The organism is Bacillus sp. Pc3 (assembly GCF_000815145.1).
GTDB classification, from domain to species: Bacteria; Bacillota; Bacilli; order Bacillales; family Bacillaceae; genus Bacillus; species Bacillus velezensis.
The window spans coordinates 3289266-3404608 of the sequence record NZ_CP010406.1; the positions used below are offsets into that span (position 1 = coordinate 3289266).

At 46.8% G+C, this 115343-nt stretch carries 107 protein-coding genes, 2 tRNA genes, 1 other RNA gene, 1 pseudogene, 1 riboswitch and 4 other annotated features (2 of these 116 cut by a window edge); of the genes and pseudogenes, 100 read left to right on the forward strand and 11 right to left on the reverse strand.

Annotated elements, in window-relative coordinates; translation table 11 throughout:
• The 4 genes from SB24_RS15835 to SB24_RS15850 form a co-directional block, all read left to right on the forward strand.
• A protein-coding gene (locus SB24_RS15835; protein WP_003152534.1) for a CvpA family protein crosses the window boundary here: on the forward strand, positions 1-345 show its 3' portion. The gene continues 189 nt to the left of window position 1, outside the view; only the last 345 of its 534 coding nucleotides appear in the window; the start codon falls outside the window, past its left edge; the stop codon is at positions 343-345.
• 105 nt (positions 346-450) lie between these two features.
• Complete coding sequence (gene polX, locus SB24_RS15840; protein ID WP_039254303.1) at positions 451-2163, forward strand: DNA polymerase/3'-5' exonuclease PolX; 1713 nt, start codon at positions 451-453, stop codon at positions 2161-2163.
• Between the two features lie 20 nt (positions 2164-2183).
• Positions 2184-4541 (forward strand): endonuclease MutS2, encoded by a 2358-nt coding sequence (locus tag SB24_RS15845; protein ID WP_015417955.1) that lies wholly within the window; start codon positions 2184-2186, stop codon positions 4539-4541.
• A 16-nt stretch (positions 4542-4557) separates the two neighbouring features.
• Positions 4558-4962: a DUF350 domain-containing protein gene (locus SB24_RS15850; RefSeq protein ID WP_003152541.1), complete on the forward strand. Its 405-nt coding sequence runs from the start codon at positions 4558-4560 to the stop codon at positions 4960-4962.
• Positions 4963-5100: 138 nt separating this feature from the next.
• Here the strand turns inward: SB24_RS15850 and SB24_RS15855 are convergent, their stop codons facing one another.
• On the reverse strand, positions 5101-5775 hold the full coding sequence (locus SB24_RS15855) for a DUF2711 family protein (RefSeq protein ID WP_039254306.1): 675 nt from the start codon (positions 5773-5775) through the stop codon (positions 5101-5103).
• Positions 5776-5880: 105 nt separating this feature from the next.
• Here SB24_RS15855 and SB24_RS15860 point away from each other — a divergent pair, with 105 nt between their 5' ends.
• From SB24_RS15860 to SB24_RS15900, 9 genes are all read left to right on the forward strand, one after another.
• Positions 5881-7569 carry an AMP-binding protein gene (locus SB24_RS15860; protein ID WP_039254310.1) on the forward strand — a complete coding sequence of 563 codons (1689 nt, stop codon included), beginning with the start codon at positions 5881-5883 and terminating at the stop codon, positions 7567-7569.
• An 88-nt stretch (positions 7570-7657) separates the two neighbouring features.
• Positions 7658-8242: a fatty acid metabolism transcriptional regulator FadR gene (locus tag SB24_RS15865; protein ID WP_039255069.1), complete on the forward strand. Its 585-nt coding sequence runs from the start codon at positions 7658-7660 to the stop codon at positions 8240-8242.
• A 13-nt stretch (positions 8243-8255) separates the two neighbouring features.
• The gene (locus SB24_RS15870; RefSeq protein ID WP_015417952.1) at positions 8256-9035 is read left to right on the forward strand and encodes an enoyl-CoA hydratase; all 780 of its coding nucleotides are present in this window, start codon (positions 8256-8258) and stop codon (positions 9033-9035) included.
• Positions 9036-9048: 13 nt separating this feature from the next.
• Positions 9049-9822 (forward strand): electron transfer flavoprotein subunit beta/FixA family protein, encoded by a 774-nt coding sequence (locus SB24_RS15875; protein ID WP_033574190.1) that lies wholly within the window; start codon positions 9049-9051, stop codon positions 9820-9822.
• 31 nt (positions 9823-9853) lie between these two features.
• Positions 9854-10831, forward strand: coding sequence for an electron transfer flavoprotein subunit alpha/FixB family protein (locus SB24_RS15880; RefSeq protein ID WP_015417950.1), 978 nt, complete (start codon positions 9854-9856; stop codon positions 10829-10831).
• Between the two features lie 213 nt (positions 10832-11044).
• Positions 11045-12535 carry an alpha-N-arabinofuranosidase gene (locus SB24_RS15885; RefSeq protein WP_039254313.1) on the forward strand — a complete coding sequence of 497 codons (1491 nt, stop codon included), beginning with the start codon at positions 11045-11047 and terminating at the stop codon, positions 12533-12535.
• 153 nt (positions 12536-12688) lie between these two features.
• A complete protein-coding gene (gene trxA, locus SB24_RS15890) occupies positions 12689-13003 on the forward strand; it encodes a thioredoxin (RefSeq protein WP_003152560.1) in 315 nt (104 codons plus the stop codon).
• A 142-nt stretch (positions 13004-13145) separates the two neighbouring features.
• A complete protein-coding gene (gene uvrC / locus SB24_RS15895; protein ID WP_015417948.1) occupies positions 13146-14918 on the forward strand; it encodes an excinuclease ABC subunit UvrC in 1773 nt (590 codons plus the stop codon).
• A gap of 61 nt (positions 14919-14979) precedes the next feature.
• A riboswitch (Lysine riboswitch) is annotated at positions 14980-15159 on the forward strand.
• A 125-nt stretch (positions 15160-15284) separates the two neighbouring features.
• Positions 15285-16514: an aspartate kinase gene (locus tag SB24_RS15900; RefSeq protein ID WP_039254317.1), complete on the forward strand. Its 1230-nt coding sequence runs from the start codon at positions 15285-15287 to the stop codon at positions 16512-16514.
• Positions 16515-16560: 46 nt separating this feature from the next.
• Here the strand turns inward: SB24_RS15900 and SB24_RS15905 are convergent, their stop codons facing one another.
• The gene (locus SB24_RS15905) at positions 16561-17007 is read right to left on the reverse strand and encodes a YslB family protein (RefSeq protein WP_007408128.1); all 447 of its coding nucleotides are present in this window, start codon (positions 17005-17007) and stop codon (positions 16561-16563) included.
• Positions 17008-17303: 296 nt separating this feature from the next.
• On the opposite strand from SB24_RS15905, the gene sdhC reads away from it, so the two are divergent.
• From sdhC to SB24_RS16000, 18 genes and pseudogenes are all read left to right on the forward strand, one after another.
• On the forward strand, positions 17304-17912 hold the full coding sequence (gene sdhC / locus SB24_RS15910; protein WP_003152571.1) for a succinate dehydrogenase cytochrome B558: 609 nt from the start codon (positions 17304-17306) through the stop codon (positions 17910-17912).
• A gap of 33 nt (positions 17913-17945) precedes the next feature.
• Positions 17946-19706, forward strand: a complete 1761-nt coding sequence (sdhA, locus tag SB24_RS15915) for a succinate dehydrogenase flavoprotein subunit (RefSeq protein WP_039254319.1) — start codon at positions 17946-17948, stop codon at positions 19704-19706.
• 2 nt (positions 19707-19708) lie between these two features.
• The gene (gene sdhB / locus SB24_RS15920; RefSeq protein ID WP_003152575.1) at positions 19709-20467 is read left to right on the forward strand and encodes a succinate dehydrogenase iron-sulfur subunit; all 759 of its coding nucleotides are present in this window, start codon (positions 19709-19711) and stop codon (positions 20465-20467) included.
• Between the two features lie 61 nt (positions 20468-20528).
• Complete coding sequence (locus tag SB24_RS15925) at positions 20529-20966, forward strand: acyl-CoA thioesterase (RefSeq protein WP_012118126.1); 438 nt, start codon at positions 20529-20531, stop codon at positions 20964-20966.
• A gap of 120 nt (positions 20967-21086) precedes the next feature.
• Positions 21087-21311, forward strand: coding sequence for a spore germination transcription factor GerE (gerE, locus tag SB24_RS15930; RefSeq protein ID WP_003152579.1), 225 nt, complete (start codon positions 21087-21089; stop codon positions 21309-21311).
• A 186-nt stretch (positions 21312-21497) separates the two neighbouring features.
• A complete protein-coding gene (locus SB24_RS15935; protein WP_003152580.1) occupies positions 21498-21938 on the forward strand; it encodes a MarR family winged helix-turn-helix transcriptional regulator in 441 nt (146 codons plus the stop codon).
• 7 nt (positions 21939-21945) lie between these two features.
• Entirely contained in the window at positions 21946-22764 is an 819-nt protein-coding gene (gene racE / locus SB24_RS15940) for a glutamate racemase (RefSeq protein WP_012118125.1), read from the forward strand.
• A gap of 106 nt (positions 22765-22870) precedes the next feature.
• Positions 22871-23956 carry a GerMN domain-containing protein gene (locus tag SB24_RS15945; protein WP_039254321.1) on the forward strand — a complete coding sequence of 362 codons (1086 nt, stop codon included), beginning with the start codon at positions 22871-22873 and terminating at the stop codon, positions 23954-23956.
• 109 nt (positions 23957-24065) lie between these two features.
• Complete coding sequence (rph, locus tag SB24_RS15950; RefSeq protein WP_007612934.1) at positions 24066-24803, forward strand: ribonuclease PH; 738 nt, start codon at positions 24066-24068, stop codon at positions 24801-24803.
• An 11-nt stretch (positions 24804-24814) separates the two neighbouring features.
• Positions 24815-25411, forward strand: a complete 597-nt coding sequence (locus SB24_RS15955) for an XTP/dITP diphosphatase (RefSeq protein WP_088056439.1) — start codon at positions 24815-24817, stop codon at positions 25409-25411.
• Between the two features lie 15 nt (positions 25412-25426).
• On the forward strand, positions 25427-25936 hold the full coding sequence (locus tag SB24_RS15960) for a YfcE family phosphodiesterase (protein WP_015417943.1): 510 nt from the start codon (positions 25427-25429) through the stop codon (positions 25934-25936).
• A gap of 113 nt (positions 25937-26049) precedes the next feature.
• Positions 26050-26123: transfer RNA gene (locus tag SB24_RS15965), tRNA-Arg, on the forward strand.
• A gap of 124 nt (positions 26124-26247) precedes the next feature.
• Positions 26248-26321, forward strand: a tRNA-Arg gene (locus SB24_RS15970).
• 639 nt (positions 26322-26960) lie between these two features.
• Positions 26961-30167, forward strand: coding sequence for a type I restriction-modification system endonuclease (gene hsdR, locus SB24_RS15975; RefSeq protein WP_039254323.1), 3207 nt, complete (start codon positions 26961-26963; stop codon positions 30165-30167).
• Between the two features lie 132 nt (positions 30168-30299).
• Positions 30300-31730, forward strand: a complete 1431-nt coding sequence (locus tag SB24_RS15980; protein WP_039254324.1) for a class I SAM-dependent DNA methyltransferase — start codon at positions 30300-30302, stop codon at positions 31728-31730.
• A complete protein-coding gene (locus SB24_RS15985) occupies positions 31727-33223 on the forward strand; it encodes a restriction endonuclease subunit S (protein ID WP_039254328.1) in 1497 nt (498 codons plus the stop codon). The genes SB24_RS15980 and SB24_RS15985 overlap by 4 nt, the downstream gene beginning before the upstream one ends.
• A gap of 392 nt (positions 33224-33615) precedes the next feature.
• Positions 33616-34217: pseudogene (locus SB24_RS15990) on the forward strand (recombinase family protein).
• 883 nt (positions 34218-35100) lie between these two features.
• The gene (locus SB24_RS16000) at positions 35101-35286 is read left to right on the forward strand and encodes a hypothetical protein (protein WP_039254332.1); all 186 of its coding nucleotides are present in this window, start codon (positions 35101-35103) and stop codon (positions 35284-35286) included.
• A gap of 39 nt (positions 35287-35325) precedes the next feature.
• Here SB24_RS16000 and SB24_RS16005 read toward each other — a convergent pair whose 3' ends face one another.
• Complete coding sequence (locus SB24_RS16005; protein ID WP_015417942.1) at positions 35326-35676, reverse strand: hypothetical protein; 351 nt, start codon at positions 35674-35676, stop codon at positions 35326-35328.
• Between the two features lie 422 nt (positions 35677-36098).
• Positions 36099-36350: a binding site (T-box leader), on the forward strand.
• A gap of 119 nt (positions 36351-36469) precedes the next feature.
• On the opposite strand from SB24_RS16005, the gene ilvB reads away from it, so the two are divergent.
• From ilvB to yihA, 13 genes are all read left to right on the forward strand, one after another.
• The gene (gene ilvB, locus SB24_RS16010; RefSeq protein WP_032866714.1) at positions 36470-38194 is read left to right on the forward strand and encodes an acetolactate synthase large subunit; all 1725 of its coding nucleotides are present in this window, start codon (positions 36470-36472) and stop codon (positions 38192-38194) included.
• Positions 38191-38709 carry an acetolactate synthase small subunit gene (gene ilvN, locus SB24_RS16015; RefSeq protein ID WP_039254335.1) on the forward strand — a complete coding sequence of 173 codons (519 nt, stop codon included), beginning with the start codon at positions 38191-38193 and terminating at the stop codon, positions 38707-38709. Before ilvB ends, ilvN begins: the two co-directional genes overlap by 4 nt.
• Positions 38710-38731: 22 nt before the next feature.
• Positions 38732-39760: a ketol-acid reductoisomerase gene (gene ilvC / locus SB24_RS16020; protein ID WP_003152600.1), complete on the forward strand. Its 1029-nt coding sequence runs from the start codon at positions 38732-38734 to the stop codon at positions 39758-39760.
• Complete coding sequence (locus SB24_RS16025) at positions 39747-41303, forward strand: 2-isopropylmalate synthase (RefSeq protein WP_033574188.1); 1557 nt, start codon at positions 39747-39749, stop codon at positions 41301-41303. The genes ilvC and SB24_RS16025 overlap by 14 nt, the downstream gene beginning before the upstream one ends.
• Before the next feature lie 20 nt (positions 41304-41323).
• On the forward strand, positions 41324-42421 hold the full coding sequence (gene leuB, locus SB24_RS16030; protein WP_015417938.1) for a 3-isopropylmalate dehydrogenase: 1098 nt from the start codon (positions 41324-41326) through the stop codon (positions 42419-42421).
• 49 nt (positions 42422-42470) lie between these two features.
• Entirely contained in the window at positions 42471-43889 is a 1419-nt protein-coding gene (gene leuC, locus SB24_RS16035; RefSeq protein WP_007408145.1) for a 3-isopropylmalate dehydratase large subunit, read from the forward strand.
• Positions 43890-43904: 15 nt separating this feature from the next.
• Complete coding sequence (gene leuD, locus SB24_RS16040) at positions 43905-44504, forward strand: 3-isopropylmalate dehydratase small subunit (RefSeq protein WP_007408146.1); 600 nt, start codon at positions 43905-43907, stop codon at positions 44502-44504.
• Positions 44505-44620: 116 nt separating this feature from the next.
• A complete protein-coding gene (gene ddcA / locus SB24_RS16045; RefSeq protein ID WP_039254339.1) occupies positions 44621-45625 on the forward strand; it encodes a DNA damage checkpoint antagonist DdcA in 1005 nt (334 codons plus the stop codon).
• Between the two features lie 216 nt (positions 45626-45841).
• Positions 45842-47116: a trigger factor gene (gene tig / locus SB24_RS16050; protein ID WP_003152618.1), complete on the forward strand. Its 1275-nt coding sequence runs from the start codon at positions 45842-45844 to the stop codon at positions 47114-47116.
• A 271-nt stretch (positions 47117-47387) separates the two neighbouring features.
• On the forward strand, positions 47388-48650 hold the full coding sequence (gene clpX, locus SB24_RS16055; protein ID WP_007408149.1) for an ATP-dependent protease ATP-binding subunit ClpX: 1263 nt from the start codon (positions 47388-47390) through the stop codon (positions 48648-48650).
• 149 nt (positions 48651-48799) lie between these two features.
• Complete coding sequence (gene lonB / locus SB24_RS16060) at positions 48800-50464, forward strand: ATP-dependent protease LonB (RefSeq protein WP_039254342.1); 1665 nt, start codon at positions 48800-48802, stop codon at positions 50462-50464.
• Positions 50465-50663: 199 nt separating this feature from the next.
• Positions 50664-52988 (forward strand): endopeptidase La, encoded by a 2325-nt coding sequence (lon, locus tag SB24_RS16065; RefSeq protein ID WP_007612896.1) that lies wholly within the window; start codon positions 50664-50666, stop codon positions 52986-52988.
• Positions 52985-53572 carry a ribosome biogenesis GTP-binding protein YihA/YsxC gene (gene yihA, locus SB24_RS16070; protein WP_007612895.1) on the forward strand — a complete coding sequence of 196 codons (588 nt, stop codon included), beginning with the start codon at positions 52985-52987 and terminating at the stop codon, positions 53570-53572. Before lon ends, yihA begins: the two co-directional genes overlap by 4 nt.
• 32 nt (positions 53573-53604) lie before the next feature.
• On the opposite strand, the gene SB24_RS16075 is transcribed toward yihA, so the two are convergent.
• Positions 53605-54096 carry a hypothetical protein gene (locus tag SB24_RS16075; RefSeq protein WP_014305520.1) on the reverse strand — a complete coding sequence of 164 codons (492 nt, stop codon included), beginning with the start codon at positions 54094-54096 and terminating at the stop codon, positions 53605-53607.
• A gap of 194 nt (positions 54097-54290) precedes the next feature.
• Between SB24_RS16075 and hemA the strand changes: the two genes are divergently transcribed.
• The 8 genes from hemA (at position 54291) to ysxE (ending at position 63575) form a co-directional block, all read left to right on the forward strand.
• Entirely contained in the window at positions 54291-55658 is a 1368-nt protein-coding gene (hemA, locus tag SB24_RS16080; RefSeq protein ID WP_039255073.1) for a glutamyl-tRNA reductase, read from the forward strand.
• A 7-nt stretch (positions 55659-55665) separates the two neighbouring features.
• Positions 55666-56496, forward strand: coding sequence for a cytochrome c biogenesis protein (locus SB24_RS16085; RefSeq protein ID WP_015417935.1), 831 nt, complete (start codon positions 55666-55668; stop codon positions 56494-56496).
• A gap of 34 nt (positions 56497-56530) precedes the next feature.
• On the forward strand, positions 56531-57472 hold the full coding sequence (gene hemC, locus SB24_RS16090; RefSeq protein ID WP_007408155.1) for a hydroxymethylbilane synthase: 942 nt from the start codon (positions 56531-56533) through the stop codon (positions 57470-57472).
• Positions 57462-58241, forward strand: a complete 780-nt coding sequence (locus SB24_RS16095; RefSeq protein ID WP_039254346.1) for a uroporphyrinogen-III synthase — start codon at positions 57462-57464, stop codon at positions 58239-58241. The genes hemC and SB24_RS16095 overlap by 11 nt, the downstream gene beginning before the upstream one ends.
• 5 nt (positions 58242-58246) lie before the next feature.
• A complete protein-coding gene (gene hemB / locus SB24_RS16100) occupies positions 58247-59221 on the forward strand; it encodes a porphobilinogen synthase (RefSeq protein ID WP_099686900.1) in 975 nt (324 codons plus the stop codon).
• A 28-nt stretch (positions 59222-59249) separates the two neighbouring features.
• Positions 59250-60539, forward strand: coding sequence for a glutamate-1-semialdehyde 2,1-aminomutase (gene hemL, locus SB24_RS16105; RefSeq protein WP_012118112.1), 1290 nt, complete (start codon positions 59250-59252; stop codon positions 60537-60539).
• A 132-nt stretch (positions 60540-60671) separates the two neighbouring features.
• The gene (locus tag SB24_RS16110) at positions 60672-62519 is read left to right on the forward strand and encodes a LysM peptidoglycan-binding domain-containing protein (protein WP_039254349.1); all 1848 of its coding nucleotides are present in this window, start codon (positions 60672-60674) and stop codon (positions 62517-62519) included.
• A 33-nt stretch (positions 62520-62552) separates the two neighbouring features.
• Entirely contained in the window at positions 62553-63575 is a 1023-nt protein-coding gene (ysxE, locus tag SB24_RS16115) for a spore coat protein YsxE (RefSeq protein ID WP_039255075.1), read from the forward strand.
• Positions 63576-63589: 14 nt separating this feature from the next.
• On the opposite strand, the gene SB24_RS16120 is transcribed toward ysxE, so the two are convergent.
• Positions 63590-63781, reverse strand: a complete 192-nt coding sequence (locus tag SB24_RS16120; protein ID WP_003152639.1) for a hypothetical protein — start codon at positions 63779-63781, stop codon at positions 63590-63592.
• A gap of 172 nt (positions 63782-63953) precedes the next feature.
• Positions 63954-64175, forward strand: a binding site (T-box leader).
• A 58-nt stretch (positions 64176-64233) separates the two neighbouring features.
• On the opposite strand from SB24_RS16120, the gene SB24_RS16125 reads away from it, so the two are divergent.
• From SB24_RS16125 to pheA, 20 genes are all read left to right on the forward strand, one after another.
• The gene (locus SB24_RS16125) at positions 64234-66876 is read left to right on the forward strand and encodes a valine--tRNA ligase (protein WP_039254351.1); all 2643 of its coding nucleotides are present in this window, start codon (positions 64234-64236) and stop codon (positions 66874-66876) included.
• A gap of 58 nt (positions 66877-66934) precedes the next feature.
• A complete protein-coding gene (locus SB24_RS16130) occupies positions 66935-68227 on the forward strand; it encodes a bifunctional folylpolyglutamate synthase/dihydrofolate synthase (RefSeq protein WP_015417929.1) in 1293 nt (430 codons plus the stop codon).
• A gap of 139 nt (positions 68228-68366) precedes the next feature.
• Complete coding sequence (locus SB24_RS16135; protein ID WP_015417928.1) at positions 68367-69119, forward strand: prepilin peptidase; 753 nt, start codon at positions 68367-68369, stop codon at positions 69117-69119.
• A gap of 126 nt (positions 69120-69245) precedes the next feature.
• On the forward strand, positions 69246-70247 hold the full coding sequence (locus SB24_RS16140; protein ID WP_039254352.1) for an SPOR domain-containing protein: 1002 nt from the start codon (positions 69246-69248) through the stop codon (positions 70245-70247).
• A gap of 140 nt (positions 70248-70387) precedes the next feature.
• The gene (locus SB24_RS16145) at positions 70388-70957 is read left to right on the forward strand and encodes a Maf family protein (protein ID WP_007408164.1); all 570 of its coding nucleotides are present in this window, start codon (positions 70388-70390) and stop codon (positions 70955-70957) included.
• A gap of 31 nt (positions 70958-70988) precedes the next feature.
• Positions 70989-71684, forward strand: a complete 696-nt coding sequence (gene radC / locus SB24_RS16150; protein ID WP_007408165.1) for a RadC family protein — start codon at positions 70989-70991, stop codon at positions 71682-71684.
• 91 nt (positions 71685-71775) lie between these two features.
• Positions 71776-72789 (forward strand): cell shape-determining protein MreB, encoded by a 1014-nt coding sequence (gene mreB / locus SB24_RS16155; protein ID WP_003152647.1) that lies wholly within the window; start codon positions 71776-71778, stop codon positions 72787-72789.
• Between the two features lie 30 nt (positions 72790-72819).
• Entirely contained in the window at positions 72820-73683 is an 864-nt protein-coding gene (gene mreC / locus SB24_RS16160) for a rod shape-determining protein MreC (protein WP_007408166.1), read from the forward strand.
• The gene (gene mreD / locus SB24_RS16165; protein ID WP_007408167.1) at positions 73680-74198 is read left to right on the forward strand and encodes a rod shape-determining protein MreD; all 519 of its coding nucleotides are present in this window, start codon (positions 73680-73682) and stop codon (positions 74196-74198) included. The genes mreC and mreD overlap by 4 nt, the downstream gene beginning before the upstream one ends.
• A gap of 53 nt (positions 74199-74251) precedes the next feature.
• Entirely contained in the window at positions 74252-74932 is a 681-nt protein-coding gene (gene minC, locus SB24_RS16170) for a septum site-determining protein MinC (RefSeq protein WP_003152653.1), read from the forward strand.
• A gap of 2 nt (positions 74933-74934) precedes the next feature.
• The gene (minD, locus tag SB24_RS16175) at positions 74935-75738 is read left to right on the forward strand and encodes a septum site-determining protein MinD (protein WP_003152655.1); all 804 of its coding nucleotides are present in this window, start codon (positions 74935-74937) and stop codon (positions 75736-75738) included.
• Between the two features lie 127 nt (positions 75739-75865).
• Positions 75866-76669 (forward strand): M23 family metallopeptidase, encoded by an 804-nt coding sequence (locus SB24_RS16180; protein ID WP_007408168.1) that lies wholly within the window; start codon positions 75866-75868, stop codon positions 76667-76669.
• Positions 76662-77528, forward strand: a complete 867-nt coding sequence (locus SB24_RS16185) for a M50 family metallopeptidase (protein WP_015417924.1) — start codon at positions 76662-76664, stop codon at positions 77526-77528. The genes SB24_RS16180 and SB24_RS16185 overlap by 8 nt, the downstream gene beginning before the upstream one ends.
• A 58-nt stretch (positions 77529-77586) precedes the next feature.
• Positions 77587-77660: a sequence feature (ribosomal protein L21 leader region), on the forward strand.
• Positions 77661-77673: 13 nt separating this feature from the next.
• Positions 77674-77982 carry a 50S ribosomal protein L21 gene (gene rplU / locus SB24_RS16190; RefSeq protein ID WP_003152660.1) on the forward strand — a complete coding sequence of 103 codons (309 nt, stop codon included), beginning with the start codon at positions 77674-77676 and terminating at the stop codon, positions 77980-77982.
• 2 nt (positions 77983-77984) lie between these two features.
• Entirely contained in the window at positions 77985-78326 is a 342-nt protein-coding gene (locus SB24_RS16195; RefSeq protein WP_012118103.1) for a ribosomal-processing cysteine protease Prp, read from the forward strand.
• Positions 78327-78338: 12 nt separating this feature from the next.
• Positions 78339-78623, forward strand: coding sequence for a 50S ribosomal protein L27 (gene rpmA, locus SB24_RS16200; protein ID WP_003152662.1), 285 nt, complete (start codon positions 78339-78341; stop codon positions 78621-78623).
• Between the two features lie 317 nt (positions 78624-78940).
• On the forward strand, positions 78941-79519 hold the full coding sequence (locus tag SB24_RS16205) for a sporulation initiation phosphotransferase B (protein WP_015417923.1): 579 nt from the start codon (positions 78941-78943) through the stop codon (positions 79517-79519).
• Between the two features lie 31 nt (positions 79520-79550).
• Positions 79551-80837: a GTPase ObgE gene (gene obgE / locus SB24_RS16210; RefSeq protein ID WP_007408172.1), complete on the forward strand. Its 1287-nt coding sequence runs from the start codon at positions 79551-79553 to the stop codon at positions 80835-80837.
• 53 nt (positions 80838-80890) lie between these two features.
• Positions 80891-81334 (forward strand): transcriptional regulator ThrR, encoded by a 444-nt coding sequence (gene thrR, locus SB24_RS16215; protein WP_007408173.1) that lies wholly within the window; start codon positions 80891-80893, stop codon positions 81332-81334.
• Positions 81335-81347: 13 nt separating this feature from the next.
• A complete protein-coding gene (gene pheA / locus SB24_RS16220) occupies positions 81348-82205 on the forward strand; it encodes a prephenate dehydratase (protein WP_039254358.1) in 858 nt (285 codons plus the stop codon).
• Between the two features lie 24 nt (positions 82206-82229).
• Here the strand turns inward: pheA and SB24_RS16225 are convergent, their stop codons facing one another.
• Both SB24_RS16225 and SB24_RS16230 read right to left on the reverse strand, forming a co-directional pair.
• On the reverse strand, positions 82230-82772 hold the full coding sequence (locus SB24_RS16225; RefSeq protein ID WP_012118101.1) for a transcription repressor NadR: 543 nt from the start codon (positions 82770-82772) through the stop codon (positions 82230-82232).
• Entirely contained in the window at positions 82769-83920 is a 1152-nt protein-coding gene (locus SB24_RS16230; protein WP_039254362.1) for an IscS subfamily cysteine desulfurase, read from the reverse strand. Before SB24_RS16230 ends, SB24_RS16225 begins: the two co-directional genes overlap by 4 nt.
• 104 nt (positions 83921-84024) lie before the next feature.
• On the opposite strand from SB24_RS16230, the gene nadB reads away from it, so the two are divergent.
• The 13 genes from nadB (at position 84025) to yajC (ending at position 94942) form a co-directional block, all read left to right on the forward strand.
• Positions 84025-85590 (forward strand): L-aspartate oxidase, encoded by a 1566-nt coding sequence (nadB, locus tag SB24_RS16235; protein ID WP_039254365.1) that lies wholly within the window; start codon positions 84025-84027, stop codon positions 85588-85590.
• Positions 85572-86420 (forward strand): carboxylating nicotinate-nucleotide diphosphorylase, encoded by an 849-nt coding sequence (gene nadC, locus SB24_RS16240; RefSeq protein ID WP_015417919.1) that lies wholly within the window; start codon positions 85572-85574, stop codon positions 86418-86420. The genes nadB and nadC overlap by 19 nt, the downstream gene beginning before the upstream one ends.
• 1 nt (position 86421) lies before the next feature.
• Positions 86422-87525 carry a quinolinate synthase NadA gene (gene nadA / locus SB24_RS16245; RefSeq protein WP_012118097.1) on the forward strand — a complete coding sequence of 368 codons (1104 nt, stop codon included), beginning with the start codon at positions 86422-86424 and terminating at the stop codon, positions 87523-87525.
• 126 nt (positions 87526-87651) lie between these two features.
• Positions 87652-88839, forward strand: coding sequence for a SafA/ExsA family spore coat assembly protein (gene safA / locus SB24_RS16250; RefSeq protein ID WP_015417918.1), 1188 nt, complete (start codon positions 87652-87654; stop codon positions 88837-88839).
• 148 nt (positions 88840-88987) lie between these two features.
• Positions 88988-89581 (forward strand): YhcN/YlaJ family sporulation lipoprotein, encoded by a 594-nt coding sequence (locus SB24_RS16255; RefSeq protein ID WP_014721606.1) that lies wholly within the window; start codon positions 88988-88990, stop codon positions 89579-89581.
• A 133-nt stretch (positions 89582-89714) separates the two neighbouring features.
• Positions 89715-89834 carry a hypothetical protein gene (locus tag SB24_RS20680; RefSeq protein WP_007612850.1) on the forward strand — a complete coding sequence of 40 codons (120 nt, stop codon included), beginning with the start codon at positions 89715-89717 and terminating at the stop codon, positions 89832-89834.
• Positions 89835-89966: 132 nt separating this feature from the next.
• Positions 89967-90476: an intercompartmental signaling factor BofC gene (locus SB24_RS16265; protein ID WP_015417917.1), complete on the forward strand. Its 510-nt coding sequence runs from the start codon at positions 89967-89969 to the stop codon at positions 90474-90476.
• A gap of 134 nt (positions 90477-90610) precedes the next feature.
• Positions 90611-91216, forward strand: coding sequence for a Holliday junction branch migration protein RuvA (ruvA, locus tag SB24_RS16270; protein WP_003152683.1), 606 nt, complete (start codon positions 90611-90613; stop codon positions 91214-91216).
• Between the two features lie 10 nt (positions 91217-91226).
• Complete coding sequence (gene ruvB / locus SB24_RS16275; protein ID WP_007408185.1) at positions 91227-92231, forward strand: Holliday junction branch migration DNA helicase RuvB; 1005 nt, start codon at positions 91227-91229, stop codon at positions 92229-92231.
• Entirely contained in the window at positions 92224-92424 is a 201-nt protein-coding gene (locus SB24_RS16280) for a DUF2905 domain-containing protein (protein WP_031378914.1), read from the forward strand. Before ruvB ends, SB24_RS16280 begins: the two co-directional genes overlap by 8 nt.
• A 25-nt stretch (positions 92425-92449) precedes the next feature.
• Entirely contained in the window at positions 92450-93478 is a 1029-nt protein-coding gene (gene queA, locus SB24_RS16285) for a tRNA preQ1(34) S-adenosylmethionine ribosyltransferase-isomerase QueA (RefSeq protein WP_003152692.1), read from the forward strand.
• A gap of 27 nt (positions 93479-93505) precedes the next feature.
• Complete coding sequence (gene tgt, locus SB24_RS16290) at positions 93506-94651, forward strand: tRNA guanosine(34) transglycosylase Tgt (protein WP_007408186.1); 1146 nt, start codon at positions 93506-93508, stop codon at positions 94649-94651.
• Positions 94652-94681: 30 nt separating this feature from the next.
• Positions 94682-94942, forward strand: a complete 261-nt coding sequence (yajC, locus tag SB24_RS16295) for a preprotein translocase subunit YajC (RefSeq protein ID WP_003152695.1) — start codon at positions 94682-94684, stop codon at positions 94940-94942.
• Between the two features lie 51 nt (positions 94943-94993).
• On the opposite strand, the gene SB24_RS16300 is transcribed toward yajC, so the two are convergent.
• Positions 94994-95380: a TIGR04086 family membrane protein gene (locus SB24_RS16300; protein ID WP_003152697.1), complete on the reverse strand. Its 387-nt coding sequence runs from the start codon at positions 95378-95380 to the stop codon at positions 94994-94996.
• Positions 95381-95546: 166 nt separating this feature from the next.
• Here SB24_RS16300 and SB24_RS16305 point away from each other — a divergent pair, with 166 nt between their 5' ends.
• Entirely contained in the window at positions 95547-96203 is a 657-nt protein-coding gene (locus tag SB24_RS16305) for a DUF421 domain-containing protein (RefSeq protein ID WP_003152699.1), read from the forward strand.
• A 7-nt stretch (positions 96204-96210) separates the two neighbouring features.
• On the opposite strand, the gene spoVB is transcribed toward SB24_RS16305, so the two are convergent.
• Positions 96211-97767 carry a stage V sporulation protein B gene (gene spoVB, locus SB24_RS16310; protein WP_015417915.1) on the reverse strand — a complete coding sequence of 519 codons (1557 nt, stop codon included), beginning with the start codon at positions 97765-97767 and terminating at the stop codon, positions 96211-96213.
• Positions 97768-97882: 115 nt separating this feature from the next.
• On the opposite strand from spoVB, the gene SB24_RS16315 reads away from it, so the two are divergent.
• The 8 genes from SB24_RS16315 (at position 97883) to dtd (ending at position 107206) form a co-directional block, all read left to right on the forward strand.
• On the forward strand, positions 97883-98179 hold the full coding sequence (locus tag SB24_RS16315; protein WP_007408189.1) for a post-transcriptional regulator: 297 nt from the start codon (positions 97883-97885) through the stop codon (positions 98177-98179).
• Between the two features lie 36 nt (positions 98180-98215).
• Positions 98216-100435 carry a protein translocase subunit SecDF gene (secDF, locus tag SB24_RS16320; RefSeq protein ID WP_039254370.1) on the forward strand — a complete coding sequence of 740 codons (2220 nt, stop codon included), beginning with the start codon at positions 98216-98218 and terminating at the stop codon, positions 100433-100435.
• 131 nt (positions 100436-100566) lie between these two features.
• Positions 100567-101064: a cation:proton antiporter regulatory subunit gene (locus SB24_RS16325; protein ID WP_012118088.1), complete on the forward strand. Its 498-nt coding sequence runs from the start codon at positions 100567-100569 to the stop codon at positions 101062-101064.
• A gap of 63 nt (positions 101065-101127) precedes the next feature.
• The gene (locus tag SB24_RS16330) at positions 101128-101454 is read left to right on the forward strand and encodes a LapA family protein (RefSeq protein WP_039063354.1); all 327 of its coding nucleotides are present in this window, start codon (positions 101128-101130) and stop codon (positions 101452-101454) included.
• 55 nt (positions 101455-101509) lie between these two features.
• The gene (gene recJ, locus SB24_RS16335) at positions 101510-103870 is read left to right on the forward strand and encodes a single-stranded-DNA-specific exonuclease RecJ (protein WP_015240292.1); all 2361 of its coding nucleotides are present in this window, start codon (positions 101510-101512) and stop codon (positions 103868-103870) included.
• A 5-nt stretch (positions 103871-103875) separates the two neighbouring features.
• Entirely contained in the window at positions 103876-104388 is a 513-nt protein-coding gene (locus tag SB24_RS16340; protein ID WP_003152714.1) for an adenine phosphoribosyltransferase, read from the forward strand.
• A 157-nt stretch (positions 104389-104545) separates the two neighbouring features.
• On the forward strand, positions 104546-106750 hold the full coding sequence (gene relA / locus SB24_RS16345; protein ID WP_003152716.1) for a GTP diphosphokinase: 2205 nt from the start codon (positions 104546-104548) through the stop codon (positions 106748-106750).
• Positions 106751-106762: 12 nt separating this feature from the next.
• On the forward strand, positions 106763-107206 hold the full coding sequence (dtd, locus tag SB24_RS16350) for a D-aminoacyl-tRNA deacylase (protein WP_007408194.1): 444 nt from the start codon (positions 106763-106765) through the stop codon (positions 107204-107206).
• Between the two features lie 26 nt (positions 107207-107232).
• Here the strand turns inward: dtd and SB24_RS16355 are convergent, their stop codons facing one another.
• Positions 107233-108795 carry an N-acetylmuramoyl-L-alanine amidase family protein gene (locus tag SB24_RS16355; RefSeq protein WP_015240291.1) on the reverse strand — a complete coding sequence of 521 codons (1563 nt, stop codon included), beginning with the start codon at positions 108793-108795 and terminating at the stop codon, positions 107233-107235.
• A gap of 130 nt (positions 108796-108925) precedes the next feature.
• Between SB24_RS16355 and SB24_RS20250 the strand changes: the two genes are divergently transcribed.
• The 5 genes from SB24_RS20250 (at position 108926) to SB24_RS16370 (ending at position 113615) form a co-directional block, all read left to right on the forward strand.
• Positions 108926-109096, forward strand: a complete 171-nt coding sequence (locus tag SB24_RS20250; RefSeq protein WP_099686884.1) for a YrzK family protein — start codon at positions 108926-108928, stop codon at positions 109094-109096.
• A gap of 60 nt (positions 109097-109156) precedes the next feature.
• Positions 109157-109394 (forward strand) — a binding site (T-box leader).
• Between the two features lie 63 nt (positions 109395-109457).
• Complete coding sequence (gene hisS, locus SB24_RS16360; protein ID WP_012118082.1) at positions 109458-110732, forward strand: histidine--tRNA ligase; 1275 nt, start codon at positions 109458-109460, stop codon at positions 110730-110732.
• A 14-nt stretch (positions 110733-110746) separates the two neighbouring features.
• On the forward strand, positions 110747-112525 hold the full coding sequence (gene aspS, locus SB24_RS16365; protein ID WP_020956140.1) for an aspartate--tRNA ligase: 1779 nt from the start codon (positions 110747-110749) through the stop codon (positions 112523-112525).
• Between the two features lie 62 nt (positions 112526-112587).
• A non-coding RNA gene (gene ssrS, locus SB24_RS19745) (6S RNA) lies at positions 112588-112779 on the forward strand.
• Positions 112780-112850: 71 nt separating this feature from the next.
• Positions 112851-113615, forward strand: a complete 765-nt coding sequence (locus tag SB24_RS16370) for a tRNA threonylcarbamoyladenosine dehydratase (RefSeq protein ID WP_015240289.1) — start codon at positions 112851-112853, stop codon at positions 113613-113615.
• Positions 113616-113730: 115 nt separating this feature from the next.
• Here the strand turns inward: SB24_RS16370 and SB24_RS16375 are convergent, their stop codons facing one another.
• Positions 113731-114999 carry a replication-associated recombination protein A gene (locus tag SB24_RS16375; protein WP_015240288.1) on the reverse strand — a complete coding sequence of 423 codons (1269 nt, stop codon included), beginning with the start codon at positions 114997-114999 and terminating at the stop codon, positions 113731-113733.
• Between the two features lie 194 nt (positions 115000-115193).
• On the opposite strand from SB24_RS16375, the gene cymR reads away from it, so the two are divergent.
• On the forward strand, positions 115194-115343 hold the 5' end (the start) of the coding sequence (gene cymR / locus SB24_RS16380; RefSeq protein WP_003152730.1) for a cysteine metabolism transcriptional regulator CymR. Its footprint extends 267 nt past the window's final position; only the first 150 of its 417 coding nucleotides appear in the window; the start codon lies at positions 115194-115196; its stop codon lies off the right edge, out of view.

Here is a 115343-nt window from a genome sequence, read left to right on the forward strand (position 1 = left end):
GCTCTGTCTTTTATTAAAGGAAACGTAGAGACGGCTTATTACAACGCGATCGCGTTTGTCATTTTGTTTATCATCGCAAAGATTCTGCTCCGGATTATCGGAGCGGCGCTTAATATCATCGCCGGCATTCCGGTCATTAAACAGATCAACAAACTGCTGGGCGGGGTGCTTGGGTTTCTGGAAGTCTATTTATTTGCGTTTATCCTGTTATACGTCGCATCCGTACTGCCGGTAAGCGCGCTTCAGGATATGCTCGCACAATCGACGCTTGCAAATATCATCACACATCATACGCCGTATCTGTCAGGACTCCTGCAAGAACTGTGGGCCCAGTACGGGGCATAAAAAACTTCTCTTGACCGGAGAAGTTTTTTTCAAGCTCTGCGTCAGTTGTGCCGGAGGAGAAAAATTTGTATGATGAAAAGCAGGAAACGACTGGGGGTTAAGAGTATGCATAAAAAAGATATCATCAGGCTGCTTGAAACGATTGCGGTCTATATGGAACTGAAAGGGGACAACCCGTTTAAAATATCAGCCTTCCGAAAAGCGGCAGCGGCGCTTGAGCAGGATGACCGCAGCCTGTCGGAAATCGACGACATGATGTCTTTATCCGGAATCGGAAAAGGCACCTACGGCGTCATTCGTGAATATATGCAGGAAGGTGTGTCCGGCACGCTTCTCCAATTGCAGAAAGAAGTTCCGGAAGGCTTGGTTCCTCTTTTGAAGCTTCCGGGCCTCGGCGGCAAAAAAATCGCCAAGCTGTATCAGGAACTGGGCGTTCATGACGCGGAATCGTTGAAAGAAGCATGCGAGCAGCAAAAAGTACAGGGGCTCGCCGGTTTCGGCAAAAAAACGGAGGAGAAAATCCTCCAGGCTCTCGGAGAAGCCGGAAAACAGCCGGAACGGTTTCCGATCGGCTATGCGCTCAGCATTGCTTCAGTAATTGAAGAACATTTGGCCCGGCTGACGGATATTCAGAAATATTCCCGGGCCGGCAGTCTCAGAAGAGCGCGGGAGACTGTAAAAGATCTGGATTACATTATCGCTACAGATCATCCGGAGGCTGTCAGAGAACAGCTTCTTTCTCTCCCGAACGTAAAAGACGTGATAGCGAGCGGGGATACAAAAGTATCAGTCATCCTGACCTTTGAATATGAGACGAGTGTGGATTTCCGGCTTGTGACAGAGGAACAGTTTGCCACCACACTCCATCATTTTACCGGTTCTAAAGATCACAACATTAAAATGCGCCAGCTTGCGAAAGAGCGCGGTGAACGGATCAGTGAATACGGAGTAGAAACCATAGAAACGGGAGACGTCAAAACATTCCCGAGCGAAGCAGCGTTTTACGCCCACTTCGGTCTGCCGTTTATTCCTCCTGAGCTCAGAGAAAGCGGTCAGGAGGTCGACACGTACCGGGAAGAAACGGATCTTGTGGAGCATAAAGCGATAAAAGGCGATCTCCACATGCACTCAGCCTGGAGTGACGGCGCTTTTTCCATCAGAGAAATGGCAGAAGCGTGTATGGCAAAAGGCTATCAGTACATGGCGATCACCGACCATTCCCAATATTTAAAGGTAGCCAACGGTTTAACAGCCGAACGGCTCAAAAAACAGGCGGAAGAAATTGACGCGTTAAATGCTGAATTTGAAAATTTTCATATTTTTAAAGGCGTAGAAATGGACATTCTCCCCGACGGTTCACTTGATTATGATGACAGTGTTCTGTCGGAAATGGATCTTGTCATCGCATCTATTCATTCAAGCTTCAGCCAGCCGGAGCATGTCATTATGAAACGGCTTGAACAGGCGCTGACGAATAAGCACGTGGACATTATCGCCCACCCGACGGGACGCCTGATCGGCAGACGGGCCGGCTATGAAGTCGACATCGACATGCTGATTGAACTCGCCGCCAAAACAAATACGGCGCTTGAACTGAATGCAAACCCCGCGCGCCTTGATTTACGGACTGAGCATCTGATCAAAGCAAATGAAAAAGGTGTGACTTTGGTCATTAATACCGATGCCCATAATATCGAGATGCTCGATGATATGAAAACGGGCGTGACCGCTGCGCGCAAAGGGTGGACGGAGACAAAACATGTGTTAAACGCCCGGCCGCTACACGAGGTCAAAGCATTTCTGACGCGCAATGATTAAGTAAGGAGGATCACAAAACCGTGCAGCAAAAAGTGTTATCATCACTTGAATTTCATAAAGTAAAAGAACAGATTACCGCACATGCCGCCTCATCGCTCGGCCGGGAGAAGCTTCTGCAGCTGAAACCTTTGACGGATCTCTCAGACATCCAAAAACAGCTGGATGAAGTCGAAGAAGCATCCGCGGTCATGCGCTTGAGAGGCCATGCTCCGTTCGGCGGTCTGACCGACATAAGATCCGCTTTACGGCGGGCGGAAATCGGCAGTGTGCTGACGCCGGCGGAATTCACCGAATTGTCCGGGCTGCTGTATGCCGTTAAACAAATGAAGCATTTTATCAGCCAAATGACAGAAGACGGCGTCGGCATTCCGCTGATACAGGCCCATGCAGAAGAACTGATTACATTGGGCGATTTGGAAAGGGAGATTAACTCCTGCATTGATGACCATGGTGAAGTGCTTGATCATGCGTCTCCCGCTTTAAGGGGAATCCGCACGCAGCTCAGGACACTTGAATCAAGAGTCAGAGACCGGCTTGAATCGATGCTGCGTTCATCTTCCGCTTCTAAAATGCTGTCTGACACCATCGTTACGATTCGGAATGACCGCTTTGTCATCCCGGTCAAACAGGAATACAGATCAAGCTACGGCGGAATTGTCCACGATACATCTTCATCCGGTGCGACACTGTTTATTGAACCGCAGGCGATCGTAGATATGAACAACTCGCTTCAGCAGGCGAAAGTAAAAGAAAAACAGGAAATCGAACGGATTCTCCGGATGCTGACGGAGCATACGGCTGAACACACACAAGAAATCGCTCAAAATGTGGAAGTGCTGCAGACACTGGATTTCATTTTCGCCAAAGCGAGATACGCAAAAGCGATGAAGGCGACAAAACCACTCATGAACGGAGACGGTTTTATCCGGCTGAAAAAAGCGCGCCATCCGCTGCTGCCCCAAGATCAAGTCGTGGCCAACGATATTGAACTGGGCGGAGATTATTCAACGATCGTCATCACGGGACCGAATACGGGCGGTAAAACCGTTACGTTAAAAACACTCGGGCTGCTGACGATAATGGCGCAGGCAGGATTGCACATACCGGCTGATGAGGGATCGGAAGCAGCAGTATTTGACAATGTGTTTGCCGATATCGGCGATGAACAGTCGATCGAACAAAGTCTGAGTACGTTCTCATCCCACATGGTCAATATCGTCAATATTTTAAAAGACGTGTCTGAAAACAGTCTTGTGCTGTTTGATGAACTCGGTGCCGGAACAGATCCGCAGGAAGGAGCGGCGCTTGCCATGAGCATCCTTGACGAAGTTCACCGGACAAACGCCAGAGTGCTTGCGACAACCCATTATCCGGAACTGAAAGCATACGGATATAACAGACAAGGCGTCATGAATGCCAGCGTTGAATTTGACATTGAAACGCTTTCGCCTACCTATAAGCTTCTGATCGGAGTGCCGGGCCGAAGCAACGCATTTGAAATCTCAAGACGCCTTGGGCTTCCGGAGCATATCATCGGCCAGGCGAAGTCAGAAATGACCGCCGAACATAACGAAGTCGATCTGATGATCGCATCGCTTGAAAAAAGCAAAAAAAGAGCGGATGAAGAGCTTTCTGAAACCGAATCAATCAGAAAAGAAGCAGAAAAACTGCACAAAGAGCTTCAGCAGCAAATCATTGAGCTGAACGCCCAAAAAGATAAAATGATGGAAGAAGCAGAACAGAAAGCTGCGGAAAAACTGGAAGCCGCCGCAAAAGAAGCCGAACAGATCATCCGCGAACTCCGGTCCATCAAGCAAGAACACAGATCCTTTAAGGAACACGAGCTGATTGACGCCAAAAAACGTCTCGGAGACGCGATGCCGGCTTTTGAAAAATCAAAGCAGCCGGAAAGAAAAACAGAGAAAAAACGCGAGCTGAAGCCGGGCGACGAAGTAAAGGTGCTCACATTCGGACAAAAAGGGGCGCTGCTTGAGAAAACCGGCGAGAAAGAATGGAACGTCCAAATCGGCATCCTCAAAATGAAGGTGAAGGAAAAAGATCTTGAGTTTCTCAAATCGGCTCCTGAACCGAAAAAAGAAAAAGCAATCACCGCCGTAAAAGGGAAGGATTATCACGTATCCCTTGAACTTGACCTCAGGGGAGAGCGTTACGAAAACGCCCTCAGCCGCGTCGAAAAATATTTAGATGACGCGGTGCTTGCCGGCTATCCGAGAGTGTCCATCATTCACGGAAAAGGCACGGGCGCCCTCCGAAAAGGGGTGCAGGATCTTCTGAAAAACCACCGCAGCGTGAAAAGCTCGCGGTTCGGGGAAGCGGGAGAAGGAGGATCAGGCGTAACGATTGTCGAACTAAAATAAAAAGGGAGTAAACGTCATGAATGCTTTTTGGGAAAATGAGCTTGTTGAAATCGCGGCTTATTACAGTGTAGCCGTCTTGTGTCTCGTCATTTTTCTGACCGTGTTTGAATTGGTGACATCCTATAAAAACTGGGTGGAAATCCAAAAAGGCAATCTTGCGGTGGCAATGGCGACCGGAGGGAAAATTCTCGGTATCGCAAATGTCTTTCAGCACAGCATCGCCCAGCATAATTCGCTTTTGCAAATGATCGGCTGGGGCGTATACGGATTTATTATGCTTTTAATCAGCTATTTTATCTTTGAATTTCTGACGCCCCGGTTTAAAATTGATAAAGAAATTGAAAAAGATAACAGAGCTGTCGGCTTTATTTCATTTGTCATCTCAGTCGGCCTGTCATTTGTGGTGGCCGCCGGGATTTAAGGGGACGGGGAAAAATGGAGAAGCTTGCGAAAGTGCTGCTGTCGGCAGCGGGAATTTTTCTGTTCATCGGACTTATTTATCTGGTCATGACATCTTAATACTGAAAAAAGGCTGCCGAACTAAAATCGGCGGCCTTTTTTATTGAGAATACCAGTTTATGCAGGCCGTATCAGAGCAAATGACGGCTTCCCAACTCATGGCGCGGATGACAGACGGCATGTCTTGATCTTCCATAAGAAAAAGTGTCGTAAAAGAATCATATAGGCTCATAAAAGCGGCGCGCCGTTTTTCGTCGGCAATGATCATGTCAGCCCGCAGCAGTCCGCATACATCCGAAGCTGCCGTTTGATTGAGTGAAAATATGCCTTTCTCTTCGACCGGCTCATAATAAGTGCAGCGCTTTATGCCTTTTGAACGGAACACATCCAAAAGTCCCGGAATTAAAAATGGTGAAGTGACATCGTCGCTTGGCAAGTACAGATCGGGATGAAGCCGATTAAACAGCCTGGCGGATTCAGGATGTTCATATTCATCCCGAAGTGCCGTGGCAGCAGTCATAAGCGCAAGCGCCGTCTCTTTTTCAGAGCGCAATCCGCAAACGGTCGTGACGGATTGCCAGGAAACGGGTCTGCCCATCGCGATGATCTCCTCATCACTCGGATAAATATGTTCATAAGGCCGTGTGCGCTTTTGCTCTTCCCACCCATCAGGCTTCCGGACAAAGGGATGAAGCAAAAAGGCGGCCGACGTAAACGGCTTCGGCAGCTGGCGCAGGATAGGAACTCCCTCTTCAAAATGCAGCGTTTCCAGCAAGCTCAACACCTCCTGAAACTCGAAATTTCACATGAAACGCTTTCCAATTCCAATCACCCTTCTGCTATAATAATAACGTATAGGAAAACAGAAGGGAGAGGTATTATGCAGTCTGAAAAGCCATGGCTTTCTCAATATCCCGAAGAGATTCCGCATGAGCTTGAATTTACCGATCAAACCCTGCCATCCAATCTGACAAACTCCGCAGCTCAATTCCCGAACCATACCGCCATTTATTTTCTCGGAAAAAAACTCACATTCCAGGACGTTCTCACAGATTCGTTAAAGCTAGCCGCTTTTTTACGCAAAACAGGCCTGAAAAAGGGTGACAGAGCCGCCATTATGCTGCCCAATTGTCCGCAGTCGGTCATCGCTTTTTACGGTGTATTGTTTGCCGGCGGCATTGTCGTTCAGACCAATCCTCTCTACACGGAACACGAGCTTGAGTATCAGCTGAAAGACAGTGCGCCGCGCGTGATCATCACCCTTGATATGCTGTTTCCGAAGGTGATAAAAATGAAAACGTTATCACTCGTCGAACGCATTATTACAACGAGTATAAAAGATTTTTTGCCGTTTCCGAAAAATATGCTGTATACGCTCACGCAAAAACAACAGGTGCATATTGATTATGACGGCTGCGAACAAATTCACAAATTAGCGGATATTTTAAAAAACGAAAGAGCGGAGGAGGCAGAGTCATTTGATATTGACCCTGCGCATGACATCGCCGTGCTTCAATACACGGGCGGAACAACCGGCTATCCGAAAGGCGTCATGCTCACACACCGGAACATTCAGGCCAATACAGAAATGTGCGCCGCCTGGATGTACAAAATGAAAAAGGGAGCCGAAAAGGTGCTCGGCATCGTGCCTTTTTTTCATGTGTACGGATTGACCGCCGTGCTCAATTTTTCCATTATGCAGGGATGTGAAATGATCCTTCTTCCTAAATTTAATCCTTTGGATACCCTGAAAACAATCGACAGGCTGAAGCCGACGGTTTTTCCCGGGGCGCCGACGATTTACATTGGGCTGTTGCATCACCCGGAGCTGAATAAGTATGATTTGTCCTCCATTGAAAGCTGTCCGAGCGGTTCAGCGGCGCTGCCGGTTGAGGTCAAACAGAAATTTGAAAAAGTGACCGGAGGAAAGCTTGTGGAAGGCTACGGATTATCCGAAGCATCACCGGTTACCCATTCAAACTTCATTTGGGGAAAAAATAAACCAGGCAGCATCGGCTGTCCCTGGCCCAATACCGACGCCGGAATCTATTCAGAAGAAAAAGGCGGGCTTGCGGGGCCGTATGAACACGGCGAGCTGATCGTAAAAGGCCCTCAGGTCATGAAAGGATACTGGAATAAGCAGGAGGAGACGGCGCGTGTCATCAGAGACGGCTGGCTGTTTACCGGAGATATGGGATATATGGATGAGGAAGGATTTTTCTACATCGCCGACAGGAAAAAAGACATCATCATTGCCGGCGGATACAACATTTACCCCCGGGAGGTGGAGGAGGCGCTTTATGAGCATGAAGCCGTTCAGGAAATCGTCGTAGCGGGCGTCCCTGATTCCTACAGAGGGGAAACGGTGAAAGCATTTATCGTTTTGAAAAAAGGCGCCGAGGCAGATGCCGATGAGCTTGATGCGTTTGCAAGAGAGCGGCTTGCGCCGTATAAAGTCCCGAAGCTTTACGAATTCAGAAAAGAGCTTCCGAAAACGGCCGTCGGAAAAATATTAAGAAGGCGTTTAGTCGAAGAGGAAGATGCTTCCCGTGAAAACAAGGTGCCTTAAAAGAAAAACTTGACAAAATCCGGATTCCTTTTTATCATGAAGTTATGAATGAATAGTCATTCATTTATCGAAGGAAGGAACGATGACATTGAACCAAAAACGGCCAAAGTATATGCAGATTATTGATGCAGCAGTAGAAGTCATAGCGGAAAACGGCTATCACCAATCACAGGTGTCCAAAATCGCCAAGCAGGCCGGCGTTGCGGACGGCACCATCTATTTATATTTCAAAAACAAAGAGGATATACTCATTTCTCTTTTTAAAGAAAAGATGGGCCAGTTCATTGAACGCATGGAAGAAGAAGTGAAAGAAAAAACGACGGCAAAAGAAAAACTCGCCCTCGTTATTAAGCAGCATTTCACACTGCTCGGCAACGACCGCCACCTCGCGATTGTGACCCAGCTTGAGCTCAGACAGTCAAATATCAAGCTGCGCCTGAAAATCAATGATGTTTTAAAAGGTTATTTAAACATGCTGGACACCATTTTGACCGAAGGAATCAAGTCGGGGGAATGGAAAGACAATCTCGACGTCCGCCTCGCCCGGCAGATGATATTCGGGACGATAGATGAAACAGTGACAACATGGGTGATGAACGATCAGAAATATGATCTTCCGGATTTGTCAGACAAGGTATTGGAGCTGTTGGTGTCAGGAATTCATCAAAACTAAAGGGGGTTGACGGATGAACAGCCTTTCGATGGCGGTAGAACAATCTGTTGCGGTGATCACCATTAATCATCAGCCGGCCAACGCGCTGTCCGGTGCGGTTTTAGATGAGTTATCCGGTCTGTTCGACCGGTGTGAAACAGATGACAGCGTCAGAAGCATCATCATTCGCGGTGAGGGGAAATTTTTCTCGGCGGGCGCCGATATAAAGGAATTTACGTCGCTTGAAAATCTTGAGCAATCTTCTGCCATGGCGGATAAAGGCCAGCAGCTGATGGAAAGAATTGAAGGGTTTCCGAAGCCCGTGATCGCAGCGATTCACGGTGCTGCGCTCGGAGGCGGTCTTGAGCTAGCCATGGCCTGCCATATCAGAATCGCTACATTAGATGCAAAGCTCGGCCTGCCCGAGCTGAATCTCGGCATTATTCCGGGCTTTGCCGGGACGCAGCGGCTTCCCCGGTACGTCGGTACGGCGAAAGCGCTTGAAATGATCGGCACTTCAGAACCTGTGACCGGAGAAGAAGCGCTCAGCCTCGGGCTTGTCACGATAGGCGCCGAACATGAGGAAGAGCTGCTGAAAAAGGCGAAAACGCTCGCGGGCAAGTTTGCGGAAAAAAGCCCGCAGTCGATGGCTTATCTGCTTGAGCTCCTTTATTCAAACAAGATCTATTCTTATGACGGCGGCTTAAAGCTTGAAGCAAAGCGTTTTGGGGAAGCATTTGCATCAGATGACGCAAAAGAAGGCATTCAGGCATTTCTCGAAAAAAGAAAGCCTCAATTCGGTGGGCGAAGATAAAGGGGATAAGATTATGAATCTATTTGTACTGATGAAACGGACGTTTGACACAGAAGAGAAAATCGTCATTGAAGCAGGAAAGATTCAGGAGGACGGGGCCGAATTTATCATTAATCCGTATGATGAATACGCCATTGAAGAAGCCATTCAGCTGAAGGAAGAGCACGGCGGAACCGTTACCGCCGTAACCGTCGGCGGAGAAGATGCGGAGAAAGAACTGAGAACCGCCCTTGCGATGGGCTGTGACCAGGCGGTGTTAATCAATATTGAAGATGATCTGAGCGATCCTGACCAATACTCCATTTCAACTATCTTATATCATTATTTCAAGGACCGGGAATATGATCTGATTCTCGGCGGAAATGTCGCAATTGACGGCGGTTCAGGCCAAGTGGCTCCAAGGCTTGCCGAACTGCTGAACATTCCTTGCGTCACAACGATCACAAAACTGACAATCAGCGGCGATGAAGCTGTGGCAGAGAAAGACAATGAAGGGGATACCGAAATCATTAAAACCTCACTTCCTTTAGTCATCACGGCACAGCAAGGCTTAAACGAGCCGCGCTATCCGTCGCTTCCGGGCATTATGAAGGCGAAGAAAAAACCGCTGGAAGAACTTGAGCTCGATGACCTCGACATTGATGAAGAAGATGCCGCACCGAAGCTCAAAACGATCGAACGTTTTCTGCCGCCGCAAAAAGAAGCGGGCAGACTGATCGAAGGAGAAGCCGCTGAGCAGGCGAAAGAGCTTGTGTCACTGCTGAGAAAAGAAGCCAAAGTCGTATAAACCGATATTAAAGAAACTGGGGGATGTCAGAATGGGAAAAAAAGTGATCGTACTCGGAGAAATTCGTGACGGCGCCTTACGGAACGTCACCTTTGAAGCCATAGCCGCAGGCAAAACCATTTCCGGCGGAGGAAATGTCATCGGCGTGCTGATGGGAAAAGGCGCAGCTGATGCAGCACCAGAACTCATTCAGTACGGCGCCGACAAAGTATTTACGGCCGATTCGCCGGGGCTTTCTCAGTATACGGCGGACGGATATGCCGCGGTTCTCGGGGATCTGATCGAAAATGAAAAGCCTGATGCGGTTATTTTCGGCCACACTTCTATGGGAAAAGATTTGTCACCTAAGCTTGCGGCCCGGTTTGAAACGGGGCTGATTTCAGACAGCACGGATGTAAGCGTTACCGGAGACAACATCGTTTTTACAAGACCGATCTATTCCGGCAAAGCCTTTGAACAGGTAATTTCAACCGATCCGTTCATTTTGGCGACGATTCGTCCGAATAATATTCAGGCATTAGAAAAAGACGCGAGCCGGACGGGTGATATCGAAGAGCTTGCGGCGCCTCCGGCAGATTTGCGGACGGTCATTGAAGAAGTAGTCAAAAAAACGGCGGACGGCGTGGATTTATCAGAAGCGAAAATTATCGTAGCAGGCGGCCGCGGTGTAAAAAGCAAAGATGGATTTGAACCGTTAAAAGAACTTGCCGAGGTGCTCGGAGCAGCGGTGGGCGCTTCACGCGGCGCGTGTGACGCGGACTATTGCGATTATTCCCTTCAAATCGGCCAGACGGGAAAAGTCGTCACGCCGGATTTGTATATCGCCTGCGGCATTTCCGGAGCGATTCAGCACTTGGCGGGCATGTCAAATAGTAAGGTCATTGTTGCCATTAACAAAGACCCGGAAGCGGAAATATTTAAAATAGCGGACTACGGAATTGTCGGCGATTTGTTCGAAGTGGTTCCGCTTCTGACCCAAGAATTTAAAAATGCCAATATTCATTCATAATCATAAACCCTCTGGCTTATTTGTCAGAGGGTTTTAATTTGTGTTAATTGGTTCGTACAAATTAAAGGTTGATAAAATAAGAGATTGACATGTACGAACCAATATAATAAGCTTTTGTAAAGCGCTTACAAACTTATCCATTCAGCATACATCCCAGATACATAGATCGGCTGTAGTGCTTTCATTCTTATTAAGGGAAAGGAATGATCAAGTTTGTCTCACAATACGGCAGTCATTCAAACTGATATCACACGGGGAACCATTAATAAAAACATATACGGACATTTCGCGGAACACCTGGGAAGAGGCATATATGAGGGCATCTGGGTCGGAAAAGATTCCGATATTCCGAATACCGGCGGGGTCAGGACGGATGTCGCCGCCGCCCTCAAACAGCTTCAGATTCCCGTCCTCAGATGGCCGGGCGGCTGCTTTGCAGATGAATACCATTGGGCAAACGGCGTAGGGAAACGCAAAACCATGCTGAATACCCATTGGGGCGGGACGATTGATTCCAATGAATTCGGCACGCACGAGTTTATGATGCTTTGTGAACTGCTCGGCTGCGAACCGTACATCGCCGGAAACGTCGGCAGCGGAACGGTTAAAGAAATGGCTGATTGGATTGAATACATGACGTTTGAAGCGGGCACGCCGATGTCCGACTGGAGAAAAGAAAACGGGCGGGAAAAACCGTGGAAGCTGACATATTTCGGAATAGGGAATGAGAACTGGGGCTGCGGCGGAAACATGCATCCTGAGTATTATGCCGACCTTTACAGAAACTTTCAAACCTATGTCCGCAATTACAGCGGTAATGAAATCTATAAAATTGCCGGCGGCACGAATGTCGATGATTACCGCTGGACTGAAACTTTAATGAAAAAAGCCGCTGATCTCATGGACGGGCTGAGCCTTCATTATTACACAATACCGGGCGATTTCTGGAAGGGGAAAGGATCAGCGACGGAGTTTACGGAAGATGAATGGTTCATCACGATGAAAAAAGCGGCGCATATGGATGAATTGATCACAAGGCACAGCGCCATCATGGATCAGTACGATCCCGAAAAAAGAGTCGGGCTGATCATTGATGAATGGGGCACGTGGCTTGATCCTGAGCCGGGCACGAATCCGGGCTTTCTGTATCAGCAGAATACGATCCGCGACGCCCTTGTGGCAGCCACGCATTTTCACATTTTTCATCAGCACGCAGACCGCGTACAGATGGCCAATATCGCGCAAACCGTCAACGTGCTTCAGGCAATGATCCTGACAGAAGGGAAAGACATGCTGCTGACGCCGACGTATCATGTGTTTGATATGTTTAAGGTGCATCAGGACGCTTCTCTTTTGGCGACAGAAACAAAAGCAGCCGGGTACGAATGGAATGACGGCCGGCTCCCGCAAGTCAGCATTTCAGCGTCCAAACAGCAAAACGGAGACATACATATCAGCCTTTGCAATATCGATCATCTGCACAAAGCTGATGTGAAGATTGAACTGCGGGGCATGAAAAAGACAGGGAAGCCTTCGGGAACGATTCTTCACGCGGAAAAAATGAATGCCCACAATACATTTAGCAGTCCGGAAAACGTCAAACCGAAGCCGTTTTCCGGGTTTGCTCAAAAGGGCGGAAAACTTGAGGCGGAGCTTCCTCCGATGGCGGTTGTATTAATCACGCTGCCTGCGGGCCCATCTTAAGTTTTGAACGCCTGCCGCCCGGTTATAATACACTGTATAAAAAAGATTATTTCCGGCGGGTTCGGGAGAAAATAATATAAGCATTAAATTAGCATGAACGAATGGGAGATGCTATACTAAAAATCATCATTTGACAATTGGAGGAATAACAAAATGGCTATCGTAAAAGCAACTGATCAATCGTTCTCAGCTGAAACAAGTGAAGGTGTCGTATTGGCTGATTTCTGGGCTCCTTGGTGCGGACCTTGTAAAATGATCGCGCCCGTTCTTGAAGAGCTTGATCAAGAAATGGGAGACAAACTGAAAATCGTTAAAATCGACGTGGATGAAAACCAAGAAACTGCCGGTAAATACGGCGTCATGAGCATCCCGACACTTCTCGTATTGAAAGACGGAGAAGTCGTTGAAACATCTGTCGGTTTCAAACCGAAAGAAGCTCTTGAAGAGCTTGTAAACAAACATCTGTAAGCCAAAAGCTTCCGTTACGGCAGGGCGATTCCTTTGAAAGGGAATCGCCTTTTTTGATCTTCCAAAAGCTGAGAATGGAGAAAAACAAATGTTCGTGATACACTGAATGGACACGAGAAATGAATGTAAGGAAGGGTAACGTATGAATAAACAACTGAAAGAAAAACTGGCCCTCCTTCCCGATCAGCCGGGCTGTTATTTAATGAAAGACCGTCAAAAAACAGTCATCTACGTGGGGAAAGCGAAAGTCTTGAAAAACAGGGTGCGATCTTATTTCACCGGTTCTCACGACGCAAAAACCCAACGGCTTGTGACGGAGATTGAGGACTTTGAATATATCGTGACTTCCTCCAATCTTGAAGCGCTTATTTTGGAAATGAATCTGATTAAAAAATACGATCCGAAATACAATGTCATGCTGAAAGATGATAAAACCTATCCCTTTATTAAAATCACCCATGAACGCCATCCGCGGCTGATTGTCACCCGGAATGTCAAAAAAGACAAAGGACGCTATTTCGGCCCGTATCCGAATGTGCAGGCGGCGCGGGAAACGAAAAAACTGCTGGACCGCCTTTACCCGCTCAGGAAATGCTCAAAGCTACCGGACCGCGTCTGTCTATATTATCATCTCGGACAATGCCTCGCCCCATGTGTAAAGGATATATCTGAGGAGACAAACCGCGAGATTGTTGAAGACATTACCCGTTTTTTAAAGGGAGGGCATAACGAAATCAAAAAAGAGCTCGAAGCGAAAATGGCAGAAGCGGCGGAAAAGCTTGAATTTGAACGGGCTAAAGAATTCCGCGACCAGCTTGCTCACATCGAATCGACGATGGAGAAGCAAAAAATGACCATGAATGACCTTCTGGACCGCGATGTGTTTGCATATGCCTACGATAAAGGCTGGATGTGCGTCCAAGTCTTTTTCATACGCCAAGGAAAACTGATCGAACGCGACGTCAGCATGTTTCCGATGTATCAGGAAGCGGATGAAGAATTTCTGACCTTCATCGGCCAGTTCTACTCTAAAAACAATCACTTTCTGCCTAAGGAAATTCTGGTGCCTGACAGCGTTGACAGGGACATGATCACCGAGTTGTTGGAAACCGCCGTGCATCAGCCGAAAAAAGGCCCGAAAAAAGAGCTGCTTCTGCTTGCGCACAAAAATGCGAAAATCGCCCTGCGGGAAAAATTCTCGTTAATCGAGCGGGATGAGGAACGGTCAATCGGTGCAGCCGAACGGCTCGGCGAAGCGCTGAATATTTATACGCCGCATCGGATTGAAGCGTTTGACAACTCCAATATTCAAGGCACAAACCCCGTATCGGCCATGATTGTCTTTATTGACGGAAAACCGAATAAAAAGGAATACCGCAAATATAAAATTAAAACCGTAACAGGGCCTGATGATTACGGCTCAATGAGGGAAGTCGTCAGAAGAAGATACACGAGGGTGCTTCGCGAAAACCTTCCGCTGCCGGATTTAATCATCATTGACGGCGGAAAAGGGCAGATTAACGCGGCGCGCGACGTGCTCGAGAATGAGCTCGGCCTTGATGTCCCGGTAGCGGGATTGGCGAAAGATGATAAACACCGGACATCCAACCTTTTGATCGGCGACCCGCTTGAACCGGTGTTTCTGGAGCGGAACAGCCAAGAGTTTTACCTGCTTCAGCGCATTCAGGACGAAGTTCACCGTTTTGCGATCAGCTTTCACAGACAGATCCGGGGAAAAAGCGCCTTTCAATCCGTTCTGGATGATATCCCCGGAATCGGCGAAAAACGCAAAAAAATGCTCTTAAAACATTTCGGATCTGTCAAAAAGATGAAGGAAGCAAGCCTTGACGATATCAAAAAAGCGGGTGTGCCGGCCGCGGCGGCCCAGCTGCTGTTTGAAAAATTAAAAAAATAGTATTGTGCTTTTCTGAAAAATCTGCTAGAATGTGAACTAATTTCATAAGATCGTGTTATATGGTGAAGATAGAGGTGCGAACTTCAATAGTAAGCCTTTGGAGAATGATGGATTCTGCGAAAAAGGCTGAAAGGGGAGCGTCGCCGAAGTGTATCACATCCCATCGGTGTGATTTGCTGGCCTTGCATTGAATAAATGTAAGGTTGTCAAGAATTCATTTTCTTGGAGGGCTATCTCGTTGTTCATAATCAATCGTAATGATATGAAAAAGCAATGAGAGCTATTCCTCTCATTGCTTTTTTTATTGTGGACAAAACGCTCTTTTCTCCTCACCCGCACGAACCAAAATGTAAAGGGTGGTCTAGTATGGGTCTTATCGTACAAAAATTCGGAGGCACTTCCGTCGGCTCTGCCGAAAAAATTCAAAATGCCGCAAATCGCGCCATTGCTGAAAAGCAAAAAGGTCATGATGTCGTAGTCGTCGTTTCGGCAATGGGAAAATCAACCGACGCGCTCGTTAACCTCGCGGCTGAAATCACATCTGCACCAAGCAGACGCGAGATGGATATGCTTTTGTCTACGGGAGAGCAGGTCACGATTTCGCTTTTGGCCATGGCGCTTCAGGAAAAAGGATATGACGCCGTCTCTTATACGGGCTGGCAGGCGGGTGTCCGCACGGAAGCCGTTCACGGCAATGCGAGAATTACGGATATTGATATTACGGCGATTCGTTCGCAGCTTGCAGAAGGCAAAATCACAGTCGTTGCCGGTTTTCAGGGCATAACGGAAGACGGAGGCATCACGACGCTCGGACGGGGCGGTTCCGATACGACGGCGGTCGCTCTTGCAGCAGCGCTGGAAGCGGATAAATGCGACATTTATACAGATGTTCCGGGCGTATTTACGACAGATCCGCGGTATGTCCGGTCAGCGAGAAAACTGGCGGGGATTTCTTATGATGAAATGCTGGAGCTTGCAAATCTAGGAGCGGGTGTTCTTCACCCGCGGGCGGTTGAGTTCGCGAAAAACTACCAAGTGCCTTTAGAAGTGCGGTCAAGCACAGAATATGAAGCTGGAACATTAATTGAGGAGGAATCATCAATGGAGCAGAATTTAATCGTCAGAGGAATTGCATTTGAAGACCAGATCACAAGGGTGTCCGTTACGGGCCTTGCAAGCGGATTGACAACACTTTCAACAATTTTCACCGCGCTGGCAAAACGAAACATCAACGTTGACATTATTATTCAGACTCAGTCGGACGATGGGGAAGCGGATATTTCTTTCTCAGTGAAAACGGAAGATGCCGCGCAAACGGTCGCCGTGCTTGAAGAATATAAAAACGCGCTTGACTATGAAAAAATTGAAACCGAAAGAAAACTGGCGAAAGTCTCTATTGTCGGGTCCGGCATGGTTTCAAATCCCGGCGTCGCCGCGGACATGTTTGCCGTACTGGCGGAAAAAAATGTACAAGTCAAAATGGTGAGCACATCTGAAATAAAAGTATCAGCGGTTGTCAGTGAAAATGATATGGTGAAAGCGGTCGAAGCGCTTCATGATGCATTTGAGCTTTCTAAACAGCCGTCTGCCGTATAAACGGGCAGGCAAAAAGGCGGGACTTGGAGTCACCGCCTTTTTTCAATTATACAGGGTCCTTCATATCCCATTTTACAGTCAGAACGACTTTATCCGCTCTCTTTTTTACCTGTTCATAAGATTCTGCAATCTGATCGTTCATCAATTGAATCTGTTCAGCTATAAAACCGGCTTCAAGCTGAAAACAAGGCTCTTTCTGATGTTTGAGTCTGCTGGATACGAGCGGTCCTTCCAGTTCAAATTCCAGTTCTTGTTTTTTTGATCCTGCGTTTGTCAAAGTTCCCCAGCCGGCTTTCTCAAAAAAGGCGGGGATTTCTTCCCACGATTGAAGAGGAAATTTGCGGGCGAGGCGTTTCCCCGCCCAATACATCATGGATGAATACTCCGGGCCGAGGATATCCGGAAGCACGATTTCCCGGATTAATTCGTAGCCGTATGCGCTGACGTCGAGTTCAGTTAAAGGTTCTAAAGCTGCTTCATAATTATTCTTCATATTATGTATTCCCCTCTCTCCTTCGTTTATTATAGCTTAAACAGGGGGGAGGATTACAGGATGATCCTATAAAACACGAGAAAAAATGTGAGAAAGATATCGCAGGAAAATAAAATTTTCCCGTCAAATAATCAATTCCGAAAATTATAATTTATGTACACGTTTTCTTGACGCCCTTTTGAGGGAGGAGTAAAATGAAATTGTCAATAAATTTTAATAAAGTGCTTACAATTGAAACGAAGTGGGGGCAGAGATTTTAGTACATTTCGCACTTAAATCAAACAGGGGGTAAAGTAATGTCTGGGAACAGAGAGTTTTATTTTCGAAGATTGCATTCCTTGCTCGGTGTTATTCCGGTCGGCATCTTTTTGATCCAGCATTTAGTCGTCAACCAATTTGCCGCAAGGGGAGCAGATGCGTTTAACAAGGCGGCCGGCTTTATGGACAGTCTGCCGTTCAGGTATGCGTTAGAAATTTTTATTATTTTCTTACCTTTAATTTATCATGCGGTTTACGGTGTGTACATAGCATTTACTGCGAAAAACAACGCTGGCCACTACAGTTATTTCAGAAACTGGATGTTTGTGCTTCAGCGTGTCACTGGTATTCTCACCCTTATTTTCGTCAGCTGGCATGTATGGCAGACGCGGATTGCCGCGCAGATGGGCGCTGAAGTCAACTTCGATATGATGGCGAATATTTTGAGCTCGCCGTTTATGCTCGGTTTTTACATTGTAGGCGTTTTATCGGTCATTTTTCACTTTTCAAACGGCTTATGGTCTTTTGCGGTCACATGGGGGATCACGGTCACGCCGCGTTCTCAAAGAATTTCGACTTACGTGACGCTGATTATATTTTTAGCGCTTTCATACGTAGGTTTAAAAGCGATTTTTGCGTTTGTGTAAGAGAACTAGATTACTAGAGGGAGAGGGGCTATCATGAGTCAATCAAGCATTATCGTAGTCGGCGGGGGTCTTGCCGGCCTCATGGCGACAATTAAAGCAGCGGAATCAGGCACGGCCGTTAAATTGTTTTCCATCGTTCCGGTCAAACGCTCTCACTCGGTCTGCGCGCAGGGCGGGATAAACGGAGCTGTCAACACAAAAGGGGAAGGAGACTCTCCGTTTGAGCATTTTGATGACACGGTATACGGAGGCGACTTTTTGGCAAACCAGCCTCCTGTAAAAGCGATGTGTGAAGCGGCGCCGTCCATTATCCACTTATTGGACCGCATGGGGGTTATGTTTAACAGAACGCCGGAAGGGCTCTTGGACTTCCGCCGTTTCGGGGGTACACAGCATCACAGAACCGCTTACGCGGGAGCGACGACGGGTCAGCAGCTTCTTTACGCACTGGACGAGCAGGTGCGCAGATATGAAGTGGCGGGTCTCGTCACAAAATATGAAGGCTGGGAATTCCTCGGTGCCGTTCTTGACGATGAGCGCACGTGCCGCGGTATCGTAGCCCAAAATCTGACCAATATGCAAATCGAGTCATTCCGTTCTGACGCCGTTATTATGGCGACGGGAGGTCCCGGAATCGTATTCGGCAAATCAACAAACAGCATGATCAACACGGGATCTGCCGCATCAATCGTTTATCAGCAGGGCGCTTATTATGCAAACGGCGAATTTATCCAAATTCACCCGACAGCAATCCCGGGGGACGATAAACTGCGTCTGATGAGTGAATCGGCGCGCGGCGAGGGCGGAAGAGTCTGGACGTATAAAGACGGAAAACCTTGGTACTTCCTTGAGGAAAAATATCCGGCTTACGGAAACCTCGTGCCGCGGGATATTGCGACACGTGAAATCTTTGACGTGTGCGTGAATCAAAAACTCGGCATCAACGGTGAAAACATGGTGTATCTCGATCTGTCGCACAAAGATCCGAAAGAGCTTGATGTTAAGCTTGGCGGCATTATCGAAATCTATGAAAAATTCATGGGCGATGACCCGCGCAAGCTTCCGATGAAAATTTTCCCTGCCGTTCACTATTCAATGGGCGGACTGTGGGTTGATTATGATCAGATGACAAGCATCCGCGGACTGTTCGCAGCGGGTGAATGTGATTATTCAATGCACGGAGGAAACCGTTTAGGGGCGAACTCTCTGCTTTCCGCCATCTACGGAGGAATGGTGGCCGGACCGAATGCGGTGAAATATGTTTCCGGACTTGAAACATCAGCGGAAGACCTGCCTTCTTCATTATTTGATTCCTATGTGAAAAAAGAAGAAGAAAAATGGGCCGATATTATGAAGATGGACGGCGACGAAAATGCCTACATGCTTCACCGTGAGCTCGGAGAATGGATGACGGCCAACGTCACGGTGGTCCGCCACAACGACAAGCTTTTGAAAACGGATGACAAAATCCAAGAGCTGATGGAACGCTTTAAGAAAATCAATATCAACGATACGACAAAATGGAGCAACCAAGGCGCGATGTTCACCCGCCAGTTCTCCAATATGCTTCAGCTTGCCAGAGTCATCACGCTCGGCGCATATAACCGAAACGAAAGCCGGGGAGCGCACTATAAACCGGATTTCCCTGAAAGAAATGACGATGAGTGGCTCAAAACGACGATGGCGAAACATGCCGGTCCGTTTGAAGCTCCGGAATTTGAATATCAGGATGTCGATGTATCACTGATTGCGCCCCGTAAACGCGACTACTCGAAGAAGAAGGTGGCGAAATAATCATGAGTGAGAAAAAGATACGGTTTATCATTACACGTCAGGATACGCCCGAAAGCGCGCCATACGATGAAGAATTCGAAATCAATTACCGCCCGAATCTGAACGTGATTTCCGCCCTGATGGAAATCCGCAGAAATCCCGTGAATGCAAAAGGAGAGAAAACCACTCCGGTCGCATGGGACATGAACTGTCTTGAAGAAGTATGCGGCGCCTGCTCCATGGTCATCAACGGAAGACCGCGCCAGTCATGTACGGCGCTGATTGATAAGCTGGAACAGCCGATCCGTCTGAAACCGATGAAAACATTCCCGGTTGTCCGTGACCTTCAGGTTGACCGCAGCAGAATGTTTGATTCACTGAAAAAAGTGAAAGCATGGGTGCCGATTGACGGAACTTACGATTTGGGGCCAGGGCCGAGAATGCCGGAAAAACGCCGCCAGTGGGCATATGAATTGTCTAAATGCATGACATGCGGCGTCTGCCTCGAAGCCTGCCCGAACGTCAACAGCAAGTCGAAATTCATGGGGCCTGCCCCGATGTCACAAGTGCGTCTGTTTAACGCGCATCCGACGGGCGCGATGAACAAAGCAGAACGTTTAGAAGCGTTAATGACAGACGGCGGCCTCGGAGATTGCGGGAATTCACAAAACTGTGTTCAATCCTGCCCGAAAGGCATTCCGCTTACGACTTCAATCGCTGCTTTGAACAGAGATACCAATTTACAAGCATTCCGTAATTTCTTCGGAAGCGACAGAGTATAAGAAAGAGAAAAAGAGCCTCTTCCGCGCACGGGAGAGGTTTTTTTATAAGGAGCTGAAGGTGATGAAACAACCGCAATATATTGATATCCCGTTTGAAGAATGGAGACAGTCGTTTTCTTTCTTTACTGAAGTATCGGTTCGTTTTTCAGAAACGGATATGTTCGGCCATATGAATAATGTAACCCCTTTCATCTATTTTGAAGAAGCGCGGATCGCTTATTTCAAACAGCGAGGCATAACGGCGCAAAACTCGGAAACGATGACGGTCGTCGCAAGCCAGCAGTGCGACTATATGCGTCAGGTGATGCCGTATGAAAATCTGCGGATTTATGTGAAAGCAAGCGCTGCCGGAAATGCGTCCGTCACCCTTCATTACCTTGGAGAAAATGAGTCGGGCCTGCCGTGCTTTACAGGTTCCGTCGTTATGGTTCAAGTGTCGAAGAAAAGCGGCAAAGCGGTCAGCTGGACGGAGCGGGAGAAAGGCATTCTGCTCGCCTGAACGGATAACTATTTCTCTAAGAGACGTCACCTCCGAAGCGCCCTTTACATATGATATCTTGACTATATAAACCCATTCGTTTCAGATTCGCTCTCACCTTAGCAAGGAGGGTTACAATACTTGAAGGAGAAAGATTTTCAATCAAAGCCGCTGCTGACCAAAAGAGAAAGAGAAGTATTCGAATTGCTCGTTCAAGACAAGACAACAAAGGAAATTGCAAGCGAGCTATTTATCAGTGAAAAAACTGTACGGAATCACATTTCAAATGCCATGCAGAAGTTAGGTGTGAAAGGGCGTTCGCAAGCTGTTGTCGAGCTTCTTAGAATGGGTGAGCTAGAGCTCTGATTCTTGCCGGTTTTCCTTCTTTTCGAGAAGGAGCCGGTTATTTGCGTTGGCGCCCGGGCTGATGGGCATGCGGTGAAAATCCCGGTTTTTCCTTTTTCTCTGTCAGTCTTGCATTTTCTTAAAAAAAGAAGGAAAATAGACACGGAGCGCATAGCCCAGAAAGATCCTTGAGTGAGGGATGGACAAATGACATCAAAATCTGTAGAGCATGTTGCGGATATCGAAAAATCACTCCGCCATATCGCTGCGATCATTAAACAAAAAGGAAGAGAAATCCTTAACCAATATGCAATTACACCGCCGCAATTCGTGGGGCTTCAATGGCTTTATGAATTGGGGGATATGACAATAGGCGAATTATCAGGCAAAATGTATTTGGCTTGCAGCACGACGACGGATCTGATAGACCGCATGGAAAAAAATAAGCTTGTCGAGCGGGTGAAAGACCCGGCTGACAGACGGGTCGTCAGAATTCATCTTCTCGCTGAAGGAGAGCGCATTATCCAAGAAGTGATTTTGAAAAGACAGGCTTATTTGCGGGATATGTTTGCGACATTTTCCGAAGAAGAAACAGCCGCTTTCGAAAAATCATTATTGAAACTGCAGCATGAAATGAAAAGAAAATGAGGCGATTTTGTTGGAACAGCCGATAGGAGTCATTGATTCCGGGGTTGGCGGGTTAACCGTTGCTAAGGAAATCATGAGACAGCTACCGAAGGAAAATATCATCTATGTGGGAGATACAAAACGCTGCCCGTACGGCCCGCGTCCTGAAGAAGAAGTTCTTCAATACACGTGGGAAATGACCGATTACCTGCTGGAAAACCACCATATCAAAATGCTCGTGATCGCCTGCAATACGGCCACGGCCATTGCCTTGGAGGATATTCAGCGCAAAACGGATATTCCGGTTGTCGGCGTCATTCAGCCGGGTGCGAGAACGGCGATAAAGGTCACGAAAAACCAGCATATCGGTGTCATCGGCACGGTCAATACCATTAAAAGCAGAGCGTATGAGCAGGCGCTGCTCGGGTTAAACGCAGAACTTCAAGTTGAGAACACGGCTTGTCCGCTGCTCGTGCCGTTTGTGGAAAGCGGACGGTTTCTTCAGGAATCAGCGGAGGAAGCGGTTGAAGCATCGCTTGAGCCTTTAAAAGGTACATCAATTGACACCTTGATTTTAGGATGTACGCATTATCCGATTTTAAAAGATCCGATTCAGAACTATATGGGAGAGCATGTGAAAATCATTTCCTCCGGAGACGAGACGGCGAGAGAAGTGAGCACCATCTTGTCTTATAAAGGTTTGTTAAACCAATCGAAACATGCACCGGAGCATCAATTTCTTACAACGGGGGAGCGGAACGGTTTCGCAAAAATTGCCGAAGACTGGTTCGGCCACGAAATCGGCCATGTCGAGTGCATTTCCCTTCAAGAGCCGGTCAGAAAATAAATCAAAAAAACCCGCTGTTTACGGCGGGTTTTTTTGCGCTTCCCGGTCTATTTCCCGGACAGGGCTCGTATACATCATAGTACAAACAGCCTTAGGAGGGAAAAGTATGCTGAAAAAAGGACCTGCAGTCATTGCTGCAACATGTCTTACTTCGGCTTTTGTGTTATCTGGATGCGGTTTGTTTCAATCCGATAAAACAGCCGGGGAAATTGACCCGCCTCAAGACATTTCATATGTAAAGGATGAAGCGGGAATTCAGGCAAAACCAAAGCAGTCAGAGAAAAACGGCACTTCTAAAGCCGACCAGCCGGCCAATACAGTCATGCGAGAGCTGTATCTGATTGATAAAAACGGCTATGTCGCAGCACAGACACTGCCTCTTCCGAACAGTGAGGGAACCGCAAAGCAGGCCCTTGAGTATTTGGTTCAGGGGGGGCCTGTGTCAGAAATCCTGCCGAACGGCTTCAGAGCGGTGCTCCCTGCGGATACGACGGTAAATGTCGATATTAAAAAAGACGGCACTGCCGTCGCTGATTTTTCGAAGGAATTTAAAAACTATAAAAAAGAAGACGAACAAAAAATCCTGCAATCGATTACATGGACGCTTACCCAATTCAGCTCAATAGATAAAGTCAAAATCAGAATCAACGGGCACGAACTGAAAGAAATGCCTGTGGGCGGTACGCCGATTACGGGCGACTTAAGCAGAAAAGACGGGATTAATATTGAAACGGCCGGAGTGAATGATCTGACAGACACCCATCCGCTGACTGTCTATTATCTGGCGGAAACAGAGACAAGCGAATACTACGTACCTGTCACAAAGCGGATTGACAATTCGGAAACAAATGACATCACCGCTGCCGTTGAACAGCTCACCGACGGACCGGGCAAAGCAAGCGGGCTTTTGACGGACTTTAATAACGATGTTAAGCTTCTCAGCAAGCCGAAAGTGAAAGACGGCCAGGTTACACTGGACTTTAACAGCTCCATTTACGGAAGCGCCGACGAAAAAACAAAAATGGTATCATCGGGCGTACTGGACAGCATCGTTCTCACGTTAACCGAACAGCCGTCAATTAAAAGTGTTTCTATAAAAGTAAACGGAAAATCAGAACTGGTGAATGAAAAAGGAGAATCCCTTTCAAAACCTGTTTCGAGGCCGTCACAAGTGAATACGGGTAGTTTTTAATTTGCGATTTTTGATATACTAATAAAAAAGAGGTTAGCGTTCCGGCTGCCTCTTTCTTTATTCGCAATCCGGAACAAAAGGTTTATGTACATATAATCGGAGGTAAAATATGAGACACGACGGAAGACAGCACGATGAGTTGCGCCCTATCACATTTGATTTGGATTTTATCACTCACCCGGAAGGCTCTGTTTTAATTACAGCGGGAAATACGAAGGTCATCTGTAATGCATCTGTGGAAGACCGGGTGCCGCCATTTTTACGCGGCGGAGGAAAAGGCTGGATCACAGCGGAATACAGCATGCTTCCCCGCGCGACGAATCAAAGAACGATAAGAGAATCTTCAAAAGGAAAGGTCTCCGGCAGAACGATGGAAATTCAGCGGCTGATCGGGCGCGCGCTCCGGGCCGTCGTTGATTTGGAGAAGCTCGGCGAACGGACGATCTGGATCGACTGTGACGTCATTCAAGCTGACGGCGGAACAAGAACGGCTTCCATTACCGGCGCCTTCTTGGCAATGGCCATTGCGATCGGCAAACTAGTAAAAAGCGGCGTTATCAAAACCTCTCCTGTGACAGATTATCTCGCGGCCATTTCTGTCGGGATGGATAAAGAAGAAGGCCTTCTTTTGGATCTGAATTATGAAGAGGATTCGGCGGCTGAAGTCGACATGAATATCATCATGACGGGAAGCGGACGTTTTGTAGAGCTTCAAGGGACGGGCGAAGAAGCCACATTCTCCCGTGAAGATTTAAACGGACTGTTAAGCCTTGCCGAAAAAGGAATCCAGACGCTTATTCAAAAGCAAAAAGAAGTGCTGGGAGAAACATTGCCTGAACTGAAATAAGAAAGAGAGGCCTGATCACCGTGAAAGAAGCCATTATTGCGACACACAATCAGGGAAAAGTGAAAGAATTCAAGGAAATACTCGAACCGAAAGGCTACAGCGTCTCTTCTTTGGCGGAAATCGGATTTACGGAAGAAATTGAGGAAACCGGACATACCTTTGAAGAAAACGCCATCTTAAAAGCGGAAGCCGTGGCAAAAGCCGTAAACAAAATGGTCATTGCAGACGACTCCGGTTTATCGGTGGACAACCTTGGAGGCAGACCGGGCGTTTATTCAGCCCGTTATGCCGGAGAAGCAAAAGATGATAAGGCGAATATGGACAAGGTGCTGTCAGAATTAAAAGGCATCGAAAAAGAGCAGCGTACGGCCCGTTTCCGCTGCGCCCTTGCCGTCAGCATGCCGGGGCAGGAAACAAAAACGGTCGAAGGTCATGTTGAAGGGTATATTGCGGAAGGACCCGAGGGGGATAACGGGTTCGGCTATGATCCCATTTTTATTGTAAAAGATAAAGATAAAACCATGGCCCAGCTGACAAGCGCTCAGAAAAACAAAATCAGCCACAGGGCTGAGGCGCTCAAGAAACTGTCAAAGCTGCTTGATTCATAAGGGGGAGCGTATGCAATGAAAGTGCTGATAATAAGTGACAGTCACGGCCTTGAAGACGAGCTGGAGACGATTGCAAAGCGGCACGAAGACGAAGCGGATCTGATGATTCATTGCGGTGATTCAGAGCTTGACGCTGCACATCCGGCGCTTACGCCGTTTCACACGGTAAAAGGCAATTGCGACTTTGGCGGCGGGTTTCAGGATGAACTTCTTCTGGACGCAGGTTCAAAGAAAATTCTGGCCGTTCACGGGCATCTTCACGGCATTAAACAGTCACTTTTAACTGTTTTTTACCGGGCGGAAGAGCTTGGGGCGGATGTCGTCTGCTTCGGCCATTCACATATTGCCGGGAGTGAAGAGCTTCGGGGCAAGCTTTTGATTAATCCGGGCAGCATCCGTCTTCCGAGAGTCCGCAATGTGAAAAGCTATGCCATTCTTACTCTTACAGAAAGAGAAGGCGCCGTGACATTTTACGACGAAACGGGTCGGGAATTGAAGGACTTTGGGAATACAATCAGTTTTTAACAAGTGATGGGGGAGATTTCATTCTTCCCCATCAAAAGTTTTTAAAAAAATATTGACTTATGATTTGAACCTGTATATAATAAATCTTGTCGCTGATACATAAAGCAAAAGCTGTCCCAGTAGCTCAGCTGGATAGAGCAACGGCCTTCTAAGCCGTCGGTCGGGAGTTCGAATCTCTCCTGGGACGTACAAAAAAAGAGCTGGTGACATCAGAGTGAAAACTGATGCCGCTGGCCTTTTTTATCGGATGACTATATTGTCAAATCGCTGAAATCATGGTAAAATGATCAGCAGAACAATTTGATTTTCATGTCCCAGTAGCTCAGCCGGATAGAGCAACGGCCTTCTAAGCCGTCGGTCGGGAGTTCGAATCTCTCCTGGGACGTTAATAAATCGGGTGCTAAAGCCCGTCAAATCAACCTTCTATATCGTTAGTGAAACAGTCAGTATAACGGTCACGTAAGAAATTACCCTGTTATTGGCTTATATTACTTTCGATATAGGAGGTTTTTTGTTGTGACCAAAAGAAAATGAAAATGAAGCTGACTATGTGCTAAAGCGTAAGGTAAATATCATGAAAAAGGCTGAGAAACGTCACAAGCAAAGGCTTCAGTAATACAAGGAACAGAAGATTGGATTTGCCACTGAGGAAGAGGAAATATTTATTAGACTCTTCTACTCGCAGCAAGAACTTGAAGATATCTTTGCTGGCTACGACTTGGGAGCTAAGAGGTTACACTTGCAGAATCTATATATGGAGCGGATGCGGTAATTATTCAATAAAAGGCACAAACTTTGTAGGAGTCTCTTAATTGAGGCTCTTCTTTTAATTGATCAAATCTGATGTCGTAGCCTCAATATTTAAACAGTAACTAATAAAACCCGTCTTTTATTCACTTGGTTAAAGAATGAACCTAAACTAAGGAGCAGAGTAGAAAAAAAGAGCGATACATCTTATTCCCTAATTTTTGCATGATTATAGTATAATGGACACAAACAACCTTTTAGGAAAACGGTGATAACAATGAGTGGCAACTTTTCATTTTTTCAAGGGAAATGGGATGTACTTGCTAACTTGGGAGAGACAGCTGAGAGAAATGTATATCATGACCCCCATACAACAGTAATGAAACTGAGATTGTTCGCTGAAACATTAACTAAATTTATTCTTGCCGCTGAAAATATTAAAGAGGCATATGGTACAACGCAAGTGGATCGCATTAATACTTTGCGTCGGGAAAGGTTACTTGAGCCTGAATTAATTGATATATTAGAGGCTCTTCGTCGCAAAGGGAATGTAGCGATGCATGAAGCGGATTATGGAAAAGTAGAAGAAGCAAAGGCTTTGTTGCAATTAACGTTCCGCTTGTCCATTTGGTTCATGGAGGTATATGGTGATTGGGATTTTCAAGCACCAGAGTATACAGAACTTCAAGAACAAGTAGAACAGAGTACAGAAACACTTCAGCGAGAATATGAGGAAAAAGTCAAAAAGCTTGAAGAAGAATTAGAGGCAATTCGTCGACAGGCGGAAGTGGAACAAGAAGAGGTAAAAATCGAGCGTAAAAAAATATCCAAAAACTTTATGCGTCGACAGCAATTAACTGAAGCCGAAACGCGTACGATTATTGATGGAAAACTACGTGCTGTTGGATGGGAAGTAGACACAACTGTACTAAATCATCAAAAGAACGGAACGCTGCCAGAGAAAAATCGAAACATGGCAATTGCTGAATGGAAGGTCAATGGCGGCAGGATTGACTATGCGTTGTTTATTGGCTTAAAGCTTGTTGGCTTTATTGAAGCTAAGGCAAAAAAGAAAACGATTCCTGGCGCATTAGAAAGTCAAACAAAAGTGTATGCAAAAAATGTGGCACAAGTCGAAGATGAAGTCATCACACCTACAACAGGTGAATATAAGGTGCCGTTCTTATACGCAACGAACGGCCGACCATACTTGAAACAACTTCAAGAAGAGTCGGGCATCTGGTTTTGGGATTCACGTAAACCGTTAGAACATGCTCGCCCATTAGAAGGCTGGCATTCACCTGACGACTTGCAGCTTCTTCTTAGTCAAGATGATAAGGATGCGAATAAACGGTTAGAAGAAGAGGATATTACGAAGTTTGGTTTGCGTCATTATCAGCAAAGAGCGGTACTTTCCGCTGAAGAGGGATTAAAAGAAGGGCAACGAAGAATGCTTATTGCAATGGCAACTGGAACTGGGAAAACTCGTACAGCTATCGCCCTCATGTATCGCTTAATTAAGTCCAAAAAATGTCGTCGTATTCTTTTCCTTGTAGACCGTAATTCGTTAGGAAAACAGACAGAGGATGCACTTAAGGATACAAAAATTGAAGGCTACTCATTTGCTGATATATACGATGTGAAATCTTTAGAAGACATGTCTCCAGAAGTTGAAACGAAGGTGCAAATTGCGACGGTGCAGGGAATGGTTAGAAGACTTTTCTATAGCGATAACGAAAAGCTTCCAAGTGTCGGGCAGTATGATTTCATCATTGTAGATGAAGCACATCGTGGCTATACAAGTGACAAAGAAATGTCAGAGGAAGAATTGAAATTCCGTGACCAAAATGATTATATTAGCCAATATCGACGTGTAATTGATTATTTTGATGCGGCATGTTTAGGACTTACTGCAACACCAGCTCTTCATACAACAGAGATTTTTGGTATGCCTATTTTTAAGTATTCTTATAGTGAAGCGGTTCTGGATGGCTACTTAGTTGACCATGAACCACCATATCTGTTTAAGACAGAACTTTCACAAGTCGGCATTACTCTTGAAAAAGACGAAGAAGTTGAAGTGTATGATGTTGATAAAGGCGAGATTCAACTAGAAAAAATGGAAGATACCATTCATTTTGAGGTTGAGCAGTTTAATAAACGGGTAATTACTGAACCTTTTAATCGGGCGGTTCTAAACAAACTGGTTGAATACATTGATCCGACAGGAAAAGAGAAAACTCTTATCTTTGCAGCCACTGACCAACACGCAGATTTGGTTGTTCGGTTATTAAAGGAAGCCTTTAAAGAACGTGGCGATGAAATTGAAGATGATGCTATTATGAAAATTACTGGCTATATCTATAAGCCATTAGATGCCATTAAAAGGTTTAAGAACGAGCGGCTGCCAAATGTCGTTGTAACGGTTGATTTACTCACCACAGGCATTGACGTTCCTCCAATAACAAATCTAGTATTCTTACGGCGTATACAGTCTCGTATTCTTTATGACCAAATGCTTGGACGTGCAACCCGTCTTTGTCCCGACATTGGAAAAACACACTTTAACATTTACGATGCAGTGGGCATCTACGATAAATTGCAAAACTATACGGAGATGAAACCTGTTGTAAAGAAACAAAATTACAGTATCGGTGAACTATATGAATCACTTGCCAATGCTACTGCAGAAGATGAAGCTTCGTTTTATCGTGACCAATTGGCAGTGAAAATTCAGCGTCGCAAGCAAAGGCTGAATGAAGAAGGAAAACAAAAGTTTGAAGAATTGTCGAATGGAAAAAATGTGGATGAGTGGGCGAAAGAAATTCAAACGTATACGCCACAAGAAGCAAAACAGCACAACATGTTATTTGAATATATGGAAGCCTATCGGGTAAAAGGCGAGAAACGATATATCTCCAACAAAGAGGATGAAGTAACAGATGTGGTTCGGGGATATGGTGAAGGAAACAAGAGACCAGAAGATTATTTAGAAGGTTTCGTTCGTTTTATCCAAGAAAATATTAATGAAATTCCCGCTCTTCATCTTATTTGCACACGACCGAAAGATTTAACAAGGCAGGATTTACGAGAACTTATTACCATTCTAGAAACGAAAGGCTTTAAGCAATCGCATTTGCAGACAGCTTGGAAGCAGACAAAAAATGAAGACATTGCAGCAGACATTATTAGCTTTATTCGCCAAGCTGCATTAGGTGAAGCGCTAGTTGCCCATGAAGCACGTATTAAACAGGCGATGCAAAAAGTGTATTCACTGCATGATTGGACTCCAAGACAGAAGAAATGGTTAGAGAGAATAGAAAAGCAATTACTTAAAGTGCCTGTATTAGCACCGACTGCAGAAGAGGCATTCTCGGAAGAACCATTTAAAACTCCGGGCGGCTATAAATTGCTGAAGCGGGAGTTCGGTGACTATATTGATACGGTTGTTACCACTATAAATGAGAACCTTTATATTAGTTAATAATGTGCCTCTTCATAGGGGCACTTTTTAAGTTATAATAGATAAGTTACTTTATCCTTGATTTTCACTTTAATGAGGTTTGAATGAGAATCCAACATTAAAATATACTCGGAGTTAGCAGGAGGCTGAAAAATGAACAACCAAGAAATCGTTCAAAAACTATGGAATTTATGTAATGTGTTACGTGATGATGGGATTACCTATCAGCAATATGTAACAGAGTTAACCTACTTATTATTCCTCAAAATGATGAAGGAGCAGGAAACAGAAGGTGTGATTCCAGAAGGGAATCGATGGGATGATTTGTTAGATAAAGAAGGTTTGGAATTAAAGAAATTTTATCAGCGATTGTTACTTGAATTAGGAAGCAGTGAAAATGAGCGGCTGCGTCTAATATACAGTGATGCTTCTACAAGTATTGCTGAGCCGAAAAACTTAGAGAAGATTATTAAATCTATTGATGCCCTTGATTGGTACAATGCAAAAGAAGAAGGGCTAGGCAATCTTTATGAGGGTCTATTAGAGAAGAATGCAAGTGAAAAGAAATCAGGAGCGGGGCAATACTTCACACCTCGTGTATTAATTGATGTGATGGTTCAATTAATCGACCCGAAAATCGGTGAGCGATGCGCTGACCCTGCAGCTGGAACATTCGGTTTCATGATTGCTGCAGACCAATATTTAAAGAATCAAACAGATGACTACTTCGATATAGAACCACAAGAAGCCGAGTTCCAAAAGAAAGAAGCTTTTGTAGGTATGGAACTTGTTAAAGATACGCATCGCCTGGCACTCATGAATGCGTTGCTTCATAATATCGAAGGACGTTTGGAACAAGGCGATACTTTATCGGGTAACGGGAAATGGATGAAGAACTTTGATGTTATTTTAACAAACCCGCCGTTCGGTACAAAAAAAGGCGGGGAACGGGTATCCCGTGACGATTTAACGTTTGAAACATCGAACAAACAGTTGAATTTCTTGCAGTTGATTTATAACGCATTAAAAGATGATGGAAATGCAAGAGCAGCGGTTATCTTGCCCGATAATGTCTTGTTTGAAAGCGGGATTGGCTCACAAATTCGTCGTGACTTGATGAACAAATGTAACTTACACACGATTTTACGCTTACCAACAGGAATTTTTTATGCGCAAGGTGTAAAAACGAATGTCTTATTCTTTACAAGGGGAACAACAGACCAAGATAACACGAAGGATGTATGGGTCTATGATCTTCGGACAAATATGACTTCATTTGGCAAACGTAATCAGCTAACAATGGCTCATTTTGAAAACTTCATGAAGGCATATGTAGCTGAAGACCGTTCTAAGATAGAAGATGAGCGTTGGAATGTGTTTACACGAGAAGATATCGCAAAAAAAGATGATAGTTTAGATATTGGATTAATTGCAGATGAATCATTATCTTCATACGACAACTTGCCAGACCCAATTGCATCAGCAGAAGAAGCGATTGTGAAACTTCAACAGGCAATGGATTTATTAAATGAAGTAGTTGAGGAGTTACGTGCTGTTGAAGAGGATGAGGTGGTCAGAAAATGAGCAAGAAAAAGAAGACCATTGAGGAATTATTAGAAGAGGCAATAATCCCAGAAGAGAAGGAACGGTTTGAAATTCCTAAAAATTGGATATGGACACAAACTGGTTCTATCACAGATGTAATAGGTGGTGGAACACCTAAATCTACAGTAAAAGAATATTTTGAAGATGGTGATATACCATGGTTAACACCCGCTGATCTTTCGGGATATAATGATATGTATATTAGTAGAGGAAAGCGGAATATAACTGAAGTTGGTCTAGCTAACAGTTCTGCTAAAATATTGCCTAGTAACACCGTGTTACTTTCGTCAAGAGCACCAATAGGATACGTTACAATAGCTTCTAATGATATTTGTACAAATCAAGGGTTTAAAAGTTTTCTTCCAAGTAACGCCTATTATCCAGAATATCTATATTGGTATTTAAAATTCTCCACAACCTATTTAGAATCTATGGCAAGTGGCACAACATTTAAGGAACTTTCAGGTAGTAAATGCAAAGAAATTGCATTACCATTACCTTCTTTAAACGAACAAAAACGGATTGCTAATAAAGTGGAGCGGCTTTTAAATAAAGTTGAAGAAGCGAAGCAGTTGATTGAGGAAGCGAAGGAATCGTTTGAACTTCGTCGAGCGGCTATTTTGGATAAGGCGTTTCGTGGAGAGTTGACGAGGAAGTGGCGAGAAAAAAATGCTGATATTGATATTTTTGAGGTACAAGAACATTTAGATAGGTTAAGGGCCGATAAAGAATCAAGTCCGATTAAATCCAATACTTTGAATGTTAAGTCTGTTAATGAGGTTGATGAACCTTTTAATTTACCTAGAGGATGGAAATGGGCTAGATTAGGTGAACTATCGTACTATGTAACGAGTGGTTCTAGAGATTGGTCTAAATACTATGCTGATAACGGTTCGTATTTTATCAGAACCCAAGATATTAATAAAAATAAATTAAATTTAACAAATGTTGCGTATGTACTTCTTCCAGAGAAGGTAGAAGGTAAACGAAGCCTAGTAGAACCTTTTGATTTACTAACAACTATTACAGGAGCAAATGTCGGGAAATGTGCAATCGTTGAAGAAACAATTCCAGAAGCTTATGTTAGTCAATCAGTTGCACTTACTAAGTTAATAGATAAAAGCATGGCTAAATATGTTCACTTAAGCTTATTATCGACCTGTGGAGGTGGAGGTGAACTAGAAAACAGAGCATATGGAATTGGAAGACCAGTCTTAAGTTTAGAGGATGTTAAAAATATTAGATTACCAATTGCTCCATACAGAGAAAGACAGGTTATGGTTAATATGGTGAAGAAATTATTAGATATGGAAGAAACAACAGGAAATTTGCTTTTGATTGAGGAGAAATTAGACCAATTAAAAAATTCTATTTTATCTAAAGCTTTTCGTGGTAAACTTGGAACAAATGACCCAACTGAGGAAAATGCGATTGAATTACTAAAAGAAGTGCTACAAGAGCAAGTGAAATAGTTGTAAGAGGGCATCCAAGTTAGTTGGATGTCTTTTACGGTTGCATACATGCCAAGTTGGGTATTGGTTTGATACAGAACCACTCTCATTCACAAACTGGCAATCGGTAAATTTCAGACACGACCCACATTATCAATATGATTTAGCATGATAAAGTAATAAGAATTGCAGTGAAACCCTATTCAAGTTCGATAATGGTATCGATAGCAGAGGTGTAGACTTATAAGTGATATCAAAGAAAAGATACCGCTGCCTCTATCACATTGTTTTCGATAAGCTACCTGTTTCAAAAGGTACAACTTTTTGCGACGTATTCTGTGAAACGGTAGAATAAGGGTTCAGATACAAAGGCGTTACGATAAGAGTATCAAATAACAAGGTGGATTTAACCAGTGGACAACAAAGAAGTTGGATACGTTAGTGTAAGCAGCAAAGACCAAAATGAAGCACGACAACTGGATAGTATGTATGCTCTTGGAATTGATGAGCGTGATATTCATATCGATAACAAAGCGGGAAAGACTTCAATAGACCTCAATACCAAGCTTTGAAATTGCGTTTGCGTAATGGAGATACGTTATACATACATTCATTAGATAGGCTAGGTCGTAACAAAGAGATGATTTTAAACGAGTGGAAAGATATCACACAGAACATCTAAGCACATATTGTTGTAGTTGATATGCCATTGTTGGATACACGGAAATACAATGAATCCATCGGTTCTTTCGTGGCTGACTTGGTGTTACAGGTATTATCATGGGTTGCTGAAGAAGAGAGAACGAAGATTAAGACTCATCAAGCTGAAGGGATAGCTGCAGCTAAGGCACAGGGCAAACACCTTGGAAGACCTAAAACAACTATTACAACTGAGTTTGAGCAGGCTTATAAACAATGGAAAGCAGGAGAAATTACAGCGGTTGAAGCAATGAAGAGATCAAGTATGACAAAGGCTACATTCTATCGCAGGGTTAAAGAATATGAAACAAGCTAAAGGATTCCTATAACTTCTCTCTTTCTTTAATATAAAGAATATGTGGGGATGTTTCCACATTTTCACTGGGGGCATGAAAGGGATAAACCTATAGTCGGCTCATCCACACACCATGAAAAAAATAACTTGTCGAAACGAATCTAATTCTAGTCCATCTCAAATTACATTATTTTAAATGATCAATCCCTATCCCATTCTTTGTTGCAGTCTGGACATTTCCATTTAATAATCCTATCAGCTTCTATACTGCTTATACCAATTTTTCGTGTAAAATGGGCAGAACCATATACTTTCTGCGATTCTTTCGGAATAGGTTCTCCTTGCAAATCAGCATTGCAATATGGACAGCATTTTTTGTTATCTCTCATGAAACCACTCTTTTAAATAAATACCTTTACCTTTTAATATAGCAGATTTAAGTAAAACTGTATTACCTTTTCAATAGGGTTGTTTTTTACTATATGAATGCTTGAATTATAAAGCGTAAGCAAATATAATAGAAATTAAGTCAATCGGTCAAAGTTCGGAAAGTGACCGTTATACATGAACGTGAACGAATAGCGATATATAAAGGATGAAGGCCGGATAGAGCAACGGCCTTCTAAGCCGTCGGTCGGGAGTTCGAATCTCTCCTGGGACGTATAAAAAACCTCAAGCCCTGACAATGGGTTTGAGGTTTTTTTGTATTTTATTTTACGAAACAAAAGTTCCGTATTTGATGAAAATTGTAAAGTAATTTTAATATAAATGAAACTTAATGTAATATTTACCGTAATAAATATATGTATAAAGATACTTAAGGCGCCCTTGAGTGATAAATTATCTAATTTCTATCATACATTTTGTCAATGAATGATAGAAAGACAGCAGGAGGAATTAGCTTTTGAAGTACGCATTTGCATTTAAAAATCACAATATAGAAACGATCTTTTGCGGAAAAGACGAGCTGTTTGAGGAACTGAAGCAATTTTTAATCACTCAATGCGGTTTAATCATTGTTGAGGTTTCAAGGGCTGATTACTATACGGAGCAGGAAATGAATCAATGGAATGACCGTTATACTTTGTGAATATGAAAAGAAACCGGCCGTGTGAGACCGGTTTTTGTATCATCTGAATCCGCTCGGAGCGCTGAAGCCCCCGGCATGGCCGCTGAAACCGCCCCCGAGCGCGCCGGGATGCGCCCCGGCGCCGAGGCTTCCGCCGACGTCACTGAAGGATTGGCCGTAGTACCCGGTTGTATAAGGGTACGGAACGAATTGCTGCCCGGCGAATGACAGCGTGCTTTGCGGGGTCTGCTGTCCGTATCCGGATGACGGGAATCCCTGCTGAAAAGAAGGGCCGCCTTGATATGGTGCTGTATGCATCGGGGCCGGAGGATAATAAGACTGCGGCGGTAAGACCGGTAAAGGCGGAAATCCAGGAGGCAGGCCCTGCATGCCTGATAACATCTTATTCATGACATCACTCATTTCTTACGAGATAAGAACAGTGTATGCGTATGTCTGTATAAAGAGCCTGTTCAATCGAACGGAATATCTGACAAGCATGCCGGAAGGACAGAGAAAAATCGTGTAATAAAATGTGACATATTCGTATATGAACGGAAAAATTTCATGTAATCTTGAGAGATTAATAAAAAAATGATAAAAACTTTTAATATTTACAGATCCCTTTGTACCAGTAATGAAAGCGTATACAAAGTAGATTGATTAATCTAAATTGTCTAATAATTATAAAAATGCTGTTGACACTGCCTGCAAACGGGCGTAATATGAGTTCAAACAAAAATAAATAAATGATTCACGCTAAAAAGAAAAATCATAAAACACTGAAAAAACAAACAAATGAAGGTTCTTTTTCAATAAAAGAGCTGCCATAATAAAAAGCGCAGAAGAGGATAAGTAGCTTTGCTGAAGTTTTTCACAGAGAGCCGGTAACGCTGAGAGCCGGTAAAACAAATCAAAGTGAACTCCCCTCAGAGTGCCGGTCTGAAATGTAAAGAGTAGGACTCGGCCGAGTGAACACAATGTTTACTCGTTATCAAAACGGATAATCATTATCCATGAGACGGTCTGCATATGACCGTAAACAAGGGTGGTACCGCGGAAAGCAAAGCCTTTTCGCCCCTTTTGGCTATCGCATGAAATGCTTGGCTGAATGTGGGTGGGAAGGCTTTTTTATTTGCGTCAGCCGGCGCTGCGTTTTATGAATTGGATTTTAGAAGGGAACATTGAAAAGGAGGAACTGAAAATGGGCACAAATGTACAGGCGGATTCTTTGTCTGCCGAATGTACAAAAACAATGAACGGGGCTCTGATGCTGATTGAATCATTAAAGAAAGAAAATGTCGAGATGATCTTCGGCTATCCGGGGGGAGCCGTCCTTCCGATTTACGATAAACTGTATCAATCAGGATTGGTTCACATCCTGCCCCGCCACGAGCAAGGCGCGATTCATGCGGCAGAAGGGTATGCGCGAGTCTCCGGAAAGCCGGGGGTTGTGATTGCTACCTCCGGACCCGGAGCGACAAATTTAGTTACCGGTCTTGCGGATGCGATGATAGATTCATTGCCGCTCGTAGTGTTTACCGGTCAGGTGGCCACTTCGGTCATCGGCAGCGACGCTTTCCAGGAAGCCGACATTTTAGGAATTACGATGCCGATTACGAAACACAGCTACCAAGTCCGCCGTCCGGAAGATCTCCCCCGTGTGATTAAAGAGGCGTTCCATATCGCCACGACGGGAAGACCGGGTCCGGTATTAATTGATATACCGAAGGATGTCGCAGCATTTGAAGGAGAGTTCAGATATGATCACGAGATCAGCCTTCCGGGTTATCAGCCTGTAAAAGAGCCTAACTATCTGCAGATCCGAAAGCTCGTGGAAGCTGTCAGCAGTGCGAAAAAGCCGGTTATTTTAGCCGGAGCGGGTGTTTTGCACGGTAAAGCTTCAGAAGATTTAAAAAATTATGCCGAACAGCAGCAAATTCCGGTAGCGCACACGCTCCTCGGTCTGGGCGGTTTCCCGGCAGACCATCCTCTTTTTCTGGGAATGGCGGGGATGCACGGCACATACACAGCGAATATGGCGCTTTACCACTGTGACTTGTTGATCAGCATCGGAGCGCGGTTCGATGATCGCGTGACCGGAAATCTGAAGCATTTTGCAAAATCGGCCAAAGTGGCGCATATCGATATTGATCCTGCTGAAATCGGAAAAATTATCGAAACGCAGATTCCGGTGGTCGGCGACAGTAAAATCGTCCTTCAGGAATTATTGAAGCAAAACGGAAAACAGGGACAGACAGAGGAATGGAAACAGCAGCTTTCAGAATGGAAAGAAGAATATCCGCTTTGGTATACAGACAACAGAGAAGAGGGCTTGAAACCCCAAAAGCTGATTGAGTATATTCACCAATTCACAAACGGTGAGGCGATTGTGGCGACGGATGTCGGCCAGCACCAGATGTGGGCGGCTCAGTTTTATCCTTTCCGAAAGGCTGATAAGTGGGTGACCTCGGGGGGACTCGGCACAATGGGCTTCGGCCTTCCGGCGGCTATCGGAGCGCAGCTGGCCGATCGTAACGCCACGGTCGTTGCCATCCTCGGAGACGGCGGTTTTCAGATGACCCTTCAGGAATTAGATGTCATCCGGCAGCTGAATCTTCCTGTCAAAGTGGTTATCTTGAACAACGAATGTCTGGGCATGGTCAGACAGTGGCAGGAAATCTTCTATGAAGAGCGCTATTCTGAATCCAAATTCTCGGCGCAGCCTGACTTTGTCAAATTGTCAGAAGCCTACGGCATTAAAGGCGTCCGGATTTCATCGGAGGAAGAGGCGGAAGAAGAGCTTAAAAAGGCGCTTTCATCAAAAGAACCGGCCGTTATTGACGTCCGGGTCGCCAAAAGCGAGAAAGTATTCCCGATGATTGCGCCGGGTAAAGGACTTCATGAAATGGTGGGGGTGAAACCTTGAAACGCATAATCACATTAACGGTGGTCAACCGCTCGGGAGTATTAAACCGGATCACCGGCCTGTTTACAAAAAGACACTATAATATCGAAAGCATCACTGTAGGCCACACGGAAACAAGCGGTGTTTCAAGGATTACATTTGTCGTCCATGTGGAAGGCGAAAATGACGTAGAGCAGCTGACAAAGCAGCTTAACAAACAAATTGACGTCCTGAAAGTGACGGATATTACAAACCAATCGATTGTACAGCGTGAGCTGGCATTAATCAAAGTTGTTTCCGCACCGTCGGTCAGAACGGAAATCAATGGAATCATTGAGCCGTTCAGAGCTTCCGTCGTTGATGTCTCAAGAGACAGCATCGTCGTTCAGGTTACCGGCGAATCTAATAAAATCGAAGCGCTCATAGAGCTGCTCAAACCTTACGGCATTAAAGAAATCGCGAGAACAGGCACAACGGCTTTTGCGAGGGGAACCCAGCAGAAGGCGTCATCCAATAAAACAATTTCAATTGTATAACACAAAAAAGGGAGAGATTAAAATGGTAAAAGTATATTATAACGGTGATATCAAAGAGAACGTATTGGCAGGTAAAAAAGTAGCGATTATCGGTTACGGTTCACAAGGTCACGCACATGCGCTGAACTTAAAAGAAAGCGGAATTGATGTCATTGTCGGCGTCAGACAAGGAAAATCATTTACACAGGCCCAAGAAGACGGTCATAAAGTCTTTTCGGTAAGAGAAGCGGCTGCCCAGGCAGATATCATTATGGTTCTTCTTCCGGATGAACAGCAGCAAAAAGTATATGAAGCTGAAATCAAAGATGAATTGACGGCGGGCAAGTCATTGGTATTCGCACACGGATTTAACGTCCATTTCCATCAGATCGTGCCTCCTGCTGATGTGGATGTATTCCTTGTCGCCCCTAAAGGACCGGGACACCTTGTCAGAAGAACATATGAACAAGGCGCGGGCGTACCGGCATTGTTTGCCATCTACCAGGATGTATCAGGCGAAGCGAAAGATACGGCTCTTGCTTATGCAAAAGGAATCGGCGGAGCGCGTGCGGGCGTTCTTGAAACAACATTTAAGGAAGAAACGGAAACGGATTTGTTCGGTGAGCAGGCTGTTCTATGCGGAGGTTTAACGGCGCTTGTCAAAGCGGGTTTTGAAACGCTGACAGAAGCCGGCTACCAGCCTGAACTCGCATACTTCGAGTGTCTGCACGAACTGAAGCTGATCGTAGACTTGATGTATGAAGAAGGATTGGCGGGCATGAGATACTCTATCTCCGATACGGCTCAATGGGGAGATTTTGTCTCAGGGCCGCGCGTAGTCGATGCGAAGGTAAAAGAATCGATGAAACAAGTATTAACAGATATTCAAAACGGTACATTCGCGAAAGAATGGATCGTGGAAAACCAAGTGAACCGTCCTCGCTTCAATGCGATCAATGCAAGTGAAAACGAGCATCAGATTGAAAAGGTCGGCAGACAGCTTCGTGAAATGATGCCGTTTGTCAAACAAGGCAAAAAGAAGGAAGCGGTGGTCTCCGTTGCGCAAAATTAATGTTTTCGACACGACCCTTCGTGACGGTGAACAATCCCCCGGGGTCAACCTCAATTCCCGGGAAAAACTGGCGATAGCCAAGCAGCTTGAAAGACTCGGGGTGGATATTATTGAAGCGGGATTTCCCGCTTCATCCCGAGGTGATTTTTTAGCCGTGCAGGAAATCGCAAGAACGATTAAAAATTGTTCGGTAACAGGGCTTGCCCGATCTGTCAAAGGTGACATCGACGCAGCCTGGGAAGCGCTGAAAGACGGGGCCAGCCCGCGGATTCACATCTTTATCGCCACCTCTGACATTCATCTGAAGCATAAGCTGAAAATGACGCGGGAAGAGGTTAAGGAAAAAGCGGTTGAAATGGTGAAGTATGCAAAAGAACGCTTTCCGATCGTTCAATGGTCAGCAGAAGACGCATGCCGCACCGAACTTCCGTTTCTGGCTGAAATCGTTGAAGAAGTGATTGATGCCGGCGCGAGCGTCATCAACCTGCCGGACACTGTAGGTTACCTGACGCCGGCTGAATACGGAAACATCTTTAAATATATGAAGGAACACGTTCCGAATATCAACCGGGTAAAGCTTTCAGCCCATTGCCACGATGATCTCGGAATGGCGGTTGCCAACTCGCTTTCGGCAATTGAGAACGGCGCTGATCAAATTGAATGCGCCATTAACGGCATAGGAGAAAGAGCCGGGAACGCCGCGCTAGAGGAAATCGCTGTTGCGCTTCATGTCAGAAATGACGCGCATCAAGCCGATTCATCCCTCAATCTTCATGAATTGAAGCGGACGAGTGATCTTGTCAGCAAACTGACGGGCATGGCCGTTCCCCGCAATAAAGCAATCGTCGGAGATAACGCTTTCGCACATGAGTCCGGCATTCACCAAGACGGTTTCCTGAAAGAAAAATCAACATATGAAATCATTTCACCGGAACTTGTCGGCGTGACTGCTGATGCGCTCGTACTCGGAAAGCATTCCGGACGCCATGCGTTCAAAGACCGCCTGAATGCGCTTGGATTCCAGTTTGATAGTGAGGAAATCAATAAATTTTTTACGATGTTTAAAGAACTGACCGAAAAGAAAAAAGAAATCACCGATGATGACTTGATTTCTCTTATTTTAGAAGAAAAAGTGACAGACAAAAAAATCGGCTATGAATTTTTGTCTCTGCAAGTGCATTACGGGACGTCTCAGGTGCCGACTGCAACAGTCTCTTTAAAAAATCAGGAAAACGAACAGCTGATTCAAGAGGCGGCAACGGGGGCGGGCAGCGTAGAAGCCGTTTATAATACGCTCGGGCGCTGCATCGATAAAAATATTGAACTGACAGACTACCGCATCCAATCCAACCGGAAAGGCGAAGACGCGCTGGCTCAAGTTTTTGTCAGAGTGACCGTGAACGGAAAAGAAACATCAGGGCGGGGAATCGCGCAGGATGTTCTGGAAGCTTCTGCAAAAGCATATTTGAACGCCGTGAACCGGCAATTGGTGCTGGATTGCAATATAGACGGATTAAAGAGACAGACTGCGGTCGGCTCGTAATAGAAAGGAGAACGTTTGATTTGAAAAAACGTATTGCTTTGCTGCCCGGTGACGGAATCGGACCGGAAGTGGCGGAATCAGCGGCAGATGTATTGAAAAGCGTTGCCGAACAATTCGGACATGAATTTGAATTTGAAAACGGGCTGATCGGGGGAGCGGCTATTGACGCCCATCAAAACCCCCTTCCTGAGGAGACGGTGGCTCTTTGTGAAAGATCCGACGCCATCCTGCTCGGGGCAGTCGGCGGGCCGAAATGGGACCAAAATCCTCCGGAGCTCAGACCGGAAAAAGGCCTGCTCGGCATCAGAAAAAAACTCGGCCTGTTTGCCAATCTGCGTCCCGTGACCGTATTTGAAAGCCTGTCTGAGGCGTCTCCGCTGAAAAAAGAATATATCAGCGGCGTCGACTTTGTAATCGTCAGGGAACTGACGGGCGGCCTCTACTTTGGAGAACCGAGCAGACAGTATGTCAATGAAGCGGGAGAAAAGGAAGCGGTCGATACCCTTTTTTATAAGAAAGAAGAAATCGCACGCGTTGTCAGAGAAGCCTTTAAGATGGCTGCCGGCAGAAAAGGAAAAGTGACGTCCGTTGATAAGGCGAATGTGCTTTCATCAAGCAGGCTTTGGCGGGAAACAGCGGATGAAATCGCAAAAGAATTTCCTGATGTGACGCTTGAACATATGCTTGTCGATAATGCCGCGATGCAGCTCATCTACGCTCCGAGCCAGTTTGACGTCGTCGTAACTGAGAATATGTTCGGCGATATTTTAAGCGATGAAGCCTCCATGCTGACAGGCTCGCTCGGCATGCTGCCGTCAGCCAGCTTATCAAGTTCAGGTCTTCACTTGTTTGAACCCGTGCATGGATCTGCGCCTGACATCGCCGGTAAAGGGATGGCCAATCCGTTTGCGGCGATTTTATCAGCGGCGATGCTTTTGAGAACATCTTTCGGGCTTGAAAACGAAGCGCAGGCGGTGGAAAAAGCGGTCGCAAAGGTGCTTGCAGACGGCAGCCGTACACGTGATATCGCCCGGGACGGCCAATATGCCGGAACGCATGACATTACTGAAAAAGTAAAAGCCGCATTAGCCGGCTCGAATACAAAATCTATAGTGTGACGCTTTAAAGAAAGCGGTCTTAGTTCATAGGTAGAGGGAGGAAACAAAGATGATGCCTCGAACAATCATCGAAAAGATTTGGGATCGGCATGTTGTAAAAAGCGGTGAAGGAAAACCCGACCTTCTCTATATTGATCTGCACCTCATTCATGAGGTGACGTCTCCTCAGGCGTTCGAAGGGTTAAGGCAGAAGGGAAGAAAGGTCAGACGGCCGCAGAACACATTCGCAACGATGGACCACAATATTCCGACCGTCAACCGTTTTGACATTAAAGATGAAGTCGCAAAGCGCCAAGTAACCGCGCTTGAACGGAATTGTGAGGAGTTTGGCGTCCGTCTTGCGGATCTTCACAGCGCAGACCAGGGAATCGTTCACGTAGTCGGACCTGAGCTTGGTCTGACACTACCGGGGAAAACGATCGTTTGCGGAGACAGCCATACATCGACTCACGGCGCATTCGGGGCGCTTGCCTTCGGTATCGGCACAAGTGAGGTGGAACATGTTCTTTCCACTCAGACACTATGGCAGCAGCGGCCGAAAACGCTTGAAATCCGCGTTGACGGAACGCTCCAAAAAGGAGTGACCGCGAAGGATGTCATCTTGTCGGTCATCGGAAAATACGGGGTGAAATTCGGTACCGGATATGTCATTGAATACACCGGGGAAGTATTCAGAAACATGTCTATGGACGAACGCATGACCGTCTGCAATATGTCAATAGAAGCGGGAGCCCGGGCGGGACTGATCGCTCCGGATGACACGACGATTGAATATTGTAAAAACCGTAAATACGCGCCAAAAGGCGAGGAATTTGAAAAAGCCGCCGCAGAATGGAAAGCGTTAAAAACCGATCCGGGTGCCGTATACGATCATTCCATCGTACTAGACGGCAGCGAGATTTCTCCAATGGTAACATGGGGCGTCAATCCCGGCATGGTTCTTCCGGTCGATGCCCAAATACCGGCGCCGGAAACGATTGATTCTGAAGACGGTAAAAAAGAAGCCATCCGCGCGTACGAATACATGGGAATCTCACCGAATCAAAAAATTGAAGATATTAAAGTCGAGCATGTGTTTATCGGCTCCTGTACAAATTCGCGGATGACCGATCTTCGCCAGGCTGCGGATATGATCAAAGGCCGAAAAGTCGCTGACAGCGTCAGAGCCATTGTGGTCCCGGGTTCTCAAAGCGTGAAACAGCAGGCCGAAGAAGAAGGGCTGCACCGCGTGTTTCTCGAGGCCGGATTTGAATGGAGAGAATCAGGCTGCAGCATGTGCCTCAGTATGAACAATGATGTCGTGCCTGAAGGGGAACGATGCGCTTCCACTTCCAACCGCAACTTCGAAGGCAGACAGGGAAAAGGCGCGAGAACACACCTTGTCAGTCCGGCGATGGCAGCAATGGCGGCCATTCACGGGCATTTCGTCGATGTAAGAAAGTTTTATCAAGAAAAAACAGTTGTGTAAGGAGTGCGCGAAAAGATGGAACCTTTAAAAACGCATACGGGAAAAGCGGCCGTCTTAAACCGGATCAACGTCGATACGGACCAGATTATTCCGAAACAGTTTTTGAAAAGAATTGAAAGAACAGGATACGGCAGATTCGCGTTTTTTGATTGGAGATACCTTGAGAACGGTGAGCCTGATCCTGAATTTGAATTAAACCGCAAAGTCTATGAAGGCGCGTCCATATTAATTGCCGGAGAGAATTTCGGCTGCGGATCATCCCGTGAGCACGCTCCTTGGGCGCTGGATGATTACGGCTTCAAAATCATCATTGCTCCGTCATTTGCCGATATTTTTCATCAAAACTGTTTTAAAAACGGTATGCTTCCCATCCGTATGCCGTATGATCAGTGGAAAAAACTCGCCGGTCAATATGAAAATCAGTCTCTTAACATGACGGTTGATTTGGAAAACCAGCTCATTCACGACAGTGAAGGAAAAGAGATTTCATTTGAAGTCGATCCTCACTGGAAGGAAATGCTGATAAACGGCTATGATGAAATTTCATTAACGCTTCTGCTGGAGGACGACATTCAGCAGTTTGAATCGAAAAGAAGTTCTTGGCTTCAAGCCTGAAAAAAGCCGACCGGATCTGTCCGGCGGTTTTTTTTACCGTGCGCACCATCCTTTCTTGTGTTTCCTGACGCGTGTTGATACACTTGAAAAAAATAGCGCCTGAAAGGAAATAAAGTATGACGCATGACAAGAAAAAAGCTGATATCATTCCTTTCCCCCGTCTGAAAGAACGCTTGGTTGATAAAGGGATGGCCGCCATGAAGGATAAACAGTATCAGGAGGCCCTCGAACTGTTCTCAGAGGCGGTAAGCCACGGCGATACCGAGTCCGACGTACATTTAGGCATGGCGATTTGTTTTCTGGAACTCGGGGAATTGGAAGAAGCAAAACAAGTTTGCGAGAAAATGCTGAATGAAGGGTACGGCCATTATTTCACCGTACTGCAGGTGTACATGACCATTTTAATTCAGCTGAAACAATATGAAGAAGTCAAAAGCACAATTGAAGCTGTGCTGGAAGAAAACCAGCTGCCCGCAGAAAGTGCGGAGCAATTCTACCGGCTGCTCGAATTCAGCCGCAAAATGACCGATCCCGACCAGCAGGATGAAGCGTGGGAGGAGGAATACGAGGACATTCTTGATGCGGAAAAAGTGCTGAACAGCCCCGCTGAACAAATGAATCTGATTCATTCTCTCAAAGACCGCAATATTGCAAAATACACGGGTCTCTTAAAAACGATTCTTCAAGATCCAGGCGCGCATCCTCTTATCAAGACGATGATTTTGACGCTGATGGCGGAGCATGACTACAGCAAGCCGGTCCATATTACAAAATTCGGCGATTCAATGACCGCGGTTCCGAGTGAAACGGTTCAGCCTGATGCGGCTCCGATTTTGCATCGCGTTCTCCGGGTGCTTGATGAAACGCTCGGCAATGAAAACCCTACATTATACGCTGCCGTCGAGGAGCTGTGGAGAAGGCATCTGTACGTTCTGCACCCTTTTATGCCGAAGTTTTTGAACGCAGATTTATGGGCGGCGGCGCTTCATAAGGTCGGTTACGAGATGCACGGCATTGACATTGAGCCGGAGGAACTTCATATGATGTACGAGTTTGACAGCCGCGAACTTGAAGAAACCTGCACGATGATTAAGGATATTGAAGAAATTTCTTATTTGTAAATCACACCATATAGTTGAAAGCGGTAGGCGTTATGTTATAATATAGTGGTTGTATTTATGTATAGCGGTTTAACTGAAATGAGAATTACGGTTGGACAGGCTGCCAGTTCATTACATAATGATTCTGATTCAAAGCGGTTTTTTCTTTGACAAAGCCGCGGATTGCTTTAGAATGGAAGACCGACACAACCTGAATAGATTTTTGGAGGGAAACACATGTCTGTAAAATGGGAAAAACAAGAAGGCAACGAAGGCGTATTAACGGTTGAAGTTGATGCGGATACGTTCAAAACAGCTCTTGATGATGCATTTAAAAAAGTAGTAAAACAGGTTTCTATTCCTGGATTCCGCAAAGGGAAAGTTCCCCGCGGTTTATTCGAACAGCGTTTCGGCGTTGAAGCTCTTTACCAGGATGCTTTAGATATTTTACTTCCTGTAGAATACCCTAAAGCGGTTGAAGAAGCCGGCATTGAGCCTGTAGACCGCCCTGAAATCGATGTTGAAAAAATCGAAAAAGGCGAAAGCTTGATTTTTACTGCAAAAGTGACTGTAAAACCGGAAGTTAAACTTGGCGATTACAAAGGCTTAGGAATCGAAAAAGATGACACTGCCGTTACTGACGAAGATGTACAAAACGAACTTAAAGCTCTTCAAGAGCGTCAGGCTGAGCTTGTCGTGAAAGAAGAAGGCGCTGTTGAAAACGGCGATACAGTCGTTCTTGACTTCGAAGGTTTCGTTGACGGCGAAGCGTTTGAAGGCGGAAAAGCTGAGAACTACTCACTTGAAGTAGGATCAGGTTCATTCATCCCGGGCTTCGAAGAGCAGTTAACAGGCCTTGAAGCAGGCGCTGAAAAGGATGTTGAAGTAACATTCCCTGAAGAGTACCACGCTGAAGAGCTTGCCGGAAAACCAGCTGTTTTCAAAGTGAAAATTCATGAAATCAAAGCGAAAGAGCTTCCTGAGCTTAACGACGAATTCGCAAAAGACATTGACGAAGAAGTTGAAACGCTTGCTGAATTAACTGAGAAAACAAAAAAACGCCTTGAAGAAGCAAAAGAAAACGAAGCTGACGCTAAATTGCGTGAAGAGCTTGTTCTGAAAGCATCTGAAAACGCTGAAGCTGATGTTCCTCAAGCGATGATCGACACTGAGCTTGACCGCATGCTGAAAGAATTCGAACAGCGTCTGCAAATGCAAGGCATGAACCTTGAGCTTTACACTCAATTCTCAGGCCAAGACGAAAACGCGTTAAAAGAGCAAATGAAAGAAGATGCCGCAAAACGCGTAAAATCAAACCTGACTCTTGAAGCGATCGCTCAAGCAGAAAACCTTGAAGTAACGGACGAAGAAGTTGAAGCTGAGCTGACTAAAATGGCTGAAGCTTACAACATGCCGGTTGAAAACATTAAGCAGGCAATCGGTTCAACTGACGCGATGAAAGAAGATTTAAAAGTTCGAAAAGCAATTGATTTTCTTGTAGAAAACCGTTAATATGGTTCATAATAATAGACATAATAAAACAGGGCGCGATTAATTCGTGCCTTGTTTTGTACAATTATGATATAACTCTTTTTCTTGGGGCAAGATAGTCATTGCCGGGCTGTTTTTCGTCATACATATAGAATGTGCAAGTGCGAAACACATTGTTACCGTCTTACTGGAAAGTATGGTAAAATGCAATACATACTCGATCGTAGCAAGAACCGTTTTCTTTTGCCCTTCAGGTAAAAGAAAAAGTGAGACAAGATTAAGGGGTGAAAGAATGTTTAAATTCAACGAGGAAAAAGGACAATTGAAATGCTCGTTCTGCGGAAAAACGCAAGATCAGGTTCGTAAGCTGGTTGCAGGACCGGGTGTATATATATGCGACGAATGTATTGAGCTCTGTACAGAAATCGTAGAGGAAGAGCTTGGTACAGAAGAAGAAGTCGAATTTAAAGACGTTCCGAAGCCGCAGGAAATCCGTGAGATTCTGAATGAATATGTCATCGGACAGGATCAGGCGAAGAAATCACTTGCGGTTGCGGTATACAACCATTACAAACGCATCAACTCCAACAGTAAAGTGGATGATGTCGAGCTTTCTAAAAGTAATATTTCTTTAATCGGACCGACTGGAAGCGGGAAAACACTTCTTGCCCAGACGCTTGCGCGTATTCTGAACGTGCCGTTTGCGATCGCGGACGCTACATCTCTGACTGAAGCCGGATATGTCGGTGAGGACGTAGAAAACATCCTCCTCAAGCTGATTCAGGCAGCAGACTATGATGTGGAAAAAGCAGAAAAAGGTATTATTTATATCGATGAAATCGATAAAGTAGCGCGAAAATCTGAAAACCCGTCCATTACACGTGACGTATCAGGCGAAGGCGTTCAGCAGGCGCTGCTGAAAATTCTTGAAGGAACGGTTGCAAGCGTGCCGCCTCAAGGAGGACGCAAACATCCTCATCAGGAATTCATCCAGATCGATACGACGAACATCCTGTTCATTTGCGGCGGTGCATTTGACGGCATCGAACAAATCATCAAACGCCGTCTCGGACAAAAAGTCATCGGCTTCGGCTCTGATAATAAAGCGGCAGACCTGGAAAAAGAAGAACTGCTTTCTAAAGTTCTTCCTGAAGACTTGCTCCGTTTCGGTCTGATTCCTGAATTCATCGGCCGTCTTCCTGTCATTGCAAGCCTTGAGCAGCTTGACGAAACGGCACTGGTTGAAATTCTGACTAAACCGAAAAACGCACTCGTCAAACAATACAAGAAAATGTTAGAACTTGATGATGTCGAGCTTGAATTTGAAGACGAGGCATTATCTGAAATTGCGAAAAAAGCGATCGAGCGTAAAACAGGCGCACGCGGCCTGCGTTCTATCATTGAAGGCATCATGCTTGACGTCATGTTTGATCTGCCGTCCCGCGATGATATCGAAAAATGTGTCATTACCGGAGCGACAGTCGCAGACGGTGAAGCACCGCGTCTTGTATTAAAAGACGGCACAGTTGTCGGCCAAGATAAAACATCAGCATAACATGACAAAACCTCCTGACTCGAATTGATCAGGAGGTTTTTTTCTTGTCCTGACCCTTCTGAAAATGTTTATTCCGGGCTTTGCTGGGAGATACTAGCGGACAGAGGAATGAATTGGATACATAAATCGTTTTTTCAGGAGGGACCAGCATGAGTTGGACAGGGATCGCATTATTTGTACAGCTGTTTTTCGGGATAGTCATCGGATTATATTTTTGGAATTTGCTCAAAAACCAGCGTACACAAAAAGTGACGATAGATAAAGAATCAAAAAAAGAAATGGAACAGCTGCGCAAAATGCGCGCCATCAGTTTATCAGAACCTTTATCAGAAAAGGTGCGGCCGAAAAGCTTTCAGGACATTGTCGGCCAGGAAGACGGAATTAAAGCGTTAAAAGCAGCGCTTTGCGGACCGAACCCGCAGCACGTCATTATTTACGGTCCTCCGGGAGTCGGAAAAACGGCTGCGGCGCGGCTGGTATTGGAAGAAGCGAAAAAACATAAACAGTCACCGTTTCAAAAGCAGGCTGTATTTGTTGAACTTGATGCGACGACCGCGCGATTTGATGAACGGGGGATTGCCGATCCGCTTATCGGTTCAGTGCATGATCCGATTTATCAGGGAGCGGGTGCGATGGGCCAAGCAGGCATTCCGCAGCCGAAACAGGGGGCTGTGACCCATGCTCACGGCGGGGTATTGTTTATTGATGAAATCGGCGAGCTTCACCCGATTCAGATGAATAAAATGCTGAAGGTGCTTGAAGATCGAAAAGTATTTTTAGACAGTGCGTATTACAGTGAAGAAAATACGCAAATACCGAATCACATTCATGATATTTTTCAAAATGGGCTTCCGGCAGATTTCCGTTTGATCGGAGCGACAACGAGAATGCCGAATGAAATTCCGCCGGCCATCCGTTCGCGCTGTCTTGAAGTATTTTTCCGCGAGCTGGAAAAGGATGAACTTAAAATCGTTGCGAAAAAAGCAGCCGACAAAATTCAGAAAGAGATTTCTGACGAAGCTCTCAGTGTGCTGACCACATATACGAGAAACGGACGTGAAGCCGTCAATATGATCCAGATCGCCGCCGGCATGGCGGTGACTGAGGACAGAAAAGAAATTACGACAGAAGATATAGAATGGGTTGTGCATTCCAGTCAGCTTACACCTAAAAATGAGCAGAAAATCGCCGATGAACCGCAAGTCGGCATCGTGAACGGACTTGCCGTCTACGGGCCGAACAGCGGCGCATTGCTGGAAATCGAAGTGAATGTCACGCCTGCGCAGGACAAAGGCAAAGGAAGCCTGAATATCACGGGAATTGCAGAGGAAGAAAGCATCGGCAGCCAATCGAAGTCGATCCGCCGCAAAAGCATGGCGAAGGGATCTGTGGAAAATGTTCTGACGGTTCTGCGCACAATGGGCATCAAACCATCAGACTATGACATTCACGTCAATTTTCCGGGCGGAGGCCCGATTGACGGACCTTCAGCAGGTATCGCAATGGCCGCGGGGATTTTTTCCGCGATTCACCGCATCCCGATCGACCATACGGTGGCGATGACGGGAGAAATCAGCCTGACGGGGCTTGTCAAACCGATCGGCGGCGTCATTCCGAAAATTAAAGCCGCAAAACAGGCCGGAGCAAAAACGGTCATTATCCCATATGAAAATCAGCAGTCCATTCTGAAACGAATAGACGGAATCACCATTAAAGCGGTAAAAACGTTCCAGGAAGTGCTGGACGTCATATTGGTTGACCCTCCTTCAGAACAAAAACCGTTTGATATCCAAATGAATAAAGAATCCGTATAAACCCCATTTTTATAATGGGGTTTTTTTATGGAGGACATCTTTTCCTTTTTCAGAACAGAAAGAAAGGGTATACTACGAAGAGACTGTTTTATATACAGGGCAGGCGGATAAGCCGATTAAAGCCCGATCCCGGAATTGTACAACGATGAAAAAGTTGTATTATAATGGTTCATACTAAAGTCACGGAGGTGTCAGTCACATGGCAGAAGATACAAAACGCAGCATCCCGCTCCTCCCTTTAAGAGGCTTATTGGTATACCCGACAATGGTTTTACATTTAGATGTAGGCCGTGACAAGTCGGTTCAGGCTCTTGAACAGGCAATGATGCATGATCATATGATTTTTTTAGCCACTCAGCAGGATATTTCGATAGACGAACCGGGTGAAGAGGATATTTTCGCCGTCGGCACTTATACAAAAATTAAACAGATGCTGAAGCTGCCCAACGGTACGATCAGAGTGCTTGTAGAAGGAATTCAGCGGGCGCAGATCCTTGAATACACCGAGCTCGAAGATTATACTTCGGTCGATATACAGCTGATGCATGAGGATGATTCAAAAGACGTGGAAGACGAAGCGCTTATGCGGACGCTGCTGGACCATTTTGACCAGTACATAAAAATTTCTAAAAAAATCTCCGCAGAAACGTATGCGGCTGTGACTGATATTGAAGAGCCCGGCAGAATGGCGGATATCGTCGCTTCTCATCTCCCGCTGAAATTAAAGGACAAGCAGGACATTTTAGAAACGGCGGATATTAAAGAACGTCTGAATAAGGTCATCCGTTCCATTCATAATGAAAAAGAAGTGCTGGAGATTGAGAAAAAAATCGGTCAGCGCGTCAAACGTTCGATGGAACGCACTCAAAAGGAATACTACTTGCGTGAACAGATGAAAGCCATTCAGAAGGAGCTTGGCGACAAAGAAGGGAAAACCGGCGAAGTTCAGTCGCTCACGGAAAAGATAGAAGAAGCAGGCATGCCCGAGCGTGTCAAAGAAACGGCGCTTAAGGAATTAAGCCGTTACGAAAAAGTGCCGTCAAGCTCAGCGGAAAGCTCTGTTATCCGCAACTATATCGACTGGCTCATCGCCCTTCCGTGGTCGGATGAAACAGAAGATAAACTTGATATTAAAAAAGCCGGGGAAATCTTAGATAAAGAGCACCACGGCTTAGAGAAAGTGAAAGAGCGGATTTTGGAGTATTTGGCCGTGAAACAGCTGACGAAAACGCTGAAAGGGCCGATTCTTTGTCTGGCCGGACCTCCGGGAGTCGGCAAAACATCTCTTGCAAAATCAATCAGTACGAGCATGGGGCGCCGTTTTGTGAGAATTTCACTGGGCGGAGTGCGCGATGAGTCTGAAATCCGCGGGCACCGGCGTACATACGTCGGAGCGATGCCGGGCCGTATTATACAGGGGATGAAAAAAGCCGGCAAACAAAATCCGGTTTTTCTCCTGGATGAGATCGACAAAATGTCGTCTGATTTCAGAGGCGATCCGTCTTCGGCGATGCTTGAGGTGCTGGATCCGGAACAAAACAGCACATTCAGCGACCACTATATTGAAGAGACGTTCGATTTATCGAAAGTGCTGTTTATCGCGACTGCGAATAACCTTGCTTCCATCCCGGGCCCTCTCAGAGACAGAATGGAGATTATCAGCCTGTCAGGCTATACTGAAAACGAAAAGCTGGAGATCGTGAAGGACCACCTGCTTCCGAAACAAATCAAAGAGCACGGGCTCACAAAGAGCAACCTGCAGATTCGGGACCAGGCGATTACGGATATCATCCGCTACTACACGAGGGAAGCCGGCGTGAGAACGCTTGAACGCCAGATTGCCGCCATTTGCCGAAAGGCTGCAAAAGCCATTGTGTCTGAGGAGAGAAAACGCATTACCGTTACAGAGAAAAATCTGGCCGACTATCTCGGAAAACGGATATTCAGATACGGACAGGCGGAAACTGAAGATCAAATCGGGGTTGTCACGGGGCTTGCGTATACGACGGTCGGCGGAGATACGCTGTCAATCGAAGTGTCATTGTCACCGGGAAAAGGAAAGCTGATTCTGACCGGGAAGCTTGGAGATGTCATGCGGGAATCAGCGCAGGCCGCTTTCAGTTATGTCCGCTCGAAAGCGGAACAGTTCGGAATCGATCCGAAATTCCATGAGAAGTATGACATTCATATCCATGTCCCTGAAGGAGCGGTGCCGAAAGACGGCCCTTCTGCCGGAATTACGATGGCCACGGCGCTCGTTTCAGCATTAACGGACCGTGCGGTAAAACGCGAAGTCGGTATGACGGGAGAAATCACGCTGCGGGGCCGCGTGCTTCCGATCGGCGGACTGAAAGAAAAGGCGCTCGGCGCGCACAGAGCGGGCCTGACCACTATTATTGCGCCTAAAGATAACGAAAAAGATATAGAGGATATTCCAGAAAGCGTCAGAGAAGGACTGAAGTTTATATTCGTTTCTCACCTGGATGACGTTTTGGAACATGCCTTAGTAGGAGAGAAGAAATGAAAGTCACAAAGTCAGAAATCGTGATCAGCGCGGTCAAACCTGAACAGTACCCTAATGGGGGGCTTCCGGAAATCGCGCTGGCGGGAAGATCAAATGTAGGAAAGTCATCTTTTATCAATTCATTAATCAATCGGAAAAACTTGGCCAGAACGTCATCAAAACCGGGGAAAACACAGACCTTAAACTTTTACATCATCAATGATGAATTGCATTTTGTCGACGTTCCCGGGTACGGATTTGCGAAAGTTTCCAAAAGCGAGCGGGAAGCATGGGGAAGAATGATTGAAACCTATATGACGACCCGCGAAGAGCTGAAAGCCTGCGTGCAGATTGTCGACCTCAGGCACGCGCCGTCTGCTGAAGACGTGAACATGTATGAATTCCTGAAGTATTACGGCATTCCCGTCATCGTTATCGCGACAAAAGCGGATAAGATTCCAAAAGGAAAATGGGACAAGCACTTAAAGGTTGTCAAACAGACGCTTGATATGGATCCTGAAGATGAGCTGATTTTATTTTCCTCTGAAACGAAAAAAGGCAAAGATGAAGCATGGGGAGCCATTAAAAAAATGATCAGCCGGTAATGAAAAACCCAAAACGCAGTGCGTTTTGGGTTTTATCGTATAGTTTTGTTCCGCTTGATAAACAATAATAAAAGGCTGATGCCGATGAAAACATACGGCCAGTATGTTTTGAAGTGTTCCGTCGGAATATGGACGGACTCCAGCCACGCCGTAATTTGTTTAAAGAAGTATAAAAAGAGGGAAAAACCAATCATGGCAGCCGCTTCGTATACATATTCTTTTCTGGCTGCCGCAAATAAGGAGAATCCGAAGACGAAGAGAATCATTTCAAAATCTCCCGGCCACCATGAGAGCTCAGGTTTGGCGAAAAAGTGTAAACCTATGCCGAAAAGAAGCATGCCGATCAGGACGTGAGGCCCGGCCGCTTCCTTTTTGCCCTGATACAAGAGCACGGCACCCAAAAGCATAAGGAGCACCGGCCATTCCCCCTGATTCGCAAACAGGTGAACCTGTCCGCTCTGAAGCCATGCGAATAATGAAGCGGCAAGCAGAAGTCCCGGTAATAAAATTGATGTTTTTTTCATCCTGTCACCTACCCGCAGTAAAGGATTTTTAGTATGATGATTACAGTGGAAACGAGCTTTTTATACTATAGCATAACATTTTTGAAATCTGTTCACATTTTCCCGAAGAAACTATGTTATAATTATTATAAATAATAAATTCTATGTTAGAATGATTATAAATAAATTGCGATGTACGGGGGTGCATGAAAGCGATGCATATTCTTGTTGTGGGAGTAGATTATAAATCCGCCCCTATTGAAATACGCGAAAAAATAAGTTTTCAGCCGGATGAGCTTGCAGAAGCGATGCTTCGTTTAAAAGAAGAAAAAAGCGTTCTTGAAAACATTATCGTGTCAACCTGCAACCGCACCGAAATATATGCGGTGGTCGACCAGCTTCATACCGGCCGTTATTATATAAAAACATTTTTATCCGAATGGTTCTCGCTGCCGAAAGAAGAGCTGTCTCCGTTTCTGAAATTTTATGAGAGCGACGCGGCGATCGAGCATTTATTCCGTGTGGCATGCGGCTTGGATTCCATGGTCATCGGAGAAACGCAAATACTCGGCCAGGTCCGCTCAAGCTTTAAAACGGCGCAGGCAGAAAAGACGATCGGCACCATTTTCAATGAGCTGTTTAAACAGGCGGTGACCGTCGGCAAACGCACGCATGCTGAAACCGATATCGGCGCCAATGCCGTTTCCGTCAGTTACGCCGCCGTTGAACTCGCGAAAAAAATCTTCGGCTCATTGTCAAATAAGCACATTTTGATTCTCGGTGCGGGAAAAATGGGCGAGCTCGCCGCAGAAAACCTGCACGGTCAGGGTATCGGCAAAGTAACGGTCATCAACAGAACGTTTTTGAAGGCAAAAGCGCTTGCTGACCGTTTCTCCGGAGAAGCGCGCAGCTTAAATCAGCTTGAACATGCACTTGCTGAAGCTGATATTTTAATCAGTTCGACAGGCGCAAGTGATTTCGTCGTGTCTAAAGAAATGATGGAGAGAGCGGGCAGACAGCGGAAAGGCCGCCCGTTATTTATGGTGGATATCGCTGTGCCGAGGGACCTCGATCCGGCGCTGAACGATCTTGAAGGTGTTTTTCTGTATGATATTGATGACCTTGAAGGAATCGTTGAAGCCAACTTACAAGAACGCCGTGAAATCGCTGAAAAAGTCGAGCTGTTTATTGAAGCGGCAATTGTTGAGTTTAAGCAGTGGCTTAATACGCTCGGCGTCGTGCCGGTCATTTCGGCGCTGCGTGAAAAGGCGCTGTCCATCCAGTCCGATACGATGCAGAGCATTGAGCGCAAGCTGCCTCATCTGACGGTAAGAGAGAAAAAACTTCTCAGCAAACATACGAAAAGCATCATTAACCAAATGCTGCGCGACCCGATTCTGAAAGCGAAAGAGCTTGCGGCTGAAGCGGATTCAGATGAAAAGCTGAAGCTGTTTATGCAGATTTTCGATATTGAGGAAGAGGCCGGCCGCCAGCTGGACAAAAGCCTGGATAACCGCCAGACGGTTCATTCGTTTCAAAAGGCAGAAGCAAAAACGGGCTTACGTCCGCTTGTAAGTGAGTGAGGGCTGTATGATTGATACAGCAATGGCAAGACTTAATGAAGCGACAATTGTTATTTATGCAGTAAGCGTCCTTTTTTACTTTATAGATTTTCTTCAACACAACCGGAAGGCTGGGAAAATGGCCTTCTGGTTGCTTTCTATTGTCTGGACTCTGCAAACCGTCTATCTTTCTTATTTTATGTGGCAGACGGGCAGATTTCCGGTCTTGAATATTACGGAGGCCCTTTACTTTTATGCGTGGGTGCTTGTCACGCTCTCACTTGTGGTCACGCAGATTCTGCGCGTTGATTTTATCGTGTTTTTCACGAATGTCATCGGTTTCTCGATGATTGCGATCCATACGTTTTCACCGACGGATCAGCATTCGGCCGCTTTTTCCGGCCAGCTGGTCTCAGAGCTTTTGGTCATTCATATTACAATGGCGATTCTGTCTTACGGCGCTTTTTCCCTTTCTTTTGTCTTTTCGCTTCTTTATCAGTTTCAATATTCTTTATTAAAGAAGAAAAAATGGGGAAAATGGCTGTTGAGAATTGAAGATTTGTCAAAACTTGATTATATGGCTTACGTTTTAAATGTCATCGGGGTTCCGATGCTGCTGTTGAGCCTGATATTAGGCGTGATCTGGGCGTATGTGTCGCTGGAAACGCTGTACTGGTTTGATTCAAAAGTGCTCGGCTCGTTTATTGTGCTGCTTTTATACAGCTACTATTTATATATCAGATTGATTAAGGAACTGCAGGGAAAAGTGGCGGCGTTATGGAATTCAGCATGTTTTCTCGTGCTGATGATTAATTACTTCCTGCTCGGAAGCCTGTCGCAATTCCATTGGTTCAGTTAACGCACGCGCCCAAACAGATTCGGGAGGAAAGAAAATGAGAACGATTAAGGTAGGTTCCAGACGGAGCAAACTGGCTATGACCCAGACAAAATGGGTGATTAACAAACTGAAGGAATTGAACCCTTCCTATAACTTTGAAATCCGGGAGATTGTCACAAAAGGCGACCGCATCCTTGATGTTACACTGTCAAAAGTGGGCGGCAAAGGTTTGTTTGTCAAAGAGATTGAACAGGCGCTGCTGCATCAGGAGATTGATATGGCGGTTCACAGCATGAAAGACATGCCCGCCGTTTTGCCCGAGGGTCTTGTCATAGGCTGCATACCGAAACGTGAGGATCCGCGTGATGCGCTGATTTCAAAGGGGCATCAAAAGCTGGACGACATAAAAGAAGGAGGCATCATCGGCACCAGCAGTTTAAGAAGAAGCGCCCAGATTCTTGCTGAACGCCCAGATCTTACAATTAAGTGGATCAGAGGCAATATTGATACGAGACTTCAAAAGCTTGAAACGGAAGATTACGATGCTATTATTTTAGCGGCTGCGGGACTTTCGAGAATGGGCTGGAAAGATGATGTCGTATCTGAATTTCTCGAACCGGACCGCTGTCTGCCTGCGGTCGGCCAAGGCGCTCTTGCCATTGAATGCAGAGAGTCGGATGAGGAGCTTTTGAAGCTGTTTGCGCAATTTACCGATGAGTATACGCAGCGCACGGTGGCAGCCGAACGGGCTTTCTTACACGCGATGGAAGGCGGCTGCCAAGTGCCGATAGCCGGGTATGCGTCCGTCAATGACCGGGATGAGGTTGAATTGGTCGGTCTTGTCGCGTCTCCGGACGGAAAGACGATTTATAAAGAAACAGCGGCGGGACATGATCCGGAAGAAATCGGGAAACGCTGTGCGGCGATGATGTCTGAAAAAGGAGCCAAAGCACTAATCGACAGCGTGAAACAGGAGCTCGATCAGGATGGCAAATGACCTTCCTTTACAAGGAAAGACCGTGCTTGTCACTCGGAACAAAAGACAGGCCGCACCGTTCCGAAAAAAAGTGGAGGCGCTCGGCGGAACGGCTGTTTCCGCTTCGCTGATCGCTTTTCAGGAAGCGCTCCCGGATGAATGTGCGGACAGTCTGCGGAAAGACCTTTCTGAGCCGGGATGGCTTGTGTTTACAAGCGTAAACGGTGTCCGGTTCTTTTTTTCCTATCTTGATCGTCACGCTCTTGCGCTTTCGGGACGGAAAAAAATCGCAGCCGTCGGTGAAAAGACTGCGCGCGCCCTGAAAGAGCGGGGAGCCCGGACGGATGCGATGCCTGACGAGTATGTGGCGGAATGTCTGGCTGATACTTTAAAACGGCACGCATCAGCTGCCGAACCCATTTCAGTGATAAAGGGCAATTTATCACGCGATGTCATAAAAGCGGAGCTTGAGCCGCTTGGCTATCAAATAAGGGAATGGGTGTTATACAATACCATTCAGGATGAAAAAGGCATGGACGAGCTGAGACGGGCTGCATCCCGCTCTCATTTTGATTTTATTACGTTTACCAGCTCATCGGCGGTCCATACGTTTATGCACGCGGTCGGAGACGGAGAAAAAGCGTGGGAAAACAGCGGTGCGAGCTATATCAGCATCGGCCCTTTGACAGAGAAAGCGCTCTTGGAATACGGGATCTCATCCCATGTGCCTGACACTTATACGATTGAAGGCATGCTGGACGTCATGTGCAGTATGTCGGGAAAGGATTGATAATGATGAATCAAACATTTAACAGACACCGCCGTTTGCGCGCGAACGCTGCGATGAGAGATTTAGTAAAAGAAACACGTCTTCACCCCTCAGATTTTATTTACCCGTTATTTGTCGTTGAAGGGCTCGAAGGAAAAAAAGAAGTTCCTTCCATGCCGGGGGTTTATCATGTATCACTCGATTTGTTAAAGGATGAAATGGCTGAGCTGATATCGCTCGGCATTAAGTCGGTCATCGTTTTCGGCGTGCCGGAAGAAAAAGACGCCTGCGGAACCCAGGCTTTTCACGATCACGGCATTGTGCAGAAAGGGATTGCTGAAATTAAAAAGCATTATCCTGAAATGATCGTCATCGCTGATACGTGTCTCTGTGAATACACGGATCACGGCCATTGCGGCGTCGTGAAAGACGGAGAAATCCTCAATGACGAGTCGCTTGAGCTGCTGGCTCAGACAGCCGTCAGTCAGGCCAAAGCCGGCGCTGATATCATCGCTCCTTCAAATATGATGGACGGTTTTGTCACAGTGATCAGGGAAGCGCTCGACAAAGAAGGATTCACGAATATTCCGATCATGTCTTATGCCGTGAAATATTCAAGTGAATTTTACGGTCCGTTCCGCGACGCGGCTGACAGCACGCCGCAGTTCGGAGACCGAAAAACATATCAGATGGATCCGGCCAACCGCTTGGAAGCGCTCCGTGAGGCTGAATCAGACGCGGCAGAAGGCGCTGACTTTTTAATCGTCAAACCGTCTATGTCATACTTAGATATTATGCGTGATGTGAAAAACCGCCATCACCTGCCGCTGGTCGCATATAATGTGAGCGGGGAGTATTCCATGGTGAAAGCGGCAGCCCAAAACGGCTGGATTAAAGAAAAAGAAATGGTGCTGGAAATTTTAACGGGCATGAAACGTGCAGGAGCCGATCTGATTATGACGTATCATGCAAAAGACGCAGCAAGATGGCTTGCTGAGTAACGATTTCATTTGACGGGAGCTGAGGCAGATGAGAAGCTATGAAAAATCAAAAGCCGCTTTTAAAGAAGCGCAGAAACTGATGCCGGGCGGAGTGAACAGCCCGGTGCGCGCGTTTAAATCAGTCGATATGGACCCGATCTTTATGCAGCGCGGAAAAGGATCGAAAATTTTTGATATTGACGGCAATGAATATATCGACTACGTCCTGAGCTGGGGGCCGCTCATTTTGGGCCACACGAACGACCGGGTCGTTGAAAGCCTGAAAAAAGTAGCCGAGAACGGGACAAGTTTCGGAGCATCTACTGAGGTGGAAAACGAACTGGCCAAATTGGTCATTGACCGTGTGCCGTCTGTTGAAATCGTGCGGATGGTCAGCTCCGGCACAGAGGCGACAATGAGCGCCCTGCGTCTGGCAAGAGGATATACCGGCCGAAACAAAATTTTGAAATTCGAAGGCTGTTACCACGGCCATGGTGATTCACTGCTGATCAAAGCGGGATCCGGAGTGGCGACACTCGGCCTTCCGGACAGCCCGGGCGTGCCGGAAGGAATAGCAATGAATACGATTACCGTTCCATACAACGACTTGGAAAGCGTTGCACTCGCATTCCGGGAGTACGGTGAAGATATTGCCGGGGTCATTGTTGAACCGGTAGCAGGCAATATGGGCGTTGTTCCGCCGCAGGAAGGCTTTTTACAAGGACTTCGCGACATGACGGAACAGTATGGCGCGCTGCTCATTTTTGATGAGGTCATGACCGGTTTTCGCGTGGATTATAACTGTGCGCAAGGGTATTTCGGCGTGACGCCTGACTTAACGTGTCTCGGCAAAGTCATAGGCGGCGGTCTTCCTGTCGGTGCGTATGGCGGAAAAGCTGACATTATGGAACGAATCGCGCCGAGCGGTCCGATCTATCAGGCTGGAACATTGTCAGGAAATCCGCTTGCCATGACAGCGGGACTTGAGACGTTACAGCAGCTCACACCTGAATCTTACCAAGAATTTGTGAAAAAAGGCGATATGCTTGAAGAAGGCATTTCAAAAGCAGCTGCAGCACATGGCATTCCGCACACGTTTAACCGGGCGGGTTCAATGATCGGCTTCTTTTTCACAAATGAGCCTGTCATTAACTATGAAGCAGCCAAATCTTCTGATTTAAAGCTGTTCGCCAAGTATTATAAAGGGATGGCCGACGCAGGCGTATTTCTGCCGCCGTCTCAATTTGAAGGATTGTTTCTCTCCACTGCGCATACAATGGAGGATATTGAAAATACCATTCAAGCCGCTGAGAAAGTGTTCCAGGCGATCAGCCGCTGATACCGAAAAGCCGATGCAAGCAAGACTTGTATCGGCTTTTTTCAATGCCTCCATTATCATATTTTTCCGGATTGCGGCATACACCTTTAGTGACATCTAATTGTATGGATTAGATGAAAGGAGGATATGAACTTGCCGCATAATCACCGATTGCAATTTTCTGTTGAAGAATCAATCTGTTTCCAAAAAGGACAGGAAGTTTCTGAATTACTTTCGATTTCATTAGACCCTGACATCAGGGTGCAGGAAGTAAATGATTATGTCTCAATTAAAGGATCATTAGAACTTACTGGCGAGTACAACATAGATCACAGCAGTCATTTTGAAGAGCTTGATAGGGAGATGAGGCATGTAGAGGAAGTGAGGGCGAGGGAGGATGGCACGGCCGAGCTCATTCATTGTTTCCCGGTGGATATTACGATTCCGAAAAATAAAGTGAGCCACCTCAATGATGTTTTCGTATTTATCGATGCCTTTGATTATCAGCTGACGGATTCAAGGATCTTAACCATTCAGGCTGATTTGGCAATTGAAGGGCTGCTTGAGGAATCCGAGCCAAAAGAGCCGGAGATCCCTTTGTACGTGGCTCCTGAATTTGCCAGAGAAGAAATGATCAATCTTGCCGGACATCATTTGGAGGACGAAAACGAACCAGAATTAATGATACGCCATGAGCCTGAAATACCTTTGAGTGTATCAAAAGAAGCAGCACAAGAAACCGAGAAGAACGAGGAAGAAACCCCGCCTTTACTCAGGCAGGAGGAAGAAGAGCAGGGAGCTGCCCCGATTCTGAGAGAGCAGGAAGAAGAAGAGCAGGAAGCAGCCCCGATTCTGAGGGAGCGGGAAGAAGAAGAGCAGGAAGCAGCCCCGATTCTGAGAGAGCAGGAAGAAGAAGAGCAGGAAGCAGCCCCGATTCTGAGAGAGCAGGAAGAAGAAGAGCAGGAAGCAGCCCCGATTTTGAGGGAGCAGGAAGAAGAAGAACAGGAAGCAGCCCCGATTTTGAGGGAGCAGGAAGAAGAAGAACAGGAAGCAGCCCCGATTTTGAGGGAGCGGGAAGAAGAAGAGGAGCAGGAAGCAGCCCCGATTTTGAGGGAGCGGGAAGAAGAAGAGCAGGAGACCGCCCCGGTTCTGAGGGAGCAGGAAGAGGTGCCGAAACCTGTTTCCTTTACTGAGCCTCCTCCTCCCGTTTCCTTCCAACACGAAGAAGAGCAGGAAGAAGCTGAGGAGCCTGCAATCATGTCGGCTGTGAGGAATGAACCTGTATTTGACGATGATTCAGCAGAAGTGCAGGAAGAGCCAAAAGATGATAACGAGCCGGTTTTCCCTGCGTTCACTCTGACTCCGCATGCAGAAAAACCAAAAATTGCGGAACAGCCCTTCCTTCAAAAAGAAAAACAGCCAGAGGCCGAGCCGCTTCTCCGTCAGAGCGATCATGAGGCGGCAGAAGACGAAGATGAGCCTGCGGTTTTTCAAGAAGAGCAGGCGCCCGTTTATCGCGAGTTCGTTCCGGAACAGCAGGAAGAGGAGTTTTACAGCGCTCCTAAGCTGCTTGAAGAAGAGTCTCAGGATGAAGTAGGGTTCGAAATTGAGGTAAGGAAGATGGCGCCGCCGGAGGAGGAAACCGGGAAGCCTCTCGATTTGTCTTTTCAGTTTTCCAAACTGCCGCCTGAGGAGCCGGCGCAAGCTGAACCGCCTGAGCCGCTTAAGTCTGAAAGAAAGAATGAAGAAGCGGCACCGGGAACCGAGCAGAAGGAAAATGACAACTCTCATTACTTGACAAAATTATTTACAAGGGAAGAAGAAAAGTTTTCAAGAATGAAAATTTGTATCGTACAGCAGCAAGATACTATCGACCGGGTGTGTGAACGATATGACATAACATCCCAGCAGCTCATCAGAACGAATGCTTTATCGTTTGATGACGAGCTTGAAGAAGGTCAGCTTCTGTATATACCTGAATATAATAACAGCCATGCGTAAGCACAAAGAGGCCGTAAAAATGTGGTGAATGGAATGGAAGCAGTCCAATCAGTGCTTCAGGAATACGGGCTGGCGGCTGAGTATATTGAGCCTGTCAGCCCGCATGTTTGGAAGGTCTACTCAAACTACGGCATTTTTGCTTTGAAACAGCTCAAGCCGGCCCGCAGCAGTGAATTTACGGATCTTATGATTGAGATTGAGGAGAAAGGCTACCGATCATTTGTGCCGATCTGCCGCACGTATGCCGGCGATTTTTTTGCGGGAACACAGACGGAGAATTCTTATTATTTAATGCCTTGGCTTCAGTACGATCAGGAAGAGGAACGGGACCAAAAACATGTTTACCTTTTTAAAGAGGTCGCGAAGCTCCACTCCGCGACTGTGCGGGACATCCAAATCCGGACTGAAGATATCAGCGGCTTTTATGAAGCAACGAAAAGAGATTGGGAAAATGATAAGCTTGTCTATGAACAATTCGCCGACCGGGCGGAAAAAGAGTGGTATCTTTCACCTTTTGAACTGCAGGCTGTTACGTATCTTACAGAAACGGTTTCTGCCGTCAATTTTGCTCTGGAACGTCTGGAAGAATGGTTTGACGCGGCAAAGGATCATGACAAGACGAGAGCGGTGATCAACCACGGCAGCTTATCGAGCCGCCACTTTCTGTATAATGATGCGGGATCGGGCTTTTTCACGAATTTCGAGAAAGCTGCGCTGGGCCCTCCGCAAAACGACCTGCTCGGCTTTTACTCCAGAATGTTCAGAAGCTATCCGAAAGCATGCCCGGAATGTCTGGACTGGTTTTATACGTATCACAAATCATTCCCGCTCCGTGAAGCGGAAATCAGCCTGTTTCTCAGCTATATGGCTTATCCGTCCGCCATGTACAAAGTGCTGAAACGGTATCAGACCGGCCAAAGGGGCTCTGAAAAAGAAGAGTGTACGCAATTATTAAGAGCGTTTTGGCAGATGAAAAATGTTGAGCCTTTTCTCATGAAGGTTCATCAGATTGAGCGGGAGAAAAAAATAAAAGCGGAAAACGAGTCCTCTTCATAACGGGACTCGTTTTTTTATATCCATTCCAAATGCAGGGCGCACGCTAAAAACAGCAGGATGGCAAGCAGCAGGACATCAAAAGTCGTCGGAAAGAAAATCGTCCTGATCCCCTGAAAGATCGTAATCGGGATAATGACTTGCACGGATACAAGGCGGACCTGTCTGGCCCACTGGGGGAGCGAATAAGAATTGAATTTTTTTCTCACGGGCAATTCCTCCTCACATTCGCCTTTCTATGTATCGTATGTAAGGGAAAGGGCGGGGTGCATGCCCATTTATGTATGACGGCAGCGGTTTTTGGAAAAGATGATTGACGAATCAAAAACACTTTTACTATAATAAAGAACATAATAAATAAGATCATGAGCTGATATAAATACACCTGCTTTGAACGGGAAGAGTACAAGAAAGACGCATGAAGAGAGAGAAGCTACTGTGCTGAAAGGCTTCTTATGCTGTCTCATTGGAAGGTCGCCCGGGAGCATAATTTCTTGAACATACAGTAGAGAAATTCGGGCCGCACCCGTTATCCGTTTAAGTGCATGAACAAATCTGTTCATGAAAAAAGGTGGTACCGCGAAAGAGCTTTTCGTCCTTTATCAGGATGAAGGCTCTTTTTTAGTTGCTCAGCCATTTCTAAACATGCTGGAGGGTTATCATGGATACAAACGAACAAACAATGCCGACAAAATATGATCCGTCTGCGATTGAAAAAGGCCGCTATGATTTTTGGCTGAAAGGAAAATATTTTGAAGCGGGCGGCGATCAAACGAAACAGCCGTATTCTGTCGTCATTCCGCCGCCGAACGTGACGGGCAGGCTGCACCTCGGACATGCGTGGGATACGACGCTGCAAGATATCGTTACGCGTATGAAACGCATGCAGGGCTATGACGTGCTCTGGCTTCCGGGCATGGACCACGCCGGCATCGCCACTCAGGCAAAAGTCGAAGCGAAACTCCGCGAACAGGGCACAAGCCGTTATGATCTCGGCCGTGAAAAGTTTTTAGAAGAAACGTGGAAGTGGAAGGAAGAGTATGCTGATTTCATCCGCAGCCAATGGGCCAAGATGGGGCTCGGACTCGATTATTCGCGCGAACGTTTCACTCTTGATGAAGGGCTGAACAAAGCAGTGCGGGAAGTATTCGTCAAGCTGTACAAAAAAGGCTTGATTTACAGAGGCGAATATATCATCAACTGGGACCCTGCCACAAAAACGGCTTTATCCGATATTGAAGTAATTTACAAAGACGTACAGGGCGCGTTTTATCATTTGCGCTATCCGTTAGCAGACGGTTCAGGCTCAATTGAAATCGCGACCACCCGTCCGGAAACGATGCTTGGCGACACGGCTGTCGCGGTTCATCCTGAAGATGAGCGCTACAAGCACTTAATCGGCAAAACGGTGATTCTGCCGATTACAAACCGCGAAATTCCGATCGTCGGCGATGATTATGTTGATATGGAATTCGGATCAGGCGCCGTTAAAATCACGCCTGCCCATGACCCGAATGATTTTGAACTCGGAAACCGCCACAATCTAGAGCGGATTCTCGTCATGAATGAAGACGGAACAATGAATGAAAAAGCGCTGCAATATAACGGCATGGACCGGTTTGAATGCCGCAAAAAACTCGTCAATGATCTTCAGGAATCCGGTGTTCTCTTTAAAATCGAAGACCATATGCATTCTGTCGGACATAGTGAGAGAAGCGGCGCCGTTGTTGAGCCGTACCTGTCCACACAATGGTTTGTCAAAATGCAGCCGCTGGCCGATGCTGCGGTTGACCTTCAGTCAAAAGAAGAGAAAGTTCACTTCGTTCCTGACCGGTTCGAGAAAACGTACCTGCACTGGATGGAAAATATCCGTGATTGGTGTATTTCCCGTCAGCTGTGGTGGGGCCACCGCATCCCGGCTTGGTATCATAAAGAAACAAAAGAAGTGTACGTCGGCCTTGAGGCGCCTGAGGACAGTGAAAATTGGGAACAGGATTCAGACGTGCTTGATACATGGTTCAGCTCCGCGCTTTGGCCGTTTTCTACAATGGGCTGGCCTGATGAAAACGCTGAAGACTTTAAGCGGTATTACTCAACCGATGTTCTTGTAACGGGATATGACATCATTTTCTTCTGGGTATCCCGGATGATTTTCCAAGGTCTTGAGTTTACCGGCGAGCGTCCGTTCAAAGACGTGCTGATTCACGGCTTAATCCGTGACGAGCAGGGCAGAAAAATGAGTAAATCCCTTGGGAACGGCGTGGACCCGATGGATGTCATCGACAAGTACGGAGCGGATTCCCTGCGCTATTTCCTGGCAACCGGAAGTTCACCGGGACAGGATCTCCGTTTCAGCTATGAAAAAGTGGAATCCACATGGAATTTCGCAAATAAAATTTGGAACGCCTCCCGTTTTGCATTAATGAACATGGACGGCATGACGTATGACGAGCTTGATCTGTCCGGTGAAAAATCAGTTGCTGATAAGTGGATCCTCACAAGACTGAATGAAACGATAGAAGACGTAACCCAGCTTGCGGATCGTTATGAATTCGGTGAAGTCGGACGCCACCTGTACAACTTTATCTGGGACGATGTGTGCGACTGGTATATCGAAATGGCAAAGCTTCCGCTGTACGGGGAAGATGAAGCGGCGAAGAAAACAACCCGTTCTGTTCTGGCATATGTGCTTGACCAGACGATGCGTCTTCTTCACCCGTTTATGCCATTCTTAACGGAAGAAATCTGGCAGCACCTTCCTCATGAAGGCGAGTCAATCACGATCAGCTCTTGGCCGGTTCCGGTGCCGGAACATACGGATAAAGAGGCAGCGGCGGATATGAAACTGCTCGTTGAATTAATCCGTTCTGTCCGCAATATCCGGAGCGAAGTCAACACGCCGATGAGCAAGCAGGTTGAGCTTTACATTAAAACAGCTACCGAAGACATTGCCGGCCGCCTTGAGAAGAACCGTTCTTACGTTGAACGCTTTACGAATCCGAGCACGCTGAAAATCGGGACGGATATCACTGCGGCAGACAAAGCGATGACAGCGGTCGTCACCGGAGCGGAAGTCATTCTGCCGCTTGAAGGGCTGATTAACATTGATGAGGAGATCGCCCGTCTGCAAAAAGAATTCGACAAGCTGACAAAAGAGGTCGAACGCGTTCAGAAAAAACTCGGCAACGAAGGATTTATTAAAAAAGCTCCTGAGCATGTCATTGAAGAAGAACGCGGAAAAGAGAAAGACTACGCGGCAAAACGCGAAGCTGTCCGGCAGCGGATTGCAGAGCTGAAAGGCTGATAAAACAGCGGGGCGGTTTCCTAAGAAACCGCCTTGTTGTATAAAAGAGGGGATTTCATTGTTTAATACGTACAAAGAAGCGATCAGCTGGATTCACGGCAGACTCAAGTTCGGCGTTAAGCCAGGCCTTCTCCGTATGGAAAAGCTGATGGAAAAACTGGAACACCCGGAAAAGAACATTCGCGCCATTCATGTGGCGGGCACAAACGGCAAAGGATCGACCGTCGCTTTTATCCGTTCCGTGCTTCAAGAAGCCGGTTATACGGTCGGCACGTTCACATCGCCTTACATTATTACGTTTAATGAGCGTATCAGCGTCAACGGCACGCCGATTTCTGATGAGGAATGGAGAACGCTCGTTAATGACATAAAACCGATAGTCGATGAGCTTGATAAGACCGATGCCGGAACGGTGACAGAATTTGAAATCATTACAGCGTGTGCATTTTTATATTTTGCGGAGCGGGCTGATATCGATTTTGTCATTTTTGAAGCGGGGCTCGGCGGCACATTTGATTCAACCAATATTGTGAATCCGCTCCTGTCGGTCATTACAAGTATCGGACATGACCATATGGCGATTTTAGGCAATACCATCGAGGAGATCGCCGGGCAGAAAGCCGGTATCATTAAAAATTCCATTCCGGTCATTACGGGCGTCAATCAGCCGGAAGCACTCGGCGTTATTGAAGCGGAAGCCGAAAAAAAGCAGGCTCCGTATCAGTCACTATATAAAACGTGCAGACTGTCTAATGAAGCGGCGCTTCCGTCCGGTGAAAGCTTTTCGCTGGAAACGGAAACGAAATGCTATGAAAACATTCAAACGTCGCTGATCGGCATTCACCAAAGGCAGAATGCGGCATTGGCGATATTGGCCGCTGAATGGCTGAATCGCCTGGAAGCCGCAGCCATTTCTGAAGAAGCGATGCGAAACGGCCTGAAAAAAGCATCGTGGCCGGGCCGGTTTGAACGTCTTCAAAGCCGCCCTTTAGTGTTTGCGGACGGCGCCCATAACGAAGAGGGCGTTGAAACGCTGATAGAAACGATCCGGCAGCGCTTTGCCGGTAAAAACGTCCATGTCGTATTCAGCGCATTAAAAGACAAACCGTATCAGGAAATGATTGAAAAGCTTGAAACCGAAGCGGATTCCATTCACTTTGTATCATTTGACTTTCCGCGTGCTTCAAGCGCCGAAGCCCTTTATAACGCAAGCAGTCTAGCGGATAAGAGCTTCGATGAGAACCCGGACAGTGTGAAAGAATGGATAGAACAAAAAGACGGGGCGGATGATGTCATCATCATTACCGGCTCCTTATATTTTATTTCAGAAATGAGAAAGCGGCTTATCTGACAGCCCCTCGGATGCCCGGCAGACCATTTTACGGTTTTGCCGGGTGTTTTTATGCTGAAAATATATTTTCAGCCATTTCAGTCATGGTGTTTTTCTTTGCTATAATCTGAGCCAGATTGATAGTAAAGGTGTGGTCTGAGTGCTTTTGATTCTGTTTTTTCTCGGCTTGATTTTCGGTTCTTTTTTTTATACAGCAGCGTGCCGTATCCCGCTGCGAATCTCGGTTATTTCGCCGCGTTCAGCCTGTTCGTTTTGCCGCTTGCCGCTCTCCTGGGGGGAGCTTGTGCCCGTCGTTTCCTATATTCTGCAAAGAGGCAGATGCAGAAACTGTCGTGCGAAGCTGTCGGTTATGTATCCGGCGGCGGAATGCTGGACGGCGTGTTTATTCACGGCTGCAGGCATTCATTTCGGTTTCTCAAAAGAACTGTTAGTCGCGCTGTTATTTCTGTCTCTGCTCATGATTGTTACTATGACGGATCTGCAATATATGCTGATTCCTGACAAGGTTCTGCTGTTTTTTCTTCCGCTTTTCATCGCCGGCCGTATGTTTTCTCCGCTGGATTCATGGTATGCAGGGTTTGCCGGAGCCGTTTGCGGATTTTTTCTGCTTGTTTTTATCATGTTTGTCAGTAAAGGAGGCATCGGCGCAGGTGATGTGAAACTGTTTGGGGTGATCGGCCTGACGCTCGGCGTGAAGCTCGTGCTCATTGCATTCTTTCTCTCCGTTATGATCGGAGCCGTATACGGTATGTGCGCCGCAGCCCGGGGCAGGCTTGGTAAAAAGCAGCCATTTCCGTTTGCGCCGGCCATCTCAGTCGGGAGCGCTTTGAGTTATTTATACGGTGAAGAGCTGTTTTCGTTTTACATCAAGCTCGCTTCAGGCGGAGCTTGAAAAATTTGGCGAACGTTTTTTGGACAAGACGACAAAAGTCTTGTTCTTTTTTTTTTCGCCTATGCTAAAGTGTGAACCATGATCAGTTCAAGGTACGGCCAAGACGAATGCAAGGGGGAAGAGACGTTGAAAAAAAGGAAGAGCAAAAAGCACAGCAACGCAAAAAACAATGCCCTTAAAGTAACCATTAACGGACAAGAAGAAACGATGTATGGACAAGAAGATGTGAAAGAAGGCGGGGAGAAAACCGTCACATTTTCAAATTGGGAAGAAACAAAAAAGGCGGAGCAGGAGACCGCCGCATCCCATGAAGATCCGAAAGAAGAAGATTTCAATTGGGATCATGAGAAGAATTCTGAGGTATTTGAAGATGACCCGAAAGTCGTTCCGCCATACCAGAAGAAAAAAAACGGCCCTCATTTTCCGAAAAAAAAGCAGCCGTCTTCTCCAGTTAAAAAAGCGGTCACGACAATTGCTGTTGCGGCTGTTTTAGGCACCGGGCTCGGCCTTGTCGCCTTAAATATGTCGGGAAGTAAAGAAGCCTCCGCTCCAGCATCAGCTGACAAAGGTTCACAAGGGCAGACGGCGAAAGCGGGAGATGTTTCTAAAGACAAATCTGAAACAGCCGGCACAGGAGATGCGGAATCTTCAGAGGGAAACTATAAAACATATGCGGTGCAGGCCGGAAAATTTTCATCAGAAAAAGGAGCGCAAACCCTTGTTGACCAGCTGACTGAAAAAGGATACTCGGCCGTCTCTCTGGCTAAAGAAGACGGATACACATACGTGATCGCCGGGCTTGCAGCGGAAAAAAGCCTATCACAGCAATTGGGTCAGACACTGATAGACCATGATTTTGAGGCTTGGGGCGGAAAAGAGCTCAGCTTTGCGGTCGATTCAGGACTGGAAGACTCTTTTAAACAAGCTTCTGAGCTCTCCGCCAAAGCGATTACCGGCAAAGATCTTTCAAAAACGGAAGTGGCTGAAGCGGCAAAAGCGGCAGACGGTGCAGACGCCGCTGACAAAAAGCAGAAAGAGGCCGTGCTTCAAGCGCTGAAAGAACTGGAAACGCCGGGTTCGGAATCCGGCTGGAAAGCCCAAAAAGAGCTTTTAAGTGTTGTAAAATAGTATCTCATTTCCCGTCATCCGGCGGGATTTTTTATTTTGTCATCAAAAAGTTATTTTTCTGAAATTGTGGTTGCCCGTTTGATTTGGTAGGATAGACAAGTATCTTTTTTTCTTAAGCAAACCCTGAAAGGATGACAATCATGACAAAACGCTTAATACTCGCATCACAATCTCCGCGAAGAAAAGAACTCCTTACTCTTCTTCAGATTCCTTACAGCATTATTGCAAGCCGCACAGAAGAAAAATTAAATCGAAACCTTTCGCCGGAAGAAAACGTCCAATGTTTGGCCGAGCAAAAAGCCGGAGCTGTATTGGCCGAAAATCCCGATGCAGTCGTTATCGGGGCTGACACGATGGTGTGCATAGACGGCGAATGCCTCGGCAAACCGCATGACAGAGAAGAAGCGGCACACATGCTGCGGAGGCTTTCCGGCCGAAGCCATCAAGTCATTACGGCGGTCAGCATTCAGACGCATGACCGGAAAGAAACGTTCTGTGACACGACGGAAGTGACGTTTTGGCCGCTCAGTGAAGACGACATACAGCTCTACATTGAAACAAAAGAACCGATGGATAAAGCAGGTGCATACGGCATCCAAGGAAAAGGCGCGCTTTTAGTGAAAAAAATAGACGGTGATTTTTATTCTGTCGTCGGGCTTCCTGTCGCTAAAACAATGAGAGCCTTGAAAGAATTTAATATAAAAGCTTGATGTTCAAACCGGGAAGGGGAACAAGGAGGGGTTGATCATCCGTGATCTGCCGTTAAAATTAAGAGATTTCCCCGAAAAAGAAAAACCGAGAGAGCGGCTTCTGCACTTCGGAGCCGAACATCTCTCTAACAATGAATTGCTCGCCATCCTGCTGCGGACGGGAACGAAACATGAGTCCGTCATGAACCTCGCTCACCGGCTGCTGCGGACGTTTGACGGGCTGCGACTGTTAAAAGGCGCCTCTGCCCAGGAGCTTTCCAGCATTCCGGGAATCGGCACGGTGAAAGCCGTTCAGATTCTTGCCGCAATTGAGCTGGGGAGCCGCATTCATAAGACATCCGCCGGGGAGCATTGCGTCATCCGCTCTCCGGAAGACGGGGCGAAGTATGTGATGGAGGATATGCGCTTTTTATCCCAGGAGCATTTTGTCTGTTTATATTTAAATACCAAAAATCAAGTCATTCATAAACGCACCGTTTTTATCGGAAGTCTGAATTCATCTATTGTCCACCCGCGGGAGGTGTTTAAAGAAGCTTTCAAACGATCCGCCGCGTCCTTCATTTGTGTTCACAATCATCCTTCAGGAGATCCTACACCGAGCAGGGAAGATATAGAGGTAACCAGGCGGCTTTTTGAGTGCGGAAATTTAATCGGCATCGAGCTGCTGGATCATTTGGTCATTGGTGACAAAAAATTTGTGAGTTTAAAGGAAAAAGGATATTTGTAACACTTTTTTTTTCGTTGATTTAAGATATAATAGATTTTATGAGTTTTTCCCTTTAGGGTATTTTTGCTTTAAGAAAGGAAGATACATACATATGTTCGGAATTGGTACAAGAGACCTTGGTATAGATTTGGGAACCGCGAATACGCTTGTGTTTGTTAAAGGAAAAGGAATCGTAGTGAGAGAGCCGTCTGTCGTTGCTCTGCAAACGGATACGAAGTCCATCGTTGCGGTCGGTAACGATGCGAAAAACATGATCGGAAGAACTCCGGGCAACGTGGTCGCGCTCCGTCCGATGAAAGACGGCGTTATTGCTGACTATGAAACAACTGCGACAATGATGAAATACTACATTAATCAGGCTGTGAAAAATAAAGGATTGTTTGCGAGAAAGCCTTACGTTATGGTGTGTGTGCCGTCAGGTATTACGGCCGTTGAAGAACGGGCGGTCATCGACGCGACAAGACAAGCGGGCGCACGTGACGCTTATCCGATTGAAGAACCGTTTGCGGCAGCAATCGGCGCGAATCTTCCGGTATGGGAGCCGACGGGCAGCATGGTCGTTGATATCGGCGGCGGAACAACTGAAGTGGCGATCATTTCTTTAGGCGGCATTGTCACGTCTCAGTCAATCCGTGTAGCCGGTGACGAAATGGACGACTCAATCATCAGCTATATCAGAAAAACATATAATCTGATGATCGGTGACCGTACGGCGGAAGCTATTAAAATGGAAATCGGTTCAGCAGAAACCGGTGAAGAAAATGCGTCAATGGAAATCCGCGGCCGCGATCTTCTGACAGGTCTGCCGAAAACGATCGAAATTACGGGAACGGAAATTGCAAATGCACTGCGTGATACAGTTCTCTCAATCGTTGACGCGGTGAAGAGCACGCTTGAAAAAACACCGCCTGAGCTGGCCGCTGATATTATGGACAGAGGTATTGTATTAACAGGGGGAGGCGCCCTGCTCCGCAATCTCGACAAAGTCATCAGCGACGAAACGAAAATGCCTGTTCTTATCGCTGAAGATCCGCTGGATTGTGTTGCGATCGGCACTGGAAAAGCACTGGAGCACATCCATCTTTTCAAAGGAAAAACAAGATAATCAGGAGTTAAATAGAAGAGGTGTATCACGATGCCGAACAAACGGTTAATGCTATTACTTCTGTGTATTATCATATTGGTGGCTATGATTGGATTCTCGCTGAAGAACGGCCGTAATACCACCTGGCCTGAAAAGCTGATCGGTGATACGACGGGAGTATTTCAAAACATTTTTCACACGCCTGCCGAATATTTTGCAGGGTTCTTCGGGGACATAAAAGACCTGAAAAACACGTACAAAGAAAACGAACGCTTAAGACAAAAGCTGGACGGACAGACACAATATGAAGCGAAGCTCCAAGAACTCAAAGATGAAAACAAGAAGCTGCGTGATGAACTCGGGCATGTCAAATCAATTTCCGACTATGATCCGATTTTAGCGACCGTTATCGCCAGAAACCCTGATCAATGGTACAAGCAGATCATGATCAATAAGGGAACGAAGCAGAAAGTGGCCAAAGACATGGCTGTCACGAACGAAAAGGGTGCGCTGGTCGGGAAGATCAAAAGCAGCGGACTCAACAGTTTCACATCCGCCGTTCAGCTGCTGAGCGATGTTGACCGCAATAACAGAGTGGCCACCAAAATCTCCGGCAAAAAGGGAAGCAAAGGCTACGGTTTAATTGAAGGGTATGATAAAAAGAAACAGACTCTGAAAATGACCATCCTTGAGCCGGATGAAAAACGTGAAGTGAAAAAAGGCGACCTCGTGGAGACATCCGGAACGGGCGGCGTATTTCCTCAAGGGCTGACGGTCGGGGAAGTGACCGATGTAGAATCAGATGCTTACGGCCTGACGAAAATCGCTTACGTGAAACCGGCTGCCGACTTGTACGATCTTGACCATGTCATCGTCGTGAACCGAAGCGTAGCAACAGGGGAGGAAGGATCGTGAAACGTTTCCTTCTCCCTTTGATTATGATTTTGGTCTTTTGTGCGGAAAGCATCTATACCGATCTGGTGCGTTTTCCTTTCGTTTCCGTCGAGCAGCAGGTCGTTCCGCATTTTCTTTTGCTTGCGCTGATTTTTATGTCCGCTTATATCAACCAAAAGCATGCGGTGATCTACGGTTTGATTTTCGGATTTCTTTATGACATCAATTATACGGGTGTTTTAGGCGTTTATATGTTTGGTTTTGCCGGTTTATGCTATCTGGCGGCCAAAGCGTTTAAAGTGCTGCAGACAAACGCCCTGATGGTCATTCTGGTCGCGGTGCTGAGCGTATGTGTGCTTGAATTTTACGTCTACGGCATTCAGACGTTAATCCGCAGCGGCACAATGACATTTAACGATTTTGTCATTCAGAGGTTCTTGCCGACCGCTTTGCTGAATATTGCGGGAGCCGTTATATTAGTCCTGCCCTTCAGGCTGTTTTATATAAGTCTGAAGAAAGAATTAAGAGATGAGTAAAAAGGATTTTATCTTTTTTTGACGAAAAGAGTATGTTGTTGAGGTGAACATTGATGAAGACCAAAAAGCAGCAATATGTAACAATAAAAGGAACAAAAAACGGCTTAACATTGCATCTGGATGATGCGTGTTCTTTTGATGAGCTTCTCGATGGTCTTCAAAACATGCTGTCGATTGAACAATATACTGATGGCAAAGGCCAAAAAATCAGTGTTCATATTAAACTCGGGCATCGGTATCTGTATCAGGAACAGGCAGAGCAGCTGACTGATCTGATCGCGTCAAAGAAAGATTTAGTCGTGCATTCAATTGACAGTGAAGTCATCGCCAAAGAAGAAGCGCAGCGGATGAAAGAGGAGCAGGAAATTGTTTCTGTTTCCAAAATCGTCCGTTCGGGCCAGGTGCTTCACGTGACGGGAGATTTGCTTTTAATCGGAGATGTGAATCCCGGCGGTACGATCAGAGCCGGAGGAAATATATTTGTTCTCGGTTCATTAAAAGGGATTGCCCACGCGGGTTATAACGGAAATAACCGGGCTGTGATCGCCGCATCAGAAATGATGCCGACACAATTGAGGATCAATCACGTGTTAAATCGCTCCCCAGACCACATTCAAAAAGGGAACGACATGGAATGTGCTTATTTAGATACTGACGGAAATATGGTCATTGAACGCCTTCAGCAATTGGCTCATTTAAGACCTGATCTAACAAGGCTTGAGGGAGGAATGTGAAATTGGGTGAGGCTATCGTAATAACTTCGGGAAAAGGCGGAGTAGGTAAAACAACAACATCTGCAAACCTCGGTACCGCCTTAGCCATTTTAGGGAAGCGCGTCTGTTTGGTAGACACAGATATCGGACTGCGCAACCTTGATGTCGTAATGGGTCTTGAAAACAGAATTATTTACGACTTAGTAGATGTAATTGAAGGCAGATGCAAGACGCATCAGGCGCTTGTCAAAGACAAACGTTTTGATGATCTGCTTCATTTAATGCCGGCTGCCCAGACAAGCGACAAGACGGCTGTTGTCCCTGAGCAGATCAAATCGCTTGTGCAGGAGCTTAAGCAGGAATTTGATTATGTCATTATTGATTGTCCGGCCGGAATTGAACAAGGCTATAAAAATGCCGTCTCCGGAGCTGATAAGGCGATTGTTGTGACGACGCCGGAAATATCAGCGGTGCGGGACGCTGACCGCATTATCGGACTTTTGGAGCAGGAAGATATCGAACCGCCGCGCCTTATCGTGAACCGCATCAGAAATCATCTGGTGAAAAACGGTGACACGATGGATGTGGATGAAGTTGTTCATCATCTGTCTATTGATCTCCTCGGAATCGTTGCTGACGATGATGAAGTGATCAGGGCTTCAAATATCGGCGAACCGATTGCCATGAATTCCAAAAACCGCGCCAGCATTGCGTACCGCAATATCGCCCGGCGCATTTTAGGAGAATCCGTTCCTTTGCAGGTGCTTGAAGAGCAGCAAAAAGGGATGATGGCGAAAATCAAGTCATTTTTCGGCGTGCGTTCATAATATATACCAGAATACAAAGATCTGATGAAGCCCAGCTTATCAGGTCTTTTTTGTTTTTCAAGAGCGCATATTTGCAATGGACAAGACATAGGATGTACAAACCCAACGATTGCAAAGGATGATGGCGATGAGTCACAGAGCTGATGAAATTAGAAAAAGACTGGCCAAAAGAAGAAAACAGCGGCCTGAATCAAAACGGACTTTCGTTCAAAACGCCCAAACGCAGAATTTTCCCGCGTGGCAGACGGTCAAGGAGCAGGAAAAGCACAAGCTTCTACCGGACTACGAATATCAAACGGAACACCCGCCCGAATTTAACGGACGGCACCCATTGATCAGCGCTCATTCTATTATTTTAAAATGCCTGCTGGCCGCCTGTCTCGTACTGATCTCCGCTATTGCCTATAAAACTGACAAACAGCCGCTGAGTCAGATCAAACCGGCGATCGCACAAACCTTTCAAAAAGAATTTCAGTTTGCTGCCGTAAGCAATTGGTTCGTATCTTCCTTCGGAAACCCGCTCGCTTTTCTTACGCCGGGAACGAAAAAGAAGGACGGTCAGGTGGCGGTCAGTCAGGATATGGCCGTTCCTGCCGCGGGGAAAATCCAGCAGGACTTTCAAAATAACGGAGAAGGCGTCGTCGTCGAAACCGCCAGCGAAGCCATTGACAGCGTAAAAGAAGGCTACATTATGGAAGTGAGCAAAGATAAAAAAACAGGACTGACGGTGAAGGTGCAGCACGCCGACAATACCAGCAGCATTTACGGCCGGCTAAAAGATGTTAATGTTTCATTGTACGACTTTGTCGATAAAGGGAAAAAGATCGGTTCGATCAAGCTCAACGATAAAAGTAAAGGCCAGTACTATTTCGCGATCCAGGATGGCGATAAATTCATAGATCCGATCCAGGTGATCACATTTGATGAATAAATGGCTCATCCTCCTTTTTAAAATTCATGTCCATCCTTTTCTTTGGATTATCATGGGGCTTGGTCTTATGACGGGGCACATCAAAGCGCTGCTGTGTCTTTTGCTGGTTGTATCCGTTCATGAGCTGGGGCATGCTGCTCTGGCTGTGTTTTTTTCGTGGCGCATTAAACGCATCTTTCTGCTCCCTTTCGGCGGGACGGTTGAGGTGGAGGAGCACGGAAACCGGCCGCTTAAAGAGGAATTCGCGGTCATTCTGGCGGGCCCGCTTCAGCATGTGTGGCTTCAGGCGGCAGCCTGGCTCTTTTTCATGTCAGGCTTGGCAAGTGAGCAGACATTTGAGATGTTTACCTTTTATAATCTCTCCATTCTTTTCATCAATCTTTTGCCGATCTGGCCGCTTGACGGCGGAAAGTTCGTGTTTTTATACTTCTCTAAACAAATGGCTTTTCAAAAAGCGCATCTCCTCAGCCTGCAGACATCAGCCGTTTCCGCGCTTTTGCTCTGCTGCTGGATTGTGCTGGCCGTCCCCCTTCAGGTCAGCGCATGGGTGCTGTTCGTCTTTCTCGCCGCTTCTTTATGGGACGAATACCGGAAGCGGCATTATATTCAGCTGAGGTTTCTTTTGGAGAGATACTACGGCAAAAACCGCGATGTCGCCATGCTGCATCCTTTGACGGTCGCGGCCGATGCCAAAGTAAAGCATGTCATGGCCGAATTCAAACGGGGATGCAAGCACCCCATTATCGTTGAAAAAGCCGGCGAAAAGCTCAGCCAGCTCGATGAAAATGAAGTGCTTCATGCGTATTTTGCCGATAAACGGACAGATTCCTCTATGGAAGACCTGCTGCTGCCTTACTAGAAATAGATTGACATATCCTTTTGGTTCTGATATATTTTTTAATGTTATGGATGTAGCACCAATGCTACAACCGCTCGGGACAGGTGATAAGAGCTTTAAAGCCCCCTGTTGCTGGCGAGTCTTAGTCTAATAGGAGGTGCAGAGAATGTACGCAATCATTAAAACAGGCGGAAAACAAATCAAAGTTGAAGAAGGTCAAACTGTTTACATCGAAAAACTTGCTGCTGAAGCAGGTGAAACAGTGACGTTTGAAGACGTATTGTTTGTTGGCGGAGACAGCGTGAAAGTCGGCAACCCAACAGTTGCAGGCGCGACAGTTACAGCTAAAGTTGAAAAACAAGGCCGTGCGAAAAAAATCACTGTTTTCCGTTACAAGCCAAAGAAAAATGTTCATAAAAAACAAGGTCATCGTCAGCCTTATACTAAATTGACAATCGAAAAAATCAACGCGTAAGCATGATTGAGGCAACAATTCGAAGATCCCGGAATGACGGGGGCATATTGTCCTTTGAAATGACGGGACATGCCGATTTTGCTGAACATGGACGAGATCTCGTATGCGCCGGGGTCACGGCTGTCGTTTTCGGAGCGGTCAATGCGGTTATCGCGCTGGCTCCTCTCGAACCGATTCTTGATATAGGCGAGGACGGGGGTTATTTCTACTTTGAATTCCCTGAAGCTGCTGATCAGGAAGCTTTGCAAAAAGCGCAGCTGCTGATTGAAGGCATGATTGTTTCTCTTGAAACGATCGAGCGGGATTACAGTGAACACTTACGGTTGACTGCAAACCAAATATAGGAGGTGAGTTACATGCTTAGATTAGATCTTCAGTTTTTCGCTTCTAAAAAAGGTGTAGGTTCTACAAAGAACGGACGTGACTCTGAATCTAAACGTTTAGGCGCTAAACGTGCAGACGGTCAATTCGTAACAGGCGGATCTATCCTTTACCGTCAACGCGGAACGAAAATCTACCCAGGTGAAAACGTGGGCCGCGGAGGAGATGACACTCTTTTTGCTAAAATCGACGGAACTGTTAAATTCGAACGTTTCGGCCGTGACCGCAAAAAAGTGAGCGTATATCCTGTAGCTCAATAATGACACAAAAAACTCCGGTCGTTGACTGGAGTTTTTTTTGCAGTAAGCGGAGTAACATCAAGAATGAAAAGCAGAGGATGCGTGAGTGAACCCCGCCTTGAATGAGGACATCAGCTTCCCATACCCACTGGATATGTTCCCCAAGCAGTGATACCAAAAATGTTTCTGCCTGGCATCCGCATTGTATGCGATCCGAAAAAGGAACATGATGAACCAGGAAAAACAAGTGTTTTTTTAACAAAGCCTTCTCTGTTATAATTCATAGTACACACTTATCAAGACTCCTAAAAAGAAATTAAACGATTGGGAGTGCGAAAATGAAGGATGTATCGAAGAAACAAGAAGAACCTGTAAGCGATGCGGCTCTGATCAATGAGCTGATCCACTTAATGGGCCATTTCCGTCATGATTGGATGAATAAGCTGCAGCTGATAAAAGGAAACTTAAGTTTGCAGAAGTATGACAGGGTCGTTGAAATTATTGACGAAATGGTCATAGATGCAAAGCACGAATCAAAGCTCTCAAACCTGAAAACCCCGCACTTGGCGTTTGACTTTCTTACATTTAATTGGAAGTCCCGTTATATGAGGCTCGAATACGAAGTGCTCGGAGAAATTAAAGATTTATCGGCATATGATCAAAAGCTGTCGAACCTGATGAGAAAACTGTTTCATCTGTTCGGTCTGGCGGTAAACAATGAAAGTGAAAATCATCTGACCGTATCGCTGCAGACGGATCACCCTGACAGACAGCTTATTGTATATCTCGATTTTCATGGAACGATTGCAAATGCAGATGTGTTTGATGAATTTCGCAAATCCCGGCATGAGGACTTTGATGTCATGCAATTTGAGCTGACCGGCCATGAATGTGTGGCCGAAATTGGAATGAACTAGCGGTTTTTTACGGTTTAGAACGGAGGATATTATGTTTGTAGATCAGGTGAAAGTATATGTAAAAGGCGGCGACGGCGGTAACGGAATGGTTGCGTTCCGCCGTGAAAAATATGTGCCGAAAGGCGGGCCTGCCGGCGGTGACGGAGGTAATGGAGGCGACGTCGTTTTTGAGGTTGATGAAGGACTGCGCACGCTCATGGACTTCCGGTACCAGCGGCATTTCAAAGCGATACGCGGCGAGCACGGCATGTCTAAAAACCAGCACGGCAGAAATGCGGACGATATGGTTGTTAAAGTTCCGCCCGGCACAGTCGTAACGGATGACGATACAAAACAGGTCATTGCCGATCTGACTGAGCACGGGCAGCGTGCCGTCATCGCAAAAGGCGGACGCGGCGGACGCGGAAATACCCGCTTTGCGACACCGGCCAACCCGGCACCGCAGCTGTCAGAGCACGGAGAGCCCGGAAAAGAGCGCTATATCGTGCTTGAACTGAAAGTGCTTGCAGACGTAGGCCTCGTCGGCTTCCCGAGCGTCGGAAAATCTACGCTTCTGTCTGTCGTTTCATCGGCAAAGCCGAAAATCGCCGATTATCATTTTACAACGCTTGTTCCGAATCTGGGCATGGTGGAAACGGATGACGGAAGAAGCTTCGTCATGGCGGATCTGCCCGGTTTGATTGAAGGAGCGCATGAAGGAGTCGGCTTAGGCCACCAATTTCTCCGCCATATCGAACGGACGCGCGTCATCGTTCACGTCATTGACATGTCAGCGATGGAAGGCCGTGATCCGTATGAGGATTATGTCACCATTAATCAGGAGCTCAGTGAATATAATCTGCGGCTGACGGAGCGTCCGCAAATTATCGTTGCGAATAAAATGGACATGCCCGAGGCGGCTGAAAATCTTAAAGCGTTTAAAGAAAAGCTTCAGGATGACCATCCTGTCTTCCCGATCAGCGCTGTGACGAGAGAAGGGCTCCGCGATCTTCTGTTTGAAGTCGCCAACCAGCTGGAAACAACGCCTGAATTCCCGCTGTATGATGAAGAAGAACTGGCGGAAAACCGCGTAATGTACACGATGGAAGATGAAGAAATTCCATTTAACATTACGCGTGATCCGGACGGCGCGTTTGTGCTTTCAGGTGACAGCCTGGAACGTCTCTTTAAAATGACTGATTTCTCCCGTGACGAATCCGTCAAGCGTTTTGCAAGACAGATGCGCGGTATGGGCGTTGATGAAGCGCTCAGAGAACGCGGTGCTAAAGACGGCGATATCATCCGGCTTCTGGAATTTGAATTTGAATTTATTGATTAAAAAAACGGAGAGCTTGCGTTGCAGGCTCTCTGATGTAAAAGGGAGGGGTGCAGGTGAAAGAAGAGACATTTTATTTAGTGCGTGAAGACGTTCTGCCTGATGCGATGCGAAAAACCCTTGAAGTCAAAAAGCTGCTCGACAGAAAAAAGGCTGAATCGGTTGCAGATGCTGTGCAGAAAGTTGATTTAAGCAGAAGCGCTTTTTACAAATACCGAGATGCGGTTTTCCCTTTTTACACGATGGTTAAAGAACAAATAATCACACTTTTCTTTCATTTGGAGGATCGGTCAGGCGCGTTATCCCAGCTTTTGCAGGCGGTGGCTGACTCAGGAAGCAACGTGCTTTCCATTCACCAGACGATTCCGCTTCAGGGCAGGGCGAATGTCACGCTCTCAATCAGTACGTCCGCAATGGAAGAAAACATTCATACGTTAATGAATAAACTGAGAAAATTTGATTTTATAGAAAAAGTTGAGATCTTAGGGTCAGGCGCGTAAGGAGAGAAGAGACATGAAAGTCGGTTATTTAGGGCCAGAAGCCACATTTACACATCTAGCAGTCAGTTCCTGCTTTCAAAACAGCGTGACACAAGCACCTTATCAAACAATACCGGCATGCATGGATGCGGCGGTTGCGGGAGAAGTTGATCTTGCATTTGTTCCTTTGGAAAACGCGCTGGAAGGCTCGGTTAACTTAACGATTGACTATTTGATTCATGAGCAGCCTCTTGCGATCGTGGGGGAAATGACGCTGCCGATTCACCAGCATCTGCTCGTTCACCCTTCGAGAGAAAATGAGTGGAAAAAGCTTGAGAAAATTTATTCTCATTCCCATGCGATTGCGCAATGCCACAAATTTCTTCACCGGCATTTTTCGTCCGTTCCTTATGAGTATGCGAAGTCAACAGGTGCGGCTGCCAAGTATGTCAGTGAGCATTCGGACCTTCCGATCGGCGTGATTGCAAATGAAATGGCCGCCGCTACATACGGATTGAGCATCGTGAAGCGGGATATTCAGGATTATCAGGACAACCACACGAGATTTGTCATTCTTTCGCCTGAAAAAGACGTCTCATTCGAAGTGAATGCGAAACTGTCTTCACGGCCGAAAACGACGATGATGGTAACGCTTCCCCAAGATGACCAATCAGGTGCGCTGCACAGGGTGCTGTCGGCTTTTTCATGGAGAAACCTGAATTTATCAAAGATCGAATCGCGCCCGACAAAAACGGGTCTCGGCAACTATTTCTTTATTATTAATATTGAACAGGCGATGGATCAGGTTCTCATTCCCGGTGCCGTTCAAGAGATGGAAGCCCTCGGCTGCCGGGTCAAGCTTCTGGGAACATATCAATCCTATTCGATATAAAAAAAGCCCTTCAGGGGGCTTTTTTTAATCTTTTATTAAAATACCCGCGTCGTCCAGCGCTTGGCAGGCTTGGTCAATCCGCTCTTTTGTCGGGGCGCTTAACGTATGGAGGTGCACGCCTCCGGTTAGCTGTGAAAGGTAAGCGGCATTTGTCGAGTTAATGTGATCCATGAATTGTTTGACTTCTTTCCGTGTACTGACTCTTATGGCGGCGGTTAAATCGCCGTATACGGGGTGTTCAATTATGACGTCCTTTATTGTGACGCCTTCATCGACAATGAGTGCAAGCTCTTCTTCCGTCCGCTCCGGGCCGTGCAGACAGGCGACAATCCGTTCGGCATTTTTTTCGCCGCCGGCATTCATGCTGATGTATAAGTAGCCTTGGCTCGTCGCGATAATCGGCTCGTTTTTTGCTTTCAAAAGCGATATGTCCTGCACGATCACCTGTCTTGAGACATTTGCTTTTTTGGCCAATTCGCCTCCTGTTAATGGCGAGCCGGCTTCTTTCAGCCAATGAAGCAGCATGTCGCGTCTTTTCTCCCCAGTAAGCTTCGTTCCTTCTGTCAAATTGCTGATTCTCCTTTCTTTTGCTCCCATAGCGCCGTAAATGTATGTATCAGCATATCGAGCTGTTCACATGTTGTTTCGTTTCCGAATGAGATCCGGAAAAACTGCCGCGCTTCCCGTTCGGTTTTTCCCAGCGCCTTCATAGCTGAAGAAGGGCCGTGGCTGCCGGCGGAACATGCGCTCCCGGTTGAGATGCAAATATCGTTACGATTACATTCTAACATAATATATTGTCCTTCAAAGGAGTGAAAAAAACACCCGACAATGTGAGGCAGGCATTCACCGCCGGTTTCTTCCTCTGAAAATGAAATGGGGAGGCCTTGACGCCGAATTTGGTCATACAAATAATTCCTCAGCCTGTCAGCATGCTCACGGTGTTCCTCCATATGTTTCACTGCATACTCCGCAGCAGCGGTAAAAGCGCCGATGGCCGGCACATTCACCGTACCGGGCCTGAACCCGTTTTCATGCACGGTATGCGGATAAACCGGGTTCCAGCTGACACCGGGCCGAATGTAAACAGCCCCGGTGCCTTTCGGGCCGTATACTTTATGACCGGAGATGGAAAGGGCGTCGATTCCCGCCTGATCCGCATCAATCGGCAGTTTGCCGAAACTTTGAACACAATCGCAATGCAGCAAAATGTTTCTCTGGTGAAGAAAAGCGGCCAGACGATTCACAGGCTGGATGAGACCGGTTTCTGAATTGGCGTGCTGTATGGAAACGAGCCCCGTGTCAGGACGGATATGAGCCGCCAGTATGTCCTCGGTTATAAGGCCGTTTTCGTCGGGATATATGATGGTGACATCAATTCCACGGTCAGCTAAAAACGCCGCGGCATTATGGATCGAATGGTGTTCCATTGCGGTCGTAATAAAATGTTTTTTGTGATCGGGCAGGCCGTGCAGCAATGATTGGACGGCCAGGATGTTCGCTTCCGTTCCGCCGCTTGTAAAGTAAATGCCGTCTGCCGCTCCGCCGATCAATTTTCCTGCAGAATGTCTGCAATATTCCAGCACGTCCGCCGCTCTTCCTCCGGCGTCATGAAGGCTGCTTGCATTGCCGTATACCTCTGTGCTGAGATGCTGAAAGACTTTCGCGGCTTCTTTGCTTAAAGGCGCTCCCGCCGCGTAATCAAGATAAATCATACAGCCCGTCTCCTATCCGTTTATGTTAAAAAAGCTTGAGTTTATTTTATCGTTGTGTAAATATAGGTGTCAAGACAGGTGTAAACATAACAGGAGGGTGATGTATGTCTGAAAAAACAATTATCGTCATTGGTTCGGGGACGGCGGCCCTTGCCTGTGCTTCCTCATTTCCTCCGTCATACCAAGTGACCGTCATCACAAAAAGAAACGTAACGAACAGCAATTCGCATTATGCTCAAGGCGGGATTGCTGTTTCATACGCAAAAGATGACTCGATAGAATCCCATGTGAACGATACACTGTATGCGGGATGCGGACACAATGACGTGACAGCCGTGCGGCATTTGCTGCAAAGCGGACAGAGCATGATAAACAGGCTGATAGAAGGCCATTTCCCTTTTGATACGAAGTCGGACGGAACGTTTTGTCTCGGCAGGGAAGGCGCTCATTCCAAAAGGAGAATTCTGCACGCCGGGGGAGATGCGACCGGACGGATGTTGGTTGAGTTTCTGGTTCAGCAGGTGAGGGACGGCATACGGATCATTGAACACGAGACGGTTGTTGATCTGCTGATTGAACACGGACGATGCGCAGGTGTTGCCGTAAAGGATGCTTCAGGCGCCGTTTCTTACAGAAGAGCGGATTGTGTAGTGCTTGCATCAGGCGGCTGCGGCAGTCTGTACCAATATCACACAAATGATTCCGCCATAACGGGAGACGGCATCGCTCTTGCCTTCCGCGCGGGAGCTGAGATCACGGATATGGAGTTCACCCAGTTCCACCCGACCCTCCTTGTGAAAAACGGGACTGTGTACGGCCTGATTTCTGAAGCAGTGAGAGGAGAAGGCGGATATTTAGCGGATCGCTTCGGGCGCAGGATCATGGCTGGCAGACACGCGCTTGAAGATTTGGCGCCCCGGGATGTGGTTTCACGGGCGATTTATGAAGAAATGATGAAAGAAAATCCTGTTTTTATAAATTGCAGCCGAATAGCCGATTTTAAGAAACGTTTTCCGACCATAACAGAAATTTGTCAAACAGCCGGTGTTGATCTTGAAAGCGGGGTTCCTGTAGCACCCGGAATGCATTTTTTAATGGGCGGAGTAAAAGCCGATACCTGGGGGAAAACGTCCGTGCCTGATTTGTACGCCATAGGCGAGACCGCCTGCACAGGATTGCACGGGGCGAACCGCCTTGCGAGCAACTCACTGCTGGAAGCGCTGGCAAGCGGGCAACGATGTGCTGAACATATCATTCAAACACCGTTAAACGGAAGATATAAAAAAACCCCGAAGAAATCTGACGTCATCTTACAAGTGCCGGACACAGCGCTTCATGTGCTCCAAGCCAAAATGACAACCGGAGCGGGCATCGTCAGGGAAAAAGAAAACATGCAGGCGCTGGCATCCTGGCTTAACAACGTATCTGTGCGTCATATAAATGTGAAGGATATCACAATAGAACAAGCCGAGCTATCCTGCCTATGGAAGACTGCGCAACTTGTTGTGACCTCAGCCCTTATTCGGGAAGAAAGCAGGGGCGCTCATTTTCGCGCTGATTTTCCCGGGACGGAGAAAGAGTGGCACGGAAAACAAATCATTCATTCAACATCTGGAACAGTTATCAGAAAAAACGAAAGGATTGGGGAACTATGGACATTCTGCAGCTGAAACAAATGCTGACTCATTTTTTTCAGGAAGATATCGGAACGGGTGATGCGACGTCACAAGCGATTTTTTCTGATCAGCAATGTAAAGCGCGAATCATCGCAAAAACAGACGGCGTGTTTGCCGGAGAAGCCGTTATCCGTGAAGGATGGAAGCTTTTACACGATGACATCCGCATCCGCTCCCTGAAAAAAGACGGAGAACGGATGAAAAAAGGAGACGTGCTCGCTGAAATGGAAGGCCAGGCGGCGGCTCTTCTTACGGGGGAGCGGGTCATTCTGAATCTCATACAAAGAATGTCAGGCATTGCGACAATGACGGATGAGGCCAAAAGGCGTCTTGATGATCCGTCCATCAAGCTTTGTGATACGAGAAAAACGACACCCGGGCTCAGAATGCTGGAAAAATACGCCGTTCGGGTCGGAGGCGGCTTTAATCATCGCTTCGGCTTATATGACGGCATCATGATAAAAGATAATCATATTGCTGCCTGCGGATCGATAAAGGCTGCCATGGAGCGGGCAAGAAAAACGGCGGGGCAGATGCTTGCGGTGGAAGTCGAAATCGAATCCGAACAGCAGCTGCTCGAGGCAATAGAAGCGGGTGCAGACGTTATTATGTTTGACAACTGTCCGCCTGAGTCCGTCCGGCGTTTTGCAGGCATGACACCGGGCCATATCAAAACGGAAGCATCCGGAGGCATAACGCTCGGCACATTGCCCGCTTTTAAAGGAACGGGCGTCCAATATATTTCACTCGGATTTCTGACTCATTCAGTAAAAAGCGCCGACATCAGCATGGATGTTGAGGCTGCGGAACAGGGGGATTTTTAAGATGTCTATTTTTGACGTGCTAACTGCATCAGCCGAAATGATGCCGAGCCATTATAAAGACATGAGCACCGGAGAAATGGAAAAGCGGGTCGCCGCCATTAAACGGGCTTTCGGAAAGCGCCTGTTCATTCCGGGGCATCACTATCAAAAAGACGAAGTAATACAATTCGCCGATACGGCAGGTGACTCCCTGCAGCTTGCTCAAGTGGCAGAAAAAAATAAAGAGGCGGAATATATTGTGTTTTGCGGCGTGCATTTTATGGCGGAAACCGCTGATATGCTGACTGATGATAACCAAACCGTCATTTTGCCCGACATGCGCGCCGGATGCTCGATGGCTGATATGGCAGATATTCAGCAGACGGACAAAGCATGGCAAGAGCTTCAAGAACTGTACGGTAACACCATCATTCCGTTAACATATGTTAACTCGACGGCGGAAATTAAAGCATTTGTCGGACGGCACGGGGGAGCGACCGTCACCTCTTCAAATGCCCGGAGTGTGCTGAAATGGGCTTTTAAACAAAAAGAGAGAATTTTATTTTTGCCGGATCAGCATTTAGGCAGAAATACGGCCTATGACCTCGGCATTCCGCTGACAGAAATGGCTGTATGGGACCCGGTGCAGAACCGATTGCTTACTGACCATCCGGAAAACATTAAGGTTATCCTTTGGAAAGGGCATTGCTCCGTACACGAAAAGTTTACAGCGGAAAATATTTCTCAGCTGAGGCAGCGGGATTCCGGCATCCGCATTATCGTTCATCCGGAATGTTCGCGGGAAGTGGTCTCGCTCAGTGACGACAGCGGGTCTACCAAATATATTATTGATACGATCGAACAGGCTGAACCGGGAAGCAAATGGGCGATCGGCACGGAAATGAATCTTGTTCAGCGCCTCATTCACTCGCATCCGGATAAACAGATTGAATCATTGAATCCCGATATGTGTCCGTGTCTGACTATGAACAGAATCGACCTGCCGCATTTATTGTGGTCGCTTGAGCAGCTTGAAAAAGGCGAGCCGAAGGGTGTCATTAAAGTTCCGGAAGCGGTTCGGACAGAAGCGCTTCGTGCTTTGAACAGAATGCTGAGTCATACGTAATTATAAAAATTTCCCCTCCTTCCCAAATTTTTTATCATCATGCCCAGTCCATCGGCATATAGTGTGAAGAAACGTATTGTAATGACAAATGTACCGTTCACGTTTTGTGCATAGGAGGGGAAAACGTTGAAAATTCATATCGTTCAAAAAGGCGATTCGCTCTGGAAAATAGCTGAAAAATACGGAGTTGATCTTGAAGAGTTAAAAAAACTGAATCATCAGCTTAGCAATCCAGACTTAATTATGCCTGGAATGAAGATAAAGGTGCCTTCAGAAGCCGTTCCGGTCAGAAAAGAACCTAAGGCCGGCTTCGGAACGTCTGCGCATAAGCATGAGCATCCATATGCCAAAGAAAAACCGAAATCAGTTGTGGACATTGAAGACACCATACCGGAAGAACCAAAGCCGTCAATTCCGTATGTGCCGCCAATCCCTGAAAAGCATGAAAATGTGCTGCCGGAAGCTGATATGAACCAATATTACCCGTCCAATCAGCTGTTTCAGCCGTGGTCGCCTCCTAAGCCGGAGGAACCGGTGACACATTTTGTCGAGCCGAAAGAAAAAGAGCATGACAATAACATTCCACAACAGGAGGAAATGATCAACATGGAAAACGCGAATTACCCGAATATGCCAAAGGCGCCTGAAGCCGGAAAGATGGAAGAAGAAAACGCCGCTTATCATCTGCCGAACATGCCAAACATTCCGAATGTCCCGTTTCCGAATATGCCGGCCGTTGAACCGTCTTTTATGCATTACCCGATGCCGTGCATGCCTTGTCCTTGTCCGGTTCCGGTGACACCGATGCTGCCGGGTTCGGGACTATGCCATCCGTGCTTCCCGGTAGGCGGAGGTTTCGGCGGTTTTGGAGGAGGTTTTGGAGGCTTTCCGGTCATGCCGATGCCGTTACCGTACGGATTCCATCATCCGGGATTTGGGCCGCAAGCGGGTTACGGTGAATTTGAAAACCAGGCCCATGAAAATGCAGAGCATTATGATGGTTCTGCATCTGGTTTCGGCGGTGCTCCGTACGGTCAAATGCCGTATTACGGCGGATATTCGTCACATTACGCAAACGCGCCTCATCATGATGGGAAATATAAGGATGATGATTGCGGCTGCCATGATTCACATCATCACCACCATCACCACGGTTCACATCACCATCACGCAAATATGCCTGTGCAGCCGTATCCGAATATGGGTGCAAACGCCGGATATTTTATGCCTTACGGCGGAGCAAATCCTAATGCCGCGCCGAATCAGCCGAGTCCAAATCAAGTATTCGGACGGCCGGAGGAAGAAGAAGATTAATGTTTCGGGACGATGTATGTCGTTCCTTTTTTTATGTCCAACTGAGGAATGGACATAACTGACAAGCTTAAACCCGCCGCCCGCCGCGCATCCTAAACATGAGCGGAAAACGCTCAAAACAGCGATGAATCCACGGGGGGTTTTTCCATTGGGTAAAAAACTGATGACGATCGCGGGCGTTTTAGCCGTGACGGCAAGCTTAACGGCATGCGGAGCAAATAATGCCATGAATGACGGACGCTACAACCAGTCAACACGTCCGGTCGGATATTATTCGAATGATAATGGTAACGGCAGAGGCCAGTACGGAATGGACCATCAAGGACCCGTTTCTGAAATGATGGAAAACCGAAACGGCCGTCATAATACGACAAACGTGTCCGATCAGTACGCGCCTAATGACGGGGTTCCGTTAACGACGGACGGCACATATAACGGCCGAAATGTCAATACGCCGCCGGCAGCAATGTCTTATAATGGGTATGACAACGCCGAAAACATCAGGTTGGCGGCAAAAGTTGCAAACCGCGTGAAAAAAGTAAAAGGCGTACAGGATAGTCAGGTCATCGTGACTGACACGAGAGTCGTCATTGCCGTCAGAACAAATCATCCTTTTACGAAGAATGATGATAAACATGTCAAACATGCGGCCAAAAAATTCGCGGACGGCCGTACAATTCAAGTGTTTACCGACAACGCTACTTTTACAAAGCTGCAAGACATGAACAGAAACAGCCGTTAAACGGGACTGCCGGATGATTTCATCCGGCAGTATTTTTATGGATAAAGCTTCATCATTTCTTTACATATTCTTAAAACGCTCTTTATATTGCGGTGTTAACATAAAAGTAATAAAACGTAACGGAGGGGCCGGGATGAAAAAAACGGAGCATGACAAAAGCCGCGGAGCAAAAACTGTGTATCTGACCGTAAGGGGATACCGGCTCAAACTGACGCCCGGACAAATGAAACTGATTTCAGCCGGCCGGGCATAATCATCGCAGCAGCCCTCATTTAGAGAGCTGCTTTTTTTCGGCTGAAACAGACAAATGAAAGAAAACGATTAAGCACCGGCATCTTTGGTCAAACTAGCATCAAGAGTTTGATTGAATAAAGAGGTGTTATTGGTGAAACGAATTTGCGGTGCTCGTCTATTGTTTATGCTTGTCTTATCGGCTGCAGTCCTGATTTGCGGAGGAAAAGGCGCATACGGGGCGGAGGTTGAGCATTACGGGCCGCTTCGGGTGCACGTCCAGCTGGAAAAGGTCTATCTGGACGGTGATGTCGGCATCGAACATACGGATGAAACCGTTTTGGCGATGGAGGATTTTTGGGCCTCATATGCCGGCTGGACGCTCGTTGAGCAGAAAAAAGGCTTCGTCCTTTTCCGTAAGCATGTTGATGACATTTCTCCGCTCAGTAAGGTTAACGGTTATATCGGCGTCACGGACGGAGGCGTCATCTCCACTTTTCACGGCCGTCCCGGATCGCTGGCCGAGCCGATTCAGTCTTTCTTCCAGATTGATATAGAAAGGCTGGAAAGCCGATTGCAAAAGCACTTGGAACACGGCATACCGTACAGGACAAAAGCGGAGTTTGAGAGCGTGATCGATCATATTAAGACTTACAGCGGCTGACTTTGACGCAAGACATGTGACACATGTCTTTTTTTTCTGAATGGAAGGTGTCAGAGCGAACATACGTTAACTTTTCTATAAGACTTTGGCTGTTTTTGTGTTACAATGATAAGCAGTCAAAGAGGTGAATAGGTGTGATTGAATTCGTGAAGGGGACGATTGATTATGTATCTCCCCAATACATCGTGATTGAAAACGGCGGAATCGGTTATCAGGTCTTCACTCCGAATCCGTTTATTTATAAGGTAAGCAATCAAGAGACCATTTTTACGTATCATCATATAAAAGAAGATGCCTTTTCTTTGTACGGTTTTTCAACCCGGGAAGAAAAAGCGCTTTTTACAAAGCTGCTGAACGTCACCGGCATCGGGCCGAAAGGGGCGCTCGCCATCCTCGGTTCCGGTGATCCCGGAGCCGTCATCGAAGCGATCGAACAGGAAGATGAAGCCTTTTTGGTGAAATTTCCGGGTGTGGGCAAAAAAACGGCGCGGCAGATTATTCTTGATTTGAAAGGCAAACTGGCCGACGTCGTGCCTGAAATGATTGACAACCTGTTCAATCATGAAGCGCGCATTGAAAAACAAGAGGCTGAAACGGCGCTTGACGAGGCGCTTGAAGCGCTCCGGGTTCTCGGCTACGCCGAAAAAGAAATTAAAAAAGTGCTTCCTCACTTAAAAGAGGAAACGGCGCTTTCAACAGATCAATATGTGAAAAAAGCATTGCAAAAATTATTAAAGTAAGGTGATGTTCATGGATGAACGGCTCGTTTCAAGTGAAGCAGACAGCCATGAATCAATAATCGAGCAAAGCCTCAGGCCGCAGAATCTCGCCCAGTATATCGGCCAAAAGAAGGTGAAAGAAAATCTGCGCGTGTTTATCGATGCGGCGAAAATGAGGCAGGAAACGCTGGACCACGTTCTTTTATACGGGCCTCCGGGTCTCGGGAAAACAACGCTTGCGTCTATCGTGGCCAATGAGATGGGTGTGGAGATGCGGACGACGTCAGGTCCCGCCATCGAAAGACCGGGAGATTTGGCAGCCATTTTGACGGCGCTCGAACCAGGGGATGTGCTGTTTATAGACGAAATTCACAGGCTGAACCGCTCAATTGAGGAAGTGCTGTACCCGGCGATGGAGGATTTCTGCCTTGATATCGTCATTGGAAAAGGCCCGTCCGCCCGCTCCGTCCGTCTCGACCTTCCCCCTTTTACGCTTGTAGGAGCGACGACAAGGGTCGGATTATTGACCGCACCGCTCAGAGACCGGTTCGGGGTGCTGTCGCGCCTTGAATACTATACGCAGGAAGAGCTGACAGATATCGTGTCAAGAACTGCTGACGTTTTTGAAGTGGATATCGAAAAAGCACCGGCTCTGGAAATCGCCAGACGGTCAAGGGGAACGCCGCGGGTTGCAAACCGGCTTCTCAGAAGGGTGAGAGATTTTGCCCAGGTGCTCGGCGACAGCCGCATCACGGAAGAAATCGCTCACGATGCGCTCGAACGTCTTCAAGTCGATGCGCTCGGCCTTGACCATATCGACCATAAGCTGCTGATGGGCATGATCGAAAAATTCAGCGGCGGTCCCGTTGGCCTTGATACGATTTCCGCGACAATCGGCGAAGAACCGCATACAATAGAGGATGTGTACGAACCGTATCTGCTGCAGATCGGATTTCTTCAGAGGACGCCGAGGGGACGGGTCGTGACTCCGGCTGTGTATGAACATTTTCGATTGGAGGCGCCCGCCCGTGACTGACTTTCCGAAGGTTCTCATGGTTTTCGGTGCCGTTTTGCTTATTGCCGGCGCAGTCTGGCACTTTGTCGGAAGGCTGCCCGGAGATATTTTCGTTAAGAAGGGAAATGTTACATTTTTCTTTCCCGTTGTCACTTGTATTGTGATCAGTGTGATACTATCCATTCTGCTTAATTTTTTCGGCAGAATGAAATAACAATAGACAGAATTAAGGTGAAATGATGAAAGTCGATTTATTTGATTTTGAACTGCCTGAACGCCTCATAGCCCAAGTGCCGCTGAAAGAGCGTGACGCATCGCGGCTGATGGTGCTCGACAAACAGACGGGCGGGCTGACGGACAGTTCATTTAAAGAGATTGTAAGCTTTTTTAATGAAGGGGATTGCCTCGTCTTGAACAATACCCGTGTGCTGCCTGCAAGATTATTCGGCACAAAAGAAGATACGGGAGCGAAAGTGGAGCTTCTGTTATTAAAACAGGAAGAAAATGATACATGGGAAACGCTCGTAAAGCCGGCGAAACGTGTAAAAAAAGGAACGGTCCTGACATTTGGCGACGGCCGGCTGACAGCGGTCTGCACGGAGGAGCTTGATCACGGAGGCAGAAAAATAGAATTCCGGTATGACGGGATTTTTTACGAAGTGCTTGAATCACTCGGTGAAATGCCGCTGCCTCCTTATATTAAAGAGCAGCTTGATGATAAAGAACGGTATCAGACCGTCTTTTCAAAAGAAATCGGATCTGCCGCAGCTCCGACGGCCGGACTTCATTTTACGGAAGAGATTCTGGACGAGCTGAAGCAAAAAGGTGTGCGGATTGAATTTATCACACTTCATGTGGGACTCGGCACATTCCGCCCGGTCAGTGCGGATGATGTGGAAGAGCATAACATGCACGCGGAATTTTATGAAATGACGGAAGAAACCGCCGCCTCTTTAAACGAGGTCAGAAAGGCGGGAGGGCGCATTGTGTCGGTCGGGACGACATCCACGCGCACCCTGGAAACCATTGCCGGCGAGCATGACGGCGTATTTACCGCTTCAAGCGGCTGGACGTCCATCTTCATTTATCCGGGATATGAATTTAAGGCGATTGACGGCATGATCACCAATTTTCATCTGCCGAAATCTTCCCTTATCATGCTCGTTTCTGCGCTTGCCGGCAGAGAGCATGTTCTTTCCGCCTACCGTCATGCGGTAGAAGAGGAATATCGTTTCTTCAGCTTTGGCGACGCCATGCTGATTATCTAATTTGAATGACAGGAGGCCTCATACAAAGTGGCTGAACAACCGATACGTTATGAATTTATAAAGGAATGCAAACAAACGGGAGCGCGCCTGGGCAGAGTCCATACGCCCCACGGCTCCTTTGAGACGCCTGTATTTATGCCGGTCGGCACGCTTGCTACGGTAAAGACGATGTCTCCGGACGAGCTGAAATCTATGGATGCGGGCATTATTTTAAGCAATACGTACCATTTATGGCTCCGCCCGGGACACGACATTGTAAAAGAAGCGGGCGGGCTTCATAAGTTTATGAACTGGGACCGCGCGATTTTAACGGATTCCGGCGGTTTTCAGGTCTTTTCATTGAGCAAGTTTCGTAATATAGAAGAAGAAGGCGTTCATTTCCGCAATCACTTAAACGGAGACAAGCTGTTTTTATCTCCGGAAAAAGCGATGGAAATTCAAAACGCCCTCGGCTCTGATATCATGATGGCGTTTGATGAGTGTCCGCCGTATCCGGCAGAGTATGATTACATGAAACGCTCTGTGGAACGGACCAGCCGCTGGGCGGAACGCTGCCTGGAGGCGCACGGGCGCTCAGATGAGCAGGGGCTGTTCGGAATCGTACAGGGCGGAGAATACGAAGACCTGCGGACACAAAGTGCAAAAGACTTGGTTTCGCTTGATTTTCCAGGTTATGCCATAGGTGGGTTATCTGTCGGCGAGCCGAAGCACGTCATGAACCGAGTGCTTGAGTTTACAACTCCGCTTTTACCGAAGGACAAGCCGAGATATTTAATGGGTGTGGGTTCACCGGATGCCTTAATTGACGGCGCCATCCGCGGCGTGGATATGTTTGACTGCGTACTGCCGACCCGGATTGCCCGAAACGGCACGGTGTTTACGAATGAAGGGCGTCTGAATATGAAAAACGCCAAATATGAGCGTGATTTCCGTCCGATTGACGAAGAGTGCAGCTGCCATACATGCAAAAATTACTCCCGCGCTTACATCAGACATTTGATCCGCTGTAATGAAACGTTTGGAATTCGATTAACAACTTACCATAACCTTCATTTTCTGTTACACTTAATGGAGCAGGTCAGACAAGCCATCCGGGAGGATCGTCTTGGTGATTTCCGAGAAGAGTTCTTTGAGCGTTACGGCTATAATAAGCCAAATGCGAAAAGCTTCTAAATAAAACCATTCTTGAAAGGAGGGAAACAGATGGGTACTTTAGGCACAATCGTTCCTATTATTTTAATGTTTGCAGTGCTTTATTTCCTGCTCATCCGTCCGCAGCAAAAGCAGCAGAAGGCCGTACGCCAGATGCAGGAAGAGCTGAAAAAAGGGGATTCAGTGGTGACAATCGGAGGATTGCACGGCACTGTTGATTCAATTGATGAAAGCAAGGTCGTCATTAAAACAGGTGATAACACCCGTTTAACATTTGACCGCCGCGCAATCAGAGAAGCTTCCGCTGAATAACAGCGAAGCTCATACATACAAAAAAAGAGCGGAGAATCCGCTCTTTTTTTATTACGCTGATCTGCTTCCTTTCAAATTCACTCCGAAAATGCCGCCCAGCATGCTGACTCCCAAAAAGCCGAGATGAAACAAAAGCTGACCGGATGTAAACGTTTTTCCGAATCCTAAATATTGAAACAGCAAGATGATTAATGAAAAACAGACGGCGGTTAACGCTCCGATCATCCAGCCTTTTTCCTTCGCTTTGCCGCCCGATATAAAACCGCCCGCAAATAAAGAAAGAAAGGAAAGCGCGGTGATCAGCCAGCTGAAAGATGACTCTTCCATTGAGGTAACCGTCAGTAAAAGCGAAATCGCCAAACTCGTAAGAAGCATCACCGCAAAAATAGCCACTAAGCCGTACAAGACGCCTCTTCCCACTTGTTTCGTTTCTTCCATTTTTATCTCCTCTCCGCTCTGCGGCCTGATATATGACAAGCCGGAGCCCGTCTTTTTCTAAATGTATTCTCTTAATGTTCGAATTAGACGTAAATGCATGATGTTCAGCCCGTTTCTTACATAATTCAGAGCCGATGGCAAATGCTATGACCGTTGGAGGTGCGATATGGAAGATATTTTCATTATTACGTTTCGTACGATTGTGCTTTATTTTATCATTCTTGTGATTTTCAGACTGATGGGAAAACGGGAAATCGGAGAACTGAGCATTTTAGACCTTGTCGTCTCCATTATGATTGCCGAGATTGCCGTATTGGCAATTGAAAATGTAAAAGATAAGCTTTTGCATACGATTGTGCCGATTGTCGTTTTAATGATTATTCAAGTAAGCCTTGCTTTTATTTCGCTCAAAAGCCAAAAAATACGGCAGCTGCTTGACGGAAAACCCACCATTATTATCAAACAGGGAAAAATTGATGAACGGGCGATGAGATCGCAGCGCTACAATTTTGACGATCTTCTTATGCAGCTGAGGGAGAATAACATCGATAGAATCTCTGACGTGTCATACGCCATTTTGGAGTCTTCAGGCAAACTGTCGATCGTCAAAAAGAAAAACAATAAGGATAAGCAGATGGAAACATCGCTTATCGTTGACGGGGTCATTCAGAACGAGCATCTGGACAGAATCGGGAAAGATAAACACTGGCTCGAAAAAAATTTAGCAAAAAGAGGATATCGCGATCTTTCGGTTATATCATTCTGCACGTTTACGGACGGCGCTTTTTTTATTGATCTTAAAGATGAAAAAGGGGAGCCATGAATCGGTTTCACCGCGTGACGAACTTGCCGATGACCGGAATCCGGATCAGCTCTTCCCTTTTAATCAGCTTGAATAACAGAAGAAGCGCAATGTACAAAATCGCGGTCATTGCAATCCAGCCTGTGAGATTAACAGCCTCTGATCCTGAAAAATGAACGGCGTGCTTGATGATGCGGCTGACATAGCCGCAAATGAATATGACGGCAAAACAGAGCGCGTATTCTTTTATTTTAATGCTGATCGGAAGCACCTTGCTTACGGTGGCCGCATGCAGCAGGGTGACAAGAACCATCCCCGTTACAATCGCAAGTGCGGCGCCCATGATGCCCAAGGAAGGCCTGGTCGCCAAAACAAAAATTAGGCCAGTTTTGACAGCGGCGCCGATAAAACTGTTCATCATGGCGGCCCCGGCTAAATTGAGAGCCTGCAGCACCGCCTGAAGGGGCCCCTGAAAATAGTAAAGCAGAAAAAACGGCGCCATCACTTTAACAAATACCGCCGCATTAGTTGATCCGTACATGACGGACATCAGTTCATCAGCGAAAGAGAATAAAATAACCACCGAAATGCCTCCGCTTAAAAGACACAGCCGCATCGCCTGTTCCAGACGGTATTCGACAACTTGCAGCTTTTTTTGCTCCATTCCTTCACTGATCGCAGGAACAAGTGCCGTTGACAGAGAATAGGTTATAAAGCTGGGCAGCGTCAAAACCGTCATGGCAAATCCGGTCAGCTCCCCGTACTGGCTGGTGGCGGCAGCGGTGGCCACTCCTGCAATCGCAAGGCTTTGCGCGACGACAATAGGTTCAAAAAACCAAGATAAATTTCCGATGAAGCGGCTTCCGGTTGTCGGGAGCGACACGCTCATCAGCTGGCGGAAGGTTTCTTTTCCATTTGCGATCGACTTGAAAAATTGTTTTCTGATTCTGATTGTTTTATTTGCTTTAAAACAAATGAATAAATAAATAAGAGAGGCAAGCTCCCCGATGACAGACGAAATCATGGCTCCGGCTGCGGCATATTCAATCCCGTACGGCAGAAACACCGTCGTGCAGACTGCGACAAGTGAAATCCGCACGATCTGCTCAAGTACTTGGGAAAACGCCAGCGGGTTCATATTCTGCCTGCCCTGAAAGTAACCGCGCAGCACGCTGGAGATCGCGATAATCGGCACGACGGGCGTAATCGCCAGAAGCGGGTAAACCGTGCGCTGATCCGTCAGCATCGTTTCGGACATAATCGGCGCAAAGCATAAAAACAGCGGCGTGAAGATGAGACTTAATATCCCGGTGACGGTAAGCGACATCACTAAAATGTGTTTCATTTTCTGCCTGTCCCCCCGCGCGCTTGCTTCAGCGACAAGTTTGCTGATGGCAACGGGGAGGCCGAATTGAGTCAAAGTGGTGGCCAAGAAAAATGTCGGGGCAGCCATCATGTATAAACCGACCCCTTCTTCACCGATAAACCGGGCGATAACCACCCGGTTGACAAAGCCGAGCATTCTCGTAATCATCCCGGCTGCGATGAGAATAAGAGTGCCCCTTAAAAAAGTCTGTTTTGCCATTTTATAAACCCCTGCCTTCTCAAACTACCTGGAATCATATACAATAAAGATATGCGCCGATGTCGTCCGAGCATGACAAGTCTTCGAGAAAAATGGAAAAAGGAGCGAGCGCCCAGTGGAGAAACATCCCGCCGAAATGTACAAAGATCATTTGCGGCCTTTCTTGTACAGTAAACTTGAAGAGTTCAAAATCCTCGGATACGATGATGTTGAGCACGAGAGTTTATGGTCATACTTAATACATAAAAAGTGGAAACAGAAAAAGGAACTGCCGCTGCATGAATTGGCCGGTCATATTTTATCAGTTAAAATTGGCGATTTTATGAACTATGCAACCGTTGAAGCTTTTAAGTCGTCTAATTGGCTGGAAAGCGATGAGGGTCAGGAAGCTTTAGATGAACTGCTGAGATAATGATTTGACGGCATAGGTTTAAGGAGGAAATACATAATGAAAAAAGGACGCTTGATTGCGTTTTTCCTGATCGTATTATTGATCGGCACAGGGCTGGGGTATTTTACAAAACCGGCTGCCAATAATATTACGTTAGGATTGGATTTACGCGGCGGGTTTGAAGTTCTGTACGATGTGCAGCCCGTCAAAAAAGGCGATAAAATCACAAAAGACGTGCTCGTCAGCACGGTGCAGGCGCTGAACCGCCGGGCTAACGTTCTCGGCGTAAGCGAGCCGAATATTCAGATTGAAGGAAATAACCGCATCCGCGTACAGCTGGCGGGCGTCACGAATCAGAACAGGGCGCGCGAAATTCTGTCAACGGAAGCGCAGCTCTCGTTCAGGGATACGAATGATAAAGAGTTGTTAAACGGCTCTGATCTCGTGGAAAACGGCGCGAAGCAAACCTTTGATCCGACGACGAACGAACCGATTGTCAGCGTTAAGCTGAAGGATGCGGATAAGTTCGGCGAAGTGACGAAAAAAGTCAAGAAAATGGCGCCTAATAATCAGCTTGTGATCTGGCTTGATTACCAAAAAGGCGATTCTTTTAAAAAAGAAGTCGGCAAAAAACATCCGAAATATGTATCCGCTCCGAATGTGAGCCAGGAATTAAACACGAAGGATGTCACAATTGAAGGCCAGTTTACCGTTCAAAAAGCGAAGGACTTGGCCAATATTTTAAACGCGGGCGCGCTGCCTGTGAAACTGACCGAAAAATACTCTACTTCAGTAGGGGCGCAATTCGGACAGCAGGCTTTGCATGATACGGTAGAGGCCGGCATCATCGGTATTGCAATTGTTTTCTTATTTATGCTGCTTTATTACAGACTGCCTGGACTCATAGCGGTAATTACGCTTTCTGTATACGTGTATATTACGCTTCAAGTGTTTGACTGGATGCAGGCGGTGCTGACGCTTCCGGGTATTGCGGCGCTCATTTTGGGTGTCGGGATGGCGGTTGACGCCAACATCATCACCTATGAACGGATAAAAGAAGAATTGAAACTCGGCAAATCCGTCCGCTCAGCTTTCCGTTCAGGGAACAGACGTTCATTCGCGACGATTTTCGATGCGAACATTACAACGATCATCGCAGCGGTCGTGCTCTTTATTTTCGGGACAAGCTCTGTAAAAGGGTTTGCGACGATGCTGATTTTGTCAATTCTGACAAGCTTTATTACAGCTGTCTTCCTTTCAAGATTCCTGCTCTCCCTTCTCGTGGAAAGCAGATGGCTTGACCGGAAAAAAGGCTGGTTCGGCGTCAAGAAAAAACACATTATGGATATTCAGAAGACCGACGAAAATACTGAACCGCATACGGCATTCCAAAAATGGGATTTCACGAGCAAGCGAAAATATTTCTTTATTTTCTCAAGCGCTGTAACCATTGCGGGAATTATCATCTTACTGGTCTTTAAACTCAACCTGGGAATCGATTTTGCAAGCGGCGCGCGGATTGACGTGCAGAGCAATCATGCATTGACGGCGCATCAGGTTGAAAAAGATTTTGACTCTCTCGGCATGGAACCGGAAAACATCGTGCTTTCTGGTAAAGAGAACCATGTTGCCGCGGCCCGGTTTGTCGGAGAGCCATCTAAAGAAAAAATCGCTGAAATCAAAACGTACTTTAAGGACAAATACGGATCTGAACCGAACGTCAGCACGGTATCGCCGACAGTCGGAAAAGAACTGGCCCGTAATGCTTTATATGCTGTCGCCATTGCATCAATCGGCATCATTATTTACGTGTCAATCCGTTTCGAGTACAGAATGGCTATCGCCGCAATTGTATCCCTGCTGTACGACGCTTTCTTTATCGTCGCGTTTTTCAGCATTACAAGGCTGGAGGTCGATGTCACCTTTATCGCCGCTATTCTCACCATAATCGGTTACTCGATAAATGATACGATCGTTACATTTGACCGGATACGTGAGCAGATGAAAAAACGTAAGCCGAAGTCATTTGCCGATCTGGAACATATCGTGAATCTTAGCTTGCAGCAAACCTTTACACGTTCGATCAATACGGTCTTGACCGTTGTGATTGTTGTCGTCGTGCTGCTCATTTTGGGCTCATCGTCAATTACAAACTTCTCCGTCGCCTTATTGGTCGGTTTATTGACGGGCGTTTATTCCTCTCTTTACATCGCCGCGCAGCTGTGGCTTGTATGGAAAGGTAAAGAATTTAAAGGGAAAAAATCAATCGAAGAGTAAAATGGGAACAGGCTGTCTTCCGGAAGGCAGCCTGTTTTTTTAGGCCGCATTGAACTTAAAACCTGCATTTGCTATAATGACATACGCTTACATAATCAATCATCATTGTAAAAACATGTAGGAGGGTTCTTATGAACGTTCGTGAGTCGGAGCTTCCGGGCATCGGCCAGAAAGTAGAAGTCATTACGAAAAATCACGATAAAATCAGTATTATTCTTCATGATGACGGCAGAAAAGAGCTCTATTACTTCGATGAGAATGATCATGACGAATGCTTGGCATCCGTTGAATTTAACGACGAAGAGGCGAGGCAGATTTCCGCTATTTTAGGCGGGATGACGTATAAGCCGAAAGCGCTGGAATCTGTGGAAGTTGCGCTTGATGACCTCGTCATTGAGTGGTTTAAAGCCGAATCTCATGCACCGGCTGTCAGCCGTACAATCGGAGATTTGGAGATCAAGAAACATTACAACGTCCAGATTATTGCGATCGTAAAGAAAAACCGGCAAAAACAGCTGAGCCCCGGCATTGATACCGTAATTGAAGAAGGGGACACCCTCGTCATATCGGGAGAAAGAAGCGGACTGAAAAAGCTGGTCCGCGAGCAATTAACGGCCCGGATTTCCTGAGACCGGGGTTTACTCCCGGGGAAATGGGGGAAAAGATAAGAATGAACAATTGGGGGCAGACGCATGAATAAACAATGGACTATTATATTCGCTTTACTATTTACTTTGATTGTCGCCATCTTTGCTGTCATTAACGTGCGGGCGGTTGAGGTTGATTATCTGTTCGGAACCGCTGAATGGCCGCTGATTTTAGTCATTTTAGGCTCTGTGTTAATGGGAGCGCTGATCGTGTTTTCAGCCGGTATCTTTCAAGTGATGAAGCTGAAGCGCGAAATTAAAATCCTGCGGAAAGAAAACAGATCTACGGCTGAATTGACGGCTGATTCGGACGGCAAAAAAACAGCCGCGCCGCCGGAAGAAATGCTTGAAGAGAAAAAAGGATCAGAATAACATTTGAAACCCCTCAGTCCGCTCTAGTATAATAGGGTGGTTGAGGGGTGAATTTATGTTAGCGTCAAAAATGCGCTGGGAAATCCAGCAGCCGGATCAGGAAAAAGTCAAATCACTCACAGAACAATTGGACATAACACCTCTTGTGGCATCACTGCTTGTAAAAAGAGGTTTTGATACTGCCGAAAGCGCAAGGCTGTTTTTACATACAAAGGATGCAGACTTTTATGACCCGTATGAATTAAAGGGAATGCGGGAAGCAGTTGATCGGATAAAACTGGCGGTTTCTCAAGGGGAACCGATTATGATTTACGGAGATTACGATGCAGACGGCGTTACAAGCACGTCGGTGATGCTGACGGCACTGAGACAGCTGTCGGCGGACGTTGACTTTTATATTCCCGACCGTTTCACAGAAGGCTACGGCCCGAATGAACAGGCTTTCCGCTCCATAAAAGAGCGGGGATTTTCGCTGATCATTACAGTGGATACGGGAATCGCCGCCGTCCATGAAGCTGAAGTCGCAAAAGAGCTGGGCTTAGACGTCATTATTACCGACCACCATGAGCCGGGACCCGAGCTTCCTGACGTATTTGCGATCATCCACCCGAAGCAGCCGGGCTGCGGCTATCCGTTTAAAGAATTGGCCGGCGTCGGTGTGGCGTTTAAGCTTGCCCACGCGCTTACGGGTTCTTTGCCGGAAGCTATGCTGGACTTGGCGGCAATCGGTACGGTTGCAGATCTGGTGCCTCTTCATGATGAAAACAGATTAATTGCGTCACTCGGAATCGAAAGGCTTCGGACGACAAATCGGCCGGGCCTCAAAGCCCTGATTAAGCTTTCCGGCGGAGATATCGGACAAGCTGATGAGGAAACGATCGGATTTCAGGTCGCGCCGAGGCTCAATGCCGTCGGAAGAATAGAACAGGCCGATCCCGCCGTGCATCTGCTGATGACCGAAGATCAGTTTGAAGCGGAGGAACTGGCTTCGGATATTGACCGGCTGAATAAAGAGCGGCAGAAAATGGTGAAAACCATGACCGAAGAGGCTGTTGAAATGGTTCAGCAGCAAGGCGGAAACCCGTCTGCCATTGTAGTGGCAAAAGCCGGCTGGAATCCGGGAGTCGTCGGTATTGTCGCATCGAAGCTGGCTGAACGTTTTTACCGGCCCGCTGTTGTGCTTGGGATAGATGAGGAGCAGGGAATCGCTAAAGGGTCGGCGCGAAGCATCAGAGGCTTCAACCTGTTTACGAGCCTTTCACAGTGCAGAGACATTCTTCCTCATTTCGGCGGGCATCCGATGGCGGCAGGAATGACGTTGAAGGCTGAAGATGTGGCGGAATTAAGGGACAGGCTGAATCAAATGGCTGAAGAAACCCTTACGGAAGAGGATTTTATTCCCGTTCAGGAGGTTGATCTTGTCTGCGGCGTAGAAGACATAACCGTTGAAAGCATTACAGAATTGAATATGCTGTCGCCGTTCGGCATGCTTAACCCTAAACCGCATGTGATGGTGAAAAATGCTGTGCTTGATGATGTGCGCCTGATCGGAGCGAATAAAAACCACGTGAAAATGACGGTGAAAAGTGATTCCGCCGTCCTTGACTGCGTCGGCTTTAACAAAGGAGAGCTTGAAGCCGGAATTGTCCCCGGATCAACGATTTCCATTGTCGGCGAGATGTCCATTAATGAATGGAACAACAGAAAGAAGCCCCAGCTGATGATTAAAGACGCTGCGGTGCCGGAATGGCAGCTTTTTGATATCAGGGGCAAGCGGACGTGGGAAGACACGGTCACCGCGCTGCCGAAGGAAAAACGGGTGCTCATCAGCTTTAACGAAAAAACCGCTCAGAAGCTCCGTGCAAAAGAGCTGTCGGGCGAGCTGGCCGGGATCACATCGGAATCCGAGGCGGAAGCTCTCCAGCTTGACGGAAAATATGCCGTTTTTCTGGATGTGCCGCCGTCAGCGGATCGCCTGCAGCATTTGCTTGACGGAAAGAAGCCGGAACGGATTTATTTTGTTTTTATCAATCATGAAGAACATTTCCTGTCCTCATTTCCATCTCGGAATGATTTCAAGTGGTTTTACGCATTTCTCTTGAAAAGGGGCGCTTTTGACTTCGGCAAGCATGGTTCAGAGCTTGCGAGACACAGAGGATGGTCAATTGACACAATCAATTTCATGACAAAGGTGTTTTTTGATCTCGGTTTTGTTAAAATAGAAGATGGTGTGCTGTCTGTCGTGAGCGGCGCGAAAAAACGCGACCTGGCAGATTCGCAAACCTATCAGGTAAAACAGCAGCTGATGGAATTAGACCAGAAGCTCAATTATTCCGCAGCCCATGAGCTGAAGGAATGGCTGAATAAGCTGATGAACCAAGGTTCAGAAGCTTATGAAAGTACGAGGAGGACATAGAACAGATGGATCTTAAAAAATACGTAACAATTGTGCCCGATTACCCGAAAGAAGGCGTACAATTTAAAGATATTACGACATTGATGGACAAAGGCGACGTATACCGTTACGCCACTGACCAAATTGTTGAATATGCAAAAGAAAAAGAAATTGATTTAGTTGTCGGGCCTGAAGCGCGCGGCTTTATTATCGGCTGTCCGGTTGCATACGCTCTCGGAGTGGGCTTTGCGCCGGTTCGGAAAGAAGGAAAACTTCCGCGTGAGGTCATTAAAGTCGATTACGGTTTGGAGTACGGAAAAGACGTACTGACGATTCATAAAGATGCGATTCTGCCGGGACAGCGCGTGCTGATTACTGATGACTTGCTTGCAACAGGCGGCACGATCGAAGCAACGATTAAGCTGGTCGAAGAACTGGGCGGCGTCGTAGCCGGTATTGCGTTCTTAATCGAGCTTTCTTACCTTGACGGCAGAGACAAGCTTGACGATTACGATATTTTAACATTAATGAAATATTAACCGCATATGGAAAAAAGCACTCGTGTCAGGGTGCTTTTTTCCTATTATTTCATCATCCTGACAGATTCTTTAGGTGTTTTGAACTTCTGCCCTTTACATCTCTCGTTTTTTTCTTGATAATAAACTAATACAGTTTACATTTAAAAAAGGTGATTCCATGGCGAACGAACAAGTATTGACTGCCGAGCAAGTAATAGATAAAGCGCGCACTTATCTGCCGGAGGAGCAGATTGCGTTTGTTGAGAAAGCTTACCTGTATGCGCAAAACGCGCATCGCGAACAGTACCGCAAATCAGGTGAGCCGTACATCATTCATCCGATTCAGGTGGCGGGCATTCTCGTCGATCTGGAAATGGACCCTTCCACAATTGCGGGCGGATTTCTGCATGACGTGGTAGAGGACACGGATGTCACCCTCGACGACCTGAAGGAAGCATTTTCTGAAGAAGTGGCGATGCTTGTCGACGGCGTGACGAAGCTCGGTAAAATTAAGTATAAATCTCAAGAGGAGCAGCAGGCGGAAAACCATCGAAAAATGTTTGTCGCTATGGCTCAGGATATCAGAGTCATATTGATCAAGCTGGCGGATCGCCTTCACAATATGCGGACGTTAAAGCATCTTCCGCAGGAAAAGCAGCGGAGAATTTCAAATGAGACGCTGGAAATTTTCGCTCCGCTGGCCCATCGGCTCGGGATTTCTAAAATCAAATGGGAGCTGGAAGACACCGCTCTCCGTTATTTGAATCCTCAGCAATATTACAGAATCGTCAACCTTATGAAGAAAAAGCGCGCGGAACGCGAACTTTATGTCGAAGAGGTTGTCAATGAAGTGAAAAAACGCGTCGAAGAAGTGAATATCAAAGCGGACTTTTCAGGACGTCCGAAGCACATCTACAGCATTTACCGCAAGATGGCGCTGCAAAATAAACAGTTCAATGAAATATATGATCTGCTCGCCGTCCGTATTCTTGTCGGAAGCATTAAAGACTGCTACGCCGTACTCGGCATTATTCACACGTGCTGGAAGCCGATGCCGGGCAGATTCAAAGATTATATTGCGATGCCTAAGCCGAATATGTATCAGTCGCTGCATACGACCGTAATCGGGCCTAAAGGCGATCCGCTGGAAGTGCAGATCAGAACGTTTGAGATGCATGAGATCGCTGAATACGGGGTGGCCGCACACTGGGCATATAAAGAAGGCAAGGCTGCAAACGAAGAAGCGACATTTGAGAAAAAACTGTCCTGGTTCCGTGAAATTCTGGAATTCCAAAACGAGTCTACCGATGCGGAAGAATTTATGGAATCGCTGAAAATCGATCTGTTTTCTGACATGGTATACGTATTTACGCCAAAAGGCGATGTCATTGAACTGCCGTCAGGCTCTGTGCCGATTGATTTTTCCTACAGGATCCACTCGGAGATCGGCAACAAAACAATCGGGGCGAAAGTGAACGGAAAAATGGTGACGCTTGACCATAAGCTCCGGACGGGCGACATCGTCGAGATTCTGACGTCCAAGCATTCATACGGTCCGAGTCAAGACTGGGTCAAACTGGCGCAGACGTCCCAGGCGAAACACAAAATCCGCCAATTCTTTAAGAAACAGCGCCGTGAAGAAAACGTCGAAAAAGGCCGTGAGCTTGTCGAGAAAGAAATTAAAAATCTTGATTTTGAAGTGAAAGATGTTTTAACACTCGAAAATCTTCAAAAAGTTGCCGACAAGTTCAATTTCTCAAATGAAGAGGATATGTACGCGGCGGTCGGATATAACGGCATTACCGCTCTTCAGGTGGCCAACAGGCTCACCGAAAAAGAACGGAAGCTCCGTGACCAGGAAGAGCAGGAAAAAATCGTTCAGGAAGTCACTTCCGAGCCGAAACATTATCCGCAAGGGAGAAAACGGGAAGCGGGTGTGCGCGTAAAAGGCATTGACAACCTTCTCGTCCGCTTGTCGAAATGCTGCAACCCGGTGCCGGGCGACCATATCGTCGGTTTTATTACAAAAGGGCGCGGTGTATCCGTTCACCGGGATGACTGTCCGAACGTCAAAACGAATGAAGCGCAGGAACGTCTGATCCCCGTTGAATGGGAGCATGAATCACAGGTTCAAAGACGCAAAGAATATAACGTTGAGATTGAGATTTTGGGGTATGACCGTCTCGGGCTTTTAAATGAGGTGCTCCAAGCCGTAAATGAAACGAAAACCAACATCTCCTCTGTCTCCGGCAAATCCGACCGCAATAAAGTCGCTACGATTCATATGGCGATTTTTATTCAAAACATCAATCATCTGCATAAAGTGGTCGAGCGGATTAAGCAGATCAGAGACATCTATTCAGTCCGCCGGGTAATGAACTAAAAGGAGCTTGCTATGAAATTAGTTGTTCAGCGTGTAACAGAAGCGAGTGTGACGGTTGACGGCGCTGTCGCCGGCCGGATCGGACCCGGTATTATGGCGCTTGTCGGCATCACTCATGAAGATACAGAAGAAGATGCCGCTTACTTGGCGGATAAAATCGTGAATCTTCGGATTTTTGATGATGAAAGCGGCAAGATGAATTTATCGCTTTTGGATACGGGCGGGGAGATTTTATCCGTTTCACAGTTTACGCTTTACGGCGAAACGAAGAAAGGGAGACGCCCGAATTTTATGAATGCGGCTAAACCGGATCAGGCTGTGCTCCTTTATGAAAAGTGGAACGAACTCCTTCGGGAAAAAGGAGTCAAAGTGGAAACCGGAATATTCGGAGCCATGATGGATGTTCAGCTGACGAATTCCGGGCCGATTACATTGATTATGGATTCTAAACAATAAAAAAGCTGCCGTTCGGCAGCTTTTTTTTATGATTGAAAATAATGTTCCAATCCGCTTTCAATTCCGTCTGTCACTTTTTCCTGATAAGAGCCGCTATGTATGATTGTTTCTTCTTGCGGTTGACTGAGATAGCCGAGCTCATACAGCATGGCAGGCCGTTTATTTTCCCTCAGGACGTAATAATCGCCAAACAGAACGCCGCGATCCGGGATAGGGGAACGCTTCACTACTTCAGAATGGACGTCTGAGGCAAGCTGGCGATCCTTAGACGGACTGTAATAATAAGCCGTGCTTCCCCGTGTTGACGTATCGGCATAGCTGTCATAGTGAATGCTGATAAAGGCATCCGCATTCCGGTAATGAGAGGTTGAAACCCTGGCCTGCAGGCTGATAAAAGTATCATCCTGTCTGGTGATATACACGTTTGCACCGGCCGCCCGCAATTTTTGGGCCAGCAGCTTAGCGGTTTTAATGGTTACGTTTTTCTCAAACTTTCCGGAGTAGCCGATCGTTCCGCTGTCTTTTCCTCCGTGTCCGGGATCAACGACGATCGTTTTGTTTTTAAGTGAGCCGCTGCCGCCTGACGTGTCGGGAGAAGGTGCTTCACCTGTTTCCTCACCGCTTTTTGACGTTTGTACGACCCAGTTTGCCACATATGCGGTTTGTCCGTTTTCAAGCCGGACTTCATACCATTTGCCGCTTGAGCCGACAATCGGGTAGGCTGCGCCTTTATCTGCTCTTTTTACGATAGAAGCGGAAGTCGAGGCCGAGCTCCTTAAGTTGGTGCCGCCGTAAACAATATACGCTTTTTTCGAGGAGCCTGAGCCCGCAGAACCGTCTCCCGAGCCGGATGCGCTGTCCGATGAGTCAGAATCCTTTATGATGTAGTGGCTTGCTGCCCAGCCTTTTTGCCCGTTTGCTTCAATTTTCAGCCAGCCGTGGTCTTCACTTAAGATGGAAACCTTTGTTCCGCGTGATAATTTAGTCATAATCGCTGAATCATGTGATGCTGCACTTCTGACATTCAATGAAGAAACGCCGACAGTCCCGTTTTTTGACCCGCTTCGGGCCGAAGTGGCTTTCGTATCCGATCCGCCGCTGTCCGCGGTGACGTATTCGGAAGAAACCCATCCGGTTGTGCCTTGATAAGAAATGTTCACCCATCCGCTGTTCTTGTCCAGCACGGATGCATGTGCGCCTTGCGGAAGTTTGCCGATGACTTCATATGATGTCCCCGGGCCTTTTCTGATGCGGAGGTCAGGATCGGTGGAAGTGACCGTTCCGCTTGTTGCGGATGAATGGTCTGCTCCCCCGGCTGTTTTTGATATCAGCCAGGAAACGACCCATCCGGTTTTACCGGGGCTCAGCTGAAGCTGCACCCAGTCTCCCTCTTCTTTAGCGATCGGGTATCTTTCCCCTTTTTTTACTTCAGCCTTAATTCCATAGCTCAGGCCGGGACCGCCTCTGACATTGATCTTGTCTGTCGCGATGACCGCTTCTCCCTCTGCGGCGATTGCGGTGTGGAATGACGGAAGAAGCGCTGTGATGATGACGCCGCATAAAATAAGAGCAAGAGTTCTCTTCTTCATGGCTGTCCTCCTTTCTGAACTAACTAAAATACATTCTTGTATAATATCGTATTTTCCTTGCTGAATGTTAAATAAAAATAAAATGGTTTGTTTATACTAGTCATAAATACAGCGAAAAGGTGTGCAAATCATGAAATATCAACCAAAAATGGGACGCGCGCTGCACGATGCGGAAGGAAATCTGCACTTCAGTGATCAGAGCGATAGAGAAAAGGCGGGTTTTCTTGAAGAGACGGCGACGGAGTTCGGTCTCTTATCGAAAGAAGCGGTCGTAAGGAAAAACAGACGGAATAAAACTTGACAGGGGAGTGCAATCCCATTATTATAATAGAAATTGATGTACATAAGTCATGATAACGATTTTGAACCGATAATGGAGAAGAGTAGGTCAGAATGCATGGAGAAGAGAGGAACCGTCCCGGGCTGAAAGCGGATCCGCACTGCATCTTTCTCGAAACAACACTCCGGAGGTTCCCTGCTGAACGCTTTTGCAAGTCAAGTCATTAGGCAGCGGACGTGAACCTGCGTTAAAGGTCAGAGCGGGGATGCTTCGGCATTCCAACTAGGGTGGCACCACGGGTATAACTCTCGTCCCTACTATACATGTATAGTAGGAGCGGGAGTTTTTTTATTTGAAGAAAGACATTAAGGAGGCCTGTAACATGGCATATCACATTCCAAGAGGCACACAGGACATACTGCCGGGTGAATCAGACAGATGGCAGTTCGTCGAACAAATTATGAGGGAGACGTGCCGCACTTATCAATATAAAGAAATCCGCACGCCGATTTTCGAGCATACGGAATTGTTCGCAAGAGGCGTCGGTGAGTCTACAGATATCGTGCAGAAAGAAATGTACACGTTTGAAGACCGTAAAGGGAGAAGCCTGACGCTTCGGCCGGAAGGAACAGCCGCCGCAGTCCGCGCGTTCAATGAAAATAAATTATTTGCGAACCCGGTGCAGCCGACGAAGCTTTATTATGTCGGACCGATGTTCCGTTACGAACGTCCGCAGACAGGGCGTTTCCGCCAATTCTATCAATTCGGAATTGAAGCGATCGGCTCCAAAGATCCGGCCGTGGATGCAGAAGTCATTGCGCTTGCGATGAGTATTTACCGTAAAGCCGGTTTGAAACATGTCAAGCTTGTGCTGAACAGCCTTGGTGACCAGGACAGCCGCAAATCCTACCGGGAAGCGCTCGTCAAACATTTTGAACCGCGCATCGGAGAGTTTTGCTCAGACTGCCAGTCGCGTCTGCACACAAACCCGCTCAGAATTCTTGACTGCAAGAAAGACAGAGAGCATGAACTGATGAAAACGGCTCCGTCCATTCTTGATTACTTAAATGAAGAATCAGCCGCCTATTTTGAGAAAGTAAAACAATACTTAAACGATCTCGGCATCCCGTTCGAAATAGATCCGAACCTTGTCAGAGGGCTTGATTATTATAACCATACCGCTTTTGAAATTATGAGCAATGCCGAAGGATTCGGAGCGATTACAACCCTTGCCGGCGGGGGCCGCTATGACGGGCTTGTTGAACAGATCGGCGGACCTGAAGCGCCGGGTATCGGATTTGCGATGAGCATCGAACGTCTGCTGGCAGCCATTGACGCTGAGAAAACAGAGCTTCCCGTCAATCAGGGGATTGACTGCTACATCGTGACGCTCGGAGAAAAAGCGAAGGATTATTCCGTTTCCCTCGTGTACAAACTGAGAGAAGCGGGCATCTCAAGTGAAATCGATTATGAAAATAAAAAGATGAAGGGCCAATTTAAAACAGCTGACCGTCTCGGCGCACGTTTTATTGCGATTTTAGGGGAAGATGAGCTTGCCCAAAATAAAATCAATGTAAAAGATGCGGAAACAGGAGAGCAGCGTGAAGTGGTGTTAGACGAGCTGATACAAGTGTTAAAGGCAGATCAAAAGCAGTGAAGGAGAGGAACGCTATGTTTGGAAGAACATATTATTGTGGCGAGATAACTGAAAAAGCGATTGGCGAAACCGTCAAACTGAAAGGGTGGGTGCAGAAGCGGCGCGATCTCGGCGGCTTGATTTTCATTGATTTGCGCGACCGCTCGGGTATTGTGCAAGTCGTGTTCAACCCTGACGTATCGAAGGAAGCCCTTGCCGCAGCGGAAGCAATCAGAAACGAATATGTGCTTGATATCGAAGGCACGGTTTCTGCCCGTGAAGAAGGCACGGTGAATCCCAACCTGAAAACCGGTAAAATTGAAATCAAAGCTGAAGCGGTGACGGTGCTCAGTACGGCGAAAACGCCTCCGTTTCCGATCAGTGACCAGGCGGCTGAGGTTTCTGAAGACGTCCGGTTAAAACACCGCTATTTGGATTTGCGCCGCCCGGCGATGTTTCAAACATTGCAAATGCGCCACCAAGTCACAAAATCCATCCGCCATTTCTTGGATGAAAACGGATTTCTTGATATTGAAACACCGATTTTAACAAAAAGCTCTCCCGAAGGCGCCCGTGATTACTTAGTGCCGAGCCGGGTGCATGAAGGAGAATTTTACGCCCTTCCGCAATCCCCGCAGATTTTTAAACAGCTTCTGATGGTGTCGGGCTTTGAACGGTATTATCAAGTGGCCCGCTGCTTCCGCGATGAAGACTTGCGTGCCGACCGCCAGCCGGAATTTACGCAGATTGATATCGAAATGTCCTTTATGAGTCAAGAGGACATCATGGCTCTGGCGGAAGAGATGATGGCGAAAGTCATGCTTGAAACAAAAGGTGTTGAAGTACCGCTTCCGCTTCCGCGAATGACATATGAAGAAGCGATGAACAGCTACGGTTCCGACAAGCCTGACACCCGCTTCGGCATGCTGCTGACGGACGTGTCAGACATAGTGAAAGATACTGAATTTAAGGTGTTCTCATCAGCCGTGGCAAACGGCGGCGTTGTAAAAGCGATCAATGTCAAAGGCGCTGCCGGCGACTATTCCAGAAAAGATATCGATGCGCTCGGCGTTTTTGCCGGAAATTACGGCGCGAAAGGTCTCGCCTGGGTGAAAGTTGAAGCCGACGGCGTAAAAGGCCCGATTGCGAAATTCTTTGATGAAGAGAAGCAGGCAAAACTGGCTGAAGCGCTTGATGCTTCTGAAGGCGATCTGCTCCTGTTCGGCGCTGATAAGTTTGAGGTTGTGGCCCAATCCCTCGGCGCGCTTCGCTTAAAGCTCGGCAAAGAACGCGGCCTGATTGACGAAAGCCTCTTCAACTTCCTGTGGGTTGTGGACTGGCCGTTACTGGAGCATGACGAGGAGGAAGGCCGTTTCTATGCGGCTCACCATCCGTTTACAATGCCTGTCCGTGAAGATCTTGACCTGATTGAAACGGCGCCTGAAGATATGAAAGCGCAGGCTTACGACCTTGTCTTAAACGGCTATGAACTCGGCGGAGGCTCAATCCGTATTTTTGAAAAAGACGTTCAGGAAAAAATGTTCGGGCTTCTCGGCTTTACAAAAGAAGAAGCGGAGGAGGAGTTCGGATACCTTCTTGAAGCCTTTGAATACGGCGCCCCTCCGCACGGCGGAATCGCGCTCGGCTTAGACCGGTTGGTTATGCTTCTTGCAGGCCGCACAAACTTAAGAGATACGATCGCTTTCCCGAAAACGGCAAGCGCAAGCTGCCTTCTTACGGAAGCGCCCGGCGAAGTGAGCGACGCCCAGCTTGAAGAACTTCACCTTTCTGTCAAAAGAAAAGTGAAACAGTAAAGATCAGCAGTTTGTTTCTTGAAAATCAAAATCTGCTGTGATATGATTTTGACAAGTTAAATAAAGTCCTGATGTGTTAGTTGTACACCTAGTTTTGACCGAACATTTTTTTGATTTGGGAGCCCGTATTTTTAAATGGCGTACATGCCTCTTTTCATTCGTTAAGAGGACTTACAAGATTTAAAAAAGGGCACCCACCTGCTGAGAGCGGGTTCAAAACGAAGGAAAGCTGCAACGGCACAATTGGGACTTTATTTTTTGTGCGCTAAAACCAGCGGCTTTTTGACAAGCCGAGTTTATAAAACCAGAATGTGGAGTGAGGTTCTTGTTACATCAGTTTTCCAGAAATGAGCTAGCGATTGGAAAAGAAGGGCTGGACACGTTAAAAAACAGCACGGTGGCCGTTCTCGGCGTCGGCGGAGTCGGTTCATTCGCAGCCGAAGCATTGGCGAGGTCCGGAGTGGGGCGGATCGTGCTTGTCGATAAAGATGATGTTGACATTACAAACGTAAACCGCCAGCTGCATGCGCTCTTGTCGACGGTGGGACAGCCGAAAACAGACTTGATGAAAGCGCGGATCGCGGATATTAATCCGGATTGCGATGTCGTCGCCTTAAAAATGTTTTATACGGAAGAGACGTATGAGCAGTTCTTTGAGCATCCGCTCGATTACGTCATTGACGCGTCGGATACGATTCATTATAAAATTCATCTGATGAAAGAATGTCTGAAACGGAATGTTCCGCTGATTTCAAGCATGGGAGCGGCGAATAAAACAGACCCGACACGCTTTCAGATTGCTGATATTTCAAAAACCCATACCGATCCGATTGCCAAAGTCGTCCGCACAAGGCTTCGCAAAGAGGGCATTAAAAAAGGCGTACAGGTCATTTTTTCTGATGAAAGCCCGATCGTCATCCGTGAAGACGTCAGAAAAGAAGTCGGGAATGATGAAGCGAAAATCCGCAAAGCGCAAATGCCGCCGTCTTCCAACGCCTGGGTTCCGTCAGTGGCCGGTCTGATTATGGGCGGACATGTTGTCATGGAGCTCTTAAAGGACATCGACATTAAACGGGTTAAAGATAAATAAAAAGAAAAACAGCCTTCTTCAGGAAAGGCTGTTTTTTTATTTGAATCCGCCGTTTACACGAAAGGTTTTGGCCGGTATCAAAAAAGACAAGAACACATAGGGTGTCCTTGTCCGGTTATTTTTTCTGCTTCATCAGTTTTTCATACACTTGCTTTATGGCGGCTTCAAATTTCCCCGTTTGTTTCGGTTTATAGTATTGCTTGTTTTTTAACGGATCAGGCAAATATTGCTGTTCGACCCATCCGTTCTCGAAATCGTGAGGATATTGATAGCCGATCCCGCGTCCGAGCTCTTGGGCCCCTTTATAGTGGGCGTCTTTTAAATGTTTCGGCACATCGCCGATTTTACCCGTCCTGATGTCTTTGAGCGCCTCATCAACGGCTGAGATGGCGGAGTTTGATTTTGGCGAGAGGCATAATTCGATTACCGCATTGGCCAGCGGAATTCTCGCTTCCGGAAAGCCGATCCGTTCTGCGGTCTGAATCGCGCTCAGCACCCGGGGGCCTGCCTGCGGGCTTGCGAGGCCGATATCTTCATAGGCGATCACGAGAAGCCTTCTTGATATGCTTTCAAGGTCGCCGGCTTCGATCAGACGGGCCAGATAATGAAGGGCGGCGTTTGCGTCCGAGCCTCGGATCGATTTTTGGAAGGCAGATAAGACGTCATAATGCGCATCGCCGTTTTTATCATGAGTATAGCTTTTTTTCTGCAGACATTCTTCCGCCGTCTCCCGTGTAATCCGGATCGTGCCGTCGCTTGATTCCTTTGTGGAGAGTACGGCAAGCTCAAGTGCGTTCAAAGCGGAGCGGACGTCTCCTCCGCACCCTTGCGCGAAATGATCCATCGCGTCGTCGTCCACCGAAACGCTGTAGGAACCGAGCCCCCGGTGTTCATCTGTGAGCGCTCTTTCCAATGCCTGCTTGATCAGATCGGGTGTTAACGGTTCAAGCTCAAATATCTGGGTCCGGCTTCTGATGGCCGGGTTAATGGCATGATAAGGGTTGGCGGTCGTCGCGCCGATTAAAATAATCATGCCGTTTTCTAAATAGGGCAGCAGAAAATCCTGCTTTCCCTTATCAAGCCTGTGCACTTCGTCAAGGATTAAAATGACCTGGCCTGACATTTTCGCTTCCTGTACGACAATCTCCATGTCTTTTTTATTATGAATGACGGCATTCAATTTCCTGAATGCGATGCTTGTCGATCCTGCGATCGCTGTGGCGATGGACGTTTTTCCGATGCCCGGCGGTCCGTACAGGATCATGGATGATAAGTGCTTTGCACGCACCATTCTGCCGATGATTTTATCTTCTTTGACCAAATGTTCCTGGCCGATAATGTCTTCGATATTGGCAGGCCGCATCCGATACGCCAATGGTTTCATGAACATCTCTCCTTACATATACAGGGTAACGGAAAACGGACGATTAGAAAAGCGAATTGCGGCGGGCCCCGTGTTTCAATGAAAATTAGGATAAGTTATGTTATAATAACAGTTGGTCTATAAGATACTAAACAGATTATTCATATCCATTTACTTGTATAAATTAACAATTAGAATTGACTGGGGTGTTCATATTGAAAATATCGACAAAGGGAAGATACGGGCTCACCATTATGATTGAATTGGCGAAAAAGCACGGAGACGGTCCGACGTCGCTCAAAAGCATCGCCCAAACAAACAGCCTTTCTGAGCATTACTTGGAACAGCTTGTATCACCGCTGAGA

Excerpts from the sequence above, each read along its gene's own strand:
- polX (WP_039254303.1), top strand. The coding sequence starts at position 451 with ATGCATAAAAAAGATATCATCAGGCTGCTTGAAACGATTGCGGTCTAT.
- SB24_RS15850 (WP_003152541.1), top strand. The coding sequence starts at position 4,558 with ATGAATGCTTTTTGGGAAAATGAGCTTGTTGAAATCGCGGCTTATTAC.
- SB24_RS15860 (WP_039254310.1), top strand. The coding sequence starts at position 5,881 with ATGCAGTCTGAAAAGCCATGGCTTTCTCAATATCCCGAAGAGATTCCG.
- SB24_RS15870 (WP_015417952.1), top strand. The coding sequence starts at position 8,256 with ATGAACAGCCTTTCGATGGCGGTAGAACAATCTGTTGCGGTGATCACC.
- SB24_RS15875 (WP_033574190.1), top strand. The coding sequence starts at position 9,049 with ATGAATCTATTTGTACTGATGAAACGGACGTTTGACACAGAAGAGAAA.
- SB24_RS15880 (WP_015417950.1), top strand. The coding sequence starts at position 9,854 with ATGGGAAAAAAAGTGATCGTACTCGGAGAAATTCGTGACGGCGCCTTA.
- trxA (WP_003152560.1), top strand. The coding sequence starts at position 12,689 with ATGGCTATCGTAAAAGCAACTGATCAATCGTTCTCAGCTGAAACAAGT.
- uvrC (WP_015417948.1), top strand. The coding sequence starts at position 13,146 with ATGAATAAACAACTGAAAGAAAAACTGGCCCTCCTTCCCGATCAGCCG.
- SB24_RS15900 (WP_039254317.1), top strand. The coding sequence starts at position 15,285 with ATGGGTCTTATCGTACAAAAATTCGGAGGCACTTCCGTCGGCTCTGCC.
- SB24_RS15905 (WP_007408128.1), bottom strand. The coding sequence starts at position 17,007 with ATGAAGAATAATTATGAAGCAGCTTTAGAACCTTTAACTGAACTCGAC.
- sdhC (WP_003152571.1), top strand. The coding sequence starts at position 17,304 with ATGTCTGGGAACAGAGAGTTTTATTTTCGAAGATTGCATTCCTTGCTC.
- sdhA (WP_039254319.1), top strand. The coding sequence starts at position 17,946 with ATGAGTCAATCAAGCATTATCGTAGTCGGCGGGGGTCTTGCCGGCCTC.
- sdhB (WP_003152575.1), top strand. The coding sequence starts at position 19,709 with ATGAGTGAGAAAAAGATACGGTTTATCATTACACGTCAGGATACGCCC.
- SB24_RS15925 (WP_012118126.1), top strand. The coding sequence starts at position 20,529 with ATGAAACAACCGCAATATATTGATATCCCGTTTGAAGAATGGAGACAG.
- SB24_RS15935 (WP_003152580.1), top strand. The coding sequence starts at position 21,498 with ATGACATCAAAATCTGTAGAGCATGTTGCGGATATCGAAAAATCACTC.
- SB24_RS15945 (WP_039254321.1), top strand. The coding sequence starts at position 22,871 with ATGCTGAAAAAAGGACCTGCAGTCATTGCTGCAACATGTCTTACTTCG.
- rph (WP_007612934.1), top strand. The coding sequence starts at position 24,066 with ATGAGACACGACGGAAGACAGCACGATGAGTTGCGCCCTATCACATTT.
- SB24_RS15960 (WP_015417943.1), top strand. The coding sequence starts at position 25,427 with ATGAAAGTGCTGATAATAAGTGACAGTCACGGCCTTGAAGACGAGCTG.
- hsdR (WP_039254323.1), top strand. The coding sequence starts at position 26,961 with ATGAGTGGCAACTTTTCATTTTTTCAAGGGAAATGGGATGTACTTGCT.
- SB24_RS15980 (WP_039254324.1), top strand. The coding sequence starts at position 30,300 with ATGAACAACCAAGAAATCGTTCAAAAACTATGGAATTTATGTAATGTG.
- SB24_RS15985 (WP_039254328.1), top strand. The coding sequence starts at position 31,727 with ATGAGCAAGAAAAAGAAGACCATTGAGGAATTATTAGAAGAGGCAATA.
- SB24_RS16005 (WP_015417942.1), bottom strand. The coding sequence starts at position 35,676 with ATGAATAAGATGTTATCAGGCATGCAGGGCCTGCCTCCTGGATTTCCG.
- ilvB (WP_032866714.1), top strand. The coding sequence starts at position 36,470 with ATGGGCACAAATGTACAGGCGGATTCTTTGTCTGCCGAATGTACAAAA.
- ilvC (WP_003152600.1), top strand. The coding sequence starts at position 38,732 with ATGGTAAAAGTATATTATAACGGTGATATCAAAGAGAACGTATTGGCA.
- leuC (WP_007408145.1), top strand. The coding sequence starts at position 42,471 with ATGATGCCTCGAACAATCATCGAAAAGATTTGGGATCGGCATGTTGTA.
- leuD (WP_007408146.1), top strand. The coding sequence starts at position 43,905 with ATGGAACCTTTAAAAACGCATACGGGAAAAGCGGCCGTCTTAAACCGG.
- ddcA (WP_039254339.1), top strand. The coding sequence starts at position 44,621 with ATGACGCATGACAAGAAAAAAGCTGATATCATTCCTTTCCCCCGTCTG.
- tig (WP_003152618.1), top strand. The coding sequence starts at position 45,842 with ATGTCTGTAAAATGGGAAAAACAAGAAGGCAACGAAGGCGTATTAACG.
- clpX (WP_007408149.1), top strand. The coding sequence starts at position 47,388 with ATGTTTAAATTCAACGAGGAAAAAGGACAATTGAAATGCTCGTTCTGC.
- lonB (WP_039254342.1), top strand. The coding sequence starts at position 48,800 with ATGAGTTGGACAGGGATCGCATTATTTGTACAGCTGTTTTTCGGGATA.
- lon (WP_007612896.1), top strand. The coding sequence starts at position 50,664 with ATGGCAGAAGATACAAAACGCAGCATCCCGCTCCTCCCTTTAAGAGGC.
- yihA (WP_007612895.1), top strand. The coding sequence starts at position 52,985 with ATGAAAGTCACAAAGTCAGAAATCGTGATCAGCGCGGTCAAACCTGAA.
- SB24_RS16075 (WP_014305520.1), bottom strand. The coding sequence starts at position 54,096 with ATGAAAAAAACATCAATTTTATTACCGGGACTTCTGCTTGCCGCTTCA.
- hemA (WP_039255073.1), top strand. The coding sequence starts at position 54,291 with ATGCATATTCTTGTTGTGGGAGTAGATTATAAATCCGCCCCTATTGAA.
- SB24_RS16085 (WP_015417935.1), top strand. The coding sequence starts at position 55,666 with ATGATTGATACAGCAATGGCAAGACTTAATGAAGCGACAATTGTTATT.
- hemC (WP_007408155.1), top strand. The coding sequence starts at position 56,531 with ATGAGAACGATTAAGGTAGGTTCCAGACGGAGCAAACTGGCTATGACC.
- SB24_RS16095 (WP_039254346.1), top strand. The coding sequence starts at position 57,462 with ATGGCAAATGACCTTCCTTTACAAGGAAAGACCGTGCTTGTCACTCGG.
- hemB (WP_099686900.1), top strand. The coding sequence starts at position 58,247 with ATGAATCAAACATTTAACAGACACCGCCGTTTGCGCGCGAACGCTGCG.
- hemL (WP_012118112.1), top strand. The coding sequence starts at position 59,250 with ATGAGAAGCTATGAAAAATCAAAAGCCGCTTTTAAAGAAGCGCAGAAA.
- ysxE (WP_039255075.1), top strand. The coding sequence starts at position 62,553 with ATGGAAGCAGTCCAATCAGTGCTTCAGGAATACGGGCTGGCGGCTGAG.
- SB24_RS16125 (WP_039254351.1), top strand. The coding sequence starts at position 64,234 with ATGGATACAAACGAACAAACAATGCCGACAAAATATGATCCGTCTGCG.
- SB24_RS16145 (WP_007408164.1), top strand. The coding sequence starts at position 70,388 with ATGACAAAACGCTTAATACTCGCATCACAATCTCCGCGAAGAAAAGAA.
- mreB (WP_003152647.1), top strand. The coding sequence starts at position 71,776 with ATGTTCGGAATTGGTACAAGAGACCTTGGTATAGATTTGGGAACCGCG.
- mreC (WP_007408166.1), top strand. The coding sequence starts at position 72,820 with ATGCCGAACAAACGGTTAATGCTATTACTTCTGTGTATTATCATATTG.
- minC (WP_003152653.1), top strand. The coding sequence starts at position 74,252 with ATGAAGACCAAAAAGCAGCAATATGTAACAATAAAAGGAACAAAAAAC.
- SB24_RS16180 (WP_007408168.1), top strand. The coding sequence starts at position 75,866 with ATGAGTCACAGAGCTGATGAAATTAGAAAAAGACTGGCCAAAAGAAGA.
- SB24_RS16185 (WP_015417924.1), top strand. The coding sequence starts at position 76,662 with ATGAATAAATGGCTCATCCTCCTTTTTAAAATTCATGTCCATCCTTTT.
- rplU (WP_003152660.1), top strand. The coding sequence starts at position 77,674 with ATGTACGCAATCATTAAAACAGGCGGAAAACAAATCAAAGTTGAAGAA.
- SB24_RS16195 (WP_012118103.1), top strand. The coding sequence starts at position 77,985 with ATGATTGAGGCAACAATTCGAAGATCCCGGAATGACGGGGGCATATTG.
- rpmA (WP_003152662.1), top strand. The coding sequence starts at position 78,339 with ATGCTTAGATTAGATCTTCAGTTTTTCGCTTCTAAAAAAGGTGTAGGT.
- SB24_RS16205 (WP_015417923.1), top strand. The coding sequence starts at position 78,941 with ATGAAGGATGTATCGAAGAAACAAGAAGAACCTGTAAGCGATGCGGCT.
- obgE (WP_007408172.1), top strand. The coding sequence starts at position 79,551 with ATGTTTGTAGATCAGGTGAAAGTATATGTAAAAGGCGGCGACGGCGGT.
- pheA (WP_039254358.1), top strand. The coding sequence starts at position 81,348 with ATGAAAGTCGGTTATTTAGGGCCAGAAGCCACATTTACACATCTAGCA.
- SB24_RS16230 (WP_039254362.1), bottom strand. The coding sequence starts at position 83,920 with ATGATTTATCTTGATTACGCGGCGGGAGCGCCTTTAAGCAAAGAAGCC.
- nadB (WP_039254365.1), top strand. The coding sequence starts at position 84,025 with ATGTCTGAAAAAACAATTATCGTCATTGGTTCGGGGACGGCGGCCCTT.
- nadC (WP_015417919.1), top strand. The coding sequence starts at position 85,572 with ATGGACATTCTGCAGCTGAAACAAATGCTGACTCATTTTTTTCAGGAA.
- nadA (WP_012118097.1), top strand. The coding sequence starts at position 86,422 with ATGTCTATTTTTGACGTGCTAACTGCATCAGCCGAAATGATGCCGAGC.
- SB24_RS20680 (WP_007612850.1), top strand. The coding sequence starts at position 89,715 with ATGAAAAAAACGGAGCATGACAAAAGCCGCGGAGCAAAAACTGTGTAT.
- ruvB (WP_007408185.1), top strand. The coding sequence starts at position 91,227 with ATGGATGAACGGCTCGTTTCAAGTGAAGCAGACAGCCATGAATCAATA.
- queA (WP_003152692.1), top strand. The coding sequence starts at position 92,450 with ATGAAAGTCGATTTATTTGATTTTGAACTGCCTGAACGCCTCATAGCC.
- yajC (WP_003152695.1), top strand. The coding sequence starts at position 94,682 with ATGGGTACTTTAGGCACAATCGTTCCTATTATTTTAATGTTTGCAGTG.
- SB24_RS16300 (WP_003152697.1), bottom strand. The coding sequence starts at position 95,380 with ATGGAAGAAACGAAACAAGTGGGAAGAGGCGTCTTGTACGGCTTAGTG.
- SB24_RS16305 (WP_003152699.1), top strand. The coding sequence starts at position 95,547 with ATGGAAGATATTTTCATTATTACGTTTCGTACGATTGTGCTTTATTTT.
- spoVB (WP_015417915.1), bottom strand. The coding sequence starts at position 97,767 with ATGGCAAAACAGACTTTTTTAAGGGGCACTCTTATTCTCATCGCAGCC.
- secDF (WP_039254370.1), top strand. The coding sequence starts at position 98,216 with ATGAAAAAAGGACGCTTGATTGCGTTTTTCCTGATCGTATTATTGATC.
- SB24_RS16325 (WP_012118088.1), top strand. The coding sequence starts at position 100,567 with ATGAACGTTCGTGAGTCGGAGCTTCCGGGCATCGGCCAGAAAGTAGAA.
- SB24_RS16330 (WP_039063354.1), top strand. The coding sequence starts at position 101,128 with ATGAATAAACAATGGACTATTATATTCGCTTTACTATTTACTTTGATT.
- recJ (WP_015240292.1), top strand. The coding sequence starts at position 101,510 with ATGTTAGCGTCAAAAATGCGCTGGGAAATCCAGCAGCCGGATCAGGAA.
- SB24_RS16340 (WP_003152714.1), top strand. The coding sequence starts at position 103,876 with ATGGATCTTAAAAAATACGTAACAATTGTGCCCGATTACCCGAAAGAA.
- relA (WP_003152716.1), top strand. The coding sequence starts at position 104,546 with ATGGCGAACGAACAAGTATTGACTGCCGAGCAAGTAATAGATAAAGCG.
- dtd (WP_007408194.1), top strand. The coding sequence starts at position 106,763 with ATGAAATTAGTTGTTCAGCGTGTAACAGAAGCGAGTGTGACGGTTGAC.
- SB24_RS16355 (WP_015240291.1), bottom strand. The coding sequence starts at position 108,795 with ATGAAGAAGAGAACTCTTGCTCTTATTTTATGCGGCGTCATCATCACA.
- SB24_RS20250 (WP_099686884.1), top strand. The coding sequence starts at position 108,926 with ATGAAATATCAACCAAAAATGGGACGCGCGCTGCACGATGCGGAAGGA.
- hisS (WP_012118082.1), top strand. The coding sequence starts at position 109,458 with ATGGCATATCACATTCCAAGAGGCACACAGGACATACTGCCGGGTGAA.
- aspS (WP_020956140.1), top strand. The coding sequence starts at position 110,747 with ATGTTTGGAAGAACATATTATTGTGGCGAGATAACTGAAAAAGCGATT.
- SB24_RS16375 (WP_015240288.1), bottom strand. The coding sequence starts at position 114,999 with ATGAAACCATTGGCGTATCGGATGCGGCCTGCCAATATCGAAGACATT.